This window comes from Streptomyces chisholmiae (assembly GCF_031845445.1).
Lineage (GTDB): Bacteria > Actinomycetota > Actinomycetes > Streptomycetales > Streptomycetaceae > Streptomyces > Streptomyces chisholmiae.
The window spans coordinates 1-115,343 of record NZ_JAVREO010000006.1; the positions used below are offsets into that span (position 1 = coordinate 1).

88 protein-coding genes, 3 tRNA genes, 1 other RNA gene and 1 pseudogene (1 of these 93 running past the window's edge) are annotated in these 115,343 nt (G+C 74.0%); 38 read left to right on the top strand and 55 right to left on the bottom strand.

The genetic code is table 11. The features are described 5' to 3' along the window. Positions 1 to 85: 85 nt before the first annotated feature. The 9 genes from RM844_RS11425 to RM844_RS11465 form a co-directional block, all read right to left on the bottom strand. Positions 86 to 159, bottom strand: a tRNA-Thr gene (locus RM844_RS11425). A gap of 33 nt (positions 160 to 192) precedes the next feature. Continuing rightward, positions 193 to 402, bottom strand: coding sequence for a zf-HC2 domain-containing protein (locus tag RM844_RS11430; RefSeq protein ID WP_311666957.1), 210 nt, complete (start codon positions 400 to 402; stop codon positions 193 to 195). 21 nt (positions 403 to 423) lie between these two features. Then, a complete protein-coding gene (locus tag RM844_RS11435) occupies positions 424 to 2,016 on the bottom strand; it encodes an alpha/beta hydrolase (protein WP_311666958.1) in 1,593 nt (530 codons plus the stop codon). Positions 2,017 to 2,061: 45 nt separating this feature from the next. Beyond that, positions 2,062 to 3,264 carry a DNA polymerase III subunit delta' gene (locus tag RM844_RS11440; RefSeq protein WP_311667265.1) on the bottom strand — a complete coding sequence of 401 codons (1,203 nt, stop codon included), beginning with the start codon at positions 3,262 to 3,264 and terminating at the stop codon, positions 2,062 to 2,064. Positions 3,265 to 3,391: 127 nt separating this feature from the next. Next, on the bottom strand, positions 3,392 to 6,343 hold the full coding sequence (gene tmk, locus RM844_RS11445) for a dTMP kinase (protein ID WP_311666959.1): 2,952 nt from the start codon (positions 6,341 to 6,343) through the stop codon (positions 3,392 to 3,394). Positions 6,344 to 6,561: 218 nt separating this feature from the next. Further along, positions 6,562 to 9,423 (bottom strand): type I DNA topoisomerase, encoded by a 2,862-nt coding sequence (gene topA / locus RM844_RS11450; RefSeq protein WP_311666960.1) that lies wholly within the window; start codon positions 9,421 to 9,423, stop codon positions 6,562 to 6,564. A gap of 196 nt (positions 9,424 to 9,619) precedes the next feature. Beyond that, the gene (locus RM844_RS11455) at positions 9,620 to 11,146 is read right to left on the bottom strand and encodes a DUF7059 domain-containing protein (protein WP_311666961.1); all 1,527 of its coding nucleotides are present in this window, start codon (positions 11,144 to 11,146) and stop codon (positions 9,620 to 9,622) included. Positions 11,147 to 11,171: 25 nt separating this feature from the next. Then, positions 11,172 to 11,861 carry a small secreted protein gene (locus tag RM844_RS11460; RefSeq protein WP_311666962.1) on the bottom strand — a complete coding sequence of 230 codons (690 nt, stop codon included), beginning with the start codon at positions 11,859 to 11,861 and terminating at the stop codon, positions 11,172 to 11,174. A 123-nt stretch (positions 11,862 to 11,984) separates the two neighbouring features. After that, on the bottom strand, positions 11,985 to 12,605 hold the full coding sequence (locus tag RM844_RS11465) for an HAD family hydrolase (RefSeq protein WP_311666963.1): 621 nt from the start codon (positions 12,603 to 12,605) through the stop codon (positions 11,985 to 11,987). Between the two features lie 162 nt (positions 12,606 to 12,767). Here RM844_RS11465 and RM844_RS11470 point away from each other — a divergent pair, with 162 nt between their 5' ends. Further along, a complete protein-coding gene (locus tag RM844_RS11470; RefSeq protein WP_311666964.1) occupies positions 12,768 to 13,343 on the top strand; it encodes an NUDIX hydrolase in 576 nt (191 codons plus the stop codon). Here RM844_RS11470 and RM844_RS11475 read toward each other — a convergent pair. The 4 genes from RM844_RS11475 to RM844_RS11490 all read right to left on the bottom strand — a co-directional run bounded on the left by RM844_RS11475 (position 13,336) and on the right by RM844_RS11490 (position 17,347). After that, positions 13,336 to 13,479, bottom strand: coding sequence for a hypothetical protein (locus tag RM844_RS11475; protein ID WP_311666965.1), 144 nt, complete (start codon positions 13,477 to 13,479; stop codon positions 13,336 to 13,338). The two genes, RM844_RS11470 and RM844_RS11475, sit on opposite strands and share 8 nt — an antisense overlap. A gap of 89 nt (positions 13,480 to 13,568) precedes the next feature. Continuing rightward, on the bottom strand, positions 13,569 to 15,968 hold the full coding sequence (locus tag RM844_RS11480; RefSeq protein WP_311666966.1) for a sodium-translocating pyrophosphatase: 2,400 nt from the start codon (positions 15,966 to 15,968) through the stop codon (positions 13,569 to 13,571). Between the two features lie 489 nt (positions 15,969 to 16,457). Further along, the gene (locus RM844_RS11485) at positions 16,458 to 16,877 is read right to left on the bottom strand and encodes an ATP-binding protein (RefSeq protein ID WP_311666967.1); all 420 of its coding nucleotides are present in this window, start codon (positions 16,875 to 16,877) and stop codon (positions 16,458 to 16,460) included. A 128-nt stretch (positions 16,878 to 17,005) separates the two neighbouring features. Continuing rightward, positions 17,006 to 17,347, bottom strand: coding sequence for an STAS domain-containing protein (locus tag RM844_RS11490; RefSeq protein WP_052847650.1), 342 nt, complete (start codon positions 17,345 to 17,347; stop codon positions 17,006 to 17,008). Between the two features lie 139 nt (positions 17,348 to 17,486). Between RM844_RS11490 and RM844_RS11495 the strand changes: the two genes are divergently transcribed. Then, positions 17,487 to 19,871, top strand: coding sequence for a DEAD/DEAH box helicase (locus RM844_RS11495; RefSeq protein ID WP_394814493.1), 2,385 nt, complete (start codon positions 17,487 to 17,489; stop codon positions 19,869 to 19,871). A 108-nt stretch (positions 19,872 to 19,979) separates the two neighbouring features. On the opposite strand, the pseudogene RM844_RS11500 reads toward RM844_RS11495, so the two are convergent. The 7 genes and pseudogenes from RM844_RS11500 to ssd all read right to left on the bottom strand — a co-directional run. After that, a pseudogene (locus RM844_RS11500) lies at positions 19,980 to 20,201 on the bottom strand (Rv3654c family TadE-like protein); the annotation flags it as partial. A gap of 40 nt (positions 20,202 to 20,241) precedes the next feature. Then, positions 20,242 to 20,637, bottom strand: coding sequence for a TadE family type IV pilus minor pilin (locus RM844_RS11505; protein ID WP_311666969.1), 396 nt, complete (start codon positions 20,635 to 20,637; stop codon positions 20,242 to 20,244). Continuing rightward, entirely contained in the window at positions 20,600 to 20,737 is a 138-nt protein-coding gene (locus RM844_RS11510; protein ID WP_311666970.1) for a DUF4244 domain-containing protein, read from the bottom strand. Before RM844_RS11510 ends, RM844_RS11505 begins: the two co-directional genes overlap by 38 nt. A gap of 288 nt (positions 20,738 to 21,025) precedes the next feature. After that, on the bottom strand, positions 21,026 to 21,640 hold the full coding sequence (locus RM844_RS11515; RefSeq protein ID WP_311666971.1) for a type II secretion system F family protein: 615 nt from the start codon (positions 21,638 to 21,640) through the stop codon (positions 21,026 to 21,028). After that, entirely contained in the window at positions 21,637 to 22,515 is an 879-nt protein-coding gene (locus RM844_RS11520; protein WP_311666972.1) for a type II secretion system F family protein, read from the bottom strand. Before RM844_RS11520 ends, RM844_RS11515 begins: the two co-directional genes overlap by 4 nt. Further along, positions 22,512 to 23,765, bottom strand: a complete 1,254-nt coding sequence (locus RM844_RS11525; RefSeq protein WP_311666973.1) for a TadA family conjugal transfer-associated ATPase — start codon at positions 23,763 to 23,765, stop codon at positions 22,512 to 22,514. The genes RM844_RS11520 and RM844_RS11525 overlap by 4 nt, the downstream gene beginning before the upstream one ends. Next, a complete protein-coding gene (ssd, locus tag RM844_RS11530) occupies positions 23,762 to 24,928 on the bottom strand; it encodes a septum site-determining protein Ssd (RefSeq protein ID WP_311666974.1) in 1,167 nt (388 codons plus the stop codon). The genes RM844_RS11525 and ssd overlap by 4 nt, the downstream gene beginning before the upstream one ends. Positions 24,929 to 25,415: 487 nt before the next feature. Between ssd and RM844_RS11535 the strand changes: the two genes are divergently transcribed. Continuing rightward, a complete protein-coding gene (locus RM844_RS11535; RefSeq protein WP_394814487.1) occupies positions 25,416 to 26,264 on the top strand; it encodes an HAD family hydrolase in 849 nt (282 codons plus the stop codon). 62 nt (positions 26,265 to 26,326) lie between these two features. Here RM844_RS11535 and RM844_RS11540 read toward each other — a convergent pair whose 3' ends face one another. Then, positions 26,327 to 27,181, bottom strand: coding sequence for a Fic family protein (locus RM844_RS11540; protein ID WP_311666976.1), 855 nt, complete (start codon positions 27,179 to 27,181; stop codon positions 26,327 to 26,329). 106 nt (positions 27,182 to 27,287) lie between these two features. On the opposite strand from RM844_RS11540, the gene RM844_RS11545 reads away from it, so the two are divergent. Beyond that, positions 27,288 to 28,271, top strand: coding sequence for an ATP-binding protein (locus RM844_RS11545; RefSeq protein WP_311666977.1), 984 nt, complete (start codon positions 27,288 to 27,290; stop codon positions 28,269 to 28,271). Between the two features lie 26 nt (positions 28,272 to 28,297). Here RM844_RS11545 and RM844_RS11550 read toward each other — a convergent pair whose 3' ends face one another. Further along, positions 28,298 to 29,545, bottom strand: a complete 1,248-nt coding sequence (locus tag RM844_RS11550; RefSeq protein WP_311666978.1) for a polysaccharide deacetylase family protein — start codon at positions 29,543 to 29,545, stop codon at positions 28,298 to 28,300. A 270-nt stretch (positions 29,546 to 29,815) separates the two neighbouring features. On the opposite strand from RM844_RS11550, the gene RM844_RS11555 reads away from it, so the two are divergent. From RM844_RS11555 to RM844_RS11570, 4 genes are all read left to right on the top strand, one after another. Next, positions 29,816 to 32,278 carry a SulP family inorganic anion transporter gene (locus RM844_RS11555; RefSeq protein ID WP_311666979.1) on the top strand — a complete coding sequence of 821 codons (2,463 nt, stop codon included), beginning with the start codon at positions 29,816 to 29,818 and terminating at the stop codon, positions 32,276 to 32,278. 206 nt (positions 32,279 to 32,484) lie between these two features. Next, a complete protein-coding gene (gene acs / locus RM844_RS11560) occupies positions 32,485 to 34,446 on the top strand; it encodes an acetate--CoA ligase (RefSeq protein WP_311666980.1) in 1,962 nt (653 codons plus the stop codon). A 232-nt stretch (positions 34,447 to 34,678) separates the two neighbouring features. Then, complete coding sequence (locus tag RM844_RS11565; protein WP_311666981.1) at positions 34,679 to 35,119, top strand: phage holin family protein; 441 nt, start codon at positions 34,679 to 34,681, stop codon at positions 35,117 to 35,119. After that, positions 35,116 to 36,051: an alpha/beta fold hydrolase gene (locus tag RM844_RS11570; RefSeq protein ID WP_311666982.1), complete on the top strand. Its 936-nt coding sequence runs from the start codon at positions 35,116 to 35,118 to the stop codon at positions 36,049 to 36,051. Before RM844_RS11565 ends, RM844_RS11570 begins: the two co-directional genes overlap by 4 nt. Before the next feature lie 426 nt (positions 36,052 to 36,477). Here RM844_RS11570 and RM844_RS11575 read toward each other — a convergent pair whose 3' ends face one another. The 3 genes from RM844_RS11575 to nth form a co-directional block, all read right to left on the bottom strand. Next, positions 36,478 to 37,665, bottom strand: coding sequence for a MarP family serine protease (locus RM844_RS11575; protein ID WP_311666983.1), 1,188 nt, complete (start codon positions 37,663 to 37,665; stop codon positions 36,478 to 36,480). Between the two features lie 31 nt (positions 37,666 to 37,696). Next, complete coding sequence (locus tag RM844_RS11580; protein ID WP_311666984.1) at positions 37,697 to 38,383, bottom strand: NUDIX hydrolase; 687 nt, start codon at positions 38,381 to 38,383, stop codon at positions 37,697 to 37,699. Between the two features lie 78 nt (positions 38,384 to 38,461). Next, on the bottom strand, positions 38,462 to 39,322 hold the full coding sequence (gene nth / locus RM844_RS11585; RefSeq protein WP_311666985.1) for an endonuclease III: 861 nt from the start codon (positions 39,320 to 39,322) through the stop codon (positions 38,462 to 38,464). A 279-nt stretch (positions 39,323 to 39,601) separates the two neighbouring features. On the opposite strand from nth, the gene RM844_RS11590 reads away from it, so the two are divergent. Beyond that, positions 39,602 to 40,276, top strand: a complete 675-nt coding sequence (locus tag RM844_RS11590) for a Crp/Fnr family transcriptional regulator (protein ID WP_311666986.1) — start codon at positions 39,602 to 39,604, stop codon at positions 40,274 to 40,276. Between the two features lie 423 nt (positions 40,277 to 40,699). On the opposite strand, the gene RM844_RS11595 is transcribed toward RM844_RS11590, so the two are convergent. Further along, entirely contained in the window at positions 40,700 to 41,551 is an 852-nt protein-coding gene (locus RM844_RS11595) for an MBL fold metallo-hydrolase (protein ID WP_311666987.1), read from the bottom strand. A 4-nt stretch (positions 41,552 to 41,555) separates the two neighbouring features. Further along, the gene (locus RM844_RS11600; protein ID WP_311666989.1) at positions 41,556 to 42,473 is read right to left on the bottom strand and encodes an NUDIX hydrolase; all 918 of its coding nucleotides are present in this window, start codon (positions 42,471 to 42,473) and stop codon (positions 41,556 to 41,558) included. 83 nt (positions 42,474 to 42,556) lie between these two features. On the opposite strand from RM844_RS11600, the gene RM844_RS11605 reads away from it, so the two are divergent. Then, entirely contained in the window at positions 42,557 to 43,342 is a 786-nt protein-coding gene (locus RM844_RS11605) for an HAD-IA family hydrolase (RefSeq protein WP_311666990.1), read from the top strand. Between the two features lie 85 nt (positions 43,343 to 43,427). After that, a complete protein-coding gene (locus RM844_RS11610; protein WP_311666991.1) occupies positions 43,428 to 45,527 on the top strand; it encodes a nuclease-related domain-containing DEAD/DEAH box helicase in 2,100 nt (699 codons plus the stop codon). Between the two features lie 19 nt (positions 45,528 to 45,546). Here the strand turns inward: RM844_RS11610 and RM844_RS11615 are convergent, their stop codons facing one another. From RM844_RS11615 to RM844_RS11625, 3 genes are all read right to left on the bottom strand, one after another. Then, entirely contained in the window at positions 45,547 to 46,665 is a 1,119-nt protein-coding gene (locus RM844_RS11615; RefSeq protein ID WP_311666992.1) for a potassium channel family protein, read from the bottom strand. Between the two features lie 73 nt (positions 46,666 to 46,738). Beyond that, complete coding sequence (locus RM844_RS11620) at positions 46,739 to 48,103, bottom strand: molybdopterin molybdotransferase MoeA (RefSeq protein ID WP_311667266.1); 1,365 nt, start codon at positions 48,101 to 48,103, stop codon at positions 46,739 to 46,741. After that, complete coding sequence (locus RM844_RS11625) at positions 48,040 to 48,912, bottom strand: NTP transferase domain-containing protein (protein WP_311666993.1); 873 nt, start codon at positions 48,910 to 48,912, stop codon at positions 48,040 to 48,042. The genes RM844_RS11620 and RM844_RS11625 overlap by 64 nt, the downstream gene beginning before the upstream one ends. Positions 48,913 to 49,269: 357 nt before the next feature. On the opposite strand from RM844_RS11625, the gene RM844_RS11630 reads away from it, so the two are divergent. After that, entirely contained in the window at positions 49,270 to 49,746 is a 477-nt protein-coding gene (locus RM844_RS11630; protein WP_311666995.1) for an Lrp/AsnC family transcriptional regulator, read from the top strand. 43 nt (positions 49,747 to 49,789) lie between these two features. Here the strand turns inward: RM844_RS11630 and RM844_RS11635 are convergent, their stop codons facing one another. Then, the gene (locus tag RM844_RS11635; protein WP_311666996.1) at positions 49,790 to 51,016 is read right to left on the bottom strand and encodes a nitric oxide synthase oxygenase; all 1,227 of its coding nucleotides are present in this window, start codon (positions 51,014 to 51,016) and stop codon (positions 49,790 to 49,792) included. 474 nt (positions 51,017 to 51,490) lie between these two features. Between RM844_RS11635 and paaN the strand changes: the two genes are divergently transcribed. Further along, positions 51,491 to 53,164 (top strand): phenylacetic acid degradation protein PaaN, encoded by a 1,674-nt coding sequence (gene paaN, locus RM844_RS11640; protein ID WP_311666997.1) that lies wholly within the window; start codon positions 51,491 to 51,493, stop codon positions 53,162 to 53,164. 76 nt (positions 53,165 to 53,240) lie between these two features. On the opposite strand, the gene RM844_RS11645 is transcribed toward paaN, so the two are convergent. After that, positions 53,241 to 53,453 carry a hypothetical protein gene (locus RM844_RS11645; protein WP_311666998.1) on the bottom strand — a complete coding sequence of 71 codons (213 nt, stop codon included), beginning with the start codon at positions 53,451 to 53,453 and terminating at the stop codon, positions 53,241 to 53,243. A gap of 353 nt (positions 53,454 to 53,806) precedes the next feature. On the opposite strand from RM844_RS11645, the gene RM844_RS11650 reads away from it, so the two are divergent. Next, on the top strand, positions 53,807 to 54,478 hold the full coding sequence (locus RM844_RS11650; protein ID WP_311666999.1) for an HAD family hydrolase: 672 nt from the start codon (positions 53,807 to 53,809) through the stop codon (positions 54,476 to 54,478). A 46-nt stretch (positions 54,479 to 54,524) separates the two neighbouring features. On the opposite strand, the gene RM844_RS11655 is transcribed toward RM844_RS11650, so the two are convergent. From RM844_RS11655 to RM844_RS11665, 3 genes are read right to left on the bottom strand one after another with little or no spacing between them, the layout of a single operon-like run. Then, positions 54,525 to 55,289 (bottom strand): TrmH family RNA methyltransferase, encoded by a 765-nt coding sequence (locus RM844_RS11655; RefSeq protein WP_311667001.1) that lies wholly within the window; start codon positions 55,287 to 55,289, stop codon positions 54,525 to 54,527. Further along, positions 55,286 to 56,659: an HTTM domain-containing protein gene (locus RM844_RS11660; RefSeq protein WP_311667002.1), complete on the bottom strand. Its 1,374-nt coding sequence runs from the start codon at positions 56,657 to 56,659 to the stop codon at positions 55,286 to 55,288. The genes RM844_RS11655 and RM844_RS11660 overlap by 4 nt, the downstream gene beginning before the upstream one ends. Beyond that, the gene (locus RM844_RS11665) at positions 56,656 to 57,483 is read right to left on the bottom strand and encodes a DUF5819 family protein (protein ID WP_311667003.1); all 828 of its coding nucleotides are present in this window, start codon (positions 57,481 to 57,483) and stop codon (positions 56,656 to 56,658) included. Before RM844_RS11665 ends, RM844_RS11660 begins: the two co-directional genes overlap by 4 nt. Positions 57,484 to 57,660: 177 nt before the next feature. Between RM844_RS11665 and RM844_RS11670 the strand changes: the two genes are divergently transcribed. Then, a complete protein-coding gene (locus RM844_RS11670) occupies positions 57,661 to 58,827 on the top strand; it encodes an aminotransferase class I/II-fold pyridoxal phosphate-dependent enzyme (RefSeq protein WP_311667004.1) in 1,167 nt (388 codons plus the stop codon). Between the two features lie 37 nt (positions 58,828 to 58,864). Here RM844_RS11670 and RM844_RS11675 read toward each other — a convergent pair whose 3' ends face one another. The 3 genes from RM844_RS11675 to RM844_RS11685 all read right to left on the bottom strand — a co-directional run bounded on the left by RM844_RS11675 (position 58,865) and on the right by RM844_RS11685 (position 60,555). Then, the gene (locus RM844_RS11675; protein WP_311667005.1) at positions 58,865 to 59,203 is read right to left on the bottom strand and encodes a rhodanese-like domain-containing protein; all 339 of its coding nucleotides are present in this window, start codon (positions 59,201 to 59,203) and stop codon (positions 58,865 to 58,867) included. 37 nt (positions 59,204 to 59,240) lie between these two features. Then, positions 59,241 to 60,074 (bottom strand): J domain-containing protein, encoded by an 834-nt coding sequence (locus RM844_RS11680; protein WP_311667006.1) that lies wholly within the window; start codon positions 60,072 to 60,074, stop codon positions 59,241 to 59,243. A gap of 88 nt (positions 60,075 to 60,162) precedes the next feature. After that, positions 60,163 to 60,555: a winged helix-turn-helix transcriptional regulator gene (locus RM844_RS11685; RefSeq protein ID WP_311667007.1), complete on the bottom strand. Its 393-nt coding sequence runs from the start codon at positions 60,553 to 60,555 to the stop codon at positions 60,163 to 60,165. A 139-nt stretch (positions 60,556 to 60,694) separates the two neighbouring features. On the opposite strand from RM844_RS11685, the gene RM844_RS11690 reads away from it, so the two are divergent. The 4 genes from RM844_RS11690 to RM844_RS11705 all read left to right on the top strand — a co-directional run bounded on the left by RM844_RS11690 (position 60,695) and on the right by RM844_RS11705 (position 66,894). Next, positions 60,695 to 61,342: an FMN-dependent NADH-azoreductase gene (locus tag RM844_RS11690; RefSeq protein ID WP_311667008.1), complete on the top strand. Its 648-nt coding sequence runs from the start codon at positions 60,695 to 60,697 to the stop codon at positions 61,340 to 61,342. A 158-nt stretch (positions 61,343 to 61,500) separates the two neighbouring features. Continuing rightward, positions 61,501 to 62,202 (top strand): TIGR03086 family metal-binding protein, encoded by a 702-nt coding sequence (locus tag RM844_RS11695; RefSeq protein ID WP_311667009.1) that lies wholly within the window; start codon positions 61,501 to 61,503, stop codon positions 62,200 to 62,202. 12 nt (positions 62,203 to 62,214) lie between these two features. Further along, entirely contained in the window at positions 62,215 to 62,697 is a 483-nt protein-coding gene (locus RM844_RS11700) for a hypothetical protein (RefSeq protein ID WP_311667010.1), read from the top strand. Positions 62,698 to 62,829: 132 nt separating this feature from the next. Then, on the top strand, positions 62,830 to 66,894 hold the full coding sequence (locus tag RM844_RS11705; protein WP_311667011.1) for a CHAT domain-containing protein: 4,065 nt from the start codon (positions 62,830 to 62,832) through the stop codon (positions 66,892 to 66,894). Between the two features lie 70 nt (positions 66,895 to 66,964). Here RM844_RS11705 and RM844_RS11710 read toward each other — a convergent pair whose 3' ends face one another. Together RM844_RS11710 and RM844_RS11715 are read right to left on the bottom strand one after the other, a co-directional pair. Continuing rightward, entirely contained in the window at positions 66,965 to 67,747 is a 783-nt protein-coding gene (locus tag RM844_RS11710; protein ID WP_311667012.1) for a GntR family transcriptional regulator, read from the bottom strand. A gap of 205 nt (positions 67,748 to 67,952) precedes the next feature. Continuing rightward, positions 67,953 to 71,102 carry an AfsR/SARP family transcriptional regulator gene (locus tag RM844_RS11715; RefSeq protein WP_311667013.1) on the bottom strand — a complete coding sequence of 1,050 codons (3,150 nt, stop codon included), beginning with the start codon at positions 71,100 to 71,102 and terminating at the stop codon, positions 67,953 to 67,955. A 203-nt stretch (positions 71,103 to 71,305) separates the two neighbouring features. Between RM844_RS11715 and RM844_RS11720 the strand changes: the two genes are divergently transcribed. Continuing rightward, positions 71,306 to 71,827: a DUF4303 domain-containing protein gene (locus tag RM844_RS11720; protein ID WP_311667014.1), complete on the top strand. Its 522-nt coding sequence runs from the start codon at positions 71,306 to 71,308 to the stop codon at positions 71,825 to 71,827. 14 nt (positions 71,828 to 71,841) lie between these two features. On the opposite strand, the gene RM844_RS11725 is transcribed toward RM844_RS11720, so the two are convergent. Continuing rightward, complete coding sequence (locus RM844_RS11725) at positions 71,842 to 72,405, bottom strand: hypothetical protein (protein WP_311667015.1); 564 nt, start codon at positions 72,403 to 72,405, stop codon at positions 71,842 to 71,844. Between the two features lie 98 nt (positions 72,406 to 72,503). Continuing rightward, positions 72,504 to 72,588, bottom strand: a tRNA-Ser gene (locus RM844_RS11730). A gap of 96 nt (positions 72,589 to 72,684) precedes the next feature. Between RM844_RS11730 and ffs the strand changes: the two genes are divergently transcribed. The 5 genes from ffs (at position 72,685) to RM844_RS11755 (ending at position 77,066) form a co-directional block, all read left to right on the top strand. Further along, an RNA gene (gene ffs / locus RM844_RS11735) (signal recognition particle sRNA small type) lies at positions 72,685 to 72,781 on the top strand. Positions 72,782 to 72,811: 30 nt separating this feature from the next. Next, positions 72,812 to 74,962, top strand: a complete 2,151-nt coding sequence (locus RM844_RS11740; RefSeq protein WP_311667016.1) for a DNA polymerase III subunit gamma and tau — start codon at positions 72,812 to 72,814, stop codon at positions 74,960 to 74,962. 69 nt (positions 74,963 to 75,031) lie between these two features. Continuing rightward, positions 75,032 to 75,373 carry a YbaB/EbfC family nucleoid-associated protein gene (locus tag RM844_RS11745; RefSeq protein WP_311667017.1) on the top strand — a complete coding sequence of 114 codons (342 nt, stop codon included), beginning with the start codon at positions 75,032 to 75,034 and terminating at the stop codon, positions 75,371 to 75,373. A 226-nt stretch (positions 75,374 to 75,599) separates the two neighbouring features. Further along, positions 75,600 to 76,199, top strand: a complete 600-nt coding sequence (gene recR / locus RM844_RS11750; RefSeq protein ID WP_311667018.1) for a recombination mediator RecR — start codon at positions 75,600 to 75,602, stop codon at positions 76,197 to 76,199. 114 nt (positions 76,200 to 76,313) lie between these two features. Further along, entirely contained in the window at positions 76,314 to 77,066 is a 753-nt protein-coding gene (locus RM844_RS11755) for a DUF5063 domain-containing protein (RefSeq protein WP_311667019.1), read from the top strand. A gap of 248 nt (positions 77,067 to 77,314) precedes the next feature. On the opposite strand, the gene RM844_RS11760 is transcribed toward RM844_RS11755, so the two are convergent. Further along, positions 77,315 to 79,447: a SpoIIE family protein phosphatase gene (locus RM844_RS11760; protein ID WP_311667020.1), complete on the bottom strand. Its 2,133-nt coding sequence runs from the start codon at positions 79,445 to 79,447 to the stop codon at positions 77,315 to 77,317. 52 nt (positions 79,448 to 79,499) lie between these two features. After that, positions 79,500 to 80,249, bottom strand: a complete 750-nt coding sequence (locus RM844_RS11765) for a DUF2625 family protein (protein WP_311667021.1) — start codon at positions 80,247 to 80,249, stop codon at positions 79,500 to 79,502. A 273-nt stretch (positions 80,250 to 80,522) separates the two neighbouring features. On the opposite strand from RM844_RS11765, the gene RM844_RS11770 reads away from it, so the two are divergent. The 4 genes from RM844_RS11770 to RM844_RS11785 all read left to right on the top strand — a co-directional run bounded on the left by RM844_RS11770 (position 80,523) and on the right by RM844_RS11785 (position 85,389). Beyond that, on the top strand, positions 80,523 to 81,794 hold the full coding sequence (locus RM844_RS11770; protein WP_311667022.1) for an aspartate kinase: 1,272 nt from the start codon (positions 80,523 to 80,525) through the stop codon (positions 81,792 to 81,794). Positions 81,795 to 82,255: 461 nt separating this feature from the next. Continuing rightward, the gene (locus RM844_RS11775) at positions 82,256 to 82,885 is read left to right on the top strand and encodes a SigE family RNA polymerase sigma factor (RefSeq protein ID WP_311667267.1); all 630 of its coding nucleotides are present in this window, start codon (positions 82,256 to 82,258) and stop codon (positions 82,883 to 82,885) included. Continuing rightward, complete coding sequence (locus RM844_RS11780; RefSeq protein ID WP_311667023.1) at positions 82,882 to 84,414, top strand: RAD23 family protein; 1,533 nt, start codon at positions 82,882 to 82,884, stop codon at positions 84,412 to 84,414. Before RM844_RS11775 ends, RM844_RS11780 begins: the two co-directional genes overlap by 4 nt. A gap of 111 nt (positions 84,415 to 84,525) precedes the next feature. Further along, positions 84,526 to 85,389, top strand: coding sequence for an SURF1 family protein (locus RM844_RS11785; RefSeq protein WP_311667024.1), 864 nt, complete (start codon positions 84,526 to 84,528; stop codon positions 85,387 to 85,389). Here RM844_RS11785 and RM844_RS11790 read toward each other — a convergent pair. The 4 genes from RM844_RS11790 to RM844_RS11805 all read right to left on the bottom strand — a co-directional run bounded on the left by RM844_RS11790 (position 85,343) and on the right by RM844_RS11805 (position 89,755). After that, positions 85,343 to 87,187, bottom strand: a complete 1,845-nt coding sequence (locus RM844_RS11790) for a S9 family peptidase (RefSeq protein WP_311667025.1) — start codon at positions 87,185 to 87,187, stop codon at positions 85,343 to 85,345. The genes RM844_RS11785 and RM844_RS11790 overlap by 47 nt on opposite strands. A 78-nt stretch (positions 87,188 to 87,265) precedes the next feature. Further along, on the bottom strand, positions 87,266 to 88,933 hold the full coding sequence (locus RM844_RS11795; protein WP_311667026.1) for a serine/threonine-protein kinase: 1,668 nt from the start codon (positions 88,931 to 88,933) through the stop codon (positions 87,266 to 87,268). A 187-nt stretch (positions 88,934 to 89,120) separates the two neighbouring features. After that, positions 89,121 to 89,588 (bottom strand): RidA family protein, encoded by a 468-nt coding sequence (locus tag RM844_RS11800; RefSeq protein WP_311667027.1) that lies wholly within the window; start codon positions 89,586 to 89,588, stop codon positions 89,121 to 89,123. Positions 89,589 to 89,593: 5 nt separating this feature from the next. Then, positions 89,594 to 89,755, bottom strand: coding sequence for a DUF4177 domain-containing protein (locus RM844_RS11805; protein WP_311667029.1), 162 nt, complete (start codon positions 89,753 to 89,755; stop codon positions 89,594 to 89,596). Positions 89,756 to 89,942: 187 nt separating this feature from the next. Between RM844_RS11805 and RM844_RS11810 the strand changes: the two genes are divergently transcribed. Continuing rightward, on the top strand, positions 89,943 to 90,938 hold the full coding sequence (locus RM844_RS11810; RefSeq protein WP_311667030.1) for an ArsA family ATPase: 996 nt from the start codon (positions 89,943 to 89,945) through the stop codon (positions 90,936 to 90,938). Between the two features lie 196 nt (positions 90,939 to 91,134). Then, positions 91,135 to 92,514: an ArsA family ATPase gene (locus tag RM844_RS11815; protein WP_311667031.1), complete on the top strand. Its 1,380-nt coding sequence runs from the start codon at positions 91,135 to 91,137 to the stop codon at positions 92,512 to 92,514. Between the two features lie 322 nt (positions 92,515 to 92,836). Here the strand turns inward: RM844_RS11815 and RM844_RS11820 are convergent, their stop codons facing one another. After that, positions 92,837 to 93,187, bottom strand: a complete 351-nt coding sequence (locus RM844_RS11820) for a WhiB family transcriptional regulator (protein ID WP_311667032.1) — start codon at positions 93,185 to 93,187, stop codon at positions 92,837 to 92,839. 360 nt (positions 93,188 to 93,547) lie between these two features. Between RM844_RS11820 and RM844_RS11825 the strand changes: the two genes are divergently transcribed. Further along, positions 93,548 to 95,851 carry a transglycosylase domain-containing protein gene (locus tag RM844_RS11825; protein WP_311667033.1) on the top strand — a complete coding sequence of 768 codons (2,304 nt, stop codon included), beginning with the start codon at positions 93,548 to 93,550 and terminating at the stop codon, positions 95,849 to 95,851. Between the two features lie 321 nt (positions 95,852 to 96,172). Here RM844_RS11825 and RM844_RS11830 read toward each other — a convergent pair whose 3' ends face one another. Next, the gene (locus RM844_RS11830) at positions 96,173 to 96,637 is read right to left on the bottom strand and encodes a GatB/YqeY domain-containing protein (protein WP_311667034.1); all 465 of its coding nucleotides are present in this window, start codon (positions 96,635 to 96,637) and stop codon (positions 96,173 to 96,175) included. A gap of 58 nt (positions 96,638 to 96,695) precedes the next feature. On the opposite strand from RM844_RS11830, the gene RM844_RS11835 reads away from it, so the two are divergent. The 5 genes from RM844_RS11835 (at position 96,696) to RM844_RS11855 (ending at position 104,923) form a co-directional block, all read left to right on the top strand. After that, positions 96,696 to 97,637: a metallophosphoesterase gene (locus tag RM844_RS11835; protein WP_311667035.1), complete on the top strand. Its 942-nt coding sequence runs from the start codon at positions 96,696 to 96,698 to the stop codon at positions 97,635 to 97,637. A 44-nt stretch (positions 97,638 to 97,681) separates the two neighbouring features. Beyond that, positions 97,682 to 97,755 (top strand) — tRNA-Pro (locus RM844_RS11840). 342 nt (positions 97,756 to 98,097) lie between these two features. Beyond that, positions 98,098 to 102,663, top strand: coding sequence for a DUF6531 domain-containing protein (locus RM844_RS11845; RefSeq protein WP_394814494.1), 4,566 nt, complete (start codon positions 98,098 to 98,100; stop codon positions 102,661 to 102,663). A gap of 11 nt (positions 102,664 to 102,674) precedes the next feature. Further along, positions 102,675 to 103,115, top strand: coding sequence for a hypothetical protein (locus RM844_RS11850; RefSeq protein WP_311667038.1), 441 nt, complete (start codon positions 102,675 to 102,677; stop codon positions 103,113 to 103,115). 452 nt (positions 103,116 to 103,567) lie between these two features. After that, positions 103,568 to 104,923 (top strand): hypothetical protein, encoded by a 1,356-nt coding sequence (locus RM844_RS11855; RefSeq protein ID WP_311667039.1) that lies wholly within the window; start codon positions 103,568 to 103,570, stop codon positions 104,921 to 104,923. Between the two features lie 518 nt (positions 104,924 to 105,441). Here RM844_RS11855 and RM844_RS11860 read toward each other — a convergent pair. The 3 genes from RM844_RS11860 to RM844_RS11870 all read right to left on the bottom strand — a co-directional run bounded on the left by RM844_RS11860 (position 105,442) and on the right by RM844_RS11870 (position 109,219). Continuing rightward, complete coding sequence (locus RM844_RS11860) at positions 105,442 to 107,310, bottom strand: DUF2075 domain-containing protein (protein WP_311667040.1); 1,869 nt, start codon at positions 107,308 to 107,310, stop codon at positions 105,442 to 105,444. Positions 107,311 to 107,407: 97 nt separating this feature from the next. After that, positions 107,408 to 108,367, bottom strand: coding sequence for a protein NO VEIN domain-containing protein (locus tag RM844_RS11865; protein ID WP_311667041.1), 960 nt, complete (start codon positions 108,365 to 108,367; stop codon positions 107,408 to 107,410). A gap of 432 nt (positions 108,368 to 108,799) precedes the next feature. Continuing rightward, positions 108,800 to 109,219 (bottom strand): Fur family transcriptional regulator, encoded by a 420-nt coding sequence (locus tag RM844_RS11870; protein ID WP_311667042.1) that lies wholly within the window; start codon positions 109,217 to 109,219, stop codon positions 108,800 to 108,802. A gap of 683 nt (positions 109,220 to 109,902) precedes the next feature. On the opposite strand from RM844_RS11870, the gene katG reads away from it, so the two are divergent. Beyond that, positions 109,903 to 112,134: a catalase/peroxidase HPI gene (gene katG, locus RM844_RS11875; RefSeq protein ID WP_311667043.1), complete on the top strand. Its 2,232-nt coding sequence runs from the start codon at positions 109,903 to 109,905 to the stop codon at positions 112,132 to 112,134. A gap of 133 nt (positions 112,135 to 112,267) precedes the next feature. Here the strand turns inward: katG and RM844_RS11880 are convergent, their stop codons facing one another. Together RM844_RS11880 and RM844_RS11885 are read right to left on the bottom strand one after the other, a co-directional pair. Beyond that, entirely contained in the window at positions 112,268 to 112,708 is a 441-nt protein-coding gene (locus RM844_RS11880; protein WP_311667044.1) for a DNA-binding protein, read from the bottom strand. A gap of 83 nt (positions 112,709 to 112,791) precedes the next feature. Continuing rightward, positions 112,792 to 115,343, bottom strand: the 3' portion of a protein-coding gene (locus RM844_RS11885) for a substrate-binding domain-containing protein (RefSeq protein WP_311667046.1). The gene runs 661 nt beyond the window's last position; only the last 2,552 of its 3,213 coding nucleotides appear in the window; its start codon lies off the right edge, out of view — the gene reads right to left on this strand; its stop codon occupies positions 112,792 to 112,794.

The window sequence follows — 115,343 nt, forward strand, 5'->3', positions numbered from 1 at the left end:
GGTGTACAGAATGTGTACAGGGCCCCCGGGTGGTAGCCACCCGGGGGCCCTGTCATTTGCCCGCTGACCTGCTGCGGAACCGCTGAGCCGCCTAAGGGAATCGAACCCTTGACCTACGCATTACGAGTGCGTCGCTCTGGCCGACTGAGCTAAGGCGGCGGATGCGCCCGGAGGGCGCTCGGCGGAGCCAGTCTACACAGGTTCCTGGGGTGCTCCGGCGGGGCGGCGGCGACGGAGGATGTCGTCGGTCGCCGCCCGGAGCGTGGTGAGGTGCTTGGACCATCGGCTACAGCTCAGGCAGCTGGTCAGGTGGTGGTCAAGCGCCTGTTCGGTGACGGTCGCGGGCAGCGGCGTGCCCGTGGCCCGCGCCGATATGGCGGAGCGGAAGTGGTTACAGGCCATGGCGATGATCATCCCAGGCGATCAGCAGGTGGTCCCCTCGTCGGGCACGGTATTCGCCAACAGATAACCCTCGACCGCGCTGTCGACGCAGGCGCTGACCCCGCCGTAGGCGGTGTGCCCGTCGCCGTCGAAGGTGAGGAGGACGCCGGAGGAGAGCTGGTCGGCCAGCCCCTCGGACCAGGCGTACGGGGTGGCCGGGTCGCGGGTGGTGCCGACCACCAGGATCGGGTCGGCGCCCTCGGCGGCGATGCTCATCGGCCCGCCGGACGGCTCCACCGGCCAGGCGGCGCAGACCAGGGTGGCCCAGGCGAAGTCGGCGCCGAAGGTCGGCGAGGCCTCCTCGTAGGACGCCAGCTGCTCGCGCACCGCGTCCGGGTCGGCGTTGCCGGCCGGGCTGTCCAGGCAGCTGATCGCCGGGAAGGCGAACATGTCGGTGTCGTAGCCGCCGCCCGGGCCACGCCCGTTGTAGCTGTCCGCCAGGGTCAGCAGCGGGCCGCCGTCGGCGTCCTCGATGGCCGCGGTGAGCGCCTCCCGGAGCGAGGGCCACAGGCTCTCGGAGTAGAGCGCGTAGGCCACCCCCGTGGTGGCCAGGGACTCCGTCAACTGCCGGTCCTCGCCGGTGCGCAGCGGCTCGGCGTCGACCGCGGCGAAGAAGTCGATGAGGCGCGCGGAGGCGTCGTCCGCGCTCTCCTGTCCGAGCGGGCAGTCGCCGCCCGCGACGCAGTCCTCGGCGAACGAGCGGAAGGCCGTCTCGAAACCGCCGGCCTGCTCGCGGTCGGTGCTGAGGGTGTCCAGCCGCGGGTCCATGGCGGCGTCCAGCACCAGGTGGCCGACCCGGTGCGGGAAGAGGCCGGCGTAGACCGCGCCGAGCTTGGTGCCGTAGGAGAAGCCGACGTAGTGCAGGGCCTCGTCGCCGAGGGCCTGCCGCAGCACGTCCATGTCCCGGGCGGACTCGATGGTGGAGATGTGCTCCAGCAGCTCCCCGGAGCGCTCCAGGCAGCCCTGGCCGAACTCCTCGTGCGCGGCGACCAGCTCCGCCACCTCGGCCTCGTCGTCCGGGGTCCGGTCGGTCAGGGTGTAGGCGTCCATCGCCGCGCCGTCCAGGCAGGCGACGGGCTCGCTGCGGCCGGTGCCGCGGGCGTCCAGGCCGACCATGTCGTACCGGGCGCGGACCTCGTCCGAGTAGATGTACTCGGCGGAACTCTGCGCGAAGTCGACGGCGGAGGCACCCGGGCCGCCCGGGTTCATCAGGAGGGCGCCGATCCGCTCTCCCTGGTCGGTGGCGCGCGACCGGGTCACGGTGAGCTGGAGGTCGGTGGCCGGGTCCGGGTTCTCGTAGTCGAGGGGGACGGTGAGGACGGCGCACTGGAATTCGGCGGCCTGGCAGCCGCTCCAGTTCAGCTCCTGCTCGTAGTAGGGCAGCAGCTCGCCGGCGATCTCCTCGGGCAGTGGTTCGAGGGGTGGCGCGTCCGGGGGATCGGTGGACGTGGAACCGTCCGAGGCGTCCCCTTCCGGCGCGCGTTCGTCGGGGCGCTCCTCCGTCGAGGAACAGCCCGCCACGAGCAGCGTGGTGGCGGTGAGCAGGGCAAAGGCGAGGCGGCCGGTGGTGCGCATGGGTCCCCCGTGGTTGCTGACACGGACTCCCGGTGAGCGTACCTGTCAGCGCAGCGCCAACGTCATCGCCTCCACGGCCAGCAGCGGGGCGACATTGCGGTCGAGGGCGCGGCGGCAGTCCAGGATCGCCTCCATCCGCAGCAGTGTCCGCTCCGGGCTGGAGGCGGCGGCGACCCGCCGGACCGGCTGCTCGGTCTCCCCACCGACCATCCCACCGGCGTGTCCCAGCTGGTGCGCCAGCACATCCCGGTAGAACGTGGTCAGCTCCGTCAACGCCAGGTCCAACGCGTCGCGTTGAGTGCGGGTGGCGCGGCGCTTCTGGCGGTCCTCCAGGTCCTTCATCACGCCGGCCGTGCCGCGCGGCAGGCGCTTGCCCTCGGCCGCGCCCAGGGCGGCGCGCAGCTCCTCCGTCTCCTTGCCGTCGAGCTCCTCGGCGATCTGCTTGGCGTCCTCGGCCGCCGAGTCCACCAGCTCCTGGGCGGCGCGCAGCGCGCCGCCCACGTCCGAAACCCGCTCCGGCAGCCGCAGCACCGCCTGCCGGCGGGCCCTGGCCCGCTCGTCGGTGGCGAGCCGGCGGGCCCGGCCGATGTGGCCCTGGGTGGCCCGGGCGGCGGCCTCGGCGATCTCGGGCTCGATGCCGTCCCGCCGCACCAGCAGATCGGCCACCGCCGCCACCGGGGGGGTGCGCAGCGGCAGTTGCCGGCAGCGGGAGCGGATGGTGGGCAGCACGTCCTCGATGGAGGGGGCGCAGAGCAGCCAGACCGTGCGCGGGGCCGGCTCCTCGACGGCCTTCAGCAGGACGTTGCCGGCGCCCTCGGTCAGCCGGTCGGCGTCCTCCAGGACGATCACCTGCCACCGGCCGCCGGCCGGCGAGAGCTGGGCCCGCCGGACCAGCTCCCTGGTCTCCTTGACGCCGATGGTGAGCAGGTCGGTGCGGACCACCTCGACGTCGGCGTGGGTGCCGACGAGGGAGGTGTGGCAGCCGTCGCAGAAGCCGCAGCCGGGCTGGCCGCCGAGCGCGCGGTCCGGGCTGACGCACTGGAGGGCGGCGGCGAAGGCGCGGGCCGCCGTGGACCGGCCGGAGCCCGGCGGGCCGGTGAAGAGCCAGGCGTGGGTCATCGAGGAGCCGGACAGCTCCGGCTCGGCGCCGCGCCCGACGGCGGAGACGTAGGCGTCCGCGTCCCGGGCGGCGGCGGACAGCTGGCCCACCACCCGGTCCTGACCTACCAGATCGTCCCAGACCGCCATCGCGCTCACCTCCGCACCGCACTCGGCGCCCGCCCGGGCGCCGTCGACCATTCTGCGGCACCGCACTGACAACGCCGGCGGGGGCCGCCGCGGCGACCCCCGAACCGAACCAGACCGAACCGCGCCGCTAGCGGCGGCGCCGGCCCCCGGTGTCCTCGTCGTCCGGCTCGTCGCCGGTCGGCCGCGGGCCGAGCAACTCGTCGGCCAGCGTGGGCACGTCGTCCAGCGGGGTCTCCTCCGCCCACTCGGGGCGGCGCCTGGACACCGGCGGCTCGTCCTCGATCCGGGGCAGCTGACGGGTCTCGTCGGCCGCGGCCGCCTCGTCCGGGCGGGGCAGGACGGCGGTCTCCTCGTTGTCAGCCGGCCGGCCGTCGTCGCCGGGGTAGGCGTGCGGGATCTGCACCGTGGTGGCGTTGTCGGCGGCGGCCGCCCTGGCCTCCTCGGCGCGCAGCAGCGCCTCCTCGGCGAGCCGCTGCTTCTCGCGGCGCCGTTCCTCGGCCTGGGCGCGGAGCCTGGCCTCCTCCTCGGCCTCGCGGCGGCGGCGCTCCTCCTCCTCGCGGCGCAGCCGCTCCTCGGCCTCCCGGCGCTGCCGCTCCTCCTCGGCGGCCCGGCGCTCCTCCTCGGCTCGGAGCCTGGCCTCCTCGGCCCGGCGGGCCTCCTCGACGCGGCGCCGCTCCTCCTCCTCAAGGCGTCGGCGCTCGGCCTCGGCGGCCTGCTGCCTGGCGAGCTCCTCCTGGCGCTCGCGCTCCAGCCGGGCCTCTTCCTCCTGGCGCTCGCGTTCGAGGCGGGCTTCCTCCTCCTTGCGCTCACGCTCCAGCCGGGCTTCCTCCTCCTTGCGCTTGCGCTCCTCCTCGGCGAGCCGGCGGGCCTCCTCCTCGGCCTTGCGCCTGGCCTCCGCCTGGGCGCGCAGCTCGGCCTCGGAGAGCGGCAGCAGCTGGTCGAGGCGGTGGCGGGCCGCCATGGTGACGGACTCCGGGTCCTGCCCGGCGTCGATCACCAGGTAGCGGGCCGGGTCGGCGGCGGCCAGCGCGAGGAAGCCGGAGCGCACCCGCTGGTGGAACTCGTTGGGCTCGGACTCCAGCCGGTCCGGCGCCTCGGTGAAGCGCTCCCTGGCCGTCTCGGGGGAGACGTCGAGCAGCACGGTGAGGTGCGGCACCAGGCCGTCGGTGGCCCAGCGGGAGATCCGGGAGATCTCGACGGCGGAGAGGTCACGGCCGGCGCCCTGGTAGGCGACGGAGGAGTCGACATAGCGGTCGGTGATGACCACGGCGCCGCGCTCCAGCGCCGGCCTGACCACGGACTGGACGTGCTCGGCGCGGTCGGCGGCGTAGAGCAGCGCCTCCGCCTGGTGCGAGAGGCCGCCGGAGGCGACGTCCAGCAGGATGCCGCGGAGCCGCTGGCCGATCGGGGTGGCGCCCGGCTCCCGGGTCACCACCACCTCGTGGCCCTTGCTCCTGATCCACTCGGCCAGCGCCTCGACCTGGGTCGACTTGCCGGCGCCGTCGCCGCCCTCGACCGCGATGAAGAAGCCCTGCTCGGCGGGCGCGCTGACCGGCTCGGCGCCGCCGCGGACGGCGGCGCTGAGGTCCTTGCGGAGCGGCACGCCGCGGCGGTCGTCGGTGCGGCCGAGCACGATGGCGGCCACCGGCAGCAGCAGCACGCCGACCAGGGTCAGGGTGTAGGCGGCGCCGCCGTGGTCCAGCACGAAGTCGCCGCGGACCACCCGGTGCGGCCCGATCAGGGCGGCGGCGAGCGGGCCGGCGAGCACGGCGAGGGCGATGGCGACCCGCACCACGGCGTGCAGGTGCTGGGTGAGCTGGGGGCGCCGGAACTCCTCGGTCTCCTGGTCGAGCAGGGTGTGCCCGGTCCTGGCGGCGATGCCGGCGAGCAGGCCACTGGCCGCGGCGGTGAAGAGGACCGTGGCCGGGTCGGAGATGAGGCCGACGCCGAACAGGCCGAGGCCGGTGAGGGCGATCGCCAGGGCGAACAGCCGCCGGCGGGAGAGCCCGCGCAGCGTGCTGGGCGCCAGCCGGACGCCGGCCACCACGCCGCCGGTCAGGCCCAGCGTCAGCAGCCCGTAGGCGACGGGCCCGCCGCCCAGCTCGGCGACCCGCAGGACGCCCAGCGCGGCGGCGGCCGCGACGGCGGCGGCGACCGCGGCGCAGCCGAGGACCAGCACCGGGATCGCGCCGGTGCGGCCCTTGTCGGGCTCGGTGCCGGCGGCCGGCCGGCGCAGCCCGTGCAGCGGCGAGACCGGGCGCCGGGCGTCGGCCTGCGGCAGGCGCAGGAAGTACAGCACGGAGATCGCGGCGGCGAAGTAGCCGGCGGCGACGTAGGAGGCGAGCGCGGCCTGGTGGGTGTCGAACCAGTCGATGCCGGTGGCCAGCAGGTTGCTCACCAGCGAGGCGGCGACCAGGGTGACGGCGGCGACGGGCAGCACCAGGTAGCCGCCGCGCAGCCACAGCCGGCGCAGCGCGTCCTGGTGGTCCGGGAGCGGCCGGATCGCGGCGCCCTCGGGCGGCGGCGGGGGCAGCAGGGCGTGTGCCACGCTGTCCCGGCAGGCGACCCAGATCCGCTCGGCGACGCTGACCACGAAGACCGTGGCCAGCACGTAGACGTAGGCGGTGTCCGGGACCCAGTCGATCCACAGCGGGGCGACGATGAGCAGCGCGGCGCGCAGCCCGTCGGCCCCGATCATGGTCCAGCGACGGTCCAGCGGGCCGTTCGGCGCCAGCAGGCCGGCGACCGGGCCGAGCAGCAGCACGCCGGCGAGGCCGGTGGCCAGCAGCCGCACCGCGAAGGCCGCGGTGACGGCCAGCGCGAGGCCCCGGTACTCGCCGCCGAAGAGCGGCTCACCGGAGGCCGGCACGTGCAGGGCGGCCTGCACCGTGAGCAGCACCAGCACCAGCAGGGCCAGGGCATCGCCTATGCCGCTGGTGAAGTGGGCCTCGTACAGCCGGCGCAGGGCGGGGACCTGCAACAGCGCCCCGTGGGCACGGTCACGGGAGTCCGCGGCGAGCGCCTCGTCGGTGGCGCCCGGGGTGGGGTCAACAACCTGGGGTTGCTCTGCTCGCGTCATTCGGCCAGCGTAACCTTCGGGATCTGAGGAGGACCGCCCCGCCCGAACACCTGCCCGGGCTAACGGTCGTGGGGAGAACAGAGGTTACTCCGCCGCACCGACAAACGCCCCGGCGGCGGGAGCGCCCCCCGCCCGCGGACCGGCCGCGACGGGCCTCGGACGCGCTGGCCGGAGCCCCGGCTCTGAGCCGGCTCCCGGGCCCCGACCAGCGACGACCGTCACTCGGCCGGCGGCTCGCCGGCCCCGGCCGCGGACTTCTTCGCCGCCGTCTTCCTGGCCGCCGTCTTGGTGGCGGTGGCCTTCTTGGTGGCCTTCTTGGCCGCGGTCTTCGTCGTCGTCTTCTTCGTCGTCGTCTTCTTCGCGGCGGCCTTCTTGGCCGGGGCCTTCTTCGCCGGCGCCTTCTTGGCCGCCTTCTTCGTCGGCCCCTTCGCCCGCCGCTCCGCGAGGAGTTCGTAGCCGCGCTCGGGCGTGATGGTCTCCGGGTCGTCGTCCCGGCGCAGCGTGGCGTTGGTCTCGCCGTCGGTCACGTAGGGGCCGAACCGCCCGTCCTTGACCACCACCGGGCGCCCGTTGGTCGGGTCCTCCCCCAGCTCCTTCAGCGGCGGCTTGGCCGCGGCCCGGCCCCGCTGCTTGGGCTGGGCGTAGATGGCCAACGCCTGCTCAAGGGTGATCGTGAACATCTGCTCCTCGGTCTCCAACGACCGGGAGTCGGTCCCCTTCTTCAGGTACGGCCCGTAGCGCCCGTTCTGCGCGGTGATCTCCTGGTCGGACTCCGGGTCGACGCCCACCACCCGGGGCAGCGCGAGCAGCCGCAGCGCGTCCTGGAGCGTGACGCTCTCCAGCGACATCGACTTCAGCAGCGAGGCGGTGCGCGGCTTGACCGCGTTCTTCCCCGACTTGGGGGTGCCCTCGGGCAGCACCTCGGTGACGTAGGGACCGTACCGGCCGTCCCTGGCCACGATCTGCCGGCCGCTTTCCGGGTCGGTGCCCAACTCGAAGTCGCCGCTGGGCTTGGCGAGCAGCTCCTTGGCCAGGTCCACGCTCAGCTCGTCCGGCGGCAGGTCGTCCGGCACGTCGGCGCGCTTGCCCGGCTGGCCCTCCTCCTGGCCGGGCTCCGGCGGGGCCTCCACGTAGGGGCCGTAGCGGCCGACCCGCAGCACGATGCCCTCGCCCACCGGGAACGAGGAGATCTCCCGGGCGTCGATCGCGCCCAGGTCGGTGACCAGCTCCTTCAGCCCGCCGAGGTGGTCGCCGTCGCCGTTCCCCGCCTCGGCGGCCGTGCCCTGGCCCTCGCCCTCACCGAAGTAGAAGCGGCGCAGCCACGGCACCGCCTCCGCGTCGCCGGTGGCGATCCGGTCCAGGTCGTCCTCCATCTTCGCCGTGAAGTCGTAGTCCACCAGCCGACCGAAGTGCTGCTCCAGCAGGTTGACCACGGCGAAGGAGAGGAACGACGGCACCAGCGCCGTCCCCTTCTTGAAGACGTAACGCCGGTCGAGAATGGTGCCGATGATGCTGGCGTAGGTGGACGGGCGGCCGATCTCCCGTTCCTCCAGCTCCTTGACCAGCGTCGCCTCGGTGTACCTGGCCGGCGGCTTGGTGGCGTGCCCGTCCGGGCTGATGGCCCGGGCGGCCAGCGGGTCGCCCTCGGCGACCGCCGGCAGCCGGCGCTCCCGGTCGTCCAACTCGGCGTTGGGGTCGTCGGCACCCTCGACATAGGCCTTGAGGAAGCCGTGGAAGGTGATCACCTTGCCGGTCGCGCTGAACTCGCAGTCCTGCCCGTCCGCGCTGGTCCCGGCGACCCGGACGGCCACCGACTGGCCGACGGCGTCCTTCATCTGGGAGGCGACGGTGCGCTTCCAGATCAGCTCGTAGAGACGGTACTGATCGCCCGTCAGGCCGGTCTCGGCCGGCGTCCGGAAGCGGTCACCCGAGGGCCGGATCGCCTCGTGCGCCTCCTGCGCGTTCTTCACCTTGCTGGCGTAGACGCGCGGCCGGTCCGGCAGGTAGTCCGCGCCGTAGAGCTGGGTCACCTGGGACCTGGCCGCCGCCACCGCCGTGTCCGACAGGGTCGTCGAGTCGGTCCGCATGTAGGTGATGAAGCCGTTCTCGTACAGCCGCTGCGCCACCTGCATCGCGGCCTTGGCCCCCATCCCCAGCTTGCGTGAGGCCTCCTGCTGGAGCGTGGTGGTGCGGAACGGCGCGTACGGGGAACGGCGGTACGGCTTGGACTCCACCGAGCGGACGGCGAAGCTCGCCCCGGCCAGCGCCTCGGCCAGCGCCCGCGCGTTCTCCTCGCTGAGCTGCCGGACCTGGCCCGGGTTGCGCAGCTCGCCGTCGGGGCCGAAGTCGCGGCCCTGCGCGATCCGCCGGCCGTCGACGGCGGTCAGCCGGGCGTCGAAGGTGCCCGCCTCGCCGGCGGCCGCGAAGGTGCCGGTGAGGTCCCAGTACTCGGCGGACCGGAACGCGATCCGCTCCCGCTCCCGCTCGACCACCAGGCGGGTGGCGACCGACTGCACCCGGCCGGCGGAGAGCCGGGGCATGACCTTCTTCCACAGGACCGGGGAGACCTCGTAGCCGTAGAGCCGGTCCAGGATGCGGCGGGTCTCCTGCGCGTCGACCAGCAGCTGGTTCAGCTCGCGCGGGTTGTTCACCGCGGCCCTGATGGCGTCCCTGGTGATCTCGTGGAAGACCATCCGGCGCACCGGCACCTTGGGCTTGAGCACCTCCCGCAGGTGCCAGGCGATGGCCTCGCCCTCGCGGTCCTCGTCCGTGGCCAGGTACAGCTCGTCGGACTCGGCGAGCAGCTGCTTGAGCTTGCGCACCTGGTCGCGCTTGTCGCTGTTGACCACGTAGAGCGGCTGGAAGTTCTCGTCCACGTTGACCCCGAGCCGGGCCCAGGGCTCGCCCTTGTACTCGGCGGGCACCTCGGCGGCGCCGCTGGGGAGGTCACGGATGTGCCCCACGCTCGCCTCGACCACATATCCGGGGCCGAGGTAGCCCTTGATCGTCTTGGCCTTGGCGGGCGACTCCACAATGACGAGTCGGCGTCCGCCATCGGCGGTGTCGCTGGTCGGGGACAACTTCTCGCTCTTCTCTCCAGCCCGGGGGAAAGTTCTGACGGTGCGGAGTGTGACGGTACATCCCTGCTGCGTGTCAAATGGGAAAACCCCGCAACGCATCTCGAACGGTAACCCGAGACCCGCCCCTCCCGCCGCCTCATGACACCCGGACCGCCCGTCGCGGGACCGCCTGACGGGGTCGGCAGGGCCCGTCAGATCAGTCGGCGGGCAACAGAAAGCCCTGCTCAACGAGGGTGCGCAGCCATTCGGGAGCGGTGGCCCGCAGGCTTGCCGGGTCCTCGTCAACCAGCTGGGCAATGGCGTCCAACAGCGGCCCGGCGGCGAGGCTTCCGTCACAGCTGCCGGCGAATCCGGCGCTGATCGTGTCCATCGCGGTGGCCCGCAGCATCCCGTGGCGTTGACGCAGGACCACGTGCTCGGGGTGCTCGGCGCCCGGCTCGCCGAGCTGTTCCTGGACCACCCCGTCGGCCAGTGTGTAGGCGGCGGACAGCAGTTCCCGGTCGTCGTGGGCGCGCAGGAAGTCGCGCCGCGCGAAGTGCGCCGGGACCGCCGCGCCGAGCGGCTGGGCGACGGCGTGCGGCCAGTCCTCGATCAGCACCGAGGGGTCGCTCCGGTCCGACCGACGCAGCGTGATCCAGCCAAAGCCGACGGACCGCACCCGGCGCGTCGCGAACTCGTCGAGCCAGGCGTGGTAGGCACGCCGGTACGCGGCCGGGTCGCCCTGGTGCGCCCCGGCGTCCCGCAGCCACAGCTCGGCGTACTCGTTGACGTCCTGCTCCTCGCGGCGCACGATCCAGGCGTCGCAGCCGGGCGGCAGCCAGGAGGCGAGCCGCTCGCGCCAGTCCGCGTCGGCCGGCTGCTCCCAGTTGGCGAGCAGCTGGCAGTAGCCGCCGGGGGCGAGCCGCTCGGCGGCGGAGCGCACCAGGGTGGCGCAGAGCGCGTCGCCCGGCAGGCCGCCGTCGCGGTAGGTCAGCCCGGCGTCCGGCCCGGCCGGGGAGATCACGAAGGGCGGGTTGGAGACGATCAGGTCGAACGGCTCGTCCGCCGCGACCGGGGCGAAGAGGGAACCCTGCCGCAGTTCGGCCTCTGGCGCGCCGGACAGGGCCAGGGTGAGCGCGGTGACGCGGAGCGCGCGGGGGTTGAGGTCGGTCGCGGTGACCTGGCCGGCGTGCCGGCTGAGGTGGAGGGCCTGGACGCCGCAGCCGGTGCCGAGATCGAGGGCCCGGCCGACGGGCTCGCGGAGAGTGAGTTGGGCCAGCGTCGTGGAGGCGCCCCCGGCGCCCAGCACCACATCGCGCCCCTGGCCGTGCGCCCCGGCGCCGCCGGCTACCGCGCGCCCCCGGTCGGATACCAGCCACCAGTCCTCGCCGCCATCGCCCGCGTAGGGGCGGATGTCCACGGTGGCGCGCACCGACTCGACCGCCCCGGACTCCGCCGCCACCAGCCAGCCGTCGGCACGGGCCTGGTGCAGCGGGAGCGCGGCGGCGGCCCGGTCGGCCGGCACGGACTCGCCCAGCAGGAAGAGCCGGACCAGCGTGGCCAACGGCCCGGCGTCCGCCCCGGCGGCCCGGAGCGCGGGCACCGTCTCGCCCCGCGCGAGCGCCGCGTACGCCGGAGCGCCCAGCAGTTCGAGCACGCCGTCGGGGGTGAAGGAGGCGGCCGACAGCGCCGCGCGGAGCCGCGCGGTGTCGGGTGACGGGACCGGAAGACCTTGGATACTCACCGGACCATTGTGGACACGCCCGCGCTCAGCCGTTCCCCTCGCCCGACTCCTCCTCCGCCGGGGCCTCCTCGCCCTCGTCGCCGGCCTCGGTCTCCTCGTCCGCCGGAGCTTCCTCGCCCTCGCCGCCGCCGGTGTCCCCGGCGTCCGCGCCGTCGTCGGTCTCGCTGGGCGCCGAGGGGCTCTGGCAGCCGTCCTGTCGGGCCATCGCCTCGCCCAGCTCGCTGCTCTGCAGCTCGTTGAGCGCCTCGTCGCCGCTCTGGCCCAACTCCTCAAGGTGGCCGGCGATCTCCTGGAGGCCCTCGGCGAAGGCGCCCTGGTCCGAGGTGTCAAGACCGTCCATCGTCTCGCGGAGCTGGCCGTAGGAGTCGGAGATGCCGCGCAGCTCGGTGACCGCGTCCTCACGGAGCTGGGCACCGTCGTCGACGGGCGGGTCGCCGGCCGAGTCGACGGCGTCGGCGAGCGCGCCGTAGGCCTCCGAGATGTTGCCGAAGGCGTCCGAGTCGGCCTGCTGCACCTCCTCGGGCGAGTGACTGCCGTCGCTCGCCTCCGCGATGGCGGTGTTCGCTTCCTGGATCCGCGCCACCTGCGGCTGCACCTGGTCGCAGACGTTCTGGGCCCACTCGTCGGCCTTGTTGTCGTCCTCACCGCCGCACGCCGTCAGCGTGAACACCAGCGCCGCACAACCCGACAGTGCCACCGGGAGCTTCTTCTTCACGTTCCTCGTCCCTTCGTGCCGCTCGGGCGGGAACTTACACGTCGAACATCCCTCTTCCGAGTGACGGTCGGCAGCGATGTCCTGATGTGCAGCCATTTGCATCAGTGCCGGTCTCGCGGTCCGTCAGACGTCGATCAGGGGCCTCAGCACCCGCCGCAGCTCCGCGTTGTCACGGTGCCAGACGGCCGTCATGCCCAGCTCCCGAGCCGCCGTCACATGGCCTTCCGTGTCGTCCACGAACAGGCAACGACCTGTGGGAACGCCGGCCCGCTCGGCGGCGATCCGGAAGATCTCGGGGTCCGGCTTGGCGACCCTGACCCGGGCCGAGTTGACGATCGCGTCCGCCACCTCGGTCAGACCGAGGGCGGCCAGGTCGGACTCCAACCGGGTGGTGGCGTTGGTCACAAGGACCACCGGCACCCGGCGCCTGACCTCCGTCAACATGGCGAGGACCACGGGATCAACCGATCCGGGGGTATCGGACCAGGCCTCGACCAGGGCGCGGGCCCGCTCGGGCGTCCCGCACGCCGGCGCGAGATCGGCCGCGACCGCCGCCCGCCACTCCTCGTCCGTCACCTGGCCGGTCACCGCGGGGACCAGCCGGTCCGGACGGAAGGCGGCGCTGGTCAGAGCGCCGGCGGGCAACCCGTAGGCGCGTTCCAACCGGGGCGGCGAAGTGGTGTCCCAGTGCCGCAGCACCCCGTCCAGGTCGCAGAGCAGGGCGTCGAAACGGCGGTCGGTCATGGCGGTCATCCCTTCACAGCGCGACGGGACGGAGGGTACCGCCCCGGTCCGACACCCCCACGTCCCGTCAAGTCCCGTGCCAGAACGGACCGATGGAAGGATCTTCGTCTGGAATGCTGACGGATGAGACGGGGACAAGGCGAGTCAGGCAAGGGGTAGCCGATGCGGTGGCGCATCCACGGTGAGCGGCAGATCTACGACGACCCATGGCTCGACCTGTGGCTGTACGACGTCGAACAGCCCGACGGGCGGCGCTACGAGCACCATGTGATCAAGCTGCGGCACCTCGCCGTCACCGTGCTGCTGGACGAACAGCGGCGCGTCCTCCTGCTCTGGCGGCACCGCTTCGTGACCGACACCTGGGCCTGGGAGCTGCCGATGGGTCTCATCGAGGCGGGGGAGAGCCCCGAGGAGGCGGCGGTCAGGGAGGCCGTGGAGGAGACCGGCTGGCGGCCGGGGACGCTGCGCCCGCTGATCTACAGCGAGCCGGCGAACGGCATCACCGACGCGGAACACCACGTCTTCCTCAGCGAGGACGCCGTCTGGTCGGGCCCGCCCACCGAGGTCAACGAGGCCGAGCGGATCGAGTGGGTGCCGCTCACCGAGGTCCTCGGCATGGTCCAGCGCCGCGAGATCGTCAGCGGGGCCACCCTGGTCGGTCTGCTCGCCCTGCTGGCGGACCGCGCGGCGCCGGCGGCCCCGCCCGTCCCACCGGCCAGGGAGCCCAGCGTCAGCTGACCGCCACCGGCCCCGGTATCGCGCCCGCGGGCCGGCGGGCCTCGGCGCCGTGCCGGCTGACGAAGGCGCGGTCCGGGCCCGGCCGCCCGACGGGCGGGGCGGCCGGCGGCCGGTCGCTCGGTTGGTCTCTGGTCATGGTGCCCAGGATGCCAGGGGGGTCTGACAGTCCCAGCGGCGGCCGGACGCCGGTCCGCCGCCCGCGACGGTCCGGCGTCCCGTCCCGGCTCAGCCCGTCGGGCGGTCCGCGGCGGCCGGCTCGGGGGTGGAGTCGTCCACCGCGATGCCACGCCGCCGGGAGACCTGGACCGCGACCACGATCACCAGCACCGCCAGCACCGCGATGCCGGCGCGCGCCCCGGCGTTGGCGTCGTCCCCGTAGCTGAGGGTGATCACGGCGGGGGCGATCAGCAGCGCGACCAGGTTCATGACCTTGAGCAGCGGGTTGATCGCGGGCCCCGCGGTGTCCTTGAAGGGGTCGCCTATCGTGTCGCCGATCACCGTGGCGGCGTGCGCCTCGCTGCCCTTGCCGCCGTGGTGGCCGTCCTCCACCAACTTCTTCGCGTTGTCCCAGGCACCGCCGGCGTTGGCCAGGAAGACCGCCATCAGGATGCCGGTCCCGATGGCGCCCGCCAGGTAGGCGCCCAGTGGGCCGATGCCCAGGCTGAAGCCGACCGCGATCGGCGCCACGACCGCCAGCAGCCCGGGCGTGGCCAGCTCACGCAGCGAGTCCCTGGTGCAGATGTCCACCACCCGGCCGTACTCGGGCTGCTCGGTGTGGTCCATGATCCCGGGGCGCTCCCGGAACTGCCGGCGCACCTCGTAGACGACGGAGCCGGCGGACCGGGAGACCGCGTTGATGGCCAGTCCGGAGAAGAGGAAGACGACGGCCGCGCCGAGCACGAGGCCCACCAGGTTGTTGGGCTGCGAGATGTCCAGGCTCAGCGCCGTCTCCCGAAGCACCTGGTCCGCCGTCAGGCCGGCCTCCGCCACGGCCTCGGCGACCGCGTCCCGATAGGAACCGAAGAGCGCGGCGGCGGCCAGCACGGCGGTGGCGATGGCGATGCCCTTCGTGACCGCCTTGGTGGTGTTGCCGACCGCGTCGAGATCGGTCAGCACCTGGGCGCCGTCACCGGTCACGTCCCCCGACATCTCGGCGATGCCCTGGGCGTTGTCGGCGACCGGGCCGAAGGTGTCCATGGCCACGATCACGCCGACCGTGGTCAGCAGGCCGGTGCCGGCCAGCGCCACCGCGAAGAGCGCCAGCATCACGGTGCCACCGGCCAGCGCGAAGGCGGCGTAGATGCTGAGTCCGACCAGCAGCGCGGTGTACACCGCGGACTCCAGGCCGAGCGAGAAGCCGGCCAGCACCACGGTCGCCGGGCCGGTCCGCGAGGTGCGCCCGATGTCCCGGACGGGGCGCCGGGACGGCTCGGTGAAGTAGCCGGTGAGCTGCTGGATCAGCGCGGCCAGCACGATGCCGATGGCGACCGCGGCCAGTGCGAACAGCCGCGGGTCGGCGTCATGACCGGCGACGGCCGCGGAGACCCCGGCCAACTCGGCGAAGCTGCCGGGGAGGTAGACGAAGCTCGCCACGGCGACCAGCACCAGGGAGATGCCGGCGGAGAGGAAGAAGCCGCGGTTGATGGCGGTCATGCTGGTGCGGTCGGAGCGGCGCGGCGCCACCAGGTAGATCCCGGCCATCGCGGTGAGCACCCCGATCCCCGGCACCAGCAGCGGGAACGCCAGTCCGGCGTCGCCGAACGCCACCGTGCCCAGGATCAGCGCCGCGACCAGGGTCACCGCGTACGACTCGAAGAGGTCGGCCGCCATGCCCGCGCAGTCGCCGACGTTGTCGCCCACGTTGTCGGCGATGGTGGCGGCGTTCCGCGGGTCGTCCTCCGGGATGCCCTGCTCGACCTTGCCGACCAGGTCGGCGCCGACGTCGGCGGCCTTGGTGAAGATGCCGCCGCCGACCCGCATGAACATCGCGATCAGGGCGGCGCCGAGCCCGAATCCCTCCAGCACCTTCGGCGCGTCGGCCGCGTAGACCAGCACCACGCTGGCCGCGCCGAGCAGGCCGAGGCCCACCGTGCACATCCCGACGACCCCACCGGTGCGGAAGGCGATCCGCATCGCCTGATGGCGTACCGCGACCAGATCCCTTTCGCCGTTTCCTTTCCCGCTTTCTCCTCCGGCTGCCCCGTTGTTCCCACCCGCAGCACGGGCCGCCGCCGCCACCCGGACATTGCTGCGCACCGCCAGCCACATTCCCAGATAACCGGTCCCGGCGGAGAACACGGCACCCACCACGAAGAACAGCGATCTGCCGATCCGCTCGTTCCAGTCGTCGGCCGGCAGGAGAAGCAGCAGGAACACGACGGCCACCGCGAATCCCGCCAGGGTGCGGAGTTGTCTCGCGAGATAGGCGTTGGCGCCCTCCTGTACGGCGGCGGCGATCTTCCGCATGCGCTCCGTGCCCTCGTCGGCCGCGAGCACCTGCCGCACCAGGACGACCGCCAGTCCCAGGGCCGCGAGCGCCACCAGGGCGATCAGCAGGACCAGGACCCGGTTTCCACTGGTGAGTTCGACGGCGTCGGCTGCCTGTATGACCCGGGAGTGTGCCATTCGTCCTCCTTGACGCTCAGGCGTGCTCCGGAAAACTGACAGACATGGCCGGAGTGTAGGGAAGCACTCCGATTCGGCACAGGGGACGCGGAGCAGAAATACCGGCCGGGGCGCCTTGCCGTACAACGGGCGGACGAATGATCGAAAACGGCGCCCGGAACCTGATCAACAAATGAGGTGAGACATGGTCAGCGGGGAGACCGGGGCGGGAATTCGGACCGCGGAAACACGTTGCGGGCGAGCCGCCCGAAATCCGTGGTCAGGCGAACGCGGGCCGGGGGCCGGGCTCGGGCTGTCGTGTGGTGCCGGCCCGCGGCCCGGTGCGCTGCGGTGCGCTGCGGAGGAGAACGCGTACGGGGAGGCGCGTGTGACCGGCGGGCACGCACGCGCGCCCGGTCCGGGGCCGGAGGCCGGTCGGACCGGGCGGTGTGGAAGGAGCGGCCGGCCGCTCGGGGAACCGCCGGCTCGGGAAGAACCGCGGCGGGCGGCTCAGGGGAGGGAGGGCGTGGCCGTGGGCCAGCTCATCCTGATCAGGCCGCCCGAGGCCGCCGAGACGACCTCCACGTCGTCCACCAGACCGCTGATCACGGCCAGGCCCAGCTCGTCGGTGTCCTCGGCGGCCTCGCTGGCCGAGGACTCCCGGGGGGCCGGCACCGCGCTGGGCGCGTCGTCACCGACCTCGATGGAGAAGGATTTCTCACCCTCGGTGAGCACCACCCGCACCGGGCTGGTCAGTCCGTGGATGGCGTGCAGACCGACCGCGCGGCTGCACGCCTCGCCGACCGCGAGACGCAACTCGTCCAGCGCGGACTCCTCCACCCCGGCCCGCCTGGCGACCGCGGCGGCGACCAGCCGGGCGGTGCGCACATGCTCCGGGGACGCGCTGAAGCGGAGTTCGACGGTGGCCATGCCATCCCCCTCGGTGATGCGGACAGCACGCCCCGGCCATGGTGGCGACGGCGGCTAGACCGTCGCGCGGCCGGGGCGGCTGGTTGGTGATCTTTCGAACTTCTGCTGGGCGTGCCTGGCACCACGTGTCAGTCGGTGGCGGCGATGGCCTCGTCCACGGACTCGTGGATCGGGAAGACCTTGGTCAGGCCCGTGATCCGGAAGATCTTGAGAATGCGTTCCTGATTGCACACCAGTCGCAGCGAGCCCTCCTGCGCCCGCACCCGCTTCAGGCCACCCACCAGCACGCCAAGCCCCGTGGAGTCCAGGAAGTCAACGCGCTCCATGTCCACCACGAGGTGGTGGTTGCCGTCGTTGACCAGCTCCACCAGCTGTTCGCGCAGTTTGGGCGCGGTGTATACGTCGATCTCGCCGCCGACCTCGACGACCGTGCGGTCGCCTACGGTTCGGGTCGAAAGGGACAGGTCCACGGATCGTCCTCCAGCACCTTGCTAACGAGCGGTCGCCCCCCATGGATCGGCAGCCGCCAGGGCATTCAACCACTTACCGCCTGCCCAGCACGACGTCTTACAGCCATTGTCCGTCGGACCAGTGACAGACTCGTTCCTTGTGCACCACTACCAGCCACCCCCGAACGACGCCGAGGCCGACCGGCACGGCCGGTCTCCGGAGGCGGTGCTGGCCCGGTTGAGCGGGCGCGGGGAGCGGGCGCGCCGCGTCACCCATACCGAACGCCTGCCCGGGCGGGCGGAGGTCCATGCAAACTGGCCGGATGGCATACGCCCCGAAGTGTTGGCGGCGCTGCGCGCCGCCGGCATCGAGCGGCCCTGGGCCCACCAGGCGGAGGCCATCGCGCACGCAGTGCGCGGGGAGTCGGTCGTGGTGGCCACGGGGACGGCCTCGGGCAAGTCGCTGACCTACCAGGTGCCGGTGCTCAGCGCGCTGCTGGACGGCGCGGCCGCCCCCAACCGGCGCGGCGCGACCGCGCTCTACCTGGCGCCGACCAAGGCGCTGGCGGCCGACCAGTGGCGGGCGATACGCCGGCTCGCCGGGCCGCTGGGCACGGCCGTCCGGCCCGCCGCCTACGACGGGGACACCCCGCGCGAGGAGCGCGGCTGGGCCAGGGACCACGCCAACCTGCTGCTCAGCAACCCGGACATGCTGCACGGCGGGCTGCTACCGGCCCACCGGCGCTGGTCCTCCTTCCTGCGCGCGCTGCGCTATGTGGTGATCGACGAGTGCCATGTCTACCGAGGGGTCTTCGGCTCGCACGTCGCGCAGGTACTGCGCCGGCTGCGGCGGGTGTGCGCCCTGTACGGGGCCGAGCCGAGCTTCCTGCTGGCCTCGGCGACCACGGCCGAGCCGGGCGCGTCGGCCGGGCGGCTCGTCGGGCTGCCGGTGACCGAGGTCACCGAGGACGCCTCGCCCCGGGGCGAGCTGGTCTTCGCCCTGTGGGAGCCGCCGCTGACCGAGGCCAGGGGGGAGCGGGGCGCGCCGGTCCGGCGGACGGCCACCGCGGAGACCGCCGAACTCCTCTCCGATCTCACCGGACAGGGCGTGCGGACGGTGGCCTTCGTCCGCTCCCGGCGGGGGGCCGAGCTGATCTCGCTCGTCGCCCAGGACCGGCTGGCCACCACCGACCGGCGGCTCGCCGGGCGGGTCGCCGCCTACCGGGGCGGCTATCTGCCGGAGGAGCGCCGGGAGCTGGAGCGGGCCCTGCACAGCGGAGAGCTGCTCGGGCTGGCCGCCACCACGGCCCTGGAGCTGGGCGTGGACATCGCCGGGCTGGACGCCGTGCTGCTGGCCGGCTTCCCCGGCACCCGGGCGTCGCTGTGGCAGCAGGCCGGCCGCGCCGGACGGCGGCGGCAGGGCGCGCTGGCCGTGCTGATCGCGCGCGACGACCCGCTGGACACCTATCTGGTGCACCATCCGGAGGCGCTCTTCCAGCAGCCGGTGGAGAGCACCGTGCTCGACCCGGGCAATCCCTACGTGCTGGCCCCGCACCTCTGCGCCGCCGCCGCGGAAGTGCCGTTGACCGAGGCGGACTTCGCTGACGAACCGGCGCTGTTCGACCAGACGGCGGCCGAGTTGCTGCCCAAGCTGACCGACCGTGGTCTGCTGCGGCGGCGCGGCGCGTCCTGGTACTGGACGCGGCGGGAGCGGCCGGCCGACCTGGTGGACATCAGGGGGAAGGGCGGCGAGCCCGTGCAGGTGGTCGAGTCGGGCACCGGCCGGCTGCTGGGCACCGTGGACGCGGCCGCCGCGCACAGCGCCGTGCACGAGGGCGCGGTCCATCTGCACCAGGGGCGCAGCTATGTCGTCCGGGAGCTTGACCTGGCCGGCTCGGTGGCGCTGGTTGAGGAGGCCAGCCCGCCCTGGTCCACGTCGGCGCGGGAGGTGACCGAGCTGGCCGTGCTGGACACCGAGGTCGAGGTGCCCTGGGGGGACGGACGGCTGTGCTTCGGCTCGGTCGAGGTCACCCAGCAGGTGGTCTCCTATCTGCGGCGCCGGCTGCTCAGCGGCGAGGTGCTGGGCGAGACGCGGCTCGACCTGCCGCCGCGCACCCTGCGGACCCGCGCGGTGTGGTGGACGATGACCGAGGAGCAGCTGGCCGACGCGAACATCCCGCCGGCGATCCTGCCCGGGGCGCTGCACGCGGCCGAGCACGCGGCGATCGGCATGCTGCCGCTCTTCGCGACCTGCGACCGGTGGGACATCGGCGGCGTCTCCACGGCGCTGCACCCGGACACCCTGCTGCCGACCGTCTTCGTGCACGACGGGCACCCGGGTGGGGCGGGCTTCGCCGAGCGGGCCTTCCACACCGCCGCGCGGTGGCTGGCCGCGACGAGGGACGCCATCGCCGCCTGTGAGTGCGAGGCCGGCTGCCCGTCCTGCATCCAGTCCCCCAAGTGCGGCAACGGCAACGAACCGCTGCACAAGGCGGGCGCCATCCGGGTGCTGACCCAGCTGCTGCGGGGGCGGCCGACCAGCTGAGGCGGCGCCGGCCGGGAGGGCCGGAACGGCCGGGTCGGGGACGCCGGCCGGCGCGGCTCGGGCCCTGGCCCGGGCGGTGTGCGGGCCGACCGCCGCCTCGGCGGTGAGGTCGGCCACCTCGCCGCCGAGGTGGCAGCGCACCACCTCCGCCTCCTGCGCCTCGGCGACCCGGTGCGCCGCGGCGCAGGCGGCGGCCGGGCCGGCCGCCGCCTGGTCGGCGGCGGCGAGGGCCGCCATGTCGGCCGCCGCCGCGGCCCGCTGGCGGGCGATCAGCGCCTGGTTGAGCGTCAGGACGCCGCCGAGGACCAGGCAGAGCGAGAGCGACAGCAGCGCGGCCCAGACCGTGGCGCCGCCGCGGTCCCGCCAGCGGCTACCGCGGCTCGACGTGGGCCACCACGCGGGCCGTGGGGGTGAGCCGCAGCAGCCGCGTCGCCCAGGACGGCGCCGAGACCGTGACGCTGTGCAGGGGCCCGTCCTGGGCGACCTCGACGCCGGCGCCGTCCGGCGCGACCGCCCGGGCGACCCGCAGCACCTGCTCGACCGGCTCGCCCCGGGCGGCGGCGCGGGCCGCGGAACGCGCCGCCTCGTGACACAGGGACTGGGTGGCGCAGACGCCGAGTACGCCGAGCAGCGCGCCGGCCAGGGCCAGCAGGACCGGGATGACCAGGGCGCTCTCCACCGTGACGTACCCCCGGCCGCCGGCCCGCCCGGCCGCGCCGGGGCCGCCGTCACTGCGGCGCCTGGAGCGCACGTTCGACCAGATCACGCAGCGCGCCGGTGACCGTGTCGGAGGAGACGATCCGGTGCAGGGCCGCGGCCAGCGCGGCGGCGGCCAGGGTGCCGACGGCGTACTCCGTGGTGCTCATCCCGAGGTCCGGCCACGGCCGGCGGTACGGCCGCGGGGCGGGCCGGGGCGGGCGGTGCCGGCGTGGCCGGCCGACCGTTGGTGGCGCCGACGGCCGCCCGGGCGACGGGCCCCGCCGCGACGTCGGGCGGGCGGTCGATCGGGGGCACGGGCGCGGGGCCGGTGAGCTGAGGCAGGGCATGCTTGTTCTCCTGTTCGTCTGGTGTGTTCCGCCGCTGCGGGCGACTGCTGACCGCGGGGATCGCGGGGCGGGGCACGAGGGCCGGCGGCGAAGGGCGCGGGCGACACGTCAGCTCAGCTCCTGGGCCAACGCGATCACCACGGGTGCCACCCCGAGCAGCAGGAAGGCCGGCAGGAAGCAGAGCCCGAGGGGGCCGGCGACGAGCACCGCCGCCCGGCGGGCGGCCGCCTGTGCCGCCCGGCCGCGCCGCGCCCGCGTCTCCGCGGCCTCGGCGGCGAACGCGCTGACCAGCGGGGCGCCGCTGCTGCCCGCCGCCACCAGTCGGCTGGCCAGCCGCTCGGCGCCGGGCAGCCGCCCCACCCGGCCCCAGACCACCGCCGGCTCACCGCCGAGCCGCAGCTCGGCCGAGGCCCTCAGCAGCGCCGCGCCGACCGGCCCGCGCACGGACACGCCCACCGCCCGGGCCGCGGCGCCCGGCTCGGCACCGGCGGCCAGACAGGCCGTCAACAGCTCGGTGACCAAGGGCAGCGCCGGGTCGGGCGCTCCCCGGCCGCCCCGGCGGCCGGGCCACCGCCACGCCCGGGACCGCGCCGGGGCCCGGCCGCGCAACGCGGCCAGCCGACCGCGCGTCCGCAGCGACGCCCTCAGCTCGCGGACCGTCACGGGCAACGCCAGGGCCAACAGGGCGAGGCTCGCCCAGCGCCACAGCGTTTCGGCGGTCATGGCGACGCCCGCTCGGCCGCGCGGACGATGGCCGCGACCCACGCCATCCCCGCGATCTGGAAGAGGACCCCGAGAGCCAGGCAGAGTCCGCCCGCCGGCGTGCCCAGCAGCACGCCGAGCGGCGAGACGCCCATCGTCGCCCCCAGGGCCAGGCCGAGCACCGGCAGCAGGGCCAGGGCCGTGGCCGTAGCCCTGGGGCCGGCGAGCTGGGCGCGCAACTCCTCGTGCTGGTCGCGCTCGGCGCGCAGCGCCTCGGCCACCCGCTCCAGCCCGGCGGCGAGCGAGGCGCCGCCCTGGACGGCGACCTCCCAGCAGGCCGCGATCCCGCGCAGCCCCTCGGCTCCGGGCCGCTCGGCCACCGAGCGCAGCGCCGCCGGCACGTCTCCGCCGTAGCTGGCCGCGGCCAGCGGGGCCGCCGCGGCCGGCCCCAGCTCGGTGCGGCAGGCCAGCGTGAGCGCCGCCCCGACCGGCCGGCCGGCGCCGACCTCGCCGGCCAGCGAGACGCAGAAGTCCACCACCGCGTCCCGCTGGAGGCGCGCCGCGCGCGCCGCCCTTCGGCGCCGCCACCAGCGGGCGACCAGCGGCACCGTCCCGCAGGAGGCCACCAGCGGCACCGGTGAGGCGGCCCAGCAGGCCAGCAGGCCGCCCAGGGCCAACCAGCCCAGCAGCAGCCGCAGGCCGGCCGCGTCGAGCCGCCACGCACGGGCCCGCCACGGAGGCCGGGAGCGCCAGCCGGGCCCGCGCCCGGGTCGCGGCCGCCCCTGGCCCGCCAGCAGCCGCCTGACCCGCGCGGCCCGCTGGCCCGTCCTGACCAGCAGCCAGGCCCCGGATGCCGCGCACAGGGCCGCGCCGCACTGGATCGCCTGCCCCCTCACAGCGCCGCTCCCCCGCCGCGCGCGCAGAGCGCGGAGAGCCGCGCCCAGCCCCGCTCCTCGACGAAGCCGTCCGGCCCCCAGCGGGCGGCCGGCACCGTCCGCACCAGCCCGTCCGCCCCCTGCTCCAACAGGTGGATCTCGGCGAGCCGGCGACGCCCCGAGGCCCGGTCCCTGACCAGGTGCAGCACCAGGGCCAGCGCGGCGGCCAACTGGCTGTGCAGCGCGTCCCTGGGCAGCCCGGCCGCCCCGCCGAGCGCCTCCAGCCGGGCCGGCACGTCACTCGCCGCGTTGGCGTGCAGCGTCCCGCAGCCGCCCTCGTGGCCCGTGTTGAGCGCGCCCAACAGCTCCGTGACCTCGGCGCCGCGCACCTCGCCCACGACCAGCCGGTCGGGCCGCATGCGCAGCGCCTGCCGCACCAGGTCGCGCAGCGAGACCCGGCCGGCGCCCTCCTGGTTCGCCGGGCGGGTCTCCAGCCGGACCACATGCGGGTGGCTGGGCCGCAGCTCGGCCGAGTCCTCGACGAGCACCACCCGCTCCCGCTCGCCGACCAGGCCGAGCAGCGAGGCCAGCAGCGTGCTCTTGCCGGAGCCCGTGCCGCCGGTGACCAGGAAGGAGAGCCGGGCGGCCAGCACCGCCCGCAGCAGCCGCTCGCCACCGGCCGGCAGCGTCCCCGCCCGGGTCAACTCGGCGAGCGTGAAGGCCCGGTGCCGCACCACCCGGAGCGAGACGCAGGGCGAGCCGACCGCCACCGGGGGCAGCACCGCGTGCATCCGGGTGCCGTCGGCGAGCCGGGCGTCCACCCAGGGGCGCGCGTCGTCCAGCCGGCGGCCGGCGGAGGCGGCGAGCCGCTGGGCCAGGCGGCGGACGGAGGCCGCGTCGGGGAACCGCACGCCGGCCCGCTCCAGCCCACGACCGCGATCGAGCCAGACCTCGTCGGGCCCGTTGACCAGGACGTCGGTGACCTCGGGCGCGGCCAGCAGCGGCTGGAGCGGGCCCGCGCCGACCAGCTCGGAGCGGAGGGCGCTGACCACCGCGAGCACCGCCCGGTCGCCCAACAGCCGGCCCTGGGCTCGGAGCGCGGCGGCCACCCGGCCCGGCGTCGGCTCGGCACCCTCCTCGGCCAGCCGCAGCCGCACCGTCTCCAGCAGCTGCGGGAGGTCCGGCAGCGGGTCGGGGTGGCCGGCCGGCTCGGGGCGGCCGGGGCCGTCCCCCAGCCCGGCGAGGGAGGCCCGGAAATCGGCGCCCGTCATACCGCGGCCTCCCTGGCGGGCCGGGCGCGCTCCAGCAGCGCGTCGCAGAAGGCGGCGAGGGAGCCCTTCGGGTTGGCACCCGGCGGCTCGCCCATCTCGGCGGCGACCGAGAGCCCCGGCTCGTCGGGCAGCTCGCCGGCCAGCGGCAGCCGCAGCATCCGGGCCAGCTCGACCCCCGGAAGGCCGTCGCCCGGCCGCAGCCGGGCGACCAACCGCAGGTCCCGCACCAGCGCGCCGGCGCCGCCGACCACCCGCCGGGCGGCCGTCATCGCCCGCAACTCGCCCGGCACCACCAGCAGCCCGAGATCGAGCTGGGTGAGCGCCTCGGCCGCCGCGTCGTCCACCGCCCGGGGCAGGTCGAGCACCAGCACCCCACCACCGCGCCGGGCGGCGGCCAGCACCGAGCGCATGGCCTCGACCGGCAGCCGCACGCCCTCGTCGCGGTCCCAGCTGAGCAGGCCGACGCCGTGCAGCCGGGGCAGCGCCTGGTCGAGCGCGGCGCTGGAGAGCCGCCCCCTGGCGGCGGCCAGGGCCGGCCAGCGCGACCCCGGGGTGCGCTCGCCGCCGAACGGGACGTCGAGCCCCCCGCCCAGCGGGTCGGCGTCCACCAGGACGCTGCGCCGGCCGCGCCGCGCGGCGGTCACCGCCAGGGCGCAGGCCAGCGAGGAGGCGCCCGCGCCGCCGCGGCCGCCCAGCACGCCGATCGTCAGCGTCTCCTGCCCCGGGCCCTCGACCGCGTCCGCGATCCGGCCGGCGAGCCGGGACTCGTCCCACGGGAGGTGGAGCACCTGCTCGACGCCGAGGGCGATGCCGCGGGCCCAGATCCGGTGGTCGTCCAGGTCCCGGCCGACCAGGAGCACGCCGGGCCGCCGCCCGGGCGAGGCCGCCCGGTCGGCGGCGGCCAGCGCGCGGTCGTCACCGACCAGCACCAGGGGCGCGCGCCACCACTGCTCGGCGGTCGGCGGCGCGCCGTGCGCCACCTCGGCCTCGGCGCCGGCCACGGCGCACAGCCGGAGCAGGTCGTCCAGCAGCTCCGCGTCCTCGGTGAGGATCAGCACGGAGACCGGCGCGGCCCCGGCCGAGACGGCGGATGGAACAGCGGACGAGGAAGAAGAAGCGGGGGGCGGCGAAGGGGAAGCGGGCGTGGCGGGGATATCCACCATGGCGAAGCTCCTCGGCTCCGGGCGCCGAACTCACGGTCGGGCGCCGTCGAAACAGGACGCCACCACCGTGGCGCGTTCCGGAAGCCGTTGGGGATCTCACCCCAAATCTGTGGATAACCCGCTGCCTGTGGAAAAGTCCGTCACCCACACGAGGCATCGGCGCCTATAGCACGAGATCAGACAGATACCCACAGTTATCGCTTACCTGGGGCGCGAGAGGGGAAAGACGGCGAAGCGCGCGCCCCGCGTCTGGGCGCCCCGGCCGGGTGGTCACGCCGAAGCGGCGCCGAGAGCAAGGCCCTGACCTGCGAAAATACACCCGGACAGGCGACGACCCCCGCCGGGGGGGAGAGCGGGGGTCGTCTTCCACGGCCGACTCGGGGGGGGAGGAGCCGGACCGGGTTAGCACGGTCGCGAACGATCCGTGACTTCCATGGTGTACCCGAGAGCCTTCTCAGGCAAACCCACGCGCCCCAGCGTACGCCGAATGGCGGGCCCTTATGCTCGGGGCGTGGAAATCCTGCCGCAGCCCCGCACCGCCGCGTTCTTCGATCTTGACAAGACCGTCATCGCGAAGTCGAGCACGGTCACCTTCAGCAGGTCGTTCTACCAGGGCGGGCTCATCAACCGCAGAGCCGTGCTGCGGACCGCCTACGCCCAGTTCCTCTATCTCCTGGGCGGCGCGGACCACGAGCAGACGGAACGGATGCGGGAGTACCTCTCGGCGCTCTGCCGTGGCTGGAACGTCCAGCAGGTCCGGGAGATCGTGGCCGAGACGCTGCACGAGGTGATCGATCCGATCATCTACGACGAGGCGGCCTCGCTGATCGAACGGCACCACGCGGCCGGCCGGGACGTGGTGATCGTCAGCACCTCGGGCGCCGAGCTGGTCGAGCCGATCGGTCAACTCCTGGGCGCCGACCGGGTGGTGGCGACCCGGCTGGTGGTGGCCGACGGCTGCTACACCGGCGAGGTGGACTACTACGCCTACGGCCCCACCAAGGCCGAGGCCATCGCCGAGCTGGCCGTCTCCGAGGGCTACGACCTGGCGCGCTGCTACGCCTACAGCGACTCCGTCACCGACCTGCCGATGCTGGAGTCGGTGGGGCACCCGCACGCGGTCAACCCCGACCGGGCGCTGCGCCGCGAGGCGACCGCCCGCGAGTGGCCGGTCCTGACCTTCGAACGGCCGGTCCGGCTGCGCCAGCGGGTGGCGCTCGGCATGCCCTCCCGCCCCGCCCTGATGGCGACGGCCGCGGTGGCCGCGGCCACCGCCGGCGGCCTGGTCTGGTGGTACGCCAGCCGCCGCCGGACGGCGGGGCGCGCCGCCGGCTGAGCGCCGGCGCACGCCCCCTCGGTCAGTCCGCCGCAGAACCCCGTCTGCGGTCCGGCTCCCGCTCAGGCGGCGCCGCGCTGGAGGGCCTCACAGACCGCGACCGACTCGCGGGCGCCCAGCTCGACCGCCCGCGCGCAGTGCGCGAGCCAGCCGGCGACCCCGGCCGGATTCCCGGTCAGATAGCCGTCGAGCGCCGCGAGGTAGCGCTCCGCGCCCTGCTCCGCGTGCCCCACCTCGGCCGGCGTGACGGCCTTGGGGTCGAGCCCGCCGGCCACCAGCACCAGCCGGGCGGTGGCCCGGGCGACCACCCCGTTGTGGCTGACGAAGGGGCGCAGGGCGAGCAGTTCGCCGTGCACCACGGCGGCGGTGACCAGCGCCGGCGCCGCCGAGCCCGCCACCACCAGACCGGCCAGGGCGTCCAGCCGGGCCGCCACCTCGTCGACGCCGGGCGGGCCCGGCAGTTCGGCCAGTGCCGGCTCGTCGACCGCCTCGCCGGCCAGCCGCGGCCGGCCGATCCGGTCCCGGTCGCCGGCCGCCTCGGGCTCGCCGGCGGCGACCAGGTGCAGGCGGGCCAGGACCCGCAGCGGGGAGGTCCGCCAGATGCCGAGCGACTCGGTGGCCTCGGCGGTCGCGCGCAGCGCGGCGCCCACCGTCCGGGCCGCCGGGTCAGCGCCGAAGTCGCTGCGCCGCCTGACCTCCTCAAGCGCCCAGTCGGCGCCGGCCAGCGCCGCCGAGGCGCGGGCGCCACGGAGCGCGGCCTCGGCGGACACCTCGGGACTGCGGCGACGCATCACCCGGTGTCCGTAGACGGCGTCCACCGCCTCCCGCACACCGGTCACCGCGGCGGGTACGCCGGGCAGTTCGGCCAGTCTGGCCAGCGGATCGGTCTGCGGTTCGGTGGGTGCTCCGGGGGTCATAGCACCGAAGCCTAGGCGGGGGCCAGCGATCAACGACGACTCGTTCGAGTGGACTTCCCTACTTCGCCCGCTCAGCCCCCACCGGGGCGCCACTAATCTCCTGAACATGAAGATCGCTTTCGTGGGCAAGGGCGGCAGCGGCAAGACCACGCTGTCCTCGCTCTTCGTCCGTTACCTCGCGGCCTGGCGGGTCCCGGTGACCGCGGTGGACGCCGACATCAACCAGCATCTCGGAGTGGCGCTCGGCCTGGCTGAGGAGGAGGCCGCCGCGCTGCCGGCGCTGGGAGCCAGGCTGCCGCTGATCAAGGACTACCTGCGCGGGGACAACCCCCGCATCCTGTCAGCCGAGACCATGATCAAGACCACTCCGCCCGGCGCCGGCTCCCGGCTGTTGCGGCTCTCCGAGGAGAACCCGGTCTTCGCGGCCTGCGCCCGCACGGTGCGGCTGTCGGAGGGCTCGGCCCGGCTGCTGGTGACGGGCCCGTTCACCGCGGACGACCTCGGCGTCGCCTGCTACCACTCCAAAACCGGCGCGGTGGAGCTCTGCCTGAACCACCTGGTGGACGGGCGGGACGAGTACCTGGTGGTGGACATGACGGCCGGCAGCGACTCGTTCGCCTCCGGGCTGTTCACCCGCTTCGACGTGACCTTCCTGGTGACCGAGCCGACCCGCAAGGGCGTCTCGGTCTACCGTCAGTACCGCTCGTACGCGCGGGACTTCGGGGTCAGGGTCCAGGTCGTCGGGAACAAGGTGCAGGGTCCGGAGGACGAGGCGTTCCTGCGCGCCGAGATCGGGGACGACCTGTTGGTGACCCTCGGGCACTCCGACTGGGTGCGCGCGCTGGAGCGCGGGGACGAGCGCCCCTTCGCCAGCCTGGAGCCGGCCACGGCGACGGCGCTGCGGGCGATGCGGCTGGCCTCCGACGCCGCCTACCCGGAGCGGGACTGGGAGCGCTACACGCAGCAGATGGTGCACTTCCACCTGAAGAACGCCGCCAGTTGGGGCAACGACCGGACCGGGGCCGACCTGGCGGCGCAGGTCGACCCCGGTTTCGTGCTGCGGGAGACGCCGAGTCCGCAGCCGGCCTGAGCCCCGGCCGGGCCCGTCGGCGGCGGTCAGCCGGCCAGGAAGGAGGCCCAGCCATCGGGCGGCGCCTGGCCGACGCCGAGGCTCCGCAGCCGGTCGAGCACCTCCGGGTCCTGCGCGTCCAACCAGTCCACCAGCTGCCGGAACGAGACGCACTCGACGCCGTCTCTGGGGCACAGCTCGGTGATCACGTCGGCCACGGCGTCCATGTAGATGCCGCCGTTCCACTGGTTGAAGTGGTTACCGATGATCAGTGGGGCCCGGTTGCCCTCGTAAGCCCGGTCGAAGGCGGCGATCAGGCCGTCGTGCATCTCGGCCTGCCAGGTGGGCCACATGGCCGGGTCGCCGCTCTGTTCGCCGGACTGGTTGACCATGAAGTTGTAGTCCATGGCCAGGGTCTCGAACGAGTGCCCGGGCATGGGGACGGACTGGAGCGAGATGTCCCAGATCCCGTGCCGCCGCTCCGGCCAGACCTGGAGTGAGTTGCCACTGGAGTCGTAGCGGAAGCCCATCTCGGCGGCGGCCGGCAGCAGGTTCTCCTGGCCCTCCAGGCAGGGCGCCCGGCCGCCGACCAGCTCCGTGTCGTAGTCGAACGGCAGCGGGTCGGCCTCGGTGAGACCGGTGGTGGTGCGCCAGTTCTGCACCATCCACTTGGCCTGCTCGATCTCACTCACCCAGTCGTCCTTCGACCAGCTGGACACTCCGGTCGGGCCGCAGAAATGGCCGTTGAAATGGGTGCCGATCTCGTTTCCCTCCTGCCAGGCGAGGCGGAGCTGGTCGAGGGTGGCGGCGATGCTCTCGTCGGAGAGGTATCCGATGTCGGACGCGCCCGGGTCGCGCCCGGGCGGCTCGTAACTCAGGCGTTCGCTCTCCGGGAGCAGATAGAGCCCGGAAAGAAAGAACGTCATGTCGGCGTCGTGTTCCTCACCGAGTTGCCGGAATCGGGAGAAGAGTTCGTTGGCGTCCTCGCCGGCGCCGTCCCAGGAGAAGACGACGAACTGCGGCGGCTCCTCGCCCGGGGCCAGCGGCTCGGGGGCGGGGGGCTGCTCCGGCTGGGGGCCGGTGTTGGCGGTCGAACCGTCGCCGAGGAGTTGGGGCGCGGCTCCGGCCGCGTCCCCGGGGTCCTCCTCGGCTCCACCACCCGGACTCTCGCCCTCCTGACCGTGCTGGTCGCGGCCGGTGCTCCGGTCGCCGTCGGCGGAACAGCCCGCCGCGCCGAGCGCCAGCGCGCCGACGACCGCCAGGGTGGCCGTCAGCCTCGTCGCGTGTGTGCCCATCTCGCGTCCTCCCGATACCAACGCAGTGATTTGCCCGATCCGTCCGTTCTGCGGGGCAGCCCAACAAACTCTTCCTCTCAGCGTTAGAGATGTTTGTATGACAAGCGGTTCCCATGATTTTTTAACTCCTTCGGATTAATTCGAGAGCCATCCGGACTTCCCCCCTAGTACGGAACTTTGCTCGGCATTACCATCCATTTACCAACGCTTGAGAAATGCCATAGCTCATGTAACGCCGGGGTTTTCGCCCCTCACGGACGGAGACGGAAGATGTCCGCCTGCGCCCCCACGCCCGATTCGACCCAGCCCGAGCCGAGTCACGCCGAGTCCTCGACCTCCCCGTCGTCCCCCACCGCCCCGACGTCCCGCTCCCCCAGGGCCCCGTTCGGCCGTCACCGCGCGGATCTCTCCGCCTCGGTCTCCGTCTTCCTGATCGCCCTGCCGCTCTCCCTCGGCATCGCCCTGGCCATGGGCGCGCCGCTCCAGGCCGGGCTGGTGGCCGCCGCCGTCGGCGGCATCCTGGCGGGCGCCATCGGCGGGACTCCGCTCCAGGTCAGCGGCCCCACCGCCGGCCTCACGGTGATCATGGCCGACCTGATCCAGCAGTACGGCTGGCGTGCCACCTGCGCCATCACGGCGCTCGCCGGCCTGATCCAGCTCGCGCTCTCCGCGCTCCGGGTGGCCAGGTCGGCGCTGGTGGTGAGCCCGGCGATCGTGCACGGGATGATGGCCGGCATCGGCGCCAGCATCGCGCTCTCCCAACTGCACATCGTGCTGGGCGGCGATCCGGAGAGCTCCGCCCTGGAGAACCTCGCCGACCTGCCGGGCCAGCTGGCCGATCCACAGCTCGCCTCGCTCGCCATCGGCGGGGTCACGGTCGCGGTGCTGCTGCTCTGGCCCCGGCTGCCCGGTCGGTCGGGCGAGGTGCTCCGCAAGGCCGCGCCCGCCGCGCTGGCCGCCCTGGTGTTGGCCACCCTCCTCTCCTCGGCGCTGTCCATCGGGGCACCCCGGGTCGATCTCCCCTCCTGGAGCAGTCACGCGCTGCCCCAGCTGCCGGACGGTCCGGTGCTCGGCATCCTGGCCGCGGCCTTCACGATCACGCTGGTGGCGAGCGTGGAGTCGCTGCTCTCCGCGGTCGCCGTCGACAAGTTGGCGACGGCCAGGCAGCGGGCCGGCGGCCCCCGGGTGCCCCGGGCCGACCTCGACCGTGAGCTGCGCGGCCAGGGCGTGGCCAACCTGGTCTCCGGCTCGCTCGGCGGGCTGCCGGTGGCGGGGGTCGCGGTGCGCAGCTCGGCCAACGTCGCGGCCGGCGCGGTCAGCCGGCGCAGCACGATCCTGCACGGCTGCTGGGTGCTGTTGGCGACGGGCCTGTTGGTGGGGCTGCTGGAGCTGATCCCGCTGGGTGCCCTGGCCGCCCTGGTGATGGTGGTCGGCATCCAGATGGTCAACCTCAACCACATCCGCAGCGTGACCCGACACCGCGAGGTGGTGGTGTACGCCGTCACGGCGGTGGGCGTCCCGGTCTTCGGGGTGCTGGAGGGGGTGGGCCTGGGGATCGCGACGGCGGTGTCGGTCGCCCTCCACCGGCTGACCCACACCCGGATCAGCCAGGAGCCGCTGCCCGACGGCGGACACCGGGTGCGCGTCCGCGGCCAGTTGACCTTCCTCGCGGTGCCTCGGCTGACCCGGACGCTCGGCCAGGTCCCGGAGAAGGCGCGGGTCTCCGTCGAGTTGGAGAGCACCTTCATGGACCACGCCGCCTACGAGACGCTGCACGACTGGCGGGCGGCGCACGTGGCCCAGGGCGGGTCGGTCGAGCTGCCGCCCGGCCTGGCGGAGGCCGGGGGCGGTGCGGCGGCGCCGCACCGCTGCCACTCCTGGCAGTCCTGGCGCAACCACCGGGCCGACGGCTCACCGGCCGGCTCCTCGGTGGCGCTGCCCGATCCGCTCCTCGGTGGCCTGCGGCTCTTCCAGAGCGCCACGGCGCCCGTGGTCCGCGCGGAGTTGGCCAGGTTGGCCCGCGAGGGGCAGCGTCCCGGGCAGCTCTTCCTGACCTGCGCCGACTCGCGGCTGGTCACCAGCATGATCACGTCGAGCGGGCCGGGCGACCTGTTCACGGTCCGCAACATAGGAAACCTGGTGCCCGCCCCCGGCACGGAGGCCGGCGACCACTCGGTGGGCGCGGCGATCGAGTACGCGCTGACGGAGCTGGGCGTCACCACCATCACGGTGTGCGGGCACTCGGGTTGTGGCGCGATGCGGGCGCTGAGCAGGGTGGACCGGGAGCCGGGAGAGCTGCCGGACGGCGCCCTCGGGCGCTGGCTGCGCCACGCCAGGCCCAGCCTGGATCGGCTGCACGCCGGGCCGCCGCCGCGGCTCGACGGCGGCTCGGCGGACGCCGCCGGCGCCGGCGGTGCGTCGGGAGACGACCTCGGAGAGGTCACGGTCGAGGACGAGCTGGAGTCCCTCTGCCTGGCCAACGTGGTGCAGCAGTTGACGCACCTCGCGCGACACCAGCGGGTCGCGCAGCGGCTGGCCGAGGGCACCCTGGAGCTGCGCGGCATGTACTTCCACGTCGGCCGGGCCCAGGCCTATGTGCTGGAGCGGGAGCCGGGGCGCCCCCCGGTCTTCACGGCGGTGCGGGCCGAGCACGCGGGGGAGGCGAGAGAGGTGGCCGCGGTCCCGACGCCCGGTGCGGCGGGCGGCCCGTCGCCCGTTCGTCGCAGCGGCTGACCGTTCATCGCGCAGGGTTCGAATGGCCTTGTCAAAGCCAGGTGGGACTGATGAGGTGTGCCCTGGGACACACCTGACGCCGTGCGGGAGACTGCCTTGCGCGACGGGCGCCTGGCCGTCGGTCCTGGCCGCCCCGTCCATGTTCGTCACCCGCGGCGGCGGTATCAGCGGGCCGCTCACCGTGGCGGGGCGAACAAGGAGGCGTTGTGAGTAACGAGAGCCTGGCCAACCTCATGACGGAGACGCGGAGGTTCCCACCCCCGGCCGCGGTGGCGGCGGACGCCAACGTGACCGCCGCCGCGTACCAGGCGGCGGCCGAGGACCGGCTGGGTTTCTGGGCCGAGCAGGCCCGCCGGCTGAGTTGGGCACAGGAGCCCAACGAGACGCTGGACTGGTCCAACCCGCCCTTCGCCAAGTGGTTCGCCGACGGCAGGTTGAACGTCGCCTACAACTGCGTGGACCGCCATGTGGAAGCCGGGCACGGGGACCGGGTGGCGATCCACTTCGAGGGCGAGCCGGGGGACTCCCGGGCCATCACCTACGCCGAGTTGCAGCGTGAGGTGTCCCGGGCGGCCAACGCGCTGACCGCGCTGGGCGTGGCCACCGGGGACCGGGTCGCCATCTACATGCCGATGCTCCCCGAGGCCGTGGTCGCCATGCTGGCCTGCGCCCGGATCGGCGCGCCGCACTCGGTGGTGTTCGGCGCGTTCTCCGCCGACGCGCTGGCCACCAGGATCGAGGACGCGGACGCCCGGGTGGTGATCACCGCGGACGGCGGCTACCGCCGGGGCGCGCCGTCCGCGCTGAAGCCGACCGTGGACGAGGCCCTGACCCGGCCGGGCGCGGCGCACGTCCGGGACGTCCTGGTGGTGCGGCGCACCGGCCAGGACATCCCGTGGACCGAGGGCCGGGACCGCTGGTGGCACGAGACGCTGGAGCAGCAGTCCGACGAGCACACCCCCGAGGCGTTCGACGCGGAGCACCCGCTCTTCATCCTCTACACCTCGGGCACCACCGGTAAGCCCAAGGGCATCCTGCACACCACCGGCGGCTACCTGACCCAGGTCGCCTACACCCACCACGCGGTCTTCGACCTGAAGCCGGAGACCGACGTCTTCTGGTGCACCGCCGACATCGGCTGGGTGACGGGGCACTCGTACATCGTCTACGGCCCGCTGGCCAACGGCGCGACCGAGGTGCTCTACGAGGGCACCCCCAACACGCCGCACAACGGTCGTTGGTGGGAGATCGTCGAGAAGTACGGGGTCACCCTCCTCTACACCGCGCCCACCGCGATCCGCACCTGCATGAAGTGGGGCGACGACATCCCGGCGCGGTTCGACCTCTCCAGCCTCCGGGTGCTCGGCTCGGTGGGCGAGCCGATCAACCCCGAGGCGTGGATCTGGTACCGCAAGCACATCGGCGGCGACCGGACCCCGGTGGTGGACACCTGGTGGCAGACCGAGACGGGCGGCATGATGATCAGCCCGCTGCCCGGCGTGACGGAGGCCAAGCCCGGCTCGGCTCAGACCCCGCTGCCCGGCATCAGCGCCACGGTGGTGGACGACGACGGCGTCGAGGTGGCCAACGGTGGCGGCGGCTACCTCACCCTGACCGAGCCCTGGCCGTCGATGCTCCGCACCATCTGGGGGGACGACCAGCGCTTCCTCGACACCTACTGGTCCCGGTTCGAGGGCCGGTACTTCGCCGGGGACGGTGCCAAGAAGGACACCGACGGCGACATCTGGCTGCTGGGTCGGGTGGACGACGTGATGCTCGTCTCCGGGCACAACATCTCGACCACCGAGGTGGAGTCGGCGCTGGTCAGCCACCCGAGGATCGCCGAGGCCGCGGTGGTCGGCGCGACCGACCCGCAGACCACGCAGGCGATCTGTGCCTTCGTCATCCTGCGTGGCGGGGCGGAGCAGGAGGAGGGGCTGGTCGAGGAGCTGCGGGCGCACGTCGCCAAGGAGCTGGGCCCGATCGCCAAGCCCAAGCGCATCCTGGCCGTCGACGAGCTGCCCAAGACCAGGTCCGGCAAGATCATGCGGCGACTGCTGCGGGACGTCGCGGAGAACCGGGAGCTGGGCGACGTCACCACGCTCACCGACCCGGCGGTGATGGACCTGATCCAGACCAAGCTCCCCGCGGCGCCGTCGGAGGAGTGAGAGCGGAAGGCGAGCATCCCGGGCCCCGGCCGCGGTGACCGAACAGGGTCGCGGCGCGGGGCCCGGGCGCGGGGAAGCGCGTAGGGGCGTCCGGTCAGCGACCGGGCGCCCCTATACCATCTGTGACATCACTCCCCGCGGCGACGAGGTGTCGCGACTGACGCACCACCACGGCACTACTACTGTCACGTGCACCTACCGCAACCACGCCAGGAGAGAAAGTGAGAACGCGATGAGCGCAGCCGACGAGGGCCGCAGCCTCGGAGAGCTGGTCGCGACGGCGACCAGCGAGCTGTCCGGACTGGTGCACGACGAGATCGCCCTCGCCAAGACGGAGATCCGACAGGACGTCAAACGTGCTCTGTTCGGGAGCGTCGCCGGCGTGGTCGCCGCCGGGCTGGTGCTCTTCGCGGTGCCGTTGCTGAGCTTCGCCCTGGCGTTCTGGCTGCGGAACTGGTGGGACCTGCCGTTGGCGGTCGCCTGCGTGATCGTCGCCGGCTTCTACCTGGTGCTCGCGGCGGTGCTGCTGCTGTGGGCCAAGGTCAAGCTGGGGCGGATCTCGCCGCCGGAGCGGTCGATCCGGTCGGCCAAGGAGTCGGCCACCCTGCTCTCCAAGGCCAGGCCGCACCCGCGGCAGAGCGTGCCCAACGACCACGCCGGCTCCCCCACATGAGCAACGCCGACCAGTCGGGGATGCGGTCCTCGGTCATCCTGCGGGACGGCCCCTGGACCCATCGGGACGTCGCGGCGAACGGCGCGCGGTTTCACATCGCCGAGTTGGGCGAGGGCCCGCTCGTCCTGCTGGTGCACGGCTTCCCCCAGTTCTGGTGGACCTGGCGGCACCAGCTGACCGCGCTGGCCGAGGCCGGGTTCCGGGCGGTGGCGATGGATCTGCGCGGCATCGGCGGCAGCGACCGCACGCCGCGCGGCTACGACCCGGCCAACCTGGCGTTGGACGTCACCGGCGTCATCCGGTCGCTGGGCGAGCCGGACGCGGCGCTGGTCGGGCACGACCTGGGGGGCTATCTGGCGTGGACGGCCGCGGTGATGCGGCCCAAGCTGGTGCGGCGGCTGGCGGTCTCCTCGATGCCGCACCCGCGGAGTTGGCGGGCCTCGCTGCTCCGCGACCCACGGCAGGCCGCGGCCAGCCGCTACATCTGGGGGTTCCAGCGGCCCTGGCTGCCGGAGCGGCAGTTGGTCGCCGACGACGCGGCCGTGGTCGGCGAGCTGTTGCGCGCGTGGTCGGGGCCGCGGCAGCCGGAGCCGGCCGATGTGCGGGTCTACCAGCAGGCGATGTGTGTGCCGTCCACCGCGCACTGTGCCGTCGAGCCTTACCGCTGGCTGGTGCGGTCCATCGCCCGGCCGGACGGCATCCAGTTCAACCGCCGGATGAAGCGGCCGGTGCTGGTGCCGACCCTGCATCTGCACGGCTCGCTCGACCCGGTGCTGCGGACCCGCAGCGCGGCCGGGTCCGGCGAGTACGTCGAGGCGCCCTACCGGTGGCGGCTCTTCGACGGCCTCGGGCACTTTCCGCACGAGGAGGACCCGGCCGCGTTCAGCGGCGAGTTGATCGACTGGCTGCGGGACCCGGAGCCGGACCGCTGACGCGTGGGCCGCTGACGAGCGGCGCGGCGCCGGCCAGCGCCCCGGCCGGACGGTGACGGTCCGTTGGCGCCTGGCGACGCCCGGGTGTTCGCTGGCAACTGCCATCCGCATACGCCCAGGGACTTCGCCGGACTGAGGTTACTGACCTTGGAGCCCGGGCAGGGACGTGTTATGGGCTGGACGCACGAATACCGTGACGTGGCACGTGAACCAAGCGGCAATGGGGCCGCCACCCGGGCGCGAGGCGCCGCTCGCGCACTCCAGGGTGGCCCGTTGCCAGACTCGGCGATCAGATTTCCCGATATCCTCCGTCGTCGCGCGCGTTGGGTCAGTACGCGCCTGCGACACCCGCGCGGCTGAGCCCCCACGCTCCGCGCCAAGTCCTGGGCACCCGAGCCAAGCACCCCCACACACCGAACGGCCTGATCAGCCCGGCGCGCAGCGCCCCGTGGTCACCGGCCGTTCGGCGGCCTGCCCGCGCCCGGCCGCCTCCCGCACCTCGTCCGCGGTCAGCGCGTACCCCGTGCTGCCGTCGTCCAGGGACCGGGCGAAGACGACCCCGAGCACCTCGCCGTCCGGGGACAGCAGCGGGCCGCCGGAGTTGCCCGGGCGAATGGTGGCGTGCAGGGAGTAAACCTCCCGGCTGACGGAGCCTGACCGGTAGATGTCCGGGCCCCTGGCCTGGTAGCGGTCCCGCACCCGGGCCGGCACGGCCGTGAACGGGCCGCTCTCCGGGAAGCCGACGACCACCGCGTCGTCGCCGCTGACGCCGCCGTGCTCGCTCAGCGGCAGGGCGGGGGCCGGCAGTCCCGGCACGTCCAGCACGGCCAGGTCGCGCTCCGGGTCGAAGTGCACCACCTCGCCCGGGTAGGGCCGGCCGAGGCCGCCGATCGACACGGCCGGGCTCGTCACCCCGCCCACCACATGGGCGTTGGTGAGCACCTTCCCGTCCGCGAAGACGAAGCCGGTGCCCTCCAGGGTGCGCCCGCAGCCGTCGGCCGAGCCCCGAACCCGGACCACGGAGCGCCACACCTCGCGCAGCGCCGGCGCGTCCACCACGGCCGGGTCGGGCGGGGGCACCTGGATGACGGGCTCGGCGTCGATCGGCACGGCCAGCCGGGACGAGCCGCCCGGGACCAGCAACGTGCCCAGGCCAGCCGCCAGCCCGTCGGCACCGGCCGGCAGCGCCCGTGAGACGCCGAAGAGCACCTGGGAGGAGCGCAGTTCGCGGCCCACCGGGCCGGGGGCGACCAGCGCGAGGGCCGAGCCGAGCAGCCAGGCCACCAGCAGCAGCGCCAGCGCGTGCACCAGCGCCCCGCCCGCCGCGTCCACGGCCCGGGCCGGCGGCCAGCTGACCAGCGCCCGCAGCCGGCCACCGAGCCGGGCCGCCAGCACCTGGCCGGCCACCGCGGCCGTGACCACCAGCAGGACGCCCCCGGTGGCGCCGACCGAGCCGGCCTCCGTCGGCCAGAGCAGGGACAGCGCCCCGACCGCGAGCAGCGCGCCGGCCAGCAGGCCGAGCGCGGAACAGACGCCGAGGAGCAGCCCCCTGCGGTAGCCGACGGCCGCGAGCGAGCCGGCGGCCAGCAGCAGCGAGACGTCCAGGACGTTCACCCGGCCACGTTCTCACGCGGCCGGGCGGGCCTCACGCCGAGTGGTCCAACGGGAGGAGCCGCCCGTCGTCCCACGGCCGCTCCCAGCCGCCGTAGTACAGCAGCCGGTCGATCACGCCGGCCGTGAAGCCCCAGACCAGGGTGTCGGCGACGGCGAAGCAGGGGCCGCGGTAGCCGCTGGGGTGCAACGCGGTGCCGCGGTGCGCCGGATCGGCCAGCTCGGCGAGGCGGACCGTGAAGACCCGGGCGGTCTCCGCCGGGTCCTGGGGCGCCACCGGGGTGGGCTTGCGCCACCAGGCCAGCACCGGGGAGACGACGAAACCGCTGACCGGGATGTAGAGCCGGGGCAGGGTGGCGAAGATCCGCACGCCGGCCGGGTCCAGGCCGGTCTCCTCCTCCGCCTCCCGCAGCGCGGCCCGCCACGGCCCGGCGCCCTCCGGGTCGCCGTCCTCCGGGTCCAGCGCGCCGCCGGGGAAGGAGGGCTGGCCGGCGTGCTGGCGCAGGCTGCTGGCCCGCTGCAGGAGGAGCAGCTCGGGCCCGTCCCGGCCCTCCCCGAAGAGCACCAGCACGGCGGACGGCCGCCCGCCGGTGGGCGGCAGCCGGATGTCGCTCAGCTGGTCCGGCTGGATGCCGCGGGCCGCCGCGGCCAGCCGGCGGAGCCAGCCGGGCAGGTCGGAGTGGCCGGACCCGGCCGGGGCGGGGTCATGGGCGCTGGTCATGGGCTGGGCTCCCTGGGCGGCGGTGGTCGGGGGGCGGCGGGCCTGGCACCCGGGCGGCGGCGGGCCCGGGCGGCGCCGTCAGCCGGCCGCCGGGGCGCCCAGGGGCGGGGCCGGGCGGCCCGGGTAGTCGGGCGGGGGCTTGAGCCGCTGCCCCGGCTGGCCGCCCATCTCGTACTTCAGCAGCTTCCGCGCCTTCTCCGGGTCGGTCTCGCCCTCGCCGAACGCCGGGCAGAGGTGGGCGATCGGGCAGGCCCCGCAGGCCGGCTTCCGGCTGTGGCAGATGCGGCGGCCATGGAAGATCACTCGGTGTGACAGCTCCGTCCAGTCCTTCCGGGGAAAGATCTCGGCCACTTCGGCCTCGATCTTCACCGGGTCCTCCTGCGCCGTCCACTTCCACCGGCGCACCAGCCGCTGGAAGTGGGTGTCCACGGTGATCCCCGGCCGGCCGAAGGCGTTCCCCAACACGACGTGCGCGGTCTTGCGGCCGACGCCGGGCAGCGTCACCAGGTCCGCCAGCCGGCCCGGGACCTCGCCGCCGAAGCGGTCCCGCAGCTCGGCGGAGAGGCCGATCAGCGACCTGGCCTTGTTGCGGAAGAAGCCCGTCGGCCGGATCAGCTCCTCCAGCACCGCGGGGTCGGCCGCCGCCAGGTCCTCCGGGGTGGGGTAGGCGGCGAAGAGCTTCGGAGTGGTCTGGTTGACTCTCAGGTCGGTGGTCTGGGCGGAGAGCACCGTCGCCACCAGCAGCTCGAAGGGGTTCTCGAAGTCCAGCTCGGGGTGGGCGTAGTAGTAGACCTCGCCGAGCGCGCGGTAGGTCCGGCGGGCCCGGCGCACCATGGCCAGGCGACTCTCCGACCCGGCCGGCCCTCTCGCCGGGGCGGCGGCCCGCCCGGCGGCCTTCCCCGCCCGTTCGCCCTCAGCGGAATCCTGACCCTCGTTCACCCGGCTGGCCCTCGCTCTCTCCTGCTCCACCGCACGCGCGCCCCGCGCCCGTTGGCCACTCGGCCAGCGTAAACGGGAGCACCGACATTCGCCTTTCCCCCGGCGAATTCACCCACCGAACGGGGCCCTGCCGTGGGCCGGTACGCACCGGTGCGTCAGACTTGTACCTGCTGGCAGGGCCCGGACATCCGGCATGATGAGAGGGGCAGAACGTCCCCGAGCCATCCGGCCCAGGGGCCGAGGACCACCGGCCCGCGTGGCCGACAAGGAGAGGAACCCGTGGACGACGTACTGCGGCGTGCCCCGCTCTTCGCGGCACTCGACGACGAGCAGGCCGCCGAGCTGCGCGCTTCCATGACCGAGGCCACGCTGGCGCGTGGTGACACCCTCTTCCACGAGGGGGACCCGGGCGACCGGCTCTATGTCGTCACCGAGGGCAAGGTGAAGCTGCACCGCACCTCACCCGACGGCCGGGAGAACATGCTGGCCGTCCTCGGCCCCGGCGAACTCATCGGCGAGCTGTCGCTCTTCGACCCTGGCCCGCGCACCGCGACCGCCACCGCGGTCACCGAGGTGCGGCTGCTCGGCCTGGGCCACGGCGACCTCCAGCCCTGGCTCAGCGCCCGGCCCGAGGTCGCGTCCGCGCTGCTGCGGGCCGTCGCCCGCCGGCTGCGGCGCACCAACGACAGCATGTCCGACCTGGTCTTCTCGGACGTGCCCGGGCGGGTCGCCAAGGCGCTGCTCGACCTCTCGCGCCGGTTCGGCGTGCAGTCCGAGGAAGGCATCCACGTGGTGCACGACCTGACCCAGGAGGAGCTGGCCCAGCTGGTGGGCGCCTCCCGGGAGACGGTCAACAAGGCGCTGGCCGACTTCGCCGCCCGCGGCTGGCTCCGGCTGGAGGCCCGCGCGGTGATCCTGCTGGACATCGAGCGGCTGGCCCGCCGCAGCCGCTGAGCCGGTCCCCGGCCGGGCTCGGTCCGCCGTCGCCTGCCGGGGCTGGCCCCCGGCCTGGCGGCCGGGACCGGCCCCGGACCCGGCGCGGCTTCCCTGGCCGTCGCCTTGGCCGACGCCCAGCGCGGCTTCCCTGGCCGCCGCCCCGACACACGTCCGACCCGTTCCGCCACGTCCGCCGGCCCCGCGGCCCGTCCGCCATGTCCGCCGGCCCCGCGGCCGAGCCTGGGCCGGCCGGCTGCGACCGGTGTTGACGGCAGGCGTTTCGGGGGCGCCGTCGGCCGCCCGACGGGCGGCAGCTGCTGAATCACGCCGCCCGCGTCCCCCGCTCGGCTCCCCCTGGCCCCGCCGGTCCGTGGTCGCTGGGGCCGTGGACGGGGTGACGATGGTCGGTGGCTCGGCCCGGTGGCCGGGGCCGGCGCGGTGTCAGGCGTCCGGGCGGGCCGTCGGGTAGCCGTGGGCGCGCAGGTAGGCGAGTTGGGCCCGGACGGACAGTTCGGCCGCCGGCCAGACCGCGCGGTCCACGTCCGCGTAGACGTCGGCGACCACCTGCGCCGCCGTGAGCAGGCCGCGGTTGACCGCGGACTCGATCTGGGCCAGCCGGTCGGCCCGGTGGGCCAGGTAGTAGTCGATGGCGCCCTGGGCGTCGGCCAGCACCGGGCCGTGCCCGGGCAGCACGGTGTGGGCGCCCTCGTCCCCCTCGGTGAGGGAACGCAGCCGGCGCAGCGAGTCCAGGTAGTCGCCGAGCCGCCCGTCCGGGTGGGCGACCAGGGTGGTGCCCCGCCCCAGCACCGTGTCGCCGGTCAGCAGGGCGGCGTCGGCCGGGAGGTGGAAGGACAGCGAGTCCCCCGTGTGCCCCGGGGTGCCGACCACCCGCAGCTCGATGCCGCCGGTGGTGACGACGTCGCCGGCGGCCAGCCCCTCGTCGCCGAGCCGGAGCGCCGGGTCGAGCGCCCGGACCGGCGCGCCGGTCAGCTCGGCCAGCCGGGTCGCGCCCTCGGCGTGGTCGGCGTGGCCGTGGGTCAGCAGCACCAGGCCGACCCGCTGGCCACGTTCGGCGACGGTCTCGGTGACCGCGCGCAGGTGTCCCTCGTCGAGCGGTCCTGGGTCGACGACGACGGCCAGCTCGGCGTCCGGCTCGGCGAGCAGCCAGGTGTTGGTGCCGTCCAGGGTCATCGGGGAGGGGTTGGGCGCCAGCACACAGCTGGCGCGTTCGGTGATCCGCCCCCTGGGGGGCGTCCCGCTGGGGCGCCCGGGAGGCGCGGCGGAGTGGGTCACGGCGTCACGCTCCCTCAGCGGCCCGCCGGGGCGGGCCGGTTGGCGCGGGTCCCGGCGGCGGGGTGCCGGGGACCCGTTTCTCGAACTCCTCGTGGCCCGGCCAGCTCAGCACCACCTCGTCGCCGTCCAGCCGGGCGCGGGCGAGCACCGGGGTCAGGTCGTGCGCGGCGGCCGCGGCGAGCGCCTGGGCGGCGGTGGCGTGCGGCAGCAGCTGGCGCAGGGTGGCGGCGGTGGGCGGCATCATCAGCAGCTCACCCCGGTCGAAGCCGGCGACGGCCTCGGCCGGCCGCAGCCAGGCCGCGTGGTCGGCCTCGGTGGAGGCGTTCCTGGTGCGCTGGCCCGGGGGCAGGGCGGCGGCGAAGAACCAGGTGTCGTAGCGCCGGCTCTCGAACTCGGGGGTGATCCAGCGCGCCCAGGGCCGCAGCAGGCCACCGCGCGGCAGCAGGCCGCGGCCGGCGAGGAAGGCGCTGAACGACAGCTCGCGGGCGACCAGCGCGCGCCGGTCGGCCTCCCAGTCCTGGCCGGTCACGTCGGCGACCAGCGCGTCCGGCCCGGGACCGGCCAGCAACACGCCGGCCTCCTCGAAGAGTTCGCGGAGGGCGGCGAGCACGACGGCCGGTGGGACGGCGTCGTGCGTCGGGCCGGCGGCCCGGGCGTCGGTGTCCCTGGGGTCGACGGAGCCACCCGGGTAGGCGTAGGCGCCGGCGGCGAAGGCCATCGAGAGGCGTCGGCGCAGCAGGAACACCTCAAGCCCGTCGGGGCCGTCCCGCAGCAGCAGCACGGTGGCGGCCGGCCGGGCCAGGACCGGCGTCAACGTGCCGTTGGCCAACGCGCGGATCCGGTCGGGCCACTCAGCGGGGAACCACTGGCCCCCGGGGGAGCCGGTGCGGGGGGCGGGCGCGCCGCCGCTGGTCGATCCCATAACGGGATGCTACGCGTTGGACGGGTAGAGATGGAGAGGGCGAACGGCCCGGGGCACGGCGGCCCCGGCGGGAGGGAGCGGCCATGGCCGGGCGGCGGTACGAGGCGCTGGTGCTGGACTTCGGCGGGGTGTTGACCGCGGGTCTTGAGGAGTCGATCGCGTCCTGGTGCACGGCCGAGGGGCTGGCCGCCGGCGCCTGGGGCGCGGCGCTCGGCGAGCATCCGGAGGGGCGGGCGCTCTACCAGCGGCTGGAGTTGGGGCAGTGCTCGCAGCACGAGTGGAACGCGGCGATGGGCCCGCTGCTCGGGGTGGCCGGCGATGACCTGATGGGCCGGGCCTGGGCCGGGGTGCGGCCGGCGGCCCGGATGGTGGCGCTGGCCCGTCGGGCGCGCGCCGCGGGGTACGCGGTGGCGATGCTCTCCAACAGCTTCGGGCTCGACCCCTACGACCCGTACGGCCGGCTCGGGGTGTGGGAGCTGTTCGACGTGTCGGTGCTGTCGGAGCGGGAGGGGCTGGCCAAGCCCGAGTCGGAGATCTACCGGCGGGTGCTGGCGCGGCTCGGCCTGCCGGGGTCGGCGTGTGTGTTCGTGGACGACCAGGCCAGGAACCTGCCGCCGGCCGAGGCACTCGGCATGACCACCGTGTTGGCCACCGACGAGCACGGCACGGCCGCCCGGGTGGCCGCGCTGCTCGCCGACCTCGATCCCGAACCGGCGGACGGCGCCCCGGCGGACGGCAGGGTGGCGAACAACGGCGCGGTGGACAGCGGCGCGGCAAACAGCGGCGCGGCGAACCGCGGCCCGACGGGCCCGGGCCGGGCGGCCGGCGGCGCGGCGGAGAGCGGTCCGGTCGGCGGCCCCGAGGTCTGAGCCGGGGCGCGACGCCACCGAGGGCTGCCAACCGGTCGCTCAGCGTCGTACGATCAACTCCGCGACACCGAGGGGGGATTCGGCGATGGCCGCAGGGGAGTCGGCCGCCCGCCGCGCGCAGCGGGCCAGGCGTCAGGAGCGGCTGCTGCGCGAGCAGCTGCGGGCGGCCGGTGCCGAGGCGCGCCGCTGGGAGGCGGCCAGCGAGGGCGAACAGCGGGTCGCCGCCCAGCTGTTGGCGTTCACCGAGCGCGGCTGGCGGCTGCTGGTCGACCGGCGCTGGCCGGGGACCAGGGCGGCCAACGTGGACATGCTGCTGGTGGGCCAGGGCGGCGTGTTCGTGCTGGACGTGAAGAACTGGCGGGCGGCGCCCGAGGTGCGCGGGGACGCGCTGTGGGCCGGCGGCCAGCCCAGGGACGAGCACGCCAGGAAGCTGGCCCGGGTGACCGGGGTGGCGGAGGGCGCGCTGGTGGCGCTGGGGCTGTCCCCGGTCGCGGTGCGGCCGTTGATGGTCTTCGCCGGGCACCGGCTGGCGGCCCGGCTGGGCCCGATCGACCTGCTGGGCGAGGCCGAGCTGGCCCCCTACCTGTGGCGGCGGGGCCGTCGCCTGTCGCCGGCCCGGGTGCGGGAGGTCGCCGAGCGGCTGGCCGGCGTGTTCCCGGCCTACCAGCCGGCCGTGGTCTCCGAGCCGGCGCGGCGCCGGGCGGCCGGCGACCGGCCGGAGCCGCCGGCGGCGGAGCCCGGGCCCGGGCTCTTCGACGTGGCGGCGGTGCGGGACGCCGCGCTGGCCGACGCGCTGGCCGCCCCGATCGAGCGGTGGATGACGTTCCTCCACCCGGACCAGGCGGCCCTGGTGCGCCGGGACTGGTCGGGCCCGGCCCGGATCAGCGGCGCGGCCGGCACCGGGAAGACGGTGGTGGCGCTGCACCGGGCGGCGCGGCTGGCCCGGCACACCTCGGGCCGGCTGCTCTACGTCACCTTCGCCAAGAACCTGCCGCGGGTGCAGCGCGCGTTCCTGCGCGCCATGGCGCCCGAGGTGGCCGACCGGGTGGAGTTCAGCAGCCTGCACGCCTGGGCCATCGAGTACCTGCAACGGGCGGGCGTCCCCGTCCAGCTCCGCGGTGAGCAGGCGGACACCGCGTTCGCCCGGGCCTGGATGGAGGTGGGCCGGGACAGCCGGCTGGCCGAGATCGCCCCGGGGCACCAGTACTGGCGGGACGAGATCCAGTACGTGATCAAGGGCCGCGGCATCACCACCTTCGAGGAGTACGCCACCGTTCGGCGGCGGCGCCGCCGGACGGCGCTGCGCGGCCAGGACCGGGCGGCGGTCTGGGCGCTGTACGAGGCGTACGAGCGGCGCCGTATCGAGCGCGGGGTGCACGACTTCGACGACGTGCTGTCGCTCGCGTGGGAGCGGGTGCGCGCGGCCGGCGCGCGGGACCCGTCGGACCGCCCCTACCGGGCGGTGATCGTGGACGAGGTGCAGGACCTGACCCTGGTCGGGGTGCGGCTGCTGCACGCCCTGGCGGGCGAGGCCCCCAACGGGCTGCTGCTGGTGGGCGACGGGCAGCAGGCGGTCTACCCGGGCGGGTTCCGGCTGGCCGAGGCCGGTGTGGACATCCGGGGCGACCGGGCGCAGGTGCTGCGCCGCAACTACCGCAACAGCCAGGAGATCCTGCGGACCGCCATGGCGGTGGTCGCCGACGACACCTTCGAGGACATCGACGGGGAGCGCACCCCCGGCCGGCGCGAGGTGGACGTGGCGTACCGGGCGGGCGAGGTGGTGCGCGTGGTGGCGCCGAGCGCCGCGGAGCACGACGAGGAGCTGCTGGCCGCGCTGCGCGCGCTGGCGCCCGAGGCGCTGGCGGACGCGGCGCTGCTCTGCCCCTCGATGCGGGCCATCGGCCACTACCAGCGGCTGCTGACCCGGGCCGGCGTCCCGGTCTGCCCGCTGGAGAACTACGCCGGCAGCGCGGTGCCCGGGGTGAAGCTGGGCAGCTACCGGCGGGCCAAGGGGCTGGAGTTCAAGCGGGTGTATCTGCCGCGGCACGACGAGGGGCTGGCCCCCGGCGGGGACGGCGAGCCGTCCGACGCCGACCTGGAGCAGGCGGAGCTGGCGCGCGGCCAGCTGTTCGTCGCGATGACCCGGGCCAGGGACACGCTGTGGCTCGGCTCCGTCAAGGAGTGAGCCGGGCCCGGTGGCCGGGTCAGCGGCGCGGGATGCGCCAGGAGCCGGGGCCGCGGTCCTGGGCGCGGCGGGCGATCTGGTGTTCCTCCTCGGGGGTGACCCGGTGGATCACCACCAGCCGGTCGGTGAGTTCCAGGGTGGCCACGTCCGGGTCGTCGTAGGGCAGCAGCCGGTGGCCCCTTATCACCGAGACGACCAGGTCGGCGCAGTCCCGGGGGGAGCCGCCCGCCTCCTCGTTGGTGACCGGGCGCTCCTTGAGGGAGAGGCCCTTGCCGTGCTGGATCAGGTCCTCCATCACGGCGCCCGAGCTGGGGCTCATCATGGAGAGGCCGAGCAGCCGGCCGACGGCGCTGGCGCTGGTGATCACGGCGTCGGCGCCGGACTGCCGGAGCAGCGGCACGTTCTCCTGCTCGCGGACCGAGGCCACGATCCTGATGTGCTTGCTGAGCTGGCGGGCGGTCAGCGCGACCAGCACCGCGGTGTCGTCCCGCTGGGTGGCGATCACCACCTGCCGGGCGCGGTCGGCCCTGGCCCGGACCAGCACGTCGCTGCGGGTGGCGTCGCCGACCACGCCGGCGAAGCCGAGGGCGTTGGCCGACTCCACCACCTGCGCGTCCGGGTCGACGACCACGATCTGGTCCTGGTTGAGGCCGCCGCTGATCAGCGTCTCGGCGGCGGAGCGGCCCTTGGTGCCGAAGCCCACGATGACGGTGTGATCGCGCAAGTGCTTCCTCCAGTAGGCGAGCCGCCACTGATCGCGGGTGCGTTCGGTGAGCACCTCGAGGGTGGTGCCGACCAGGATGATCAGGAACGCCACCCGCAGCGGGGTGATGCAGAAGGTGGTCAGCAGCCGCGCCCCGTCCGAGGCCGGCACGATGTCGCCGTAGCCGGTGGTGGAGAGCGAGACGGTGACGTAGTAGAGGACGTCGGTGAAGCTGACCTCGGAGTCGTGGTTGTCGTGGTAGCCGCGACGGTCGAGGTAGACCAGCACCACGGCCAGCGCCATCACCCCGGTGGCCAGCAGCAGCCGGCGGGCCACCTGGACCAGGGGGCCGGCGACGTAGCGGGGTAGCGAGATCCCGGGGGACCGGTCCTCGAAGGTGGGCCGGTCGGCCGTGGACGAGCTGGGGAGTCTCATGACCGTGGGGGGTGTCTCATGCCGAGGGATGGGGCGAGCCGGGGGCCGTCAGGCGGGTCACGCCGGGTGGCGTTCAGGCCGGTGGTAGGTCGAGGAGGGCCACCTCGGCGTGGGCCGGGGCGCCTCCGGGCGGAATCACCGCCAGTGCGGTCGCGGCGGCGATGCCGCGCAGCATGGCCGGGCCAGCGTAGCTCAACGGGCTGACCTCGGCGGGGGCGGACCAGGCGACGGGGACCAGCCTGGTGTCCGCCGGGTGGCCGGTGACCCGCTCGGTCAGCCGGGCGGTGCGCGGCTCGGGGAGCGGCCGGCCGGTCAGCGCGCACAGCAGCGGCGCGGCCAGCGTCAGCAGGCCGGAGACCGCGGCCAGCGGGTTGCCCGGCAGGCCGACCAGCGGGGTGCCGCCGGGGAGTTCGGCGAGCAGCATGGGGTGTCCTGGGCGCACCGCGACGCCGCTGACCAGCGGCCGGGCGCCGAGGTCGGCGAGCGTCCCGCGCAGCAGGTCGACCGGCCCGGCGGCGGTGGAGCCGGTGCTGACGACCAGGTCGGCGCCGGTGGTGGTGACCGCCTCGCGGAGCGCCTCGGCGTCGTCGCCCAGCCGCCGGGTGACCAGCAGCTGGCCGCCGAGCGCGGCCAGCCAGGGCCCGATCATCGGGCCGAGCGCGTCCCGCACCCGACCGTCGTGCGGCAGCCCACGGAAGAGCAACTCGTCGCCGAGCACCAGCACTTCGACGCGCGGCCGGGGGCGGACCGCGAGCTGGTCATAGCCGGCGGCGGCGGCCAGGCCCAGGGCGGCCGGGGTGAGCACGGCGCCGGCCGGCAGCAGCTCCGTGCCGCTGCGGCACTCCTGGCCGCGCGGCCTGATGTCCTGCCCTGGGCCGGGCGTCGGGCCGGTGAGCTGGCCGCCGACCAGCCGGCCGTGCTCGGCGCGCAGCACCCCGGTGGTGCCCTCCGGGACCCGGGCGCCGGTGGCGACCGGGACGGCCCGGCCGTCGGCGAGGGGCGCGGCCAGCGGGCCGCCGGCCAGCGCCGGCGGGCCGTCGGCCGGCCGCCAGGGCCCGGGGCCGGCGACGGCCCAGCCGTCCATGGCCGAGGTGTCGAAGGCCGGCAGGTCGGTGAGGGCGGTCAGCGGGGCGGCCAGGGCGTGTCCGACGGTGTGCTCAAGCGGCAGCCGGCGCGGCGGCAGCGGGCGGGCCGCCCGCCAGGCCAGCGCCCGGGCGCGCGGCCACGCCGGGTGGTCGGCGCCGGCGGCCGGCGGGTCGTCCAGCTCGGGCGCGAGCGGTGGGCGGCCGTCGGCCGGGGCGGCCGGCCGGGGCGGGGCAGCGGCGGTCGTGGTGGGGCCGTTGGCCAGGGCGAGCGCGTCGTCGAAGGCGTCGCTCACGGCTGCTCCTCGGGCGCCGCGGCCGGCGCCTGGCTCGGCACCGCCCGGCGCCGCTCCCAGTCGGCGGCCAGCGCCGAGATCCGGGCGGCGGCCTCGGCCGGCGGCAGGCCGGTGCGCCCGGCCGCGTAGCCGAGGAGAAAGGTGGTCAGCGGGGCCGCCGGGCGGGCGACGCCGTGTGCGGCGTCCCGCGCCGCGTTCAGCAGCGCGGTGGTGTCCACGTCGAGTTCCACGCCGAGTTCGGCCTTGACCGCGGTGATCCATTCCTCAAGCACCTCCCCATGGTCGCCGATCCGGGCCCGGGCGGCGGCGATGTCCGGCCAGGTGTCGCAGTCCAGGGTGGCCGGGCCGGCCAGCCGCCGGAGCCTGAGCCGGCCGAGCAGGCCGCGCAGCGGGCGGCCGGCGAGCGCCGCCGGGTCGGGGCCGAGCGCGGCCAGCGCGCGGCGCAGCGGCGCGGCCCGGTAGACGGCGGTCAGCGGCTGGTCCCGGCCCTCGCCGTCGACCAGCAGCGCGCCGTCCGCCTCCGGCGGCAGGGCGGCGACCAGCCGGGGCAGCGTGTCGGGGTCGAGGAACGGCAGGTCGGCGGCGAGCACCGCGACCAGCGGCCGTCCGGTCAGCGCGAGGCCGGCGGCCAGCGCGGGCAACGGGCCGCCGCCGGGCGGCTGTTCGCGGGTCCAGCGGACCTGCCGGGCGGTCGGCCTTGGCGGGCCGACGACGACCGGCGGCGGGATGGCCGGGCAGGCGGCCAGCACCCGGTCGAGCAGGGGGCGGCCGCCGATCCGCACGGCGGGCTTGTCCACGCCGCCGAGCCGGCGGGCGGCGCCGCCGGCGAGCACCACCACCTCGGGACCCCGGTCCGTCGAGCCGCTCATGGGCGTCACCGTACTCCCGGGCCGGCGCCCGGCCGCGTCCCGGGGACCCGCGCGGGGCCCGGCCGGTGGCCGGGCGCCCGGCGCGGGCCCGGCCACAGGGGCCGCCGGCCCGCCTGGGACCTGGCGGGCGGGGTGGGGACCGGCCACGCTGTGGGCGGAAGGTCGGCGCGACGGCCCGGGGCCGCCGTGCGCCAACCAGGTTCGGGTCAAGCTCGCCGACGACGTTCCGTGGCGCGTTACCCACCGATTGTTCGAGCGATCGGGCGGTCTGGCTAGCCACCCAGACGCCCTGTGGACAGTCGGCCGGGCATACCGTGATATGGGGGCAGGACGTCCAGGGAGGGGAGGCTTGGAGGGATGCCGCACGACCAGTTGCCCACGGAGGGCGAACGGCAACTCGACACCATCGACGAGGCGATACTCCGCCTGCTGCGCAACGACGGGCGGGCCTCGGTCCGTTCGGTCGCCGAGCGGGTGCACATCTCGCGCGCCAACGCCTACGCGCGGATCAACCGCCTGGTGGAGAGCCAGGTCATCCGGGGCTTCTCGGCCAGGATCGACCACGAGCGGGCCGGGCAGGGCGCCTGCGCCTACATCACGCTGAAGATCGTCCAGGACAGCTGGCGGACCGTGCGGGAGCAGCTGTCCCGGCTGCCGGGGGCCGCCCACATCGCCCTGGTCAGCGGGGACTTCGACGTGCTGCTGCTGGTGCACACCACGGACAACCGGCAGTTGCGGGAGCTGGTCCTCACCCGCATCCAGGCCATCCCCGAGGTGCTGAGCACCCGCACCCTGCTGGTCTTCGAGGAGACCGACCTGCTGCCCGAGCCCTGACCGGCCGGGCGGCGGTGGTCGGGAGAGGCGGGCCCGGGCGGCCTCAGGGGCCGTAGGCCGGGGCGGTGCCGGGGGTGTGGTGGGCGACCGGGCAGCGGCCGGCCGCGCGCTCGCGGGCCTCGTCGTCGAGGACGAAGTGCGGCTTGAGGTCGGCCTCCTCGTAGTAGCGGTGGAAGACCGGGGTGATGCCGCCGGAGACCGGTGGCACGATCCAGCTCCAGTCGGCCGGGGTGATCCGGCCGTGCCCCTCCTCGCGCGCCAGGTGGGTCAGGAAGCGGCGGGACTCCGTGTGGTGGTCGCTGATCTTCACCCCGGCCTGCTCGAAGGAGTACAGCACCGCGACGTTCAGCTCGACCAGCGCCCGGTCCCGCCAGAGCGTGGACTCGCTGCTGGTGTCCAGGTTGAGCAGCTGCGCCATCAGCGGCAGCAGGTTGTACCGGTCGGCGTCGACCAGGTTCCGGGCGCCTATCTCGGTGCCCAGGTACCAGCCGTTGAACGGGGCCAGCGGGTAGTCCACGCCGCCGACGGAGAGCCGCATGTGGGAGATGGCCGGCACCGCGTGCCAGCGCAGCCCCAGCTCGCCGAAGGCCGGCACCTGCGGGTGGGTCAGCGGGACCTCGAGCACCAGCTCGGGCGGCACGTCGAAGAGCCGCGGCTGCTCGCCCGGCACCTCGATCACCCAGGGCAGCACGTCGAACCAGCCGCCCGGCGGCTGCCAGCCCATCCGGCGCACCGCGTCGGTGAAGTCCAACTGGCCCGGGTCGCCGAAGAGCTGGCCGGTGGTGGAGCGGTAGCCGGCGTACCTGATCAGCTGGCTGTTCCACACCCTGGGGGCCGGCCGGTCCGGCGTCTCCTGGGCGAAGACCGAGATCACCGGGCGGATGCGCCCGTTGTTGGTGGCCTGCCGCAGGTGCTCCTGGAGCCGTTCGCTGATCTCCTCCGGGGTGCGGGCCGCGCGGCAGTCCAGCAGCTTCAGGCTCTTCCAGTAGAGCCGGCCGATGCACCGGGAGGAGTTGCGCCAGGCGATCCGGACGCCGAACTCCAGTTCGGCGCGGGTGTGCTGGTAGGTCCCGGTGAACTCGATCTGCTCCCGCACCTGCCGCAACCGCTGCGGCAGCGGCACCGGTTGGGCCGGCTCCTCGGCGTGGAAGCGGCGCAGGAAGTCCTCGGCCTCGTCCCAACTGGGCGCCTGCCAGCCGGAGGTGGCGGCCGGCGCCGACGCCGGCACGCGTCGGGGCAGCGGCGGGCGACTGGCGCGATCGTGGTTCATGGGCTCCCCGGGTCGCCTGCGACTTCTGCGTCCTCCCGTGCGCGCCCAGGTTAGTTGACCGGGCACCGACGGGACACGCGTCGCCCGCCGGTCGGCGGCCGGGCCCGGCCGAAAGCGGCCGACGGGCGGCCCTGCCGGCCCGGCCGCCGCGGCGCCGGCCGCCGGACCGCGCCCCGGGAAAAGCCCAGGAAACCCCCGAAACACCCGCCCCGACCAAGCCAGTTGCCCCGGTTCGCCGCCTTGGCGGAGAACGCGGCCACCCTCCGGGACCGTCGCCTCGATGTGTCCCATACCACTCCGGAAGGGCCCCGGCCAGGGGCGCGCGCCGACCCCGGCCGAACGCCGCGGCGCGCCAGGGCACGTCGGGGCGGTCCCACCGGGCCCACGCCGGGACTTCGTGGACGCACCCTAGCCACAAACGAGCGGCGGGCCGCACAATCGTGGCCACCGAGACCCGCGAGGAGTTGGCCGTCGATGACCCCTTCGCTCACCCGCTCCCTGCTGACCGAACGTCACCGCCCCACCCTGGAGCGCGCCACCAGCGCGCTGCGGGACCGCGGTCACTGGTCGGCGTACTCCGAAAGCCCCCGCGACTACGACCAGGCGGCCGGTGCCGCCGCCTTCGCCGCGCTGCGCGGCACCAGGTTCGAGCTGGACCAGCCAGGTGCCGACGGCTGGGTGGGCGACGAAGTCTCGCCCTACGGCTTCCCGTTGGGCATCCGTTACCCACACCAGAACGCGGACGTGCTGGTGCCGGCGATGCGTGCCGCGCTGCCCGCCTGGCGGGACGCCGGGCCCGAGCTGCGGGCCCTGGTCTGCGTCGAGATCCTCGCCCGACTGGGCGAGCGCACCGCCGAGTTGGCGCACGCGGTGATGCACACCACCGGGCAGGGCTACCCGATGGCGTTGCAGGCCGGCGGCCCGCACGCGCTGGACCGCGGCCTGGAGGCGGTGGCCACCGCGCTCGCCGAACAGTCCAGGCACCCGGCGCGTACCGAGTGGACCAAGCCCCGCGGCCGGCACGAACCGCTGCGGCTGGCCTCGACGTTCACCCCGGTGCCGCGGGGCGTGGCGCTGCTGGTCGGCTGCCGCACCTTCCCCACCTGGAACGGCTACCCCGGGCTGTTCGCCTCCCTGGCCACCGGCAACCCGGTGCTGGTCAAGCCGCACCCGCGCGCGGTGCTGCCACTGGCGCTGACCGTCGCGACCGCGCGCCAGGTGCTGGCCGAGGCCGGCTTCGACCCGCAGCTGGTGTCGCTGGCCGCCGAGCGTGACGACGAGTACGCCGCCCGGACGCTGGCCACCCGCGACGAGGTCCGGATCGTCGACTACACCGGCTCGTCGGCGTTCGGCGACTGGCTGGAGGAGAACGCCCGCCAGGCGCGGGTGTTCACCGAGAAGTCCGGGGTGAACACCGTCCTGTTGGACTCCACCGACGACTACCGGGGCCTGCTGGCCAACCTGGCGTTCTCCCTCTCCCTCTACAGCGGCCAGATGTGCACCACCCCGCAGAACCTGCTCATCCCCCGCGCCGGCATCGGCACCGACGAGGGGCCCAAGGGCTTCGACGAGGTGGTGGCCGACCTCGCCGCCGCCGTCGACAAGCTGCTCGGCGACGACCGGCGGGCCGCCGGGCTGCTCGGCGCGGTGGCCGAGCCAGGCGTGCTCTCCCGGCTGGCCGCCGCCGCCGAGACCGGCGAAGTGGCGCTGGCGTCACGTGAGTTCGCCCACCCCGAGCACCCGGACGGGCGGGTGGTCACCCCGCTGCTGGTGCGGCTGGACGCCCGCACGCCCGGCGTGGAACGGACGCTGCTGGCCGAGTGGTTCGGCCCGGTGGGCTTCGCCGTCGCGGTGGACTCCACGGCGGACGCGCTGGTGTTGCTGCGCCGCACGCTCCGGGAGCGCGGCGCCCTCACGGTGCTCGGCCACACCACGGCGGCGCCGGTCGAGGAGGCGCTGGTCGGCGTCTGCCTCGACGAGCGGGCCCAGCTGTCGCTCAACCTGACCGGCGGGACGTACGTCAACCAGACGGCGGCCTTCGCCGACTACCACGGCACCGGCGGCAACCCGGCGGGCAACGCGGCGCTGGTGGACGGCGCGTTCGTGGCCAGCAGGTTCCACTGGGCGCAGACCCGCCGGTCGGTCTGAGCCCGGGCCGGGGTCCGCGGTGGCCGTACCGCGGACCCCGACGGGGGCCGGATCGTTTCCGCTGGGGTCACCCGCGTCAGGCCGGGCGCCAGAAGCGCCAGTTCTCGTCCAGCACGTCCGCGTTGCGCTGCTCCCACTCGGTGGCCGCGCGGACCAGCTCGGCCGGGCAGTGCCAGGTGCGGCCCCGGGTCAGCGGCCGCAGCCGCAGCCGAGGGCCGATCCGCCCCGCCACCCGGCCGACCCTGCCGGTCCTGGTGTCCACCACGCAGGCGCCGTCGGTCCAGGCCATCGAAACGCTCCCTCGCTGTCAGTAGCCGTTCCAACACGGTGCACTCGTCGTGCGCTGAGTGTCCTCAGGTACCCACTCTGCGGGCTGCGCAAGGGTGGAAGGCGCGAGGTTCCACCGCATTGCGCAACGTTCGACCCCTTCGGGGGACGGTGCCCGAGTGAGTCGGCGCGGCCGTTCGAACCGCGCGGGGCGGCCGCCGCCCCGCCCCGGGCCGGAACCGGAGCCGGGTCCTGCGGATGGCTGGGCGTAGGATGCCGCATCCCCGCGCGCCGCGTACGGCTTTCGCCGGGAAGCCCCCCGTTTCGGGGACGGCCCCGTTCCGGGCCGGGCCACGGGTCTATACGCTGCCGGCCATGATTCGAGCGGTGCTGTTCGACGTGGGTGAGTGCCTGGTGGACGAGAGTCGGGAGTGGGCCGGTTGGGCCGCCTGGCTCGGCGTCCCCCGGCATACGTTCTCCGCGCAGTTCGGAGCGGCCATCGCTCGGGGCCTGGACTACCGGGAGGCCTTCGAGGTCTTCCGGCCGGGCTTCGACCTGGCCCTGGAGCGGGAGAAACGGACGGCCGCCGGCGAGCCGGAGTGGTTCGGTGAGAACGACCTCTATCCGGACGTGCGGATCACCATCCGGGTGATGCGGCAGGCCGGCATGTGGCTGGGCATCGCCGCCAACCAGAGCCCCGCCACCACCCAGGTGCTGCGCACCCTCTTCTCCGGCTACGCCGGGCTGGTCGCCACCTCGAGCGACCTGGGCGTGGCCAAGCCGGACCCGCGCTTCTTCGAACTGCTGGTGGAGGAGCTGGAGGTGGCGCCCGAGGAGATCCTCTACGTCGGCGACCGGCTGGACCACGACATCCGGCCGGCGGCCGAGGTCGGGCTGCGCACCGCGCTGATCCGACGCGGGCCGTGGGCGATGGTGCAGCGCGACCACCCGGACGCGGAGCGGCTGCCGACCCTGCGGATCGACGGGCTCCGCGAGATCCCGGAACGCGTCGCCGCCTTCAACGAGAGCCTGGCCAGCCGGGCCTGAGCCGGCGCGGCGGGGCCCGCGGCCCGCCACGGCCCGGCGGGCACGGCTACTCCGGTGCCGCGCCCGGGGGTTGGGCGGCCAGCCAGTGGTAGAGGGCCATCGCCACGCTGGTCGCCAGGTTGTAGCTGGAGACCGCGGGGCGCATCGGCAGGGCCACCAGCGCGTCGGCCTGGGCGCGCAACGCGTCGGTGAGGCCGGCGCGTTCGGAGCCGAAGGCGAGCAACGAGCCGGGCGGCAGGCTCAGTCCGCGCAGGTCGTCGCCCGCCGGGTCGAGCGCGAACAGCGGCCCGGCCGGCAGCTCCGGCACGGTGACCCGCCCCACCGGCAGCGCGTAGTGCAGCCCGGCCGAGGCGCGCAGCACCGCCGGGTGCCAGGGGTCCACCGTGCCGGTGGTGAGCACCCCGGCCGCGCCGACGCCGGCGGCCAGCCGCACCACGGCGCCCACGTTGCCCAGTTGCCGTGGCTCGTCCAACACCACCAGCGGCGCGGGGCGTTCGGCGGCCGGCGGCAGCCCGGCCGGCCTGGCCGGGGCCGGCACCGCCAGCGCCGCGACGCCGGTCGGGTGCGGCCGGCCGACCAGGCCGCGCAGCGCCTGCGGGGTGACCTCGACGAGCGAGCCGGCCAGCCGGTCCACCAGGTCGGGGGCCAGCCGCTCGGCCAACTCCAGGGCGGTGGCCCGGCTGGCGGCCAGCGCCAGCGGCACCTCGGCGCCGAACCGCAGCGCGTGCTTCAGCGCGTGGAACCCGTCCAGCAGCACGTGCCGCTCGGCGAGTAGCCGCCACCGCTCGGCGGCCGGCGCCGGCTCCGTCACGGCCGCTCGGCCCCGGCCGGCGGGGCCGGCTCGGCCGCCTGCCGCGCCTCCCGCTGGGCCTCGTGCTGGGCCGGCTCGGTCGCCGCCCCCACCGGCTGAGCCGCCTGGCTCGCCGGCCGGCGCCGCCCGGCGAGCCGGGTCAGCGGGGCCGTCGCCCAGCTGACCCGGCCGCCGAGCCAGAGCAGGAAGGCGGTGGGCAGGAAGACCGCGTCCATCGCGATCATCGCCAGCGAGAAAAACGGCAGTCCCAACAGCAGGGCGATGCCCAGGTGTTCGCCGACCAGGATGACCAACAGCACGTTCTTGGCCCGCCGGTTGAGCAGCGCGAACGGGAACACCACCTGCGCGAACACCGTGCCGTAGGAGAGCGCCAGCACCAGTAGCCCGCTGCCGGCGATCAACTCGCTCAGCTCCGGCCAGGCGTTGAAGTAGTCCAGGTTGAGCGGGTAGAAGACCGCGGTGCCGTCCTGCCAGCGCGAGCCCTGGATCTTGTACCAGCCGGCGGTGGCGTAGATGATGCAGACCTCGAACATGATCACCAACAGGGCCGCGTTGTGGACCAGGTTGCCGATCATCTCGGAGACGATCCGCGGCTCGCCGTTCGCGTACCGGCGGATGAGCCACCAGAAGGCGTGCACCAGCCACATGCCGCCGAAGAACAGCGACCAGACCAGGCTGTCCAGGCTGCCGGTGACGATCGCCAGCAGCAGCGCGGCGCCCAGCACCGCCCAGATCGCGACGCCCACCGGGTCGCGCGTCGCCGGCACCCCGGCCGCGGCCCGCCGCGCGCGGCGCCTGGCGTCCAGCGACCAGACCTGCCCGCAGCGGGTCAGCACCAGGTACATCGCCATCAGGTGGATCACGTTGTCGCCGCCGTCGCCCATGAAGACGCTGCGGTTCTGCACCGCGAGCACGCCGATCATGAACAGCATCGAGCTGGCCCGGGTGCGCCAGCCGACGAGCAGCGCCACACAGGCGAGGATCGCCAGGTGGTAGACGAACTCGAACCAGAGCGCCGAGTCGGACCACAGCAGCGGGGTGAACGCGCCGGTGTCCTCGACGAACCGGCTGGCCAGGTCGTAGCTCCAGGGGCTGTCCGGGCCGTAGAGCAGCCCCCGGTTGGGCCACTCGCGCACCAGGTACAGCAGCATCGTGAAGGCGAAGCCGATCCGCACGATGGCCGTCTGGTACGGGCCGAGCGCCCGCCGGGTGATGTTGTTGACGCCGCGCAGCAGCGCCGCGTCGAAGCCGCGGCCGAGGCCGGCGAACGGCGACGGCGGGTAGCCGGCCGACGCCGACTCCCGCGGCTCGGGCCGCGACTCGGCCGGCGGCCGTTCGTCGGGCGCGGAACGGGGGGTGGGGACGCTCACGGCCTGGCCTCGTTCCCCGCCGACTCGGCGTTCTCCTCGCTACCGGCCCCGCCGCCGCCCTCGGCGCTTTCCTGCGTCGCGCCGCGCCGCGGGGGCGCGTCGTGCGGCAGGTCGTCGGAGGTCACCGTCCACCAGTCCAGCTCCTGGTAGGTGGGGTCGGTGTCGTACTCCTCGGCGCGCCAGTCGGGCGCCGGGACGCGGGTGTGCGACGCCCGCAGCTGGATGCGCTCCACGGTGCCCAGGTCCAGCCGGTCACCGAGCCGCTCCAGCGCGATCCGGTGCAGGTAGCTCGCGGAGACCTCGCCGCGCAGCCCCACCGGCTCCCCCTCCTCGTTGTGGGACTTGTCGTAGAAGTCCCAACCGCGGCGCAGCATGTTCTGGTTGGAGTGGCTGGGCAGCAGGTTGTACCGGATCTGGTCGACCTCCCAGGCGGTGAGGTCGATCCACTCGGTGACGGTGCCGCTCTGGCCGACGCCCTCGCGTATCTCGGCGCGGACGTGCACCGCCGTGTTGCGCTGGAGCGGGTTGGGCGCGAACAGCTTCCAGTTCTGCTCGAACTCGGGGTACATGTACCCCCGCACGGTGTCCCAGTTCTCCTCGCGGACCGTGTTGGACGGCGCGACGAAGAGGAACACCATCGCCAGGTGCCAGCAGAGGTAGCCGGCGAGCCCCACCCCGGCCACCCCGAGCACCGCCCGGGCCGGCAGCGACAGCGCGCCCAGCCGGACGGACTCGAGCGAGCCCTCCGGTGGTGGACCTTCGTCGCTTCTCTGCGCGCCGCCGGCCTCGTCAGCTGACCCGGCGGCGGTGTCGGATGGCAGCATCTCGACCCGCTCCCCCAACGCTGCCAATGGCAGCGACCACTCAACCCGCTATGACCCCAGCACCGTATCCCGTCCCGCCCGGCTCGCGGCACCGGACCGACGCAACGCCCCCCGGCGCCGGCGCGCGCCCCCGGCGCGCGGCCGCAACCGCCCGGCGCGGTCCCTATCGTGGGACCCATGCCTCGCGCCAACGAGACCTCGATCTTCACCGAGATGACCGAACTGGCCCACCGCACCGGCGCGGTCAACCTCGGTCAGGGCGTGCCCGACCTGGCCGCGCCACCCCAACTGCTGGCCGACGTCGCGGACGCCGTGCTGGCCGGCCGGAACCAGTACCCGCCGGCGGCCGGCCACCCGGCGCTGCGCGCCGCCGTCGCCGAGCACCAGCGCACCCACTACGGCCTCGCGCTCGACCCGGCCACCGAGGTGCTGGTGACGACCGGCGCGACCGAGGCGCTGGCCGCGGCCTGCCTCGCGCTGACCGGTCCGGGCGACGAGATCCTCGCCTTCGACCCGTGCTACGACGCCTACCCGGCGGACGCCGGGCTCAGCGGCGCCAGCCTGGTGGCCGTGCCGCTGGCGGTGGCCGGCGACGGCTTCGCGCTGGACCTCGACGCGCTGCGCGCGGCGCTCACCCCGCGCAGCCGGCTGCTGCTGCTCAACTCCCCGCACAACCCGACCGGCAAGGTCTTCATGCCGGACGAGCTGGCCGCCATCGCCGAGCTGTGCGTGGCACACGGGCTGACCGTGGTCACCGACGAGGTCTACGAGCACCTGGTCTACGACGGCGCCCGGCACCTGCCCATCGCCACCCTGCCGGGGATGCGGGAGCGCACCCTCACCATCTCGTCGGCGGGCAAGACCTTCAGCGTGACCGGCTGGAAGGTCGGCTGGGTCTCCGGACCGGCCGAGCTGGTCGCCGCCGTCGCCTCGGTCAAGCAGTGGCTCACCTACGCGTCGGGCGCCCCGTACCAGGAGGCGATCGCCCGCGCCCTGGGCACGGTGGACGCCTGGGCCGCTGAGCTGCGGGCCACCCTCACCGCCGGCCGCGACCTGCTGGCCGCCGGCCTCGGCGCGGCCGGGCTGACGCCCTACCGCGCGGACGCCGGCTACTTCCTCCAGGCCGACGTCCGCCCGTGGGGCTTCGGGGACGGGCTCCGGCTGTGCCGCCAACTGCCCGAGCTGGCCGGCGTGGTGGCGATCCCGACCAGCGCGTTCCAGCGGGGCGCGGACGCGGCGCCCTGGCTGGTGCGGTTCTCCTTCTGCCGCCGGCACGAGGTGCTCGCGGAGGCCGCCGACCGGCTGGCCGCGCTCGCCGACGCCCCGGGGCGGGGGCCCGCCTAGGCCCCGTCGTTGGGATCTTCGCCGGGCCGCGCCCGGCTCAGAGCACCGTCGGGGGCGCGTCCTGGTCGCTGACCAGCGGGCGGCCGACGGCCTCCCAGGCGTGCATCCCGCCGTCCACGTTGAGCGCGGCCACGCCCTGCTGCGCCAGGAAGGCCGTGACCTGCGCCGACCGGCCGCCGGCCTTGCAGATCACATGGACCGGGCCGTCGCTGGCCAACGCGCGGATCTCCGCGACCCGCTCGACGACCTGCCCCATCGGGATGTGCACCGCGCCCGCCGCGTGCCCGGCGGCCCACTCCGCCGGCTCCCGCACGTCCAGCAGCGCGGCGTTCTCCGGAACCTCACCCGCGTCGACCGCGGGAACCCCAAAACTCATGGGTCCAACCCTGCCACACGCCACCGACAGCGCCCGGTCACTCCTGGGCGGCGGAGAGCCGGGCCAACTCGGCCTCCTTGGTGGCGATCTGCCGGCGCAGCCCATCGGCTACCTCGTCCAGCAGCCGGTCCGGGTCGTCCTCGGCCATCCGCAGCATCGAGCCGATGGCGCTGTCCTCCAGCGCGGCGGCCGCGTCGGCCAGCAGCTCCTTCCGGGAGGCCAGCCACTCCAGCCGGGCGTACAGCTCGTCGCCGGCCGGGACCGCCGGCTCGGGTCGCTGATCGCCGCCGGTCTCCCACTCCTCGGTCAGCTCGCGCAGCGCCTCCTCGTCCCCCCGGGCGTACGCCTGGTTGACCCGGGAGAGAAAGGCGTCCCGGCGTTCCCGTTCCGTCGGGTCGGTCACCAGGTCGGGGTGGCAGCGGCGGGCCAGTTCGCGGTAGAGCTTGCGGGCCTCCTCACCGGGGCGGACCCGGGGCGGCGGCTGGACGGACTGGTCCGTCAGCATCGCGTACCCCTCGGGGGTGAAGCCCTCGCCGTCCAGCCAGCCGTGGAACAGCTCCGAGACCAGCGGCATCGGCGTCACCGCCGCCCTGGCCTCGCGGGCCCGGCGCTCGTCCTCGGGGTCCTTGGTGCGGGCGGCGATCGCCTCGGCGATGCCGGCGTCCAGCTCCTCGATCCGGGCGTAGAGCGGGCCGAGGCGCTGCTCGTGCAGCCGGGAGAAGTTCTCCACCTCGATCCGGTAGGTCTCCACCGCGATCTCGAACTCGATCAGCGCGTCCTCGGCCGCCCGCACGGCCCGGGCGAGTCGTTCCGTGCCCGCGTCCTCGGGCCCGGCTCCGGTCGTCGTCTCGTCCCTCGCCTCGTCACTCACCGGCTCAGCCTATGCCGTCGCCGGGAACCCCGACGCGCACCGCCCCCCGGGGCCGGCGGACCCCGGCGGGGCCGCCGCTGGCCGGCGGTCAGCCGTCGGCCAGCCCGGGGCACTGGCCGGGGCCGGCCAGGTGGGTCTCCGCCCAGCGGGTCAGCTCGGCGAGGGCCGGCCGCAGCGCCAGCCCGGCGTCGGTGAGCGCGTAGCTGACCCGCAGCGGCGGCCCCTCGTGCACCTCCCGGCGGACCAGGCCCGCCTCGACCAGCTCGCTGAGCCGCTCGGAGAGCATCCGCTCGCTGATGCCGGGAACGGCCCGCCGCAGCTCGGCGAAGTGGCCGGGGCCGGCCATCAGGGAGGCCAGCAGCAGGCCGGTCCAGCGCTTGCCGAGCACCCCGAAGACGTGGTGTACGGCGTCGCTCGGGTTGCGACAGCCACCTTCGGCGGCGCCGTCACCACCCCGTCCCTGATCCCTGGCAGCCCTCATGGTGCCAGCGTACTTGCGTCTCACCGGAAGAGAGCTACTGTAGAAAAGTAAGCAGCTTCGCTAGCCGAAGCTGCCGCTTTTTGTACACCTACTTACTCGAATGACGCCGCTTGTCCTTCCCGCCCAGGAGGCACCGCCCATGGCCACGCTGCTGCACCTCGACTCCTCGCTGAACGGCGACAACTCGGTCTCCCGCGAGGTGACCAGGACCTTCCGGGAGTCCTGGGAGGCCCAGCACCCGGAAGGCACGGTGATCTACCGCGACCTGACCGTCGACCCGCTGCCGCACCTCGACGCCGCCGGGCACTACGCGCCCACCGTGCCGGCCGAGCAGCGGACCGCCGAGCAGCGGGCGGCGCTGGCCGTGCGCGAGGAGCTGATCGCCGAGTTCGAGTCGGCCGACGCCGTGGTGATCGGCGCCCCGCTCTACAACTGGGGCGTGCCCACCCCGCTGTTGACCTACCTGCACCAGATCGTGCTGATCGGCCGCACCGCCGGCGAGACGTCGAGCGTCTCCGGCAAGCCGGTCACCGTGGTCACCAGCCACGGCGGCTCCTACGCGCCCGGCACCCCGCGCGCGGGGCAGGACTTCAGCACCCCCTACCTGAGGCAGTTGCTGGGCACCGCGCTCCAGACCGACGTGCGGTTCATCCTCGCCGAGCTGACCCTGGCCCGGGTGGTACCCGCGATGGCCGAGCTGGTCGACCAGGCCGACGCCTCCCGCGCCCAGGCGCACGAGGCGGCGCGCGACCTGGGCAAGGAACTGGCCACCCAACTCGCGGCCTGACCCGACGCGAGGCGGCGCACCCGGAGGCGGCGCACCCGGGCGCTCGGCGGGGTGGCGGGGGGGCCGCGGAGCGGCAGGGCCGGGGGCGACGGGGCGGGGGGCGGCGGGCTCGGCGGGCGGCGGCGATGAGTTCGGGCCGGCCGCCGGGTCCACCCGGTATGACACCAACCATCGATCCGACCGAATCCCCCGACTCCCCCGGCGCCGACGCGCCCCGGCCGTCCTCGTCGTCCCCGTCGTCCCCGTCGCCCGAGCCGGCCCAGCCCGACCTCGGCCCGGTCACCCGGCGGGTGGCGGAGCTGCTGCCCGGGGTCGCCGACGGGCACCTCGACGGCCCGACGCCCTGCCCCGGCATGCCGGTGCGTGACCTGCTCGGCCACCTGCTCGGCCTCACGCTCGCCTTCCGGGCCGCCGCCCGCAAGGAGTTCGGGCCGCTCACCGACACCGACCCCAACTCCCCGGACGCCCCGCCCCCGTCCCTCGACGGCGACTGGCGCGGCCGGCTCGCCGACCAGCTCGCCGAGTTGGCCACCGCCTGGCAGGACCCGGCCGCCTGGCGGGGGCAGACCAGGGCCGGCGGGATCGACCTGCCGGGTGAGGTAGCCGGCGCGGTGGCGCTCAACGAAGTACTGGTGCACGGCTGGGACCTGGCCCGTGCCACCGGGCAGCCCTACGACGTGGACCCGGCCGCCGCCGAGGTCGCCACCGCGCTGCTCGCCGCCGACGCGGACGACCCCGAGGCCCGGCAGGGCGACCCGTTCGGGCCGGCTCTGCCGGTGCCGGCGGGGGCGACGCCGTTGACCCGGGTCATCGCGCTGGCCGGCCGTTCCCCGTCCTGGACGCCGCGCGACGGGGCGTGATCGACTGCTCCCATGGAGGCGTTGGCGGCGAGCGCGATAGCGGTACTCGGCACCCTGCTGGGGGCCACGGTGAACCACCTCTTCCAGTGGCGGAACACCGAACGGGCCCAACTCCTGGCCCGCCAGGAGCGGTTGCGGGCCGAGCGGCTGGACGCGCTCGCCGGCTACGCCAGCTCCCTGACCGACTACCGCAGGGCGCTCATCCACCGCTGGTGCTGTCTCCACGACGAGCGGCCGCCCGGCGACCCCACCGAGGCGCGGATGGCGAGCTACGAGCGGTTGAACGAGGCGCGGCACGCGCTCTTCCGCTGCCAACTGCTCTTCCATGACTGCCCCAAGCTGATCGCGCGGGCCCAGGAGGTGATGGCGCGGGTGGCCGAGATCCACGACGCTGGGGACGACCCGGAACGGCTGGACGAACTGCGGCACAGCACCCGGGAGTTGATCGACGGTCTCGTCGGCCACGCGGCCCGGGAGCTGACCGAGGCGTCCTGACCGCGCCGGCCCCGGGTGGGCCGGCCCGCCCCGGGCCCGCCGACGGGCCGTCCTTCCGCGCTACGGTGGACCGGTCCGGGGGGCGCGGCGGTCGGCGACCGACGGCGCGGTACCCGCGGGAACGGAGCCAGGATGACGGCCGACGCGGGGGGAGCCGGGGAACCAGCGGCCGTGGCCGCGCTGTTGGCACGGCTGGCCAGGCACGCGGCGGGCGACCGGTCCGCGGTGCTCGGGGCGGCCGCCGAGGCAGAGTTGCGGCAGGTCACGGAGCACGGCGAGCGGCACGGCTACCCGCCGCGTTCGCTGGTGACGCTGGGCCGCGTCCGACTGACGAGGTTCCGGGAGACCGGGGAGCCGGCCGAGTACCGGGCGGCGGCGCTGGCCTACGAGCCGCTGTGGCTGGGGCGGTTGGTCGAAGACCCCGAGCCGGGCCCGGCCGGCGCGGCTCCGGAGGAGATCGCCGGCCGCGCCACCCGGCGCGGCGGCGCGCTGCTGAGCCACTTCCTGGCGACCCGCGATCCGGAGCAACTGCTGCCGGCGCGGGCGGTGTTCGACCGGGCACTGACCGAGCTGCCAACGACCCACCGGCTGAGTCCTGTTGTGGATTCCGGCCGGGCGCACGTGTTTCTGACGGCCTATCAGTATCTGCGGTGGCGCGACGCGCTGCCGGTGGGCCTGCGCGCGGTGCGCGGGATGTTGTCGCTGCCGTCCGGCCAACTGCCGGCCTCGCTCGGGCACCAGCTGTTGGACCTGCACCAACAGGACGGCGCACAACAGCCGTTCGAGCTGGGCGTCGAGGCCCTTGTCCACAGCCTGGGGACAACGCCGCCACCCCCGACGGCCGAGCGGCTGGCGACCCTGGTCCGGCTCACCGGGGCGCTGCTCCGCCAGCTGGGCCGGACGGGTGATACGGCGCGCACCAGTCACACCGCGGACCGGGTCGCGGAGCTGCTGAGCCGGGCCAGGCCGGTCCAGCCGGCGCACCGGGCCGAGTTCGAGGAGCTGCTCCGCCACGCCGGGGACGGCGAGGGGGCCGCCCGCACCCTGCGGATCGGCCTGCTCCGGGCCCTGACCCACCCGCCCGCCGCGCCACAACTGCGCCAGCTGGGCCGCGAGTTGCGCGCCCGGCACGCCGAGACCGGCGATGCGGCGGCGCTGGCCGAGGCGATCGGCGTGCTGCGCGCCGCGGTGGACGCCGAGCCGACCGCTGCCGGATGGGCCGCGCTGGCCAACGCCCTGTCCACCGCCGCCGCAGCGGGGCTGCCGGCCGGCGACCCCGGGGAGGCCGTCGAGGCCGCCGAGCGGGCCCTGGCCCTGGCCCCGGAGGCCCCGGAGGCGCTCTCCGCGCTGGCCAACGCGCTGACCCGACACCCGGAGCGGCGCAGCGACCCGGCCGCCGTCACCCGGGCCGTCGAGCTGCACGCCCGCGCGACCGAGCTGCTGCCCGACGGGCACCCGGCCGCCGTCCACAGCCTGTTGAACACCGCCCGCGCCCGCGCCTGGCTCGGCCGGCTGGACCGCACGACCGAGCCGCTGGACCGGGCCGTCGCCGAACTCCGCGCCGCCAGGACCGCACTCCCCGCCGATCACCCGCATCGCGGCGCCGTGGACCTGGAGTTGGCCGCCCTGCTGCTGGACCGCGACGAACTGGACCCGAGCGAGGCCGCGTTGACCGAGGCGCTCGGCCTGCTGCGCGGTCTGCCAGCACCCCGGGCCCCGGCGGCCGGACCGCTGCTGCTGCGCGCGCTGCGGCTGCGCCACCAGCGGCGGGGCGCGGACTCCCCGGAGTCGCTCGACGAGGCGCTGGCGTTGGCGCTGCCGGCCGGCCCGCCGGCCCCGGACGCCGTCGGCGCCGCCGACCCCGACTGGACCGCCGAGCTGGCCGCTCTCTACCAACTGCGTCCGGAGCCAGTGCTGTTGGCGGAGCTGGTGCCGCTGGCCCGGCGGGACGCCGAGGCCGCCGGCCCCGGCGCCCCCAGGCACGCGCCCGCGCGGCTGCTGCTCGGGCGGGCCCTGGTCTGGCGGTACGAGGCCCACCTGGACCCAGCCGCGCTGACCGAGGGCGCCGCCCTGCTGACCGGGCTCGCCAACGGGGACGGCGACCCGGCCGTCGCCCGGGCCGCGCTGGCCCCGGCCACCCACGCCAGGCGGCTGGCCGCCGCCCGGCTGGCCCCGGCGGCCCGGGCCGCCCTGGCCACCGGCTCCGACCTCTTCGCCGAGCTGGTCACGACGCACCTGCGGGAACTGGACGAGGTGGTGCGGCTCGGCCGGGCCGCCGTGGCCACGCACCCCGAGCCGGGCCGGGAGCGGGGGGAGGCGCGCGTCGACCTGGCCCTCGCCCTGCTGGCCAGGGCCGAGTTCGGCGAGCCGGACCCGGACCTGGCTGAGGCCGTCGCGCTGCTCCGGTCGGCGATCGACGACCCGGCCAACGCGGCCACGCCCCAAGCCGGTTGGCTGGTCAACCTGTCGGTGGCGCTGCGTCTTCGGTACGCCGGGACCGGCAACCAGGCGCTGCTGGCCGAGTCGCTGGTCCGGGCCGACGAGGCCCTGGCCGGCACCCGCCCCGGCCAGCCGGAGCGGCTGCGGGCGGCCGCCGCCCGGGCCGCCGCGCTGGCCGACCGGTACCGGGCCCTGGGCGACCCGGCGGACGGCGCGGCGGCCCAGGCCGGGCTGCAGGCCGCGGCCGACACGGCCGGGGCGTCGCTCCCCGACCGGCTCTCCGCCGCCGGCGACGCGGCCCGTGTCGCCGTCGAGCGCGGCGACTTCGAGGCGGCCACCGGCGCCTACGAGACGGCCGTCGCGCTCCTGCCCGAGCTGGTCGGCGGCTGGCTGGCCGGCGACCCGGCCGGGCGGCGCGCCGCGGCGGCGGAGGCCGCGCTCGGCGCCTACCCGCCGCTGGCGGCCGAGGGCGCCAGCTGTGCGCTGCGTCTGGGCCAACCCGACCGCGCCCTACGGTTGTTGGAGCGTGGCCGTGGGGTGCTGCTGGGGCAGGCGCTGACCACCCGTAGGGAGCTGGCCGGGCTGCGTGCCGGGCACCCGGCGCTGGCGGTCGAACTGGCCGACCTGGCCGCCGATTCGGCCGCCGAGCGGCCGGGCGCCGCGACCCGGCTGGCCGAGCTGCTGACCCGGATCAGGGCCCGCCCCGGCCTCGCCGGCTTCCTCGCCCCGGCCGGCCCCGACCCGGCCAGGTTGGCCCTCCCGGGGCCGACCGTGGTCGTCAACCTCAGCCGACTCGGGGCGCACGCCCTGCTGTTGGCCGACGGCCGGCGGGAGGTACTGCCGCTGCCCCGGCTCGACCCGCGGGACGCGGTGCGCCGCTGTGTCGACTTCCTGACCGCGGCGGCCACCGTCGGCGACCAGGCGCGCACCGCCGAGCAGCGCCGGGCGGCCGGCGAGGTGGTGCGTGCCACCCTCGGCTGGCTGTGGACGACCGTCGCCGAACCGGTGCTCACCGCCCTGGAGTTGCCGCGCACCGACCGGCCGCCCCGGCTCTGGTGGTGCCCCACGGGTCCGCTCACCGGGCTGCCGTTCCACGCGGCGGGCGACGGCCGGGACGCCGTGCCGGACCACGTCGTCTCCTCCTACACCGCCACCCTGGCCGCACTGGGCCCGGCCGAGCCGCCGCCTCCGAAGACGCCGCCGCCCGCCGCCGGCCGACTGCTGGTGGTGGACGCCGCGCACGCCACCGACGAGGTGCGGGCGCTGACCGCGCTGTTCCCCACCGCGACCGTGCTCGCCGGGCCGGCCGCCACCCGGGCGGCGGTGCGCGCCGCCCTGCCCGACCACGACCGGGTGCACTTCGCCTGCCACGCCACCGTGGACCCGGTGCGGCGGCTGACCGGCCGGCTGGTGCTGGCCGACGGCACCCTCGCGCCGCACGACCTGGCCGAACTCGAACTCCCCCGGGCGGAGTTGGCCGTACTGGCGGCCTGTGCCTCGGCGGCGGGCTCGCTGGACCTCCAGGACGAGGCCCAACACCTCGCCACCGCCTGCCAACTCGCCGGCTACCGGCAGGTGATCGCCACGCTCTGGCCCATCACCACCCCCCAGGCCGCCGTCTTCGCCCGCCTCCTGCACACCCACCTCGACCGGGGCGCCCCGCCGGCGTTGGCGCTGCACCGCACCGCCGGGACCATCCGCCGCCACTACCCCGACCGCCCCTGGCTCTGGTCCCCCTACCTGCACCTGGGCCGCTGACCCGGCACCTCAGGCCCGGTCCGCCAGATCCCCCAGATCCGCCCGATCCGCCACCGAGGACTCGACGGGCTCACCACGGGTCCAGCCGGGTCACGAAACGGAGCCGGGTGCGGTCGGCCGGGAGGGTGATCCGGGACAGCTCGACGGTGCTGCCGTCGGTGGCCACCGAGCGCTGGCTGAGCCGGATCACCGGTGCCCCGGGCGACACCCCGAGCGCCTCGGCCTCGGCGCCCAACGCCGGCCCCACCTCGGTGACCTCCTCCTCGATGCGCGCCAACTCGATGCCGACCGTGCGCAGTTGGTGGTGTGTGCCGCCGGGCCACGGCTCCCTCGTCTCGTCCAGCAGCGCCGGATTGCCCGCCACCCTGGCCCGCACCAGAAAGGAGCTGGTGAGGTTGAACGGCGCCGACTCACGCCCGTAGCGGGTCCGGTACACCCGCTCCACCAGCGCCGTTCCCTCCGGGACGCCGAACGCCTCGGCCAGCGCCCGGTCGGCCACCGCCTCGTGGTAGCTGGCGCTGAAGACCAGGTCGTCCATGGTCAGCCCGGTGTCCCGCTCGGTCACCCCGGTGCCGGCCCGGACCTGGTGGCTCTGCCGGGCGCGGTCCTTCTCCCACTGGTGGCGCTCGTTGGAGCGCAGCACCCGGCGGCGCGGCGAGCGGGCCACGAACCGGCCGTCCGGCCGCCGTTCGACCAGCCCCTCGGCGGCCAGCGCGGCCAGCGCCAGCCGCCCGGCCGCCCCGTCCCCGCCGGCCAGCTCGTGCTCCGGGGGCAGCGGCTGGCCGGCCGCCCAGTCGCCGGCCCGGAGCCGCTCCCGCAGCTCCTCGGCGATCTCCCGATCGGTCATCGACATCGCGCTCCGCCTCCCGCGTCCGCCACCGGTCCACCAGCCACCGGCCCAGGCACCGGCGACCCCGGGCAACGTATCCAGCTTTCGACCGCTTCGCCCGCTTCCCCGAGGGCGTGCCGTGTCCCGCCGGCACCCGCGGAACGCGGCGGAACGGGACGCGGCGGGACGGGACGGGACGGGGCCGGCCGGCCGGTCGGTCGGCGCCAACTCAGCGACCGGCCGGAACGCCCCGGTCCAGGTCGTCGAGGCGGCCCCGGATCTCGGCGGCCGCCGGATCGCCGAGCGCCTCGTAGTGTTCGAGTGCCGACCGCCAGTGCCCGCCGGCATCCTCGAAGTCTCCGTTACCGACCAGGAGTTCGGCGAGCGCCGCGTGCGTCCTGGCCAACGCCCGGCGGTCGTCGGCCTCGGTGGCCACCGCCAGCGCCTCCCGGCACCGGCGCACCGCCGCCGCCGGCCGGCCGGCGGCGGCCTGGGTCGCGGCCAGCTCGTTGAGCGACTCCACCAGCGTGTGCCGGGCGCCGATCGCCCGGGCCAGCGCCAGCGCGTCCTCGTGGCAGCCCAGCGCCCGCGCGTGCCGGCCGGCGCGCCGCGCGACCACACCCAGCACCCGGAGGCAGTCCAGCTCCACGGCCCGGAAGCCGTTCTCCCTGGCCGCGGCCAGACCGCGCCGGGCGTGGTCGCCGGCCTCGGCGTCCCGGTCCATCAGCAGGCAGAGGTCGGCCAGCCCGGCGAGCGCGTTGGACACGCTGGTCTGGTCACCGTCCTCCTCGCAGCGGGCCAGGACGATCCGCAGCTGGCCCACCGCCTCCTCGTACCGCCCGAGTTCCCTGAGGCAGCGGGCGAGGTTCACCAGGGGCGCGCGGCGCAGCGGCCAGGGCACCGAGGGGTCGGCCAGCCGGAGCGCCTGCTCGAACTCCCGCACCGCCGCGGCGAACTCGCCCCGACGGCCGTAGGCGATGCCCAGGTTGTTGTGCGCGGCGGACTGCCAGTCCGGGCTGCCGGCCCGCTGGTAGGCGGCCAGCGCCGCGCCCAGGTGGGCCAGTGCCTCCTCGCCGTCCCGGCCCATCTGGTCCAGGGTCTTGCCCAGGTGGTTCCTGGCGTGCGCCTCGGCGAGCGGGTCGCCGAGGGCACGCGCCGCGGCCAACTCCCGGCTGTACAGCTGGATCGCCTCGTCCGGGTAGCCGGCTATGTAGAGGTGCCGCCAGAGGGTCTCCGCGATGTCGACGGTGAACCGCGGCGCCCCGTCCCTGGTGAGGTCGAGCAGGTTGGTCCGCTCGGCGTCCAGCCAGCGCCGGGCCTGGTCGTTCGAGGTGAACCGGGGCGCGGCGCCGGTCCAGACCGGCGGCGTGGGGCGGCGGAACGCCTCGTGCGGTACCACCACGTCCATCGCCGCGGCGGCGGTGGCCAGGTAGTAGTCCCGCAACCGGCCAAGCGCGGCGGTGCGTTCGTCCTCGCCGGCCACCTCCGACCCGCCCGTGGTGCCGGCCCCGACCTCGCCGCCAGCCGCTACCCCGTCCCCGAACTCGTCCCCGAACCCGACCCCGAACTCGACCCCGAACTCGACCCCGGATCCCGGCGCTCGGCCGAGGTGCCGTCCAGCCCCGCCCGCCAGCTCGGCGGCGTAGGCCCGCAGCAGGTCGTGCAGTTGGTACCGGCCACCGTGCGGCCGCTCCACCAGGTGGCTACGCGTCAGCTCAGCCAGCGCGGCCCGCGCGGCGGCCAGATCGAGACCGGCCAGGGCGGCGGCCGCGTGGCAGTCCAGATCCGGCCCTGGGTGCAGCCCGAGCAGCCGGAACAGCCGTGCCGCGGGCGACCCGAGCCGCCGGTAGGACCAGGAGAACACCGCCCGCATCGCGGTGTACGGATCGTCCAGGTCCAGTACGTGCAGGGCCTCCTGACGCCCCGCCAGCTCCGTGGCCAGCGCCTCGATCGACTGCCCCGGCCGGGAGCTGACCAGGTCGGCGGCGATGCGCAGGGCGAGCGGCAGCCGGGCGCAGCGTTCCACCAGCGCGGCCACCGCCGCCGGCTCGGCCGCCCCGCGCTCGCCGAGCAGCCGGCCCAGCAGCGCCCTGGCGTCCGCGGCCGGCAGCCGGTCCAGGCTGATCCGGTGCGCGCCCTCCCGCACCACCAGGCCGGACAGCGTGTCCCGGCTGGTGATCACCGTGGCGCAGGTCGGACTGCCCGGCAGCAGCGGCCGCACCTGCGCCACGCTGTTGGCGTTGTCCAACACCACCAGCATCCGGCGGCGGTCCACCAACGTCCGGAACCTGGCCGCCCGTTCGGCCAGGTCGGTCGGGATCGCCGGCCCCGCCAGGCCCAACGCCCGCAGGAACCCGGCCAGCGCGTCGGCCGGGGCCAGCGGCTGGTCGGGGCCGTAGCCGCGCAGGTCGACATAGAGCTGGCCGTCGGGGAACCGGTCCCGCACCCGGTGCGCCCAGTGCACGGCCAGCGCCGTCTTGCCCACCCCCGCGGTGCCGGCCAACGCGGAGATCAACAGCGGCGCCGAGCCCGACACCAGAGCGTGCAACTCGGCCAGTTCGGCCTCCCGGCCGGCGAACCCGACCACGCCGGCCGGTAGTTGTGCCGGCGCCGCCGACCGGCCAGGGACGGGGCGCGGACCGGGCGCCCGCAGCGGGCCACCGGCCAGGATCAGCCGCTCCAACTCCCGCAGCTCGGGGCCCGGTTCCAGGCCCAGCTCCTCAGCCACCTGGCGCCGCGCCCGCCGGTAGGCGGCCAACGCCTCCTCGCGGCGTCCCGCCTGGTAGAGGGCCGTCATCAACAGCGCCTGCGGACCCTCCCGCAGCGGGTGGGCGCGGGCCAGCTCGTCCAGCTCGGGGATCACCGACTCGCCGGCGCCGTCCGCCAACTCCGCCTGGTAGAGCGCCTCCCGCGCGACCAACCGGCGCTCGGCGAGCCGCCGCGCCCAGTCGTCCAACTCGGGCGTGGCCAGTGAGCTGAACGGATCACCACGCCACAGGTCGAGCGCGGAACGCAGCAGGGCGGCGGCCCGCCGGGGATCAGTGGTGGCCAGCACCGTGGCCTCGTCGACCAGCGACTCGAACCGTTCGGCGTCCAGCTCCGCCGGCCGCACCACCAGCCGGTAACCGCTCTGCTCCCAGCGGAGCCGGTCGGGCTCGCCCAACACGGACCGCAGCCGGTGCACATGAAGGTGCAGCTTCTGGACTGCCCGGGGGTCGGAGTGCTCGCCCCACAGCGCGTCCACCAGAAAGTCGACGGACACCGACCGGTTGGCCCGGGACAGCAACACCCCCAGCAGCGTGCCCCGCAGCCGGCCGGTCACCACCTGCGCCCGGCCGTCCCGCCGGACCTCCAGCGGGCCCAGCACCACGAACTCCATCAGCGTTCCCCGTTCCCCCGGTTACTCCCCGCCCGCCGCCCCCGTCGCGGCGCGCGCTCCCCCGCGGACGACCAGGCCGGCACACGGCGCCGGGCAGCGGCCCGTCGTGGGCGGGGACCCCCGAGGATGCCAGGTGGAGCCCGCTCCAGCACAGCCGCCGGGCACCCGCCGGTGCCCGGCGCCGACTCGGCTAAGGTCCCGGCATGAGCTTCGACTGGGTCGGTCTGAAGAGCGAGATCACCCGGCAGGTCGTGGACTTCGTACGCGCCACCCGCGCCGCGCACCCGGACGAGCGCCTGTACGCCGCCGCCCTCCACGCGTTCTACGCCGAGACGGGCGGCCAGATACTCTCCCCCCTCGTCGGCGTCGCCAGCGAGGAGTGGCTCGCCCAAGCCGCCCGAACCCCGGCCGACGCGGCCGACCTGCGCTGGAGCGCGGCCGACTGGCCCCGGCAACTCGACCCGACCGCCACCGGCACCGCCTGGGTCGCCCCCGTGGCGGCCCACGCGTGCGCCGCCCACGGCGCGCACTGGGACGAGGTGCACGACCGCTACCTCCACCACACCTCCCGCGCCTGCGTCCGAGCCCGCGCCGCCCTCGTCACCGCCGGCGACGTCCCCGCGGACTTCCTCGTCATCCCCCTCGACGAGGAGTTCGCCCTCCTCCCCACCACCCTCACCCCGACCGAACTGGCCCACCACTTCCCGTTCCTGCTGGACGCCTGAGGGCGGGCTCGGCATCAGGAGCGTGGTGCGTGCCGCTGGCGCTCGAAGCGCGCCAACAGCGCACGATGACGCGCCCGCGCCCACCCCACCAGGCGGCCGGTCAACAGCGTGCCGCCCAGCAGGGCCACCCCCAGCACGGCCAACAGGGCGCCGGGCCAGCCGGTCTGCCGCGTCGACCACGCCAGGAACAGGGCCAACACCCCGCCGACCACCAGCACGACGACCAGCCGCGTCCGCCCCTCGTACGCCAGCCGATGCAGGGCCAGCCGGGCCTCGCCGGCCCTGACCGGATGCACCGTCCCCGGCACGTCATGCAGGTGTGGCGGCCAACACCCCGCCCACCAGACCCCGGTCGCCCGATAGGACCGCCACGTCCAGGCGGCCCGCCGCCGCGCCGCCTCGCTGTCGTCCCGCCGGAACACCAACCGGTAGGGCACCTGCTGGCTGGTGGTCCTGACCTCGTCCACCACATAGCCGAACTCGTAACCGATCGCGACGACGTTCCCCAGCTCAAGCCGCACCGGGAACTCCACCCGAGGCGAGCCGTCGAACCGCCCGACGATCTCCCACTCCCGCACCGCCGACCCTCCCTCGTGGTCCCCACACCCCCGCACAACGACGTAGCCCCCGACCGCTGAACGGTCGGGGGCTACGTGACAGCCCGGTGAAGGCTGGGCGGAGGATACGAGATTCGAACTCGTGAGGGTGTGAACCCAACACGCTTTCCAAGCGTGCGCCCTAGGCCTCTAGGCGAATCCTCCGCCGGACACGATACAAGACCGGGGAGTGTGGTCGCGAACCGTGCCCCGGTTGGGCCGGGGGTGTGAGGGGAGCGGGCGGCATCCGGTAGGGTTGGCGGTAGCCCCTCACGCGGCGCTATCTCGTTGAACTCCCCCAGGGCCGGAAGGCAGCAAGGGTAGGCGAGCTCTGGTGGGTGCGTGAGGGGCCCTCGCGTTGTCAGTGGGGGCCTATATCGTCGGTGTTGTGTCCTCCCTCGCGCTGTACCGCCGCTACCGACCCGAGACCTTCGCCGAGGTCATCGGGCAGGAGCATGTCACCGACCCGTTGCAGCAGGCCCTGCGGAACAACCGGGTCAACCACGCGTATCTGTTCAGCGGGCCGCGAGGCTGTGGCAAGACCACCAGCGCGCGCATCCTCGCCCGCTGTCTCAACTGTGAGCAGGGCCCCACGCCCACCCCGTGCGGCACCTGCCAGTCCTGCCGTGACCTGGCCAGGAACGGCCCCGGCTCGATCGATGTGATCGAGATCGACGCGGCCTCGCACGGCGGCGTGGACGACGCCAGGGACCTGCGGGAGAAGGCCTTCTTCGGGCCGGCCGCGAGCCGGTACAAGATCTACATCATCGACGAGGCGCACATGGTCACCTCGGCGGGCTTCAACGCCCTGCTGAAGGTGGTGGAGGAGCCTCCCGAGCACCTGAAGTTCATCTTCGCGACCACGGAGCCGGAGAAGGTCATCGGCACCATCAGGTCGCGGACCCACCACTATCCGTTCCGGCTGGTGCCCCCCGGCACTCTTCGGGAGTACCTGGCCGAGGTCTGCGCCAGCGAGAGCATCCCGGTCGCGGAGCCGGTGCTGCCGCTGGTGGTGCGGGCCGGCGCCGGCTCGGTGCGGGACTCGATGTCGGTGATGGACCAGCTCCTGGCCGGCGCGACCGAGGCCGGCGTCACCTACGAGATGGCCACCGCGCTGCTGGGCTACACGGACGGCGCCCTGCTGGACAGCGTGGTCGACGCCTTCGCCGCGGGGGACGGCTCGGCCGCCTTCGGGGTGGTGGACCGGGTGATCGAGGGCGGTCACGACCCGCGCCGCTTCGTGATGGACCTGCTGGAGCGGCTGCGTGACCTGCTGATCCTGGCGGCGGTCCCGGACGCGGCGGAGAAGGGCCTGATCGACGCCCCCGTCGACGTGCTGGACCGGATGCGGGAGCAGGCGACCCGGATGGGCGCGGCCGAGCTGAGCCGGGCCGCCGACCTGGTCAACACCGGGCTGACGGAGATGCGCGGCGCCACCTCGCCCCGCCTGCAGCTCGAACTGATCTGCGCGCGGGTGCTGCTGCCCGCCGCCTACGGGGACGAGCGCTCCCTGCAGAGCCGGCTGGAGCGGCTGGAGCGGGGCGTGGTGCTGGCGGGCCCCGGCGTCCAGCCGCAGCCACAGGCCCAGCCACAGACTCAGCCCCAGCCGCAGTCCCCGCCACCGGCCCAGGCCCCACCGCAACCGCCCGCCCCGGCTCCGGCTCCGGCTCCGGGACAGCCGCAGCACCAGAGGCCGGCCGCGGCTCCCGGCGCCGGCCAGCCGGCCGCGCCACCCCAGGCCGCCCAACCCCCGGCCGCGCCGGCCCAGCCCCCGGCGGCGCCGCCCGCCGCGCCCCCCGGGGCCTGGCCCACCGGCGCCGCGCCGGCCGCCGCCCCCCGCCCCGGCGCCTGGCCGGGCGCGGCCACGCCGCCCGCCGCCGCCCCGGCCCCGGCGGCGGCGCCCGCGCCCGCCCCCGCGGCGCCCCCGGCGGCCCGGCCGCCGGTCGGCGCCCCGGCCGGCGGCGACCCGGCCCAGGTCCGCCAGCTGTGGCCGGACATCCTGGACGCGGTCAAGCAGCGCCGCCGCTACAGCTGGATTCTGCTCAGCCAGAACGCCCAGGTCGTCGGCTTCGACAGCGCCAGCAGCACGCTCCGGCTCGGCTTCGCCTCCGCCGGCGCCAAGGACAACTTCGTCAACAGCGGCAGCGAGGACGTGCTGCGCCAGGCGCTCAACGACCGGATGGGCGTCTCCTGGCGGATCGAGGCCGTGGTGGACCAGGGCGGCGGCGGGGGCGGCGGCGGTCTCCGTCCCGGCGGCCCTGGTCCGGCCGCGCCGCCCGCCGCCCCGCCGGCCCCGCCCCGGCCCGCGGCCGCCGCGCCGCAGGCGTCCGCCGCCCCGCCGGCGCCGGCGCCCGCCGCGGCTCCGCCGCCGCAGCCGCCGGTGGCCGAGGCGCCCTCGCCGCCCCGCCCCCGGGTGGCCGCCGAGGACGACATGCCGGCCGAGGACGACGCGGACCTCGACGAGACGGCGCTCAGCGGTTACGAGTTGATCGTCCGCGAGCTGGGAGCGACGGTTCTGGAGGAGATTCACCACGAGTGAGACCGATGCGGGTGGAGCCCGTACGCTCAGGGGTACGCATTTGTTGTCGATAGCCCAGGAGTGAAGCCCGTGTTCCCTGGTGGCGGTGGGGTCGATATGCAGCAGTTGCTGCAGCAGGCCCAGAAGATGCAGCAGGATCTCGCCACGGCGCAGCAGGAGCTGGCCGAGACCCCGGTCGAGGGCAGCGCGGGCGGTGGTCTGGTCAAGGCCACGGTCACCGGTTCCGGTGAGCTGACCGCGCTGGTGATCTCCCCCGCCGCCGTGGACCCCGAGGACACCGAGACCCTGGCCGACCTGGTGATCGCCGCCGTTCGCGACGCCAACAACGCGGCGCAGGAGTTGGCCAAGACGAAGCTCGGCCCGCTCGCCCAGGGGCTGGGCGGCGGCGGCTTCCCCGGGCTGCCGCTCTGAGCAGGCCGGCTGTTGCCATGGCGACGGTGCGGCAGGCCCGTCGGACCCCGGGGGCGGCCTGGCCCGCGGCGGTCCGGCCCCCGGCCGGGGTTCGGTCGACGGTGGCCCGCCCCCCGGCGGGGGTTCGGTCCGTGGTGGCGGCTCCCCCGGTGGGAGCGGCCACCGACCCGGCGGTCACGTGGGGTGACCGCGTGGACGGCGCAGGTGGAAGTGGAAGAGGCATCCCGTGTACGAGGGCGTAGTCCAGGAACTCATCGACGAGCTGGGGCGGCTGCCGGGCGTCGGCCCGAAGAGCGCCCAGCGGATCGCCTTCCACATCCTCCAGTCCGAGCCGGCCGACGTGCGCCGGCTCGCGCACGCCCTCACCGAGGTCAAGGAGCGGGTCAGGTTCTGCACGCTGTGCGGCAACGTCGCGCAGGAGGAGCGGTGCCGGGTCTGCGCTGACCCGCGCCGGGACCCCACGGTGCTCTGCGTGGTCGAGGAGCCCAAGGACGTGGTGGCCATCGAGCGGACCCGGGAGTTCCGGGGCCGCTACCACGTGTTGGGGGGCGCGATCAGCCCGATCGACGGGGTGGGCCCGGACGACCTGCGGATCAGGGAGCTGCTGGCCCGGCTCGCCGACGGCTCCGTCACGGAGTTGATCCTGGCCACCGACCCCAACCTGGAGGGGGAGGCGACGGCGACCTACCTGGCGCGGATGGTAAGCCCCCTGGGCCTTCGGGTCACCCGGCTAGCCAGCGGCCTGCCGGTGGGGGGAGACTTGGAGTATGCCGACGAGGTCACCCTGGGCCGCGCCTTCGAGGGCAGGCGGCTGCTTGATGTGTAGCGCGTCGCGGTGCGACGCGGTGCGGTGTGACGCCGGGACGGCGGCGGTGTCGGCGGCAGCCGGCCCGGCCGCCGCCCGGGCAGACGTAGCGACCGTTGGGGAGGCGACCGCCTGATGTCCGATGCGACGACGGAGCCGGAGATCGATCAGACGCCCATGGACCAGATCGAACAGGCCGGCCTGTTGGCGCGGGGGGCCGGCGCGGCGCGTACGGACGGGCTGGCCGGCGCCGCCGGGCCGGACAGCTTCTCGGTGCAGGTCGCGGACCAGATCGAGAGCTTCGTGGTCGCGGTGGCCGAGGTGGCCAAGGGCGACGACCCGGACAGCGCGGTGCCCTACCTGCTGTTGCAGGTCTCGCAACTGCTGCTGGCGGGCGGCCGGTTGGGCGCGCACGAGGACATCGTGCCGGACGAGCGGTACGAGCCGGACACCGGTCCCGACCCGGACATGGACTCGCTGCGCGAGGGGCTGGCCGTGCTGCTGTCCCCGGTGGACGTGTACTCCGAGGTCTTCGACCCGTATGTGCCGCACGCCACCCCGGTCGCGGCGCGGATATCGGACGATCTGGCGAACATCGTCAGCGACCTGCGGCACGGCATGGCCCACTACCGGGAGGGCCGGGTCAGCGAGGCGCTGTGGTGGTGGCAGTTCTCGTACCTGACCAACTGGGGTCCGACCGCCAGCGCGGCGCTGCGCGCCCTCCAGTCGCTGGTGGCGCACGTGCGGTTGAACACCCCGCTGGCCGACCTGCACGGGCTGGACACCGACAGCGCGGCGGAGGACGGCGATCTGGAGCGGCAGGCCGGCCGGGTGATGGCGGCCGAGATCGGCGCGCCCCTGGGGCTCACCACCCGCGACGCGCGCTGAGCGTCGGCGCTCCGGGCGGCGCGCGCCGCCCGCACACCCGCCGGGCACGGCACCCGGGCGCCACCGCGCCGAGCAGCGCAGCGGCCGCGCGGTGCTGGCCGGCGCGGCGGCCAGCATCGCGACGACCCCGCTGTCGCCCCCCGTCGCCACCGCGCTGAGCGGCACCGACCGGCGCGCGTCCGGCGGACGCGCCCCACAGCAGCCCGGCCACGCCCCGCCGGGCGAAACCGCGGCCCGCGCCCCGCGGCTCAGTCCAGGACCCGCAGCATGAGCAGCGCGATGTCGTCGTTCCTGGTCTCCGCGTGGTGGGTGCTGTGCAGCAGGGAGTCGGCGAGCTGGTCCGTCCCTTCGTCGCCGGCGTGCACCAGGTGCCCGGCCAGCCGCAGCGCCGAGTCCTCCAGGTCCTCGCCCGGCGTCTCGATCAGCCCGTCGGTGTACATCACGAGCATCGCGCCGGGCGGCAGCTGGACCTCGGTCTCCGGGTACTCGGCCGCCGGGTCGATGCCCAGCAGCAGGCCGGGCGGCACCGGCAGCAGGTCGGCGCGCCCGTCGGGGTGGCGCAGCAGCGGCGGCGGGTGGCCGGCGCTGGCCAGCCGCAGCCGGTGGGTCGAGCGGTCGTAGAGCGCGTAGAGGCAGCTGGTGAAGAGGCCGGGGTCGAGATCGGTGAGCAGCCGGTTGGTCCGGCGGAGCACCTCGCCCGGCGCGGCGCCTGCCCCCGCGTTGGCGTGCACGGCGGTACGCACCTGCCCCATCAGCGCGGCCGCCGTCACGTTGTGCCCCTGGACGTCGCCGATGGCGGCCACGGTGCGGTGCTCGTCGAGCGGGATCAGGTCGTAGAAGTCGCCGCCGATCTCGATGCCCTCGGTGGCCGGGAGGTAGCGGGCGGCCACCGAGAGCCCGGGCAGTTCGGGGAGCCGGTGCGGCAGCAGCCCGGCCTGGAGGCTGAGCACCAGCTGGTGCTTGGCGTCGTAGAGCCGGGCCCGGTCCAGGGCCTGGGAGACCAGGCTGGCCAGCGAGACCAGGAGTGCGCGTTCCTCGGCCGAGAACGGATGTTCCCGGTTGTAGGCGATCACGAAGCAGCCCACCGAGCGACCGGATGTGATCAGGGGCAGGAAGCCCCAGGCGTGGAAGCCGGCCGAGGGGCGCACCCCCGGGTGGGCGCGGAGCAGTTCCGCGCGCGAGCGGTAGAACGCGGGGGACCGGTTGACCAGGGACTTGGCGGCGGGTGACGGCGGCGGGTGGAGGGGCGCGTTGTTGTACAGCTCGACCACGTCCGGCTCGAAGCCCCGGTACCCGACCGATCGCAGTCGGTCGCCTTCTGCCACGAAGATGATCATCCCCTGGGCGTCGAAGGCCGGGAGCAGCTGCTGCATGACCGTTTCCACCACATCGTGGACACCGACCGCCTGGGTCAGGGCCGCGCCGAGCTGGAGCAGTTGGTAGAGCGCGCCGCCCTCGGCGGGAGCGGTGGGCAGCGCGCGCTCCTCGGAGGCGGCGCCCGACGTCGGCTCACGCGCCGGGCTGATCCGGATGCCGAGCCCGCGCGGCCCCGGGTAGATCCGGAAGGTGAGCCACTCGCGGGACGGCTTGGCCATGGAGAACGAGAGCGGCTCACGGCTGAAGATCGCCGTCCGGTAGCGGTCCTCGATCAGCGGATCGCCCAGCCAGGGGACGGCCTCGTGTGGCAGCCGGCCGATCAGCGCCTCGACCTCGGTACCAAGCAGCTCGGCGGCCCGGCCGTTGGCGTAGGCGACCTCGCCGGTGAGGTTCACCGCGCACCAGCCGTCGGGCAGCCCCTCCAGCAGGTCGGACGCGGCCAGCGTCTCCTCGGGACCGGGCGTGCGGCCCCTGGGCTGGAGCAGTACCCGGGGCCGCTCGGGCGGCGCCTGGGGCTCGCCGGCCTCCTCGGCCAGCCGCAACACCTCGGCCAGGCGGCGGCAGACCCGCTGTAGTTCGGCCACCTCAAGCTCGGTGGGACCGGGCGGATGGGACGCGGCCCACAGCAGGGTCGCCACGCCCCGGCAGCCGTCCGGCCCGTCGCGCGGGTCCTGGATCGGCGCCGCGCCGAGCGCGAACGCGTAGGGCATGGCCATGGCGGCCTGCTTCTCGTCGGGGGTCACCCGGTCCTGCCCCTGCACGTCGCGCCAGATCAGCCGCCCCTGGCGGGCCGCCTCGGCCATCGGGAGCGGCGCGTCGAGCCGGACCCGGTTCCACTGCCAGGCGAGGCCGGGCGGCACGCCGCTGATCACGGCCAGTCGCAGGAATCGGGAGCCGGGCCCCCGCAGGTAGACCAGCCCACCGTAGGCGCCGGTCCTGGCCAGGGCCTCCGTCAGCGGTGCGTCCAGCGAGGCGAGTCCGGTCCCGCGCCGAGAAACACCCATAAACACACGATATGCCGGAAGTAAGGGCGTGCCCACCCTCGCCCGGGACGGCTCAGCGGGGCCCCGCCGGCGCCCCGAGGAAGCCGGGATCGGCGCCGGTCAGCTGGCGGGCGTACCGCTGGTGCACCGCGAGCAGCTCGGTCATCGGGACGGGGCGCCTGGCGGTCCCCGCCAGGTCGGCCCTGGCCTCCCCCGACCACAGCGGCGGCGCCACCGCCAGCCCCTCGGTCGCCGCGCCCAGCGCCCGGACCTCGGTGCGCCATTCGGGCCAGCGCAGGTCCTGGTAGAAGGTGGCCGGGCCGTCCGACAGCAACCAGTCGAACCAGGCCGAGTGCCCGACCTCGAGCGCCTGCCAGCCGAGGGTGTCGGGTGCGAAGTAGACCATCTCGCCCGGCCGCCCCGGGCGGCCGAAGCCGGCCGGGTCCGGCCCGTTCAGCACGAAGACGCCGCCGAGCACGTCCTGAGCCAGCACCAGCCCGGGGCCCGGCCGCCAGGCGGCGTCGGGGACGGCGGGAAAGCCGTTGACCGCCGCCAGGCCGGGCAGCGCCGCACGGTTGCGCGCGGTGGCGCTGCCGAACACCCGCAGCCAGCCGCCGTCCAGCAGCAGCCCGCCGCAGTGCAGCGCGAAGGCGCCGAGGTAGGACCGGGCGGTGACCTGGAGCTGGAGCAGCGTCGCGCGGCCCAGGGCCGGGTCGACGGGCACGATCTCGACGGGGACAGCGGCCGTCGAGAGCAGGTGTACCAGTTCCGGCCAGGCGGGTTCGGGCACCTCGGTGAGTTCTTCCAGGCCGCGCATGTTCATGTATGTGCCTTCTTTGTGCCGGGCCTAAGCCTCGGTCAGGTGCCGGGCCCAAGCCGCGATCGACGGCACCGACCCACCGCCCATGATCGATTTCAGCATTCCGTTGCCGATGTGAGGTCGGTTACGTTTCGTGCTTGTTTCGGTGTGTTCCCCCATCCAGCGGGCAGGGCTCGTCGCTGGACGGGCGGGGCCATCGCTCCGCTCGGTAGTATTCAGCCGGCCGCAGTCCCCAAAGCGACTGCGGAGAGTGACTCACACGAGGAGCGAGCACACGTGGGCCTTGTCGTGCAGAAGTACGGCGGCTCCTCCGTTGCCGATGCCGAAGGTATCAAGCGGGTCGCCAAGCGAATCGTCGAGGCCAAGAAGAACGGGCACCAGGTGGTGGTCGTGGTCTCCGCGATGGGCGACACGACGGATGAGCTGATGGATCTCGCCGCTGAGGTGTCCCCCGTCGCCTCGGGGCGGGAACTGGACATGCTGTTGACCGCCGGGGAACGGATCTCCATGGCCCTGCTGGCCATGGCGATCACCTCGTTGGGCCACCAGGCGCAGTCGTTCACGGGGAGCCAGGCCGGCGTCATCACGGACGCCGTCCACAACAAGGCCCGCATCATCGATGTCACCCCGGGGCGCATCAAGAGCTCCGTTGACCAGGGGAACATCGCGATCGTCGCGGGCTTCCAGGGGGTGTCCCAGGGCAGCAAGGACATCACCACCCTCGGCCGGGGTGGCTCGGACACCACGGCGGTCGCGCTGGCCGCGGCGCTGGACGCCGAGGTCTGTGAGATCTACACCGACGTCGATGGCGTCTTCACCGCCGACCCCCGGGTGGTGCGGAAGGCCAGGAAGATCGACTGGATCTCCTTCGAGGACATGCTGGAACTGGCCAGTTCCGGCTCCAAGGTGCTGCTCCACCGGTGTGTGGAGTACGCCCGCCGTTACAACATCCCGATCCACGTCCGCTCGTCGTTCTCCGGCAAGCCAGGGACCTGGGTCGGGAGCCGTCAGCAGGAAGGGGAACCGGTGGAGCAGGCAATCATCTCGGGGGTGGCCCACGACACCTCGGAGGCCAAGGTCACGGTCGTGGGGGTGCCGGACAAGCCGGGTGAGGCGGCGAAGATCTTCCGGACCATCGCCGACGCCACCATCAACATCGACATGGTGGTGCAGAACGTCTCCGCGGCCTCGACCGGGCTGACCGACATCTCGTTCACGCTGCCCAAGTCCGAGGGCCGCAGGGCCATCGAGGCGCTGGAGAAGCGGCGCGCCCTGATCGGCTTCGACGCGCTCCGCTACGACGACCAGATCGCCAAGATCTCGCTGGTGGGCGCGGGGATGAAGACCAACCCCGGGGTCACCGCCACGTTCTTCGAGGCGCTCTCCAACGCGGGGGTGAACATCGAGCTGATCTCCACCTCGGAGATCCGGATCTCGGTGGTCACCCGCGAGGACGACGCCAACTCGGCCGTCCAGGCGGTGCACACCGCGTTCGGGCTGGACAGTGACAGCGAAGAGGCCGTGGTCTACGGCGGCACCGGGCGCTGACGCCCACGACACCCCGGCCGGGGTCTCCGTGACGGAGGCCCCGGCCGGGGTGTGCCGGTCGCCGGGCAGGTCCGCGCGGCCAACTAGCACGTCGATTCGGTTTCTGGCCAAAAGCCACGCTGTTGACGTTCGCTGAGCGTTCGCTGACTCATTTGCTATCCCTCTCGCCCACGGATGGCTCGTTGTACGTCCCCCGTGACCAACTCGTAGGCCGGCACGGCTTGCTAGGGACCGAGCACCCGAGAGACGATTTCCTCTCTTCGCGCCGCGCCCCATGCAACAGCGGCACGGGGAGCGTCATCAGCGTCCTCACAGCGGCGCCAGGCATCGACCAGACCAGGACATCGGCGGCAGGCGGGACACATGAGGGCAGAACACCCGATAGGCGAAAGCTCCCCCGTGCCGTACAACCTTCGCGGGGGAGAACGTGTCCAACAGGCGTGGCAGAAGTCCTCGGATTCATGGCGGCGCCGGCCCGACCCTTTTCGCTCCCCGGTTCGACGGGAGCCGGGAGCGGGGCCGTGACCGCGCCGCTACCGGCCGCGCGTCCGAGTCCTCTCCCCGCCGCCGGCGAGGGCGTGGACAACACGATGGCTGAGGGCACCACCGTTGACTTCCTGACCGAGACCTACCGGGCGCACTACCGCTCCCTGCTCGGCCTGGCCGCGCTGTTGCTCGACGACACCGCCTCCTGCGAGGACGTCGTACAGGAGGCGTTCATCCGGGTGCACTCGGCGCGCGGCCGGGTGCGCGACCCGGAGAAGACGCTCGCCTACCTGCGGCAGACCGTGGTCAACCTCTCCCGGTCCACCCTGCGCCGCCGGATCATCGGCCTCAAGCTCCTCAACAAGCCGCTGCCACACATGGCCAGCGCCGAGGAGGGCGCCTACGAGCAGTTGGAGCGCGCCGACCTGATCAAGGCGATGCGCGGCCTGCAACGCCGCCAGCGCGAGGTGCTGGTGCTGCGGTACTTCGCCGACATGACCGAGGCCGAGGTGGCCAAGGCGCTCGGCATCTCGGCCGGCTCGGTCAAGGCCTACGGATCGCGCGGCATCGCGGCACTGCGGGTCGCCATGGAGGCGGCCAGATGACCGAAGACCGCCCCGGCCCCCGCCACGGGCCGGACGGGGCGCCGACGAATGCCCGGCGACCGGACGGCGAGCCGCCGGCCGGTCCCGGCCAGCCGCCGGACGCCGCCGAGCGCGCCGCGTCGGCGCGGGACACCGAGACCGCGCGGAACACCGGACCGGCGCGGGACGCCACGGCCGGGACGGCAGCCGGCGGCGAGGGCGAGACCGAGGAGCTGCGACGGCTGCTCCGCGCCGCGGTCCGCGACCTGGAGCCGAACCCGCACTCGTTGGAACACCTGCAGGAGGCGGTGCCGCTGCGCCGCCGCCGACGGCGGCACCTGCTGCTCGGCACGGCCGCCTCGGTCGCGCTGTTCGGCCTCGGCGCCCCGCTGATGGTCAACGTGGCCGGCTCCGCCGGCGGCGGCCAGGGGTCGGCCGTCGACACCGCCAACGGCGCCGGCTCGCCCGGCGACTGGCAGGAGGGCGGCGGCCAGGGCGACACCGGCCTGTCCTTCCCGTCCGAGGACGGCGGGCTGGGCGAGCGGGGTGACACCGGCCGGGGCGACGGCCTGAACACCCCGTTCCCCTCGGGCGAGACCGGCGAGAGCGATATCTCCGACTCCCGCGAGACGCTCGGCGTGACCTCGCCGATCTGCCTGCGCGAACAGCTGGGCCGGGTGACCACCAGGACCGAGCCGGCGGACCAGCAGGGCCGGATCTACGGTCTGATCCGGATGACCAACGTGTCGGCCGAGCCCTGCCGGGTCACTGGCGAGGGGGAGTTGGCCGTGCTCTCCAACCACGCGGGCTCGACGCCGGTGCGGGTCGTCGACCGCACCGAGGGGGACCGGGCCACCGGACTGCCCGCCCCGGACGAGGCGCACGAGGAGCTGATCCTGCCGCCGGGCGAGGCCTTCGAGGTGCGGTTCGCGTGGGTGCCCGACGCGGTCGCGCTCAGCGGCTGCGCGGTCGCCGCCTCGCCGACCCCCGGCGCGGAGGCCTCGCACAGCCCGCAGCTGAACCCGGTCGATCCGGAGGAGACCACCGGCGGTGGCACCACCGGCTCCGACTCCACCGGCGCCTCGGGGGCCGCGGGCTCCTCCGGGTCCGACTCGTCCGGGGCGAACGGCTCCGAGAGCGGAGCTGGCGGCGCCGGAGGTGCGGGCGGCGCGGGTGGTGCCGGTGGGGCGGGCGGTGCCGGCGGCGCGGGTGGTGCCGGCGGCGCCGGCGGCTCCGACAGCGACGGCGGCTCCCAGGACGCGGGCGGCACCGGCGATGTCGAGGGCCCGGGCGGCGACGACGCCGGCGGCACCGGCGAGGACCCGGGCGGCGGCGACGCCGGCGAGCCGGGCGGCAGCCCGGGCGACAGCGGCGGCGCGGACGGCTCGAACGGCGGCACCCCGCCGGTCGAGGGCGGCAGCGACGACTCGGACGTGGTGCTGCGGTACACCCCGTCGGCCGGCGAGCCGGCCGCGGCCCGCATACTGCTCGACGGCACCTGCTCGGGCACGATCTACCGCACGGGTGTGCTGACGGCCGCCGCCGGCTGACCCGCGGCGACGGCGATCCCGCCGCACCACCCCCGGCCCACGGCCGGCGCGCGGGACGACGCCCGCCGCCCCGCGCGCCGCGGGCCCGGGCATCGCAAGTACCGTTGTCCCGTGTACCGGTTTCTGCTGACCCCGCGCTGGTGGGCGATCAACGTCTTCGTGGTGCTGGCCGTGCCGATCTGCCTGGCCGCCGGCACCTGGCAGCTGAGCCGGTTCGAGGACCAGGTGGACTCGCACCGCGCCCACGAGGAGCTGGCCGAGGGCACCGGCGAGGTCCGGCCGCTCGCCGACCTGCTGCCGCTGACCACGGAGACCGTCGGCCAGCAGGCCGAGGTCACCGGCAGCTACGACCCCGAGCACCAACTCCTCGTCCCGGAGCGGATGCTGGAGGGCGAGCGCGGCTTCTACGTGCTGACGCCGCTGTGGCCGGCGGACGGCTCGCCGGCGATCCCCGTGGTGCGCGGCTGGCTGCCGGGCGCGGCCGACCCGGCGACGGCGCCGGAGCCGCCGACCGGCGAGGTGACCGTGGTCGGGGCGCTCCAGGCGGCCGAGTCGCCCAGCAAGGTCAGCGGCAGGACCGAGGGGCTGGCCCCCGGCGAGCTGGGGGTGATCGGTGCCGCCTCGCTGATCAACGTGCTGCCGTACGAGATCGAGGACGCCTGGATCACCGTGCGGGAGCCGGCGGCGCCGATGGCCGCCGTCCCCGTCACCGCGCCCACCGGCACCGGCCTCGACCTGGACGCCTTCCAGAACCTGGGCTACACCGCCGAGTGGTTCGTCTTCGCCGCCTTCGCCGTCTTCATGTGGTTCCGGCTGTTCCGCCGGGAGGTGGAGCAGCAGCGCGACCTGGAGCTCGGCCTGCTGGACGAGCCGGCGGGCCCCGCCCCGAAGGGCGGGACCGGCCGGGAGCCGGCGGGGGACGCGGCGGCTAGCGAGCCGTCGGACCAGCCGGCAGCTGGGCTCGCGCGAAGCTGATCTCCATCGCCACCTGCTTGATCCGCTCCTCCACCACGAGCGAGCCGTGGCCGGCGTCGTACCGGTACACCTCGTGCGGGTGGCCCCGCTCCGCCAGCCGCGCGACGTAGTTCTCGATCTGCCGGATCGGGCAGCGCGGGTCGTTCGCCCCGGCCGAGATGTAGACCGGTGCCTTCACCCGCTCCACATAGCTGATCGGCGACGAGGCGGCCCACCGCTCGGGCTCCTCTTCCGGGGCGCCGCCGAAGAGCGTGCGGTCCATCGCCTTGAGCGCCTCCATCTCGTCCTCGTAGGCGGCGACGTAGTCGGCGACCGGCACGGCGGCCACCCCCACCGCCCAGGCGTCCGGCTGCACACCGACCCCCAGCAGGGTGAGATAGCCGCCCCAGGAACCGCCCGTCAGCACCAGCCGCTCCGGGTCGGCCAGCCCGGAGGCGACCGCCCACTCCCGGACCGCCGCGATGTCCTCCAGCTCGATCAGTCCGACGCGGTGCTTCAGCGCGTCCGTCCACGCCCGGCCGTAGCCCGTGGAGCCGCGGTAGTTGACCCGGACCACGGCGAAGCCGTGGTCCACCCAGGCCGCCGGGCCCGCGGCGAAGGAGTCGTCGTCGTGCGCCGTCGGCCCGCCGTGGATGTCGAAGACCGTCGGGAACGGGCCGTCGCCCGCCGGCCGTTGCACCAGAGCGTGCACCAGGCCGCCGGGCCCCTCGACCCAGGCGTCCGTCACCGGCACGGAGCGCGGCGCGGTCAGCCCGGGCGGCTCCAGCACCGTCCGCCCCGACACCGACCTGACCTGCGGCGGCTCGGCCGCCGACGACCAGAGGAACTCGACCTCGCCGTCCGGCCTGGCGGTCGCCCCGGAGACGCTGCCTGGCGGCGTCTCCAGCCGGGTCAACTCGCCGTCGGCCAGGGTGTAGCGGTACAGCTCGTCCCGCGCCTGGTAGCTGTGCGCCACCAACAGCGCCGAGCCGTCGGGGAACCAGTCCGCGTGCACCTCGCCTGGCAGGCCGAGGGACAGCTCCCGCACCTCGCCGGTCAGCGGCTCCCACAGCAGCGGCTCCCAACGGCCGTGCCGCTGGTGGCCGACGAGCAGCCGGCTGTCGCCCGGCAGCGGGGCGAACCCGAGCACGGACAGGCCCAACTCGACCGTGCCACCCGCCGTGTCGTCCAACTCGGCGACGGGCGAGCCGTCCAGCCGTGTGACCCGGATCGCGGAGTGCATCGCGTCGCCGTGCTCGGTGTGCTCGATCGCCAACAGCGAGGCGTCGTGCGAGAGATCGCCCACCCCGGCGGACTGCCGGTGGCGGTAGACCTCCGTCGGCCCCTCCTCGCCGGGGCGCCGGACGTGCAGCGTGGTGCCGTGCTCCTCGGTGTCCCGGCCGACCACCACCGTGCCGTCCCGGCCCAGGGCCAGGCCGCTGGGATAGCCGGCCGCCAACCCGGGCACCGCCGGCTCGTCCGGCCCGCCGTGGAACGGCTGCCGCCGCCAGACGCCGAACTCGTCGCCGTCCGTGTCGTCGAACCACCAGATCCACTCGCCGTCCGGCGAAAGCCGGCCGGAGACTGTCCCGTTGGGCCGGTCGGTGGCCTGCCGCCGCTGGCCCGTGCCGCGGTCCCAGGCGTACAACTCGAAGGTGCCGGTGGCGTTGGAGATGAACAGGGCACGATCGGGCGCCTCGCGGGCCCAGCGCGGCAGGCTCACCCGCGGCGCCCGGAACCGCAGCTCCCAGTCGGGCACTTCGGCGGCGGCACCGTCCGCCGGCACGTTCTTCGGCTCCTGCGACGCGGAATCAGTCATGCGGTCAGTTGTACCCGAAGCCACTGACAACGCGCCGCGCCGGCCGCGTCACCCCAGGTGACCGCCGCGGGCGGCCGGTCAGCCGCCCCAGACCACCGGCTCGGTGCGCCAGCGGCGGCGTCTGGCGAAGCTCGCCGGCAGCACGTAGATCATCGCCAGCAGCGTGAGCCAGGACAGGACCAGCCCGAATCTCCCCTCCGTCCCGACCGTGCTGAGCACCAGCCCGCTGAGGAGCATCCCCAGCGTCATCAGCACCCAGAACGACAGCACCTGCCCGCACCAGGAGAGCACCGCGGGAACCGCGGGCGCGAAGGTCAGCCGGCGGCCCGCGAAGTGCAGCCCCAGCGCCCAGCCGAACAGCACCACGTTCAGCGCGCCGGCGAGCACGACGCCGACCCAGAAGGACCGGTCCCCCAGCGCGGCCGAAAGCTCCAACAGGATGAACAGCAGCGGGATGACGGCGATGACCGGTTTGCCCGGCAGGCCGTCGCGGACCCAGGGCGCGACCATCGGGGCGGCGCCGCCCGCGGGCCCGCCGGGCCAGGGCCCGGTGCCGGTCGGGCCGGCCGGCACCGAACCGCCGCTCCCGCCCGGCGGCGGGTAGGGCGTCCCCGGAGGCGGGTAGCCGTAGCCCCCCGCCGGCGCCCCGACCGCCGGATACCCGCCCCCGGGCGGCGCGCTCGGCGGCGGCGTGTGCGGGCCGGCGCCCGCGGCCGCCCGCCCGGTGGGCGCCGCGTGGAACGCGGCCCCCCAGCCGCCCGGCGGCCCCGGCGGGGTCGGGGTGTCCGGGCTGGTCGGCAGGTGTCCGTGGCCGCGGGCGCCGCGCGTGGTCCGGTCCCACGGGCCGTCGGGGTCGGGCCGCGGCTCGGCCCAGTCCCGCGGGTCCTCGTCGTCCGCCTCGGCCGCCAGGTTGAGCAGCTGCTCCGAGGTGCGGGCGATCACCGTGAGCACGCTCTCCGGCAGCCAGGCGTCCCCGTCGCGGTCCAGCCGCCGGGCCCAGGTGTGCAGGTCGGCGGCGTCGGGACGGTCCTCGGGCCGCTCGGCGAGGCAGGCCCGGATCAGCTGGGCCAGCTCCATCGGCAGCTCGTCCAGCCGCAGCGCGACGCCGGGGCGCGGGTTCTGCCCGGTGGCGGCGAAGGCGAGCAGCAGGCCGTAGCTGTAGACGTCGGTGGCCGGCGTGACCCGCTCGCCCGCCCACTGCTCCGGCGACATGTAACCCTCGGTGCCCAGCCGGGCGCCGGTCATGGTGAGCCCGCCGGTGGCCGAGGCGCGGGCGATCCCGAAGTCGATCAGCCGGGGCCCGGAGGCGGACAGCAGCAGGTTGTGCGGCTTGACGTCGCGGTGGATCAGGCCCTGGCCGTGGATCTGGGCGAGCGTCTCGGCGAGCCCGGCCGCCAGCCGCCACACCGAGCCCACCGGCAGCGCGCCGTGCTGGCTCACCGCGACGGCCAGCGAGGGGCCCGGCACGTAGTCGGAGGCGTACCAGGGCAGTTCGGCCTCGGGATCGGCGTCCACCACCGGGACCGTGCCCGGCCCCGAGACCTGCCGGGCGGCCCGCACCTCACGGGCGAACCTGGCCCGGAACCCCGGGTCGTCCGCCGCCCCGCGGGAGACCACCTTGACCGCCACCGACCGGCCGCCGCGGCTTCTGCCGAGGAAGACCTCGCCCATCCCGCCGGCGCCGATGCGCCCCAGCACGCGGTAGCCGCCGATCTGCCGCGGATCGCCGGCCCTCAGCTCCTGCACGCCCTACCCCCTGTGTCTCCGTCCGTGCCGTCCCCGGGCTGCTGGGGGCCTGTCAGCGCGCCATTGTGGCACGGTGGTGCGCCCCAGGACCGGGGAACGGGCGACCGGGCGGCGACCGACCAGCCGGCGGCCGACCGGGCGTCGACCGGCCGTCCCGTGGCCGGCCGCCGGGCCGGCCGGGCGCGGGTCAGCCGTCGGCCAACTCCACCTGCATCTCGACCTCGACCGGCGCGTCCAGCGGCAGCACCGCCACGCCGACCGCGCTCCTGGCGTGCCGGCCGCGCTCGCCGAAGACCTCGCCCAGCAGCTCGCTGGCGCCGTTGATCACCTGGGGCTGGCCGGTGAACCCCGGCGCCGAGGCGACGAAGCCCAGGACCTTGACCACCCGCGCCACCCGGTCCAGATCGCCGACCACGGACTTCACCGCGGCCAGCGCGTTGAGCGCGCAGACCCGCGCCAGGTCCTTGGCCTGCTCCGGGGTGACCTCGGCGCCGACCTTGCCGGCCACCGGCAGCTCACCGGCAACCAGCGGCACCTGGCCCGAGGTGTACACATAGCGGCCGGTCACCACGGCCGGCACGTAGGCGGCGACCGGCGGCACCACGTCCGGCAGCGTCAGGCCCAGCTCCGCCAGCCGCTCCTCGACCCCGCTCACCGCACTCACTCCTGCGGCTTCTCACGCTTGAGGTACGCCACCAGCTGCTCCGTGTTGGGCCCCGGCACGACCTGCACCAACTCCCAGCCGTCCTCGCCCCAGTTGTCCAGGATCTGCTTGGTGGCGTGCACCAGGAGCGGCACCGTCGCGTATTCCCACTTCGTCATGCCCGCCACTCTAGTCACCGCCGCTGACACCGCCACCGCCCTGGGCCCGGCCGACCCGGCGGGTCCAGGCCCCGGCCGGGCGTCCCATCCGCCCCACCAGCCCCACCGACCACCACGGCCCCGCCCGGCACGGGGTGCGGACGGGCTCGCCGACGGCCGCGCGCCCCGTTCCCTTAGGCTCGCCAGCGTGACCCCAAGCACGGCCCCGGAACGCAGACTGCACGTGGTCAGCGGCAAGGGCGGCACCGGCAAGACCACCATCGCCGCCGCGCTCGCCCTGGCGCTCGCCGAGGAGGGCCGGCGGACCCTGCTGGTCGAAGTCGAGGGCCGGCAGGGCATCGCCCAGCTCTTCGAGACCGAGGCGCTGCCCTACGCGGAGCGCCGGATCGCCATCGGCCCCGGGGGCGGCGAGGTGTACGCGCTCGCGGTGGACGCCGAGAAGGCGCTGCTCGACTACCTCCAGATGTTCTACAAGCTCGGCGGCGCCGGCCGGGCGCTGCGCCGGCTCGGCGCCATCGACTTCGCCACCACCATCGCGCCCGGTCTCCGCGACGTGCTGCTCACCGGCAAGGTCTGCGAGGCGACCAGGCGGCGCCGGCCGGACGGCCGCTTCGTCTACGACGCGGTGGTGATGGACGCCCCGCCGACCGGCCGGGTCACCCGGTTCCTCGGCGTCAACGACGAGGTCGCCGGGCTGGCCAGGATGGGGCCCATCCACCAGCAGGCGCAGGCGGTGATGGGGGTGCTGAAGTCGGCCGAGACGGCCGTCCACCTGGTGACCCTGCTGGAGGAGATGCCGGTCCAGGAGACCGCGGACGGCGTCGCCGAACTGCGCGCGGCCGGGCTCCCGGTGGGCGCCGTGGTGGTCAACATGGTCCGTCCGCGGGTGGCCGAGCCGAACGGCGAGCCGAGCGACGGGCCAGCCGCCGAGCCGGCCGACGTCGCACCGGAGGCGCTGGCCGAGGCGCTCCGCTCGGCCGGCGTCCGGCAGCCCGAGCGGCTGGTCGGGCCGCTGCTGACGCAGCACGCCGACTACGCCGAACGGCAGTCCCTGGAGGCCGCGCAGCGCGCCGAGTTGACGGCGCTTGAGCTGCCAGTCCGGGAGCTGCCGCTGCTCGCCGACGGGGCGGACCTGGCCGGTATCTACCGGCTGGCCCGCCGGCTGCGGGACCACCGGTGGTGATCCCGGCCCCGCCCCCGGCACCCGGCGCCCCGCCGCCCGCCCCGGGCCCCACCGGGCAGGGGACGGAACCGACGGCAACCAACGGAACTGTCGGACGCCGACGGAACCGACGGCAACCAACGGCAACCAACGGAGGCCGACGAACCCCGTCGGGGCCCCGCCCGACGACCGACGCCGATCTGGAAGGGAAGCCGCGATGACCAGCCCGTCGGCCCAGGAGCCCGAGGTCGCCGAGGTGGCGCCCCTGGCCCTCGACCCGCTGCTCGACCGACCGGAGACCCGCGTCGTGGTCTGCTGCGGCTCCGGCGGCGTCGGCAAGACCACCACCGCGGCGGCGCTCGGCCTGCGCGCCGCGGAACGCGGCCGCCGGGTGGTGGTGCTGACCATCGACCCGGCCCGCCGGCTGGCCCAGTCGATGGGCCTGGCCGGACTGGACAACGTGCCGCGCCGGGTGCCCGGGGTGGACGGGACGGCCGGCGGCCAACTCTTCGCCATGATGCTGGACATGAAGCTGACCTTCGACGAGACCGTCGAGGAGCACGCCGCCCCGGACCGGGCCAGGGCCATCCTGGAGAACCCCTTCTACCAGTCGCTCTCCACCGGCTTCGCCGGCACCCAGGAGTACATGGCGATGGAGAAGCTGGGCCAGCTGGTCGCCCGGAACGAGTGGGACCTGATCGTCGTCGACACCCCGCCGAGCCGGTCAGCGCTGGACTTCCTGGACGCGCCGCAGCGGCTCGGGGCGTTCCTCGACGGCCGGTTCATCCGGGTGCTGATGGGCCCGGCGAAGGCCGGCGGGCGCGCCGGCCGCAAGGTGATGGACCTGGGACTGGCCGGGCTCTCCCGGTTCACCGGCACCCTCGACAAGGTGGTGGGCGCCGGCCTGGTGCGGGACGTGCAGACCTTCGTGGCCGCCCTGGACACCATGTTCGGCGGCTTCCGCAGCCGGGCCGACGCCACCTACCGGCTGCTCCAGGACCCGGGCACGGCGTTCCTGGTGGTCGCGGCGCCGGAGCGGGACGCGCTGCGGGAGGCGGCCTACTTCCTGGAACGGCTGGCGGCCGACCGGATGCCGCTGGCCGGCCTGGTCCTGAACCGGGTGCACGGCTCGGACGCGGCCGAGCTGTCCGCCGAACGGGCCCTGGCCGCCGCCGAGTTCCTGGAAGCGGGGCGGGAACGACCGGCGACAAAAAATCTTGCTCGGGCGAGCATGCCCGATGATCTGACCGGGCAGACAGAAACCGGGCACACAACCGCCGCAGACTCCACGCGGGACCAACCGGCCGACCGTCACTCTCCCGAAACGCCCACTCCCCCCACGGGCTTTCTCCCGACGGTCGAGTCGACAGCCGAGGCCACCGACCCGGTGGCGCCGCCCGCCGACGCGGCCGAGCGGCTCGCCGCCGAGCTGCTGCGGGTCCACGCCGAGCACATGCGGCAGTTGGCGCGGGAACGCCGCACCAGGGCGCGGTTCACCGCGCTGCACCCGGAGGTGCCGGTGGCCGAGGTGGCCGCCCTCCCCGGGGACGTGCACGACCTGGCCGGGCTGCGCGCCATCGGCGAGCTGCTCGGCTGACGCACCGCCGACGCCCCGGGCCGCCGCCCGGCGGCGGCACACGGCTCGGCGAGCACGGCGTGCGAGGGGCGTGGCGTGCGGTGCGTGGCGTGCGACGGCGGGGAGATCTCGCCGCAGCTCGGCGACCCACAAAGCAACACGGAACGACGTGACACGACACCGATCGGCCGTGGAACGACCAGTTATCGACAAGCGACCGTGGGGAATCCACCGCCGAACACGCCGATAGCCGGCCGGCGTGCACCGTACCGCGCCAGGCGTGAACGCAGCATGAACGAGATCGCGTGAACGAGACCGGGGGCGGCACCCCCGGGCGATCGGTTTATCCCACCCTGGCCCACTCCTCAAAGGACTCGTCCACCGGATCCTGATAACGGCCGTCGCCGAAGCGCACGCTGCGCTCGTATTCCGTGCGCGCCGTCTCCAGCAACCGGCGCCAGGAGGTGACCGTGGGGCGCCGGCGCAGCAGCGCGCGCCGCTCGCGCTCCGTCATCCCACCCCACACGCCGAACTCCACGCGGTTGTCCAGCGCGTCGGCCAGGCACTCGGTGCGCACCGGACACCCGGTGCAGACCACTTTGGCGCGGTTCTGCGCCGCACCCTGAACGAACAACTCATCCGGATCTGTCGTGCGACAGGCCGCCTGCGCACTCCAGTCGGTAACCCAGCTCATGCCGGTGCCGTCCTCTCCCGAATCGAGGCTCCCCCACGGCGGCAAGTGGCATATTCACCCTTGCCAGTTGAGGACGTTACGGAAGGCAGCCAGACCACAACACCCCCAGTGGGTCTAATCTTGAATGGCCCGATCGGACTATGGGAAGCGCGAAGTAACCCGAGTGGGTGAATGTTCGGAGCCGCAGGCCAGAGTGCCGGTGCGGGTTGTGGAGATCTCTGGGGGCAGCGCTACAGACTCTTTGCGATCTCACCCCTTCGGGTGAGTGCGAACTTGACTCAGCGCGCCATATGTGAATCACCAGTAGCTTAGGCGAACCCCACGGCCCCTGTCCGGCGTTTGAGAACGTAGGCTGGTCCCATGGGTAGGAAGCGTCCCGGAGGCGGCCTCAGCGGCGCCCAACAGGTGGCCAAGTTCCTCGGTGTGAGCGTGCTCTCCGGCGCGGTGCTCGCGGGGCTCGCCCTGCCAGCCGTCGGCGCCATCGGCCTCGCGGCCCGCGGCACCGCCGAGGGCTTCGACGAGATCCCGGCCATGATGAAGCGGCCGCCGCTCAGCCAGAAGACGACGATCCTCGACGCCGACGGCAACACGATCGCCGACGTCTACTTCCGCGACCGCACCGTGGTGCCGCTGGAGGAGATGTCCGAGGACCTGCGGCACGCGATCGTCGCGATCGAGGACGCCAGGTTCTACGAGCACGGCGCCGTCGACCTGCGCGGCATCCTCCGCGCACTCAACCGCAACCTGGAGTCGGGGGGCGTCGCCGAGGGCGCGTCCACCCTCACCCAGCAGTACGTGAAGAACGTCTTCGTGGAGGCGGCCGGCGACGACGCGGACGCGGTGGCCGAGGCCACGCAGCAGTCCGGCGCGGCCGGCCTCGGCCGCAAGATCCGCGAGATGAAGTACGCCATCCAGCTCGAACAGGAGCTGTCCAAGGACCAGATCCTGGAGAACTACCTCAACATCACCTACTTCGGCCAGCAGGCCTACGGGGTGGAGGCCGCCGCCCGGCGGTACTTCTCCAAGTCGGCCGCCGACCTCTCCCTCCCCGAGTCCGCGCTGCTGGCCGGCCTGGTCCAGTCGCCGAGCCAGTACGACCCGGTGATGTACGAGGACGTGGCGATCGAGCGCCGCAACACGGTGCTCAGCCGGATGCTGGAGGTCGGCGACATCACCGAGGCCGAGGCCGAGGAGGCGATGGCCGCCGACCTGGGCCTGGCCATCAGCGAGCCGCGGAACGGCTGCATCACCGCGCCCAACGACGCGGCGTTCTTCTGCGAGTACGTCCACCAGGAGTTCCTCGCCAACCCGGTCTTCGGCGAGACCCGCGACGAGCGGGCCGCCCAGTGGGCGCTCGGCGGCATGACCATCCAGACCACGCTCCGCCCGCAGGCCCAGCAGGCCGCCGCGCAGGCCGCCAGGGACGGCGCGCTGGAGGACGAGCCGATCACCGCGGCCGTCGTCCAGGTCGAGCCGGGCACCGGCCACATCGTCTCCATGGCGCAGAGCCGCCCCTACGGCTACGGCGAGAACCAGACCTCGATCAACCTCAACGTCTCCAGCAACATGGGCGGCACCACCTACGGCTTCCAGCCGGGCTCCACCTTCAAGCCGTTCACCGCCGCCGCCGCGTTGGAGCAGGGCATCTCGCCGGCGCAGACGTACGAGACCGGACACGAGATCACCCTCCCGATGGCCGACTTCCGCAACTGCGAGGGCCAGCCGCTCGGTTCGGCCGACGAGCGGGAGTGGACGCTGAAGAACGAGCGGGAGGACGAGGAGGGTGAGTGGGACATGACCGACGCGCTCGGTCAGTCCATCAACACCTACTTCGCCGAGCTGGAGCGCGAGGCCGGCCTCTGCGAGACCATCACCATGGCCGGCGCCCTCGGCGTCGAGCGCGGCAGCGACGAGCCGCTCGGCGCCAACCCCTCGGTCACCCTCGGCGGCCAGGAGACGACGCCGCTGATGATGGCCAGCGCCTACGCCGCCTTCGCCAACGAGGGCGTCTACTGCGAGCCGGTCGCCATCACCGGGGTGACCAACGCGGACGGCGAGGAGCTGAGCGTGCCGCCGTCCGAGTGCGGCCAGGTGATGTCGGCCAACACCGCCAGGACCATCAACATGATGCTGCGCGGCGTGGTCGAGGACGGCACCGGCGCGACGGTGGGCCTCACCGACCGGGACAACGCCGGCAAGACGGGTACCACCGACGAGCGGAAGAACGTCTGGTTCGTGGGGTACACCCCGCAGCTGTCCACCGCGGTGCGGGTCGGCGGCGACCAGACGCTGCCCCCGATGGAGAACATCACCATCGGCGGCCAGTTCTACGAGCGGGCCAGCGGCGCCGGAGTGGCCGGCCCGATCTGGCGGCAGGCGATGACGGGCGCGCTCCAGGGCGTCCCGGCGACCAACTTCACCCAGGTCGACCTGCCCCGCGCCGAGGACGAGCGGGACCGCGACCGGGACCGTGACCGGGACAGGGACCGCGATCGGGACCGTGACCGGGACGACGACGAGGAGGGCGATCAAGCCCCGCCTGACGACGGCAACAACCCGGCGCTCCCCAACCTGCCGGGCCTGCCCGACGACTGGGAGGACTGGGACGGGGAGTGGCGTCCGGGCGACGGGCCGCGCAACGGCACCGGCGGCCCACGCGGCTGACCCATCCCTGCGGCCCTGACCGGCCGGCCCCACAGCGGGCCGGCCGGTCAGGGCCGAAGCCGTCACACCATGCCGGCCGGCTGCCGCATCGAATTCCCGGTCGGTCGCCTGCCTGGCCACCTTGCCGGCCCGCCAGAGCCCGGACCGCCGGGGCCGGCCCACCGGGCGGCTCCCCGCCCGGCTTCCCGACTCCCGGCTTTCTGGCTCTCTTCCGGCTCCCGGAAATCCGGCCCTCGGCCCTCGGCCTTCCGGCTCCCGGCTCCGTGACCCTCAGCCTTCCGACCCGCGGCCTTCTTGGCTCCCGGCTCGCCGCCCAGCCCACTAGCCGGCCAGCGCCCGCTTGACGGCGGCGGCCACCCGGCCGCCCTCCGCCCGCCCGGCGATCCTCGGGTTCACCAGCTTCATCACCGCGCCCATGGCCCGGGGACCCTCGGCACCCTGCCCGCGGGCCTCGGCCACCGCGTCCGCGACCAGCGCGGCCAGCTCCTCGTCGGTCAACGGCTGGGGCAGGTACCCCGCGAGCACCTCGCCCTCCGCCCGTTCCCGCTCGGCGCTCTCCGCCCGGCCGCCCTTCTCGAACGCCTCGGCGGCCTCCCGGCGCTTCTTCGCCTCGCGGGCGATCACCTTCTGCACCTCGTCATCGGAAAGCTCGCGGGCGGTCTTGCCCGCCACCTCCTCCGTGGTGATCGCGGCCAGCGTCATCCGCAGGGTGGCGGAGCGCAACTCGTCGCGTTCCTTGATCGCTGCCGTCAGATCGCCCTGCAGCCGGGACTTGAACGTGGTCATGTCGACCATTGTGACAGCCGGTACCCGAGGGCTTCGATGGCTCTGCGACCATGGGCGCATGCGCGCGCGATACCGCATCCCCCTGAACGCAGCCCTCGCCGTCAGCGCCGTCGCCGCCGGCACCCTCGCCTACGCGGCGGGCTTCGAAGCAAGATCCTTTCGGCTGCGCCGGGTGAGCGTGCCCGTCCTGCCGCCGGGAGCGCCCCCGCTGCGGGTGCTCCAGGTCTCGGACATTCACATGGTCTCGGGTCAGCACAAGAAACGCCGCTGGCTCCAGTCGCTGGCCGGGCTCCGCCCTGACCTGGTGATCAACACCGGCGACAACCTCTCCGACCCGGAGGCCGTGCCCGAGGTGCTGGACGCCCTCGGGCCGCTGATGGAGTTCCCGGGGGCGTACGTCTTCGGCTCCAACGACTACTACGCGCCCGCCCTCCGCAACCCGGCGCGCTACCTGCTCGAACGCGCCTCGGGACGGCACGGCCTGAACGGGAACGCGCCGGCGCGCAACGTGCCGCGCAACCCGTGGTGGCTGCTGCGCGACGCCTTCGACGAGGCGGGCTGGGCCAACCTCACCAACACCCGCGGCCAACTCAAGGCGGCCGGCGTGGAGATCGCTTTGACCGGGCTGGACGACCCACACATCAAGCGGGACCGCTACACGGAGGTCGCCGGCGGCCCTGACCCCGACGCCGACCTCTCACTCGCCGTGGTGCACGCGCCCTACCTCCGCGTCCTCGACGCCTTCACGGCCGACGGCTACCCCCTGATCCTGGCGGGGCACACCCACGGCGGACAGCTGTGCGTGCCGTTCTACGGGGCGCTGGTCACCAACTGCGACCTGGACACCGACCGGGTCAAGGGCCTCTCCCACCACGAGTCGGCCGACCGCCGCTCCTACCTCCACGTCTCCGCGGGCTGCGGAACCAACCGCTACACCCCCGTCCGCCTGGCCTGCCCCCCGGAAGCGACGCTGCTGACCCTGACCCCCACCACAACCTGATTTCGTGAACGCCCGCTGGTCAGCTAAAGTAGTGCCTGCTCCACCGGGGTGTGGCGCAGCTTGGCAGCGCGCTTCGTTCGGGACGAAGAGGTCGTGGGTTCAAATCCCGCCACCCCGACGGTGAAACACCAGGTCAGGCCCGGTACTGAGAGATCAGTACCGGGCCTGATCTGTGTTGGGGGCATGCGGGAGCCGGGGGCCGGCGCGGCTCCACTCCACCGCTCGGGGGGACGAACGAGATTCCCGTCAACACGCCCCTCACCCCAGAGCGAGCGCCGCCCCGCACCACCGCCACCGTCTGGGTCGGCGAGCGCACACAACGCCGACGACAGCGTCCTGGCCCTTTCCTCCACCGCCTTACTCATGACGAGAGCGCCTTAGCCTCAGGTAACCTCGTGGGACCAAACGCTCACGGGGGGTGGGATTGGTGGCGCGGCCGTCTGACTGGTCTCCGGTGGACATGGACCGGGACCCGACACCGGGGGATCCGGACGAGGTCCGGGAGTTGGCGGAGGAGTTGCAGGAGTTCGCCGACGATGTCGGTGAGGCGCTGGGGAAGATCCGGGGCATGGCGGGCGAGCGCGCCATGCTGGAGTGGGCGGGGCTATCGGCCGACGCCTTCCGCCGAGAGTTCGACGGCGTCCCGGACAACCTCACCAAACTCGAAGACTCCTACTCCCTCTGCAGCCAGGCCCTGCACACCTACTGGCCCAAACTCCAGGCCGCGCAGGGCATGGCCGACCGCGCGCTGGACCGGGCCGTCACCGCGCAGGCGGATCTGGCGAGTGCCCAGTCCGCGCTCGGCGACGCCACCGACTGGGTCGGCCGGGCCGGCGACGAGGCCGAACGCCTCCAACGCGAAGGCGAACGCGAGAACGTCGAACCACCCGACGAGGCCGACGTCCGCGCCGCGGCCCGCGAACAACAGGCAGCCCAGGCCGCCGCCGGCGCCGCCCAGGCCCGCGTCAACGACGCCGAGGAACGCCTCTCCGCCGCCCGCCAACTCGCCCTCGACGCACAGGAGATGCGCGAGGAGGCGGCGCGCGAGTGCGCCCGTGACATCGACGGGGCCTCCGACGCCGGCATCCAGAACCGGCGTTGGTGGGAGAAAGCCATCGACTGGGTCACCGACAACTGGGACACCCTCGTCGAAGCGTGCAAACTGGTCGTCGCCGTCCTCGGCGTCGTCGTCATGATCATCGGCGGCCCGCTGGCCTGGGTCGTCCTCGCCGCCGCCGTCGTCGTCCTCGCCGACACCCTCATCAAATACGCCAGAGGAGAAGCCGGACTTCTCGATGTCGCTTTCGCCGCCCTCGACTGCATTCCAGGCATGAAGGGACTCACCACCCTCGGCGGACTGGCCCGCGGACTGCGGGGAGGACTCAGCGCGGCTCGGTCCGGGCTGCGGGGGGTGAGCGCGAGCCTCAATGGGCTGCGCGGTGGTCTTCAACGGATGAACCGGTCCATCAAGCGGACGTTCTGCCGTAACGACCCCGTTGACATGGCGACTGGGCAGGTGATCCTGTCCGCCACGGATATCGCGTTGCCCGGCGTCCTGCCTTTGCTGCTCGAACGCCATCACAGGACCGGGGTGAAGAACGGCCGTTGGTTCGGTCCCTCCTGGTCATCGACGCTCGACCAGCGGCTTGAGTTGGATGACGCGGGCGTTCGTTTCCACACGGCAGAGGGCATGTCCCTGCTCTATCCGGTGCCGTTGGCCGGCGTGGAGGATGCGGTCGAGCCCGTGAACGGGCCCCAGTGGGCGTTGGCCTGGGACGGCCTGGCCGACGGTGAGATGACCGTCCACCAGTCGGATGCGGGCCGCACCCTGCACTTCGAACCTGTGGCTGGCTCCGCGGGCGGCGTTCTGCCGCTGGCCGCCATCACGGATCGGCACGGGAATCGTGTCGCCATCCGATACGACGCGACCGGTGCGCCCAGCGAGGTACTTCATTCCGGAGGCTACCGCGTCGGCGTGACAACCGATCGGGGGCGTATCACTGAGATGCGCCTGTTGAGCGGCGAGGACCAACCGGTGCTGGTCAGCTTCCGTTACCACGAAGCTGGCGACCTCGCTGAGGTGCGCGACTCTGCCGACCGGCCGTTCTCCCTCCGCTACGACGCCCAGCACAGGGTGGTCAGTTGGGAAGATCGTATCGGCCACTGGTATCAATACCTCTACGATGACGCTGACCGTTGTGTGGGCACCGACGGCAGCGGCGGGGTGCTGGCCTGTCGGATCGCCTACGACGAAGAGCAACGCACGACGACCTTCACAGACTCGCTCGGGAACGCGACCGTCTATGAGTTCGACAGCAGCTACCGCCTGGTGGCCGAGACCAACCCCTTCGGTGACACGCTCCGCCTGACGTGGGCCGACGAGCAGCGACTGGGTTCCGTCACCGACGAGTTGGGCCGCACCTCGCGGTGCGAGTACGACGGGGAAGGACGGCTCACCGCGTTCGAACGCCCCGACGGCAGCCGCATCCGCACCGAGTTCGATGGCCGAGGTCTGCCCACAGCCGTGATCGCGCCGGACGGTTCGGTCCGGCGCCATGTCTATGACGAGCGTGGCAACAGGGTCGAGACCGTCGATGCCTCCGGAGAGCGAGTCCGCTATGGCTACGCCCCTTCCGGAGCCCTTGCCTCGGTGACCGACGGACAGGGCAACGTCACCCGGATCGGGTCTGACGAGAAGGGGCTGCCGACGGAGATCACTGATCCGCAGGGGCGCGTCGCACGATGTGTCCGCGACGCGTTCGGCAGGCCCACCACGGTCGTCGATCCGATCGGTGGTGAGAGCAGTACCCGATGGTCGACCGAGGGAAAGCCGCTTGAGCGCGTCAACGCCGGCGGCGAGCGGGAGAGTTGGGAATGGGACGGAGAGGGCAACCTCCTGGCGCACTTCGAGCGGACCGGCGGCATCACACGGTTGCGATACGGCCCCTTCGGACAGCCGACACGCCGCACCGGGCCGGACGGAGTGCCATACGTCTTTACCCGCGACACCGAACTCAACCTGGTGCGGGTGACCGGACCTGACGGCCGTAGCTGGGACTACTCCCACGACGTGCGGCGACGACTCACGCGGGAGTCGGACTTCGACAATCGCGTCACCGTGTATGACTATGACGCGGCGGGGCAGTTGGTGGGCCGTCGTAACGCCGCCGGGCAGTCCGTCGAGTATCGCTACAGTGCCCGTGGCGAGCTGGTGGGTAAAACCACCTCGGAGGGCGGCAACGTCCATTTCGAGCGGGACCTACGTGGGCGTGTGGTAAACGCCTCCGCAAACGGGGTGGATCTGGCGCGCGAGTTCGACCCCAGCGGCCGACTGGTCACCGAGACGGTCAACGGCCGTACGTTGCGGCTCGCCTACGAGACCACCGGACGCCTCGCTGCCAGGACTACCCCTTCCGGCCATGTGAGCCGTTGGACCTACTCGGCCACCGGCGCACCGGTTAACCTGGATGTCTCCGGCCGCGGCATCGACTTCGAACGCGACCGTGAGGGACGGGAAGTGCGCCGGATCATCGGCGATTCCGTCGTGCTCGACCGGGCATGGGACCCGCTGGGCCATCTGATCAGTCAGACTTTGCGGAACAACGGCGGCGCCGACGCGGTCGGGATCATTGATGAGTACCGGTATGCCTATGGTCCGGGCGCCCGGCTGGCCGCCGTCTCCCGTCCCGGGGGGACCACCCGTTACGTACTGGATGACGCAGGCCGAGTCACCGAGGTCACCGGTCCTGACGTCCAGGAAACCTACTCCTACGATGTCTGGGGCAACCAGACCTCGGCTCACTGGGACCTCGACATCGCCGCGGAGTCCGCCGGTCCGCGCGACTTCGACGGACAGTCCCTGATCCGCGCCGGCAGCACCACCTATGTGTACGACAAGGCCGGTCGGGTCTGTGTCAAGACAAAGGCGCCTTCCACTGGTGAGCAGGCCACCTGGCGCTATTCCTGGGACGCCGAGAACCGTTTGACGACGGCGGTCACCCCCGATGGAGCGACGTGGCGCTACCACTACGACCCGTTCGGCCGCCGGCTCGGCAAGGAACGGCTGAGCGCCGACGGAACGAGCGTCGTCGAGCGTGTCGACTTCACCTGGCACGGTTCCCTTCTCGCCGAGGAAGTCAGAAGCACCGCGGAGTCCTCCGAAGAGACCACCCTGACGTGGGACTACAACGGCCGCACGCCGCTGGCCCAGACGGAGCGCCGCACTCATGCGGTCAGCCAGGAGGAAGTCGATCGCCGCTTCCACGCGATCATCACCGATCTCGTCGGCACGCCCACCCAGCTCGTGGCCGACGACGGCTCGATAGCCTGGCGAGCACGTTCGACTCTGTGGGGACTGACGGCCTCCCCACCTCAGGTGGGCAGGGACGCGGCGGACACTCCGCTCCGCTCCCCTGGGCAGTACGCGGACCCGGAGACCGGCTGGTACTACAACGTCCACCGTTACTACGACCCTGAGATCGGCCGGTACGCTACCTCGGACCCGCTGGGTTTGGCACCCGATCCGAACCCGTACTCCTTCGTCCGAAACCCGACGATCGGCTCCGACCCGCTTGGCCTCTCCGCCTGCGATGAGGAAGCTCTCCTGGTGACGGTGTATCGAGGCACAAGGCTTTACCTGGAGAACATGATTCACCAGAGCACCGGTTGGCTTCTGAGCGACTCCGCGCGAACCGCGTACATGGAGAATGGCGAGAATCTCACCGATGCCCTCAGCACCTCGCGGACGCAGCACGACTCAGCGGTATCCACCTGGGGCAGTGAGACCGACTATGCCCAGGCACATGGCGAGTGGGGCCAGGAGATCACCGAAGTATCGGGCGATCGCTCGATGATCTCCTTCACCACGGATATGGACAAAGCGATAGAGTTCGCCGAAGGGGGCCAGGTCTACACCGCCCAGGTTTCTCCGGGGGACGTCATCTTCCAGAGCCTTGAGGGCGCCGGAGAGTCGGAAGTTCTCATCAGAAACGGAGTCGAGGCAACGCCTTGGGAGCCCACAACCTGATCATCGGTGGTGTGTCAGTCAGGTACTTCTCTGGTGGCGAGGCGCTGGACGCCGAGGAGCCGGTACAGTATCTCGACCCTCACGAAGACGCACTGCTGGCCGGAAATGTCCGGGTGCGCCGAATCGTTTTCCGGCCGCTGTCGAAGTCCCCGCTTGTCGCGCTGTATCTCCACTGGAGTGGGAGGGCTTCGCTCACCGAGTTGGACGCACGAGTCGCTGCGGGCACGACCACGGAAGAGGACTTCCACGACGCGGTAGCGGGCCAGACGTTGGTCCGCCGGTGTCGTGGGTGCGGCGCCCGCTTCTCCATCCTGTACGCGGTCGAGTTCCCCGGCTTCTCCCGTGATCGCGCCCGTCGACTTCAGGAGCACGACCACATCACCCACTGCCCCGCGTGTGGAACCGGATGGACCGCCTACGTCCTGGAGATCATCCGACGGTTGGATGGGTAACACGTTCCATCGCGCGTGACCCATGGCCGTCCGCCGGCGGGTTCCAGGGGGCGTAGCGACACAGTGATCAACTGGCTGTCGCCAGGAGCTTGGCGAGACGCTCGGCAGGGATTTCCCAGTCGAGTGTGATGCGTGGACGACTGTTGGCTCGGCCGCGACGGTGTCCAGCTCCTGACGATTGGAGCGGGCTCAATTGCTCGCCTGGTTCACTCGGGACTCGGTGAGCCTGGCCTCTCGGTGGCCGCACTCACGGGAGGACAGCGCACGGGGCTCTCACCCGCAGCGAGCAGAGAAGCTAGGTTCGCCTTCTGGTCGCAGATAGTCGGTCCGAGCGTCAAGGACGTAAGAGGTGACCAGATCCAGTCGTGCGCCCCCGTGTGTGTACTTGCACGCGCCCCCCGGCACGTTTCTACCGTCGCTCACACCAGACGGCAACGACACAGGGGGTGCCGGTGCGCGAGGACGGAACCAAAGCCATCGCCGAGATCCTGGACGAACTGGGCACCACCTCCAACGTGCAGGTCCGCTCGTCTCATGAACTCGCCGCCGAAGTAACCAAGGCGGCTGCAGACGAAGACAAGAAGCGTGTGGAGGACGGGCGGGGCCCGCTGCGCAGGCGCACCGACTACGGCGCCGTTCGGAGAGCGCCCCGATCACTGTCACTCACCCCCTGGCAAGTCCTGCACGCCATCGGTCTCGGCGCTGCGGCGGCTCGTCAGGGCGCCGGTCGAGGACTCGCCGAGCACTGGGGCAGCCTGCGTTACAGCCAGGCACTGGAAGCGAACCGGGGTCAATTTCTGCGGTTGTCGTCCGAGGGGCGCGATCTCCTCCGCTTTTACAAGGCCACGCAGTCCGGAGAGATCGGCACCGGCTTCGCTTCGCTGCTGGCCGAGCACATAGTCAGGTCCCGGTACCCCGACCATTCGGTTTCCGTGATCCCGGCGGACATCGCTCTGAAAGCTGGCTGGACCCTACGCAGCTCCGGCACCGGAGCTCGCCCGGAACCGCTGCAGCGACGCCCCCACTTCTTTGTCGAAGCCTGGCAACCCGGACAGCCGTCCAAGGTCTTCCTGATGACCTCGAAGGGGACCCACAGCAGCGTTCATCAGGTGTACAAGCAGCTCAGCACCGCCAGTGCCCACGTGGAGTCAGTCCACATCGGCCCCTATGGCACTGTCCCCTACCTCCTCATAGGCACCGAGATCCCAGCCAAGGAGAGTCTCGCCCTGCATGTTCTGGAAGCGCCAGGCACGACCCTGCTCCGGCCGCCCGGCGATACTCAGGGAGTCGACCTCGACGTCGAACTCCCCCAAGAAAACCTCATGTCCGACGTCGTGCTGCCCACGGAAGGCGACAGGACGGTCATTCCCGGGTTCCAGGTACTGCCCGGCTCCTTCGGCTGGTTCAGCGTCGTGCTGGCCAGGACGGAAGCAGCCGCACTCACCGCCTTCACCGGAGGTGGCACACCCACCGCCCAGTACCTGACCAAGGAGCAAGGACGCCGCCACTTCCAGCACGACGCCCAGGCCAGCAAGGCTGGGATGCGAGACGCGGAGCACCGCATCCACGACATCGACTTCGTCGGCACCGATCACATTTACCGCCTCAACGGCACCCGGGTAGAAGCGTTCTCCGGGCTTGAGAGAAGTCTCTACACTCATCTCCACCAGGGGCACGTCAACGAGTACCGTCGCGAGACGCACGGCCGGCGAGGGCAGTGGCCGTCGCGCAGCACAGCGAAGTACTGGAACACGGTATCGATCCGAGCCGACGGGACAGTTCTGGCTATCCGCCTCCGGGACGAATGACCGGGGCCTGCGAAACCTCCTGATCCGCGCCGGCGCCGGTCGGGCCGAGGTGCGCACAGCCGCGCAGGCGGAGGTAAAGAGAGTCGGTGCGACTAAACCACCTCCTCAACACGACTCTCGCTGGTCTCAGTTCTGGTCTCGTTCACCCCGGTCCGGCCCCGTCCCCGCACGGTCGCCCCAGAGGCTCCGCCGCGGGTCAGGACTCCCAAGGCTGTTGCTGGATGCGTAGACGAACATTCGGAAAGCGTGCTGGGGGCACACCTCACGAGTGCGAATCTCGTATCCTCCGCCCAGCCTTCACCGGGCTGTCACGTAGCCCCCGACCGTTCAGCGGTCGGGGGCTACGTCGTTGTGCGGGTCGGCTGGCCGCCCAGCTGAGCCAAACGGTGATGCGCATGCACGGTGCTGGCACCAAACTCTTCATGCCTCCGGACCAGGTGTACACGCCGGGTCAAAAGGCTAACGGCCCAGAGTAGAACGCGGAAAACACAACTGAGCCGTTCACGTCAGCCGCTGGTTCAGGCCGCGCTAGAGGCGCCGGTGGGGACGACCGAAGGCACCAGGGTCCGGAGTTTCGCCTGGGTCTCGGCATCGGTCGAGTAGAGCACCGTGCCGGCCAGGCCGCGGGTGAGCAGCACCTTGTAGGTGTTGCGGATCAGCCGGTGGAAGTCGTCCGGCACCGCCGTCGCCACACTGCCGTCGCGGCTCGCCTCGGGCACCGCGCGCCAACCGTCGCCGCGCCATACCAGGTCGGGGCCGAGGATCGTACCGTTCCACGGGTACTCGAAGCCCTGCGCCGTGTAGATGCAGCCGATCTGACCGAAGCCGCCCTGTTCGGTGGCCCACAGGGCAGACACGGGCGCGTTGCTCGTGCTGCTGTCACTCTTGGAGTTCCAGGGCCGCCGCCAGTCACCGATGACCACGTCGTCGACCAGACTGCCGTCCGCGCGTGGAGCGCTCCAGGGCCAGCAGAATCCCGCGGTCATCCGGGCGGTGTGGCCGGCCTCGTGCTGTCGGCGAAGGTGGCTCTCGAGTTCCTGGGGTGAGTTGGCGAGCAGCAGTTCGAAGCCCTCCTCGTCCCGCCAGGGCACCGGGCCTCCCGGTGCGAGTCCGAGGAGCCGTAGCACCCACGCTTCGTAGGCTCGGCTGCCACCGCAGCGGAACTGGTTGTTGAGGTTGACGTGGCGGACGAGGCACCCACGCGCGTGCGCGGTCCGATCGATGTCCTCGACGTTGCCCGTCTCTCCTGGGCGCACCACCTGGTGCTCGTCGAGCAGGAACACCGGAACGCGGGCGGCGTCGATGAGTTCTTCCACCTGGGTGCGACCGCCGTGCTGGGAAGCCACGTTGCCGTTCGTGCGCCGATCCCGGATCCGGTGGGCCTCGTCGCAGATCAGGACATCCAGTCCGTTGCGCTCGGCGGCCGAGAAGTCGATGAAGTAGCGGAAGAGGTGGGCGAGCTCGCGGTTCCTGCGTTCGACGACGTGCCGCAGTGTCCTGGTGAACGACCGCGAACCGGTGGCGTGGACGGCTGCGCGTCCGTTGCGTCCGAGGTGCCCCATGAGGTGGAGGGCTATGAGGCTCTTGCCCGACCCGGGCCCTCCGGTGACCACGATCACCTCCTTTCGGTCCGCGCGGTGTGCCCGGGCCACGGCCCGGTTCACCAGGGAAACCGCCACCTGTTGCTCGTCCATCAGCAGGAACTGGTCCCCGTCGATGATCTCCTCCGCCGCCGCCCGCATGAGTTGACGCCCCGGGGCGGTCGGGCTCTCCAGCAGCTCGTCCGCCTCGCGTGCGCCGTTCAGCGGCGCGAGGCGGGTCTGCAGGTGCTGGATGAGCGCGCCACGTGTCGTTTCGGTGTAGAGCGGCGCCTCGGCGTCGGCGAGCGGGAACAGGTCCTCGACGTCCTGGTCGGCCGCGTTGTGCAGGTACACGACGCCTGTCACCATGTCCCGCTCGTCGCTGAGCAGGTTGGTGAAGTTGCGCAGGTAGTCGCAGTAGCGGCGAACCTGGACGACGGGGTGCAGCGAGGCGTGGTTCCTCTTCCCCGGCACCTGGAAGAGGTCCGCGGCGTCTGGGATGGCCGTCGCGCTGCTCCACTGCTTGAGTTCGACGACGACGTAGGACCTACGGCCGGTCGTGGGGTGCGAGCCGGCGAGGATGACGTCGGCCCGCAGGCTCGCCAGCGGCAGGCGCTGTTCGATCAGCACCTCCACCTCGTCGAGGTGGGCGTCACACAGCACTCGTCCCAGGGCCGGCAGGCTGTTGGCCCACGACTGGCGTTCACCCTTTGATGGGTAGTGGCCGAAGGCGGATCGGTGTTTCTCCGCGAGCGGCGCCACGAGGCCACCGTTCCGGCTGTGGTCGTAGAGGGCGCGCGCGGACATGCGAAGGAGGGCCACGAGAGGTCTCCGGAGGTCTCGATCGGGCGATACGGGGACGGAGCGGCCGGTCGTCTCGAACCGGCGGAGGTTGAACGTTTCCTCAGCTGCGGGGCAGCCGGTACTCGAAGCTCCTCGGCCTCAGGTCCTCTTCGGCCGGCTCCCAGTCCCTGATGTGGGTGACGCGACCGCCGCTGGTCGCGTACGGTTCGACCCGTACGTTCACGCTGATGTCGCTCACCACGTAGAGGTCCACGGTGTTCTGCGGATTCCGGGCGTGCTCGACCTCGTTGATGGTCAGATCGACGCTGGTGGCGGCTCCGGTGGTGCCTTTCACCTCTACGCAGCGCACCTCATCGCCCTGGGTGCAGTGCAGGTCGTAGGGCTTGCCGAGGCGCTCGACCCGCCACCCCTCGTGCTCGTAGTGCGCCACGGCCATGTCCTCGGCGTGCAGCTCGATCGCCTTGCGCTTCTTGGGATCGGAGATGAAGCCGGCACCCCGGCGTCGCCGCTTCGGCGACTTGGGGGCCTCGAGCTGCTCCACGGTGATGCCGGGGGTGCGGTTGAGCGGTATCTCCTGGTGTTCCTCCCAGCGTTCCCCTATCCCGGCCGCTACGAGCAGAGGGCGCGGGTCGAGGTCGACCAGCTTCCCGATGCCCCGTTCGATGCCGGAGCGCCGGACCGCGTCGCTGCCGGCGAGGCCCAGCGGACCGTGCTCGTCCAACGGCACGTCGCGGAGCATCGCCAACGGCTCGATGCCGAAGCGCACCGGGTACTTGACGGTGTTCTCAGCATCCTCGTCGGGCCAGTGGGGGGCCTTGCCCCGGTGGAAGTTCTGCACGACCTCGAAGAGGTGGAGGGTGATCTTCCCCCTGCTCCACTGGGCGAACGGGACCCGCGGGGCGAGGCCGGTGGCGAGGACGGCGAAGCGCGGGTGGGCGGTACGGAACTCGGGCTTCCAGTCGGGAAAACCCCAGGATCGGGTCTCGAGGCCATGGCGGAGGTTCCGCTGCGCCTCGGTGCTCTGGCCGACATGGACCATAACGAAGGACACGTTCTGCATGCAGCTCATCATACAAGTGCCCTTATAGGCACCTGCAAGAGAGTTTCGGAAGGACCATGGATGGCCACCGCTCGAGCCTCGACACGGCGACGGGACCCCCGTCAGGGGGCAACGGAGAATCGACTCGCCACAACTCGGCGCTGACGCAGGGGGATACCCACCCCGTGGGGAGCACGGCGCCCGTGGCACCGCCACGCCACTCGGTCCTCCCGAACCGGGCCACACCACACGCGTGTCGCCCGAGCAGGGCAGTCACACCTGGCTCAACCCGCCGTCGAAGTGGTGGACTTCAGAGGCGTCCGCATGCGCGCGGCACGACGAGCGCCGCACGGCGCGGTACCAACGCGACGGGACAGAGGGAGGGAACAGGTCCCTCAGGGATCGCCGACGACCAGCCGCCGGGCGAACGGTCACTGCCGGTGGGCCGCCCGTTCAGGCCGCCGTGGCGCAGTCCGGGCAGCGGCCGCGGTAGGTGACCTCGACCGTGGCGACGGTGAAGCCGAACCGCTCCGCGGCGGGGAGGTCTGCGAGCGGGTCGCCGACGGGGTGCACGTCGCGGATGGCGCCGCATCCCGAGCAGACCAGGTGGTGGTGGGGGCGGTGCGCGTTGGGGTCGTAGCGCTTGGCCCGCCCGTCGGTGGCGACCTCGATCACCTCGCCGAGTGTGACGAGTTCGCCCAGGGTGTTGTAGACGGTCGCGCGGGAGATCTCCGGGAGTCGGACGGTCGCGCGCTCCAACACCTCGTCCGCGGTGAGGTGGACGTGCTCACCGTCGAGCACCTCTGCGACGACCCGGCGTTGGGCGGTCATCCGCCAGCCACGTCCCCGGAGTCGGTCCAGTAGGTCACTCATGGCCACCAACCTCATAGTGCGTCGCCTGCGGAACGAATGTATACGAGGGTGATTCGTACGAGTCCGGCTCATACGTCAAGAATTGGGTATCGTATTGACTTAGACTCAGTCCATTATAGGATCACACTGCCGGTGAAAGCCAAGGGATGAGACAACGGCGGGGACGTACGTGACGGTTTGGCGCGATGCCGCGCAACTCCGCCGCTGGTCAAGCGGGTTGCTGAGGCTGATCGGGGTCGGGAAGGCCGCACGGCGCGCCGTCCATCCGGTGACCTCGCACCGCGCGCCCGCCGGGCCCGCCCCGGTTCGCCCCGGGCCGGCACCGAGTGGCTTCCGTCTCCCGCGCGTCCGCGTCCCGGACGCCCGCGCGCCCGCCCCACGATCCGGTCCGCACCCCGGGCCGCGTCCCAACCCCGGTGCGCCACACCGCAGGCCACGGCCTCGATGGTGCGCGTCCGCGGCTGGCTGCCCAGGCCCGCCGGCGGGCGGGGCGCCCCGACCCGTGGGCGGTGCGCCGCCCTCGGCCCGTGGGCGCCGGGCGGTCCCCGGCAGTGCGGAGCCGCCCAGCGGCGGTTCCGCGCGCCCCGGCAGCAGTTCCGAGCAGTCCCCCAGCCTCACGCCGCAGTCCCTGCGCTTCGAGCAGTTCCCGAGCACTGTGCTCCCGCGAGTCCGGAAGGTTTTCCATGGCTGAGAATCCCGACGCAATCGTCCCCGACGCGAACACGGAAGGCGAAGGTCGCTGCCCGGTCGCGCACGGGCGGGCGCCGCACCCGACGCAGGGTGGCGGCAACCGCCAGTGGTGGCCGGAGCGGCTGAACCTCAAGGTCCTCGCCAAGAACCCCGCCGTGGCCAACCCCCTCGGCGCGGAGTTCGACTACGCCAAGGCGTTCCAGGGCCTCGACCTCCCGGCCGTGAAGCGGGACATCGAGGAGGTGCTGACCACCTCCCAGGACTGGTGGCCGGCGGACTTCGGGCACTACGGCCCGTTCATCATCCGGATGGCCTGGCACAGCGCGGGCACCTACCGGATCAGCGACGGTCGCGGCGGCGCCGGGGCCGGGCAGCAGCGGTTCGCGCCGCTCAACAGCTGGCCGGACAACGGCAACCTCGACAAGGCCCGCCGCCTGCTGTGGCCGGTCAAGAAGAAGTACGGCCAGAGCCTGTCCTGGGCCGACCTGATGATCCTCGCCGGCAACGTGGCCCTGGAGTCGATGGGCTTCACCACCTTCGGCTTCGCCGGCGGTCGGGAGGACGTCTGGGAGTCCGAGGAGGACGTCTACTGGGGCCCCGAGACCACCTGGCTCGGCGACGAGCGCTACACCGGTGACCGCGAGCTGGAAAGCCCGCTGGGCGCGGTCCAGATGGGCCTCATATACGTCAACCCGGAGGGCCCCAACGGCAATCCGGACCCGGTCGCCGCGGCCCGCGACATCCGGGAGACGTTCCGCCGGATGGCGATGAACGACGAGGAGACCGTGGCGCTGATCGCCGGCGGTCACACCTTCGGCAAGACCCACGGCGCCGGCCCGGCGGACGCCGTCGGCCCCGCCCCCGAGGGCGCGTCCATCGAGGAGCAGGGCCTCGGCTGGCGCAACAGCCACGGCACCGGCAAGGGTGGCGACACCATCACCAGTGGCCTTGAGGGCATCTGGACCAACACGCCGATCACCTGGGACAACTCCTTCCTGGAGATCCTGTTCGGCTACGAGTGGGAGCTGTTCGAGAGCCCGGCCGGCGCGCAGCAGTGGCGGCCGAAGGACGGTGCCGGCGCCGGCACCGTGCCGGACGCCCACGACGCGGAGCAGAGCCACGCGCCGACGATGCTGACCACCGACCTGTCGCTGCGCTTCGACCCGGCCTACGAGCGGATCTCCCGCCGCTTCCTGGAGCACCCGGAGGAGTTCGCCGACGCCTTCGCCCGCGCCTGGTTCAAGCTGACCCACCGCGACATGGGCCCGGTGGCCCGGTACCTCGGCCCCGAGGTGCCGAGCGAGGTGCTCCTCTGGCAGGACCCGCTGCCCGAGCTGACGCACCCGGTGATCGACGCGGCCGACATAGCCTCGCTCAAGGAGCAGATCCTCGGCACCGGGCTGTCCGTGTCCCAGCTGGTCTCCGCCGCCTGGGCGTCGGCCGCCTCGTTCCGCGGCAGCGACCGCCGTGGTGGCGCCAACGGCGCCCGGGTCCGGCTGGAGCCGCAGAAGAACTGGGAGGTCAACGACCCGGAGCAGCTGGCTGCGGTGCTGCGCGCCCTGGAGGGCGTCCAGGAGACCTTCAACTCCGCGCAGAGCGGCGACAAGCGGGTCTCGCTGGCCGACCTGATCGTGCTGGGCGGCGGCGCGGCCGTCGAGCGGGCCGCCAAGGAAGGCGGCTTCGAGGTCGAGGTGCCGTTCACCCCGGGCCGGGTGGACGCCACGCAGGAGCAGACCGACGAGGAGTCGTTCGCCGCCCTGGAGCCGTCCGCCGACGGCTTCCGGAACTACCTGGGCAAGGGCAACCGGCTGCCGGCCGAGTACCTGCTGCTGGACCGGGCCAACCTGCTGACGCTGAGCGCGCCCGAGATGACCGTGCTGGTCGGCGGGCTGCGGGTGCTCGGCGCCAACCAGGGCGGTTCCTCGACCGGGGTGCTGACCGACACCCCCGGCGCGCTGACCAACGACTTCTTCGTCAACCTCCTCGACCTGGGCACCACCTGGCAGGCCGTGGCCGGCGAGGCGAACGCCTACGAGGCCCTCGACGCCGCCACCGGTGAGGTCCGGTGGACCGGCAGCCGCGCTGACCTGGTCTTCGGCTCCAACTCCGAACTGCGGGCGCTGGCCGAGGTCTACGCGAGCGACGACGCGAAGGAGAAGTTCGTCGCGGACTTCGTCGCGGCCTGGCACAAGGTGATGGAGCTGGACCGCTTCGACCTGGCCTGAGCCACCCACGCGCACAGCCTCCTCGGGCTCCGCGCCCGGCACGCCCCGCCCCCGGCCCCCAGGCCGGGGGCGGGGCGTCGTTGTGGGGTGGGTCCGGGGCCCGTTTCCCAGGGGGCGGGGTGGTTCATCCGGTTCATTCGGGGTCCGGGGCCGGCGGGGTGCCCGGGGTGCGGGTGGTGAGGCGGGCGTGGCGTTGGCGGGCGGCCTGGGGGGTGGCGAGGCCGAGGCCGAAGGCGATGTCCTGCCAGGTCAGGCCGCGGCCCCTGGCCATCTCCAGCAGGCCGCGCTCCAGTTCGTCGAACTCGGCGCGGGCGCGGGGGACGAGGGTGAGGGCGGCGGTGATGTCGGCGCGGTCCACCTCCGGCTCGTCCGGCGCGCGTTCGGCCGCGCCGCTGAGCAGGAAGGCCACCAGCCGCACCGCCTCGTGGGGCGCGAGCACCGCGGGGTGCGCGCCCCGCGCGCGTTGCTCGGGGGTGGCGGCATGGCGCTCGGCGATCTGGAAGAGCGCGGTGTACGCCCGGCGGGCGGCGGCCGCGGCCGGGTCGGGTGGGGTGAAGGGGTCCTCCTGGGTCATGCCGACCACTCTGCCGCCGATAACGACCCATTGTCAACGGAGCGTTCTCAACGAAACAGAGTGAACGACATGTTCAAGTGAGGTCAGTGGGCGGCCGCCCCGTCCGTCTCGCGGTAGGCGTGCGGCGCCACGCCGGTCAGGCGGCGGAAGACCCGGCTGAAGTAGGCCCGGTCGTGGAAGCCCACCGCCCTGGCCACCGTCTGCACGCTGTCGTCGCTGGTGGCCAGCCGTTCCTTGGCCCGCTGGATGCGCAGCCTGGTCAGGTACTCCCAGAGCGTCAGCCCCAGTTCGCGGTGGAAGAGCCGCCCGAGGTGGTCCTCGCTCACCCCCGCCACCTGGGCCACCTGCCAGCGGGAGAACCGGTGGCGGTAGTGCTGTTCCAGGTAGGCCAGCGCGTAGCGCACCGGCGCCGCCGCGCGCTGGGCGGCCGGGTCGGCGCGCTCCAGCAGGGAGCCCAGCAGCCGTACCGTCTCCTGGTCGGTGAGGATGTCCCGGCCCAGCAACAGCAGCGCCGGGTGCGGCTCCGCGCGCCGCGCGTCGGCGACCGTGAAGCCGCGGTCGCTGAGCAGCAACGCCGGTACCCCCGGCAGCCGTTCGACCACGTCGAGGCCGGCCATGTCGGGCAGCGTCCGGTCCACGACCAGCACCCCCGGCGGGTCGTCGGCGAGCAGCGCCAGCGCGGTGGTGCCGTCGGCCGCGGCCCGCACCTGGTGGCCGGGCAGCGCCTCGGTCAGCAGCGCCCGGACGCGTTCCCTGCGCGCCGTCGAGGCGTCCACCACCAGCAGCGACTTGGCCAGCGCCGAGGGCCGCAGGGCGTGCAGCGCCTGGTGCAGGTCGTCGCCGCTGAGCGGTCCGTAGAGCAGGAACGGGGTGTGCCGCAGCGCCGGGTGGTCGTGCAGCCGGCGGACGGTGGTCCAGAGCCGGGCGGCGCCGGGCGCCGCCGCGTCCCAGACCACGGCGGCCGGGGCCGGCGGTCCGAGCAGCGAGGCCAGCTCCTCGTCCGGCCCCGGCCGGCGTGGGCGCAGCCGGTGCCGGCGGGCCAACGCGTTGGTCTCGGAGGCGAGTTGGTCCTGCTGGTCGATGGCGAGCAGCAGCAGCTCGTCGCCCGGCGGCGCGGCGGGCCGGCCCGGGCCGTCGGCCGGGGTGGGCAGCGGCAGGGTGAGCTGGAAGCCGGCGCGGCCACGGGCGCGGTGCACGGCCACCGCGCCGCCGTGGGTCACCGCGAGCCGGCGGGCGATCGCCAGGCCGAGCCGGCTGCCCCTGGTGCCGCTGGCGAAGGGCTCGAAGAGCCGTTCCTCCTCGCCTTCCTCGACTACCAAGTCGGGCCGGGTGACCAGCACTTCGAGGTGTCGGGGGCCGGCGGTCGCGCGCAGCGCGAGGCCCGGGCCGGCGGCGGCGACCAGCAGGTTGAGCACGATCTGGGTGAGCCGGCCGGCGTCGGCCCGCACCACCGGCAGCCGGGGTGGCAGCCGCAGCCCGGCGGGCTGGCCGCCGGCCCGTCGAAACGTTTCAGTCAACAGCGCGTGTGGGTCCACGAGTCGCCGGTGCAGGTCCAGGGCGTCCAGTTCGGAGCGCGACAGGTCCAGCAGGTCGTCGATCAGCCGCAGCAGCCGGCCCGCGTGCTCGTGGGCCACCTCGCCCTCGGCGGTGTGCCGCAGGATCGCCTCGACCGGGCTGCGCAGTTCGTCCGTGGTGTTGTCCAGCAGCCGGGTCTTGAACCGGCTGGCCCGCTCGGCCGCGTCGCGCGCGCCCCGCACCTCGGTGAAGAGCCGAACTCCCTTGAGCGCGGCGCTGATCTGGTCCCCCAGCGCCCGGCAGAGCGCGCCCGGACCGCCGCCGGAGCCGCTGCCGTCCCACCGCTGCCGGGGGCCGCCGGTCTCGAAGACGGCGTAGCCCAACTGCTCGTCGCCGATGTGCAGGGGCTCCAGCACGACGGTGAACCGCTCGTCGGCGGGCAGCAGTTCGCCCACCGGCGGGGGCGTGGCCCGGCCCGGCTCGCGCAGCGCCAGCCGGTGGCGCGGCACGCCCAGCCCCGGCAGGTGCCGCTCCAGCGCCCGCCGCAGCCCGGCGGTGTCCGTCACCGTGGTCAACACGGTCGCCAACGCCCGCAGCCGCCTCGCCTGTTGCTCCTCCGTCCAGCGGTCGTACTCCAGCAGCCGCCTGGCCTTGTCGGCCACCAGCAACCTGGCCTGGCCGACCAGCCGTTCCAGCCGCGCCTGGTCGTCGGCCGGCCGGGCGCGCAGCCCGTGCAGCGCCAGGTCCCAGGCGGTCGCGTCCTCCAGGCTCCGCACGCCGGCGCCGAGTCGGCGCTCCAGTCGGCGCAGGAAGTCGACGCCCGTCTCGTCCGACCCGCCGGGCAGCCCGGCGCGCAACTCGACGTCCAGCAGGGCCTGTTCGACGCCGGGCTCCGGCGGCTCCTCGGCCAGCTGCTCGACCAGCGGCGAGTGACAGCCGCAGGAACCGCGGACGATCAGCGTGCCGGCCACCACCCGGCGAGCCGGCGGGGCGGTGCCCCGCAGCCTGGCCAGCAGGGTGTCCACGGCGAGCGCCCCCAACTCGCCGAACGGCAGCGCGACCGAGGTGAGCGGCGGGTCGCTGACCCGGGCCTCCACCGAGTCGTTGAAGCTGATCAGCG

Bases quoted from the DNA above. Each gene is read 5' to 3' on its own strand.
- RM844_RS11430 (WP_311666957.1), bottom strand. From the start codon at position 402: ATGGCCTGTAACCACTTCCGCTCCGCCATATCGGCGCGGGCCACGGGC.
- RM844_RS11435 (WP_311666958.1), bottom strand. From the start codon at position 2,016: ATGCGCACCACCGGCCGCCTCGCCTTTGCCCTGCTCACCGCCACCACG.
- RM844_RS11440 (WP_311667265.1), bottom strand. From the start codon at position 3,264: ATGGCGGTCTGGGACGATCTGGTAGGTCAGGACCGGGTGGTGGGCCAG.
- tmk (WP_311666959.1), bottom strand. From the start codon at position 6,343: ATGACGCGAGCAGAGCAACCCCAGGTTGTTGACCCCACCCCGGGCGCC.
- RM844_RS11465 (WP_311666963.1), bottom strand. From the start codon at position 12,605: ATGACCGACCGCCGTTTCGACGCCCTGCTCTGCGACCTGGACGGGGTG.
- RM844_RS11470 (WP_311666964.1), top strand. From the start codon at position 12,768: ATGCGGTGGCGCATCCACGGTGAGCGGCAGATCTACGACGACCCATGG.
- RM844_RS11475 (WP_311666965.1), bottom strand. From the start codon at position 13,479: ATGACCAGAGACCAACCGAGCGACCGGCCGCCGGCCGCCCCGCCCGTC.
- RM844_RS11480 (WP_311666966.1), bottom strand. From the start codon at position 15,968: ATGGCACACTCCCGGGTCATACAGGCAGCCGACGCCGTCGAACTCACC.
- RM844_RS11485 (WP_311666967.1), bottom strand. From the start codon at position 16,877: ATGGCCACCGTCGAACTCCGCTTCAGCGCGTCCCCGGAGCATGTGCGC.
- RM844_RS11510 (WP_311666970.1), bottom strand. From the start codon at position 20,737: ATGAGCACCACGGAGTACGCCGTCGGCACCCTGGCCGCCGCCGCGCTG.
- RM844_RS11515 (WP_311666971.1), bottom strand. From the start codon at position 21,640: ATGACCGCCGAAACGCTGTGGCGCTGGGCGAGCCTCGCCCTGTTGGCC.
- RM844_RS11525 (WP_311666973.1), bottom strand. From the start codon at position 23,765: ATGACGGGCGCCGATTTCCGGGCCTCCCTCGCCGGGCTGGGGGACGGC.
- ssd (WP_311666974.1), bottom strand. From the start codon at position 24,928: ATGGTGGATATCCCCGCCACGCCCGCTTCCCCTTCGCCGCCCCCCGCT.
- RM844_RS11535 (WP_394814487.1), top strand. From the start codon at position 25,416: ATGGCGGGCCCTTATGCTCGGGGCGTGGAAATCCTGCCGCAGCCCCGC.
- RM844_RS11540 (WP_311666976.1), bottom strand. From the start codon at position 27,181: ATGACCCCCGGAGCACCCACCGAACCGCAGACCGATCCGCTGGCCAGA.
- RM844_RS11545 (WP_311666977.1), top strand. From the start codon at position 27,288: ATGAAGATCGCTTTCGTGGGCAAGGGCGGCAGCGGCAAGACCACGCTG.
- RM844_RS11550 (WP_311666978.1), bottom strand. From the start codon at position 29,545: ATGGGCACACACGCGACGAGGCTGACGGCCACCCTGGCGGTCGTCGGC.
- RM844_RS11555 (WP_311666979.1), top strand. From the start codon at position 29,816: ATGTCCGCCTGCGCCCCCACGCCCGATTCGACCCAGCCCGAGCCGAGT.
- RM844_RS11565 (WP_311666981.1), top strand. From the start codon at position 34,679: ATGAGCGCAGCCGACGAGGGCCGCAGCCTCGGAGAGCTGGTCGCGACG.
- RM844_RS11570 (WP_311666982.1), top strand. From the start codon at position 35,116: ATGAGCAACGCCGACCAGTCGGGGATGCGGTCCTCGGTCATCCTGCGG.
- RM844_RS11580 (WP_311666984.1), bottom strand. From the start codon at position 38,383: ATGACCAGCGCCCATGACCCCGCCCCGGCCGGGTCCGGCCACTCCGAC.
- RM844_RS11600 (WP_311666989.1), bottom strand. From the start codon at position 42,473: ATGGGATCGACCAGCGGCGGCGCGCCCGCCCCCCGCACCGGCTCCCCC.
- RM844_RS11605 (WP_311666990.1), top strand. From the start codon at position 42,557: ATGGCCGGGCGGCGGTACGAGGCGCTGGTGCTGGACTTCGGCGGGGTG.
- RM844_RS11610 (WP_311666991.1), top strand. From the start codon at position 43,428: ATGGCCGCAGGGGAGTCGGCCGCCCGCCGCGCGCAGCGGGCCAGGCGT.
- RM844_RS11615 (WP_311666992.1), bottom strand. From the start codon at position 46,665: ATGAGACTCCCCAGCTCGTCCACGGCCGACCGGCCCACCTTCGAGGAC.
- RM844_RS11625 (WP_311666993.1), bottom strand. From the start codon at position 48,912: ATGAGCGGCTCGACGGACCGGGGTCCCGAGGTGGTGGTGCTCGCCGGC.
- RM844_RS11630 (WP_311666995.1), top strand. From the start codon at position 49,270: ATGCCGCACGACCAGTTGCCCACGGAGGGCGAACGGCAACTCGACACC.
- RM844_RS11635 (WP_311666996.1), bottom strand. From the start codon at position 51,016: ATGAACCACGATCGCGCCAGTCGCCCGCCGCTGCCCCGACGCGTGCCG.
- paaN (WP_311666997.1), top strand. From the start codon at position 51,491: ATGACCCCTTCGCTCACCCGCTCCCTGCTGACCGAACGTCACCGCCCC.
- RM844_RS11645 (WP_311666998.1), bottom strand. From the start codon at position 53,453: ATGGCCTGGACCGACGGCGCCTGCGTGGTGGACACCAGGACCGGCAGG.
- RM844_RS11650 (WP_311666999.1), top strand. From the start codon at position 53,807: ATGATTCGAGCGGTGCTGTTCGACGTGGGTGAGTGCCTGGTGGACGAG.
- RM844_RS11665 (WP_311667003.1), bottom strand. From the start codon at position 57,483: ATGCTGCCATCCGACACCGCCGCCGGGTCAGCTGACGAGGCCGGCGGC.
- RM844_RS11670 (WP_311667004.1), top strand. From the start codon at position 57,661: ATGCCTCGCGCCAACGAGACCTCGATCTTCACCGAGATGACCGAACTG.
- RM844_RS11675 (WP_311667005.1), bottom strand. From the start codon at position 59,203: ATGAGTTTTGGGGTTCCCGCGGTCGACGCGGGTGAGGTTCCGGAGAAC.
- RM844_RS11685 (WP_311667007.1), bottom strand. From the start codon at position 60,555: ATGAGGGCTGCCAGGGATCAGGGACGGGGTGGTGACGGCGCCGCCGAA.
- RM844_RS11690 (WP_311667008.1), top strand. From the start codon at position 60,695: ATGGCCACGCTGCTGCACCTCGACTCCTCGCTGAACGGCGACAACTCG.
- RM844_RS11695 (WP_311667009.1), top strand. From the start codon at position 61,501: ATGACACCAACCATCGATCCGACCGAATCCCCCGACTCCCCCGGCGCC.
- RM844_RS11700 (WP_311667010.1), top strand. From the start codon at position 62,215: ATGGAGGCGTTGGCGGCGAGCGCGATAGCGGTACTCGGCACCCTGCTG.
- RM844_RS11705 (WP_311667011.1), top strand. From the start codon at position 62,830: ATGACGGCCGACGCGGGGGGAGCCGGGGAACCAGCGGCCGTGGCCGCG.
- RM844_RS11710 (WP_311667012.1), bottom strand. From the start codon at position 67,747: ATGTCGATGACCGATCGGGAGATCGCCGAGGAGCTGCGGGAGCGGCTC.
- RM844_RS11715 (WP_311667013.1), bottom strand. From the start codon at position 71,102: ATGGAGTTCGTGGTGCTGGGCCCGCTGGAGGTCCGGCGGGACGGCCGG.
- RM844_RS11720 (WP_311667014.1), top strand. From the start codon at position 71,306: ATGAGCTTCGACTGGGTCGGTCTGAAGAGCGAGATCACCCGGCAGGTC.
- RM844_RS11755 (WP_311667019.1), top strand. From the start codon at position 76,314: ATGTCCGATGCGACGACGGAGCCGGAGATCGATCAGACGCCCATGGAC.
- RM844_RS11760 (WP_311667020.1), bottom strand. From the start codon at position 79,447: ATGGGTGTTTCTCGGCGCGGGACCGGACTCGCCTCGCTGGACGCACCG.
- RM844_RS11765 (WP_311667021.1), bottom strand. From the start codon at position 80,249: ATGAACATGCGCGGCCTGGAAGAACTCACCGAGGTGCCCGAACCCGCC.
- RM844_RS11775 (WP_311667267.1), top strand. From the start codon at position 82,256: ATGGCGGCGCCGGCCCGACCCTTTTCGCTCCCCGGTTCGACGGGAGCC.
- RM844_RS11780 (WP_311667023.1), top strand. From the start codon at position 82,882: ATGACCGAAGACCGCCCCGGCCCCCGCCACGGGCCGGACGGGGCGCCG.
- RM844_RS11790 (WP_311667025.1), bottom strand. From the start codon at position 87,187: ATGACTGATTCCGCGTCGCAGGAGCCGAAGAACGTGCCGGCGGACGGT.
- RM844_RS11805 (WP_311667029.1), bottom strand. From the start codon at position 89,755: ATGACGAAGTGGGAATACGCGACGGTGCCGCTCCTGGTGCACGCCACC.
- RM844_RS11815 (WP_311667031.1), top strand. From the start codon at position 91,135: ATGACCAGCCCGTCGGCCCAGGAGCCCGAGGTCGCCGAGGTGGCGCCC.
- RM844_RS11820 (WP_311667032.1), bottom strand. From the start codon at position 93,187: ATGAGCTGGGTTACCGACTGGAGTGCGCAGGCGGCCTGTCGCACGACA.
- RM844_RS11825 (WP_311667033.1), top strand. From the start codon at position 93,548: ATGGGTAGGAAGCGTCCCGGAGGCGGCCTCAGCGGCGCCCAACAGGTG.
- RM844_RS11830 (WP_311667034.1), bottom strand. From the start codon at position 96,637: ATGACCACGTTCAAGTCCCGGCTGCAGGGCGATCTGACGGCAGCGATC.
- RM844_RS11835 (WP_311667035.1), top strand. From the start codon at position 96,696: ATGCGCGCGCGATACCGCATCCCCCTGAACGCAGCCCTCGCCGTCAGC.
- RM844_RS11845 (WP_394814494.1), top strand. From the start codon at position 98,098: ATGGACCGGGACCCGACACCGGGGGATCCGGACGAGGTCCGGGAGTTG.
- RM844_RS11860 (WP_311667040.1), bottom strand. From the start codon at position 107,310: ATGTCCGCGCGCGCCCTCTACGACCACAGCCGGAACGGTGGCCTCGTG.
- RM844_RS11865 (WP_311667041.1), bottom strand. From the start codon at position 108,367: ATGCAGAACGTGTCCTTCGTTATGGTCCATGTCGGCCAGAGCACCGAG.
- RM844_RS11870 (WP_311667042.1), bottom strand. From the start codon at position 109,219: ATGAGTGACCTACTGGACCGACTCCGGGGACGTGGCTGGCGGATGACC.
- katG (WP_311667043.1), top strand. From the start codon at position 109,903: ATGGCTGAGAATCCCGACGCAATCGTCCCCGACGCGAACACGGAAGGC.
- RM844_RS11880 (WP_311667044.1), bottom strand. From the start codon at position 112,708: ATGACCCAGGAGGACCCCTTCACCCCACCCGACCCGGCCGCGGCCGCC.